Annotated in this window: 105 protein-coding genes (2 of these 105 cut by a window edge); 42 read left to right on the forward strand and 63 right to left on the reverse strand. The window is 62.9% G+C overall.

The features are described from left to right. Both L1O02_RS10765 and L1O02_RS10770 read left to right on the forward strand, forming a co-directional pair. Positions 1-784 carry the 3' portion of a LysR family transcriptional regulator gene (locus tag L1O02_RS10765; protein WP_060844135.1) on the forward strand. 116 nt of this gene lie to the left of the window's left edge, so only the last 784 of its 900 coding nucleotides appear in the window; its start codon lies beyond the left edge, outside the window; its stop codon occupies positions 782-784. A gap of 92 nt (positions 785-876) precedes the next feature. Beyond that, complete coding sequence (locus L1O02_RS10770; protein WP_108546358.1) at positions 877-1737, forward strand: DUF2242 domain-containing protein; 861 nt, start codon at positions 877-879, stop codon at positions 1735-1737. 457 nt (positions 1738-2194) lie between these two features. Here L1O02_RS10770 and L1O02_RS10775 read toward each other — a convergent pair whose 3' ends face one another. Further along, positions 2195-3235 carry an AraC family transcriptional regulator gene (locus L1O02_RS10775; RefSeq protein WP_108546359.1) on the reverse strand — a complete coding sequence of 347 codons (1041 nt, stop codon included), beginning with the start codon at positions 3233-3235 and terminating at the stop codon, positions 2195-2197. A gap of 3 nt (positions 3236-3238) precedes the next feature. Beyond that, positions 3239-4369, reverse strand: a complete 1131-nt coding sequence (locus L1O02_RS10780; RefSeq protein ID WP_108546360.1) for a carbon-nitrogen hydrolase family protein — start codon at positions 4367-4369, stop codon at positions 3239-3241. Positions 4370-4579: 210 nt separating this feature from the next. Here L1O02_RS10780 and L1O02_RS10785 point away from each other — a divergent pair, with 210 nt between their 5' ends. Both L1O02_RS10785 and L1O02_RS10790 read left to right on the forward strand, forming a co-directional pair. Then, positions 4580-6619: an NADPH-dependent 2,4-dienoyl-CoA reductase gene (locus L1O02_RS10785; protein WP_108546361.1), complete on the forward strand. Its 2040-nt coding sequence runs from the start codon at positions 4580-4582 to the stop codon at positions 6617-6619. 72 nt (positions 6620-6691) lie between these two features. Next, positions 6692-7621, forward strand: a complete 930-nt coding sequence (locus L1O02_RS10790) for a pyridoxal-phosphate dependent enzyme (RefSeq protein WP_235759843.1) — start codon at positions 6692-6694, stop codon at positions 7619-7621. Here the strand turns inward: L1O02_RS10790 and L1O02_RS10795 are convergent. The 3 genes from L1O02_RS10795 to L1O02_RS10805 all read right to left on the reverse strand — a co-directional run bounded on the left by L1O02_RS10795 (position 7612) and on the right by L1O02_RS10805 (position 10403). Next, entirely contained in the window at positions 7612-8166 is a 555-nt protein-coding gene (locus L1O02_RS10795; RefSeq protein ID WP_235759844.1) for a cytochrome b, read from the reverse strand. The two genes, L1O02_RS10790 and L1O02_RS10795, sit on opposite strands and share 10 nt — an antisense overlap. Positions 8167-8361: 195 nt before the next feature. Beyond that, the gene (gene phnX, locus L1O02_RS10800; RefSeq protein ID WP_235759845.1) at positions 8362-9189 is read right to left on the reverse strand and encodes a phosphonoacetaldehyde hydrolase; all 828 of its coding nucleotides are present in this window, start codon (positions 9187-9189) and stop codon (positions 8362-8364) included. A 104-nt stretch (positions 9190-9293) separates the two neighbouring features. After that, positions 9294-10403 carry a 2-aminoethylphosphonate--pyruvate transaminase gene (locus tag L1O02_RS10805; RefSeq protein ID WP_235759846.1) on the reverse strand — a complete coding sequence of 370 codons (1110 nt, stop codon included), beginning with the start codon at positions 10401-10403 and terminating at the stop codon, positions 9294-9296. A 110-nt stretch (positions 10404-10513) separates the two neighbouring features. Here L1O02_RS10805 and L1O02_RS10810 point away from each other — a divergent pair, with 110 nt between their 5' ends. Then, the gene (locus L1O02_RS10810) at positions 10514-11374 is read left to right on the forward strand and encodes a LysR substrate-binding domain-containing protein (protein ID WP_060840180.1); all 861 of its coding nucleotides are present in this window, start codon (positions 10514-10516) and stop codon (positions 11372-11374) included. 201 nt (positions 11375-11575) lie between these two features. Next, the gene (locus L1O02_RS10815; protein WP_060840179.1) at positions 11576-12280 is read left to right on the forward strand and encodes a YebC/PmpR family DNA-binding transcriptional regulator; all 705 of its coding nucleotides are present in this window, start codon (positions 11576-11578) and stop codon (positions 12278-12280) included. 67 nt (positions 12281-12347) lie between these two features. On the opposite strand, the gene L1O02_RS10820 is transcribed toward L1O02_RS10815, so the two are convergent. The 4 genes from L1O02_RS10820 to zapE all read right to left on the reverse strand — a co-directional run bounded on the left by L1O02_RS10820 (position 12348) and on the right by zapE (position 15872). Then, the gene (locus L1O02_RS10820; protein WP_108546366.1) at positions 12348-13661 is read right to left on the reverse strand and encodes a leucine-rich repeat-containing protein kinase family protein; all 1314 of its coding nucleotides are present in this window, start codon (positions 13659-13661) and stop codon (positions 12348-12350) included. Positions 13662-13758: 97 nt separating this feature from the next. After that, positions 13759-14130, reverse strand: a complete 372-nt coding sequence (locus L1O02_RS10825; RefSeq protein ID WP_235759847.1) for a hypothetical protein — start codon at positions 14128-14130, stop codon at positions 13759-13761. Next, entirely contained in the window at positions 14120-14731 is a 612-nt protein-coding gene (locus L1O02_RS10830) for a hypothetical protein (protein WP_060844126.1), read from the reverse strand. The genes L1O02_RS10825 and L1O02_RS10830 overlap by 11 nt, the downstream gene beginning before the upstream one ends. 22 nt (positions 14732-14753) lie before the next feature. Next, positions 14754-15872 carry a cell division protein ZapE gene (gene zapE, locus L1O02_RS10835; RefSeq protein WP_108546368.1) on the reverse strand — a complete coding sequence of 373 codons (1119 nt, stop codon included), beginning with the start codon at positions 15870-15872 and terminating at the stop codon, positions 14754-14756. A 240-nt stretch (positions 15873-16112) separates the two neighbouring features. Between zapE and L1O02_RS10840 the strand changes: the two genes are divergently transcribed. From L1O02_RS10840 to L1O02_RS10870, 7 genes are all read left to right on the forward strand, one after another. Next, a complete protein-coding gene (locus tag L1O02_RS10840) occupies positions 16113-16613 on the forward strand; it encodes a spore coat U domain-containing protein (RefSeq protein ID WP_108546373.1) in 501 nt (166 codons plus the stop codon). A 105-nt stretch (positions 16614-16718) separates the two neighbouring features. Continuing rightward, positions 16719-17258 carry a spore coat U domain-containing protein gene (locus L1O02_RS10845; protein ID WP_060840173.1) on the forward strand — a complete coding sequence of 180 codons (540 nt, stop codon included), beginning with the start codon at positions 16719-16721 and terminating at the stop codon, positions 17256-17258. 19 nt (positions 17259-17277) lie between these two features. Then, entirely contained in the window at positions 17278-17814 is a 537-nt protein-coding gene (locus tag L1O02_RS10850; RefSeq protein ID WP_060840172.1) for a spore coat protein U domain-containing protein, read from the forward strand. 4 nt (positions 17815-17818) lie between these two features. Next, entirely contained in the window at positions 17819-18319 is a 501-nt protein-coding gene (locus L1O02_RS10855) for a spore coat U domain-containing protein (RefSeq protein ID WP_060840171.1), read from the forward strand. A 46-nt stretch (positions 18320-18365) separates the two neighbouring features. Next, complete coding sequence (locus tag L1O02_RS10860; RefSeq protein WP_060840170.1) at positions 18366-19157, forward strand: molecular chaperone; 792 nt, start codon at positions 18366-18368, stop codon at positions 19155-19157. A gap of 119 nt (positions 19158-19276) precedes the next feature. Further along, complete coding sequence (locus L1O02_RS10865) at positions 19277-21634, forward strand: fimbria/pilus outer membrane usher protein (RefSeq protein WP_235759848.1); 2358 nt, start codon at positions 19277-19279, stop codon at positions 21632-21634. Between the two features lie 62 nt (positions 21635-21696). After that, positions 21697-22656, forward strand: a complete 960-nt coding sequence (locus L1O02_RS10870; protein ID WP_235759849.1) for a spore coat U domain-containing protein — start codon at positions 21697-21699, stop codon at positions 22654-22656. A 136-nt stretch (positions 22657-22792) separates the two neighbouring features. Here the strand turns inward: L1O02_RS10870 and L1O02_RS10875 are convergent, their stop codons facing one another. Then, on the reverse strand, positions 22793-24019 hold the full coding sequence (locus L1O02_RS10875) for an MFS transporter (RefSeq protein ID WP_060840167.1): 1227 nt from the start codon (positions 24017-24019) through the stop codon (positions 22793-22795). A 103-nt stretch (positions 24020-24122) separates the two neighbouring features. Between L1O02_RS10875 and L1O02_RS10880 the strand changes: the two genes are divergently transcribed. Then, a complete protein-coding gene (locus L1O02_RS10880; RefSeq protein ID WP_060840166.1) occupies positions 24123-24569 on the forward strand; it encodes a helix-turn-helix domain-containing protein in 447 nt (148 codons plus the stop codon). A gap of 45 nt (positions 24570-24614) precedes the next feature. Here the strand turns inward: L1O02_RS10880 and L1O02_RS10885 are convergent, their stop codons facing one another. From L1O02_RS10885 to L1O02_RS10895, 3 genes are all read right to left on the reverse strand, one after another. Continuing rightward, positions 24615-25769, reverse strand: a complete 1155-nt coding sequence (locus L1O02_RS10885) for a M14-type cytosolic carboxypeptidase (protein WP_060840165.1) — start codon at positions 25767-25769, stop codon at positions 24615-24617. A 92-nt stretch (positions 25770-25861) separates the two neighbouring features. After that, on the reverse strand, positions 25862-26089 hold the full coding sequence (locus L1O02_RS10890; protein ID WP_158552878.1) for a hypothetical protein: 228 nt from the start codon (positions 26087-26089) through the stop codon (positions 25862-25864). A gap of 170 nt (positions 26090-26259) precedes the next feature. Beyond that, the gene (locus L1O02_RS10895) at positions 26260-26607 is read right to left on the reverse strand and encodes a DUF3077 domain-containing protein (protein ID WP_060840164.1); all 348 of its coding nucleotides are present in this window, start codon (positions 26605-26607) and stop codon (positions 26260-26262) included. 133 nt (positions 26608-26740) lie between these two features. Between L1O02_RS10895 and L1O02_RS10900 the strand changes: the two genes are divergently transcribed. Next, positions 26741-27406 carry a LexA family transcriptional regulator gene (locus tag L1O02_RS10900; protein ID WP_060840163.1) on the forward strand — a complete coding sequence of 222 codons (666 nt, stop codon included), beginning with the start codon at positions 26741-26743 and terminating at the stop codon, positions 27404-27406. A 55-nt stretch (positions 27407-27461) separates the two neighbouring features. On the opposite strand, the gene L1O02_RS10905 is transcribed toward L1O02_RS10900, so the two are convergent. From L1O02_RS10905 to L1O02_RS10920, 4 genes are all read right to left on the reverse strand, one after another. Continuing rightward, complete coding sequence (locus tag L1O02_RS10905; protein ID WP_108545755.1) at positions 27462-29408, reverse strand: acetyl/propionyl/methylcrotonyl-CoA carboxylase subunit alpha; 1947 nt, start codon at positions 29406-29408, stop codon at positions 27462-27464. Further along, entirely contained in the window at positions 29405-30223 is an 819-nt protein-coding gene (locus tag L1O02_RS10910) for a gamma-carboxygeranoyl-CoA hydratase (protein ID WP_060844117.1), read from the reverse strand. Before L1O02_RS10910 ends, L1O02_RS10905 begins: the two co-directional genes overlap by 4 nt. Before the next feature lie 17 nt (positions 30224-30240). After that, on the reverse strand, positions 30241-31845 hold the full coding sequence (locus L1O02_RS10915; RefSeq protein ID WP_235759850.1) for a carboxyl transferase domain-containing protein: 1605 nt from the start codon (positions 31843-31845) through the stop codon (positions 30241-30243). A 106-nt stretch (positions 31846-31951) separates the two neighbouring features. Further along, complete coding sequence (locus L1O02_RS10920; protein WP_060840159.1) at positions 31952-33115, reverse strand: isovaleryl-CoA dehydrogenase; 1164 nt, start codon at positions 33113-33115, stop codon at positions 31952-31954. 227 nt (positions 33116-33342) lie between these two features. Between L1O02_RS10920 and L1O02_RS10925 the strand changes: the two genes are divergently transcribed. After that, positions 33343-35046, forward strand: a complete 1704-nt coding sequence (locus L1O02_RS10925; protein WP_060844116.1) for an AMP-binding protein — start codon at positions 33343-33345, stop codon at positions 35044-35046. Between the two features lie 621 nt (positions 35047-35667). Here L1O02_RS10925 and L1O02_RS10930 read toward each other — a convergent pair. The 3 genes from L1O02_RS10930 to L1O02_RS10940 form a co-directional block, all read right to left on the reverse strand. Continuing rightward, on the reverse strand, positions 35668-36567 hold the full coding sequence (locus L1O02_RS10930) for a hydroxymethylglutaryl-CoA lyase (protein ID WP_060840157.1): 900 nt from the start codon (positions 36565-36567) through the stop codon (positions 35668-35670). 62 nt (positions 36568-36629) lie between these two features. Continuing rightward, positions 36630-37034 carry a MerR family DNA-binding transcriptional regulator gene (locus L1O02_RS10935; RefSeq protein WP_060840156.1) on the reverse strand — a complete coding sequence of 135 codons (405 nt, stop codon included), beginning with the start codon at positions 37032-37034 and terminating at the stop codon, positions 36630-36632. A gap of 124 nt (positions 37035-37158) precedes the next feature. Then, a complete protein-coding gene (locus L1O02_RS10940) occupies positions 37159-38094 on the reverse strand; it encodes a LysR family transcriptional regulator (protein ID WP_060840155.1) in 936 nt (311 codons plus the stop codon). A gap of 180 nt (positions 38095-38274) precedes the next feature. Between L1O02_RS10940 and L1O02_RS10945 the strand changes: the two genes are divergently transcribed. After that, positions 38275-39504 (forward strand): acyl-CoA dehydrogenase, encoded by a 1230-nt coding sequence (locus L1O02_RS10945; RefSeq protein WP_060844115.1) that lies wholly within the window; start codon positions 38275-38277, stop codon positions 39502-39504. Between the two features lie 54 nt (positions 39505-39558). On the opposite strand, the gene L1O02_RS10950 is transcribed toward L1O02_RS10945, so the two are convergent. Then, positions 39559-40941, reverse strand: a complete 1383-nt coding sequence (locus L1O02_RS10950) for a substrate-binding domain-containing protein (protein WP_108545752.1) — start codon at positions 40939-40941, stop codon at positions 39559-39561. A 291-nt stretch (positions 40942-41232) separates the two neighbouring features. Between L1O02_RS10950 and L1O02_RS10955 the strand changes: the two genes are divergently transcribed. Beyond that, a complete protein-coding gene (locus L1O02_RS10955; RefSeq protein ID WP_016965736.1) occupies positions 41233-41565 on the forward strand; it encodes a YegP family protein in 333 nt (110 codons plus the stop codon). Positions 41566-41615: 50 nt separating this feature from the next. Here the strand turns inward: L1O02_RS10955 and xthA are convergent, their stop codons facing one another. After that, the gene (xthA, locus tag L1O02_RS10960; RefSeq protein WP_060840152.1) at positions 41616-42428 is read right to left on the reverse strand and encodes an exodeoxyribonuclease III; all 813 of its coding nucleotides are present in this window, start codon (positions 42426-42428) and stop codon (positions 41616-41618) included. A gap of 176 nt (positions 42429-42604) precedes the next feature. On the opposite strand from xthA, the gene L1O02_RS10965 reads away from it, so the two are divergent. The 7 genes from L1O02_RS10965 (at position 42605) to L1O02_RS10995 (ending at position 53672) form a co-directional block, all read left to right on the forward strand. Beyond that, complete coding sequence (locus L1O02_RS10965) at positions 42605-43255, forward strand: GNAT family N-acetyltransferase (RefSeq protein WP_060840151.1); 651 nt, start codon at positions 42605-42607, stop codon at positions 43253-43255. Between the two features lie 65 nt (positions 43256-43320). Further along, positions 43321-45048 (forward strand): autotransporter assembly complex family protein, encoded by a 1728-nt coding sequence (locus L1O02_RS10970; RefSeq protein WP_108545751.1) that lies wholly within the window; start codon positions 43321-43323, stop codon positions 45046-45048. Then, a complete protein-coding gene (locus L1O02_RS10975; protein ID WP_108545750.1) occupies positions 45045-48722 on the forward strand; it encodes a translocation/assembly module TamB domain-containing protein in 3678 nt (1225 codons plus the stop codon). The genes L1O02_RS10970 and L1O02_RS10975 overlap by 4 nt, the downstream gene beginning before the upstream one ends. A 198-nt stretch (positions 48723-48920) precedes the next feature. After that, a complete protein-coding gene (locus L1O02_RS10980; protein ID WP_016965731.1) occupies positions 48921-49394 on the forward strand; it encodes a MarR family transcriptional regulator in 474 nt (157 codons plus the stop codon). Next, the gene (locus tag L1O02_RS10985) at positions 49391-50860 is read left to right on the forward strand and encodes an efflux transporter outer membrane subunit (protein ID WP_108545749.1); all 1470 of its coding nucleotides are present in this window, start codon (positions 49391-49393) and stop codon (positions 50858-50860) included. The genes L1O02_RS10980 and L1O02_RS10985 overlap by 4 nt, the downstream gene beginning before the upstream one ends. A 15-nt stretch (positions 50861-50875) precedes the next feature. Beyond that, positions 50876-52075 (forward strand): HlyD family efflux transporter periplasmic adaptor subunit, encoded by a 1200-nt coding sequence (locus L1O02_RS10990; RefSeq protein WP_060844111.1) that lies wholly within the window; start codon positions 50876-50878, stop codon positions 52073-52075. 67 nt (positions 52076-52142) lie between these two features. After that, complete coding sequence (locus L1O02_RS10995; protein WP_060840146.1) at positions 52143-53672, forward strand: DHA2 family efflux MFS transporter permease subunit; 1530 nt, start codon at positions 52143-52145, stop codon at positions 53670-53672. A 142-nt stretch (positions 53673-53814) separates the two neighbouring features. Here L1O02_RS10995 and L1O02_RS11000 read toward each other — a convergent pair whose 3' ends face one another. Continuing rightward, complete coding sequence (locus L1O02_RS11000) at positions 53815-54567, reverse strand: UDP-2,3-diacylglucosamine diphosphatase (RefSeq protein ID WP_060840145.1); 753 nt, start codon at positions 54565-54567, stop codon at positions 53815-53817. Then, on the reverse strand, positions 54564-55067 hold the full coding sequence (locus tag L1O02_RS11005; RefSeq protein ID WP_060840144.1) for a peptidylprolyl isomerase: 504 nt from the start codon (positions 55065-55067) through the stop codon (positions 54564-54566). The genes L1O02_RS11000 and L1O02_RS11005 overlap by 4 nt, the downstream gene beginning before the upstream one ends. Positions 55068-55337: 270 nt before the next feature. Here L1O02_RS11005 and L1O02_RS11010 point away from each other — a divergent pair, with 270 nt between their 5' ends. Both L1O02_RS11010 and cysS read left to right on the forward strand, forming a co-directional pair. After that, positions 55338-57038 (forward strand): glutamine--tRNA ligase/YqeY domain fusion protein, encoded by a 1701-nt coding sequence (locus tag L1O02_RS11010; protein ID WP_108545748.1) that lies wholly within the window; start codon positions 55338-55340, stop codon positions 57036-57038. Positions 57039-57056: 18 nt separating this feature from the next. Further along, the gene (gene cysS, locus L1O02_RS11015) at positions 57057-58439 is read left to right on the forward strand and encodes a cysteine--tRNA ligase (RefSeq protein ID WP_060840142.1); all 1383 of its coding nucleotides are present in this window, start codon (positions 57057-57059) and stop codon (positions 58437-58439) included. A gap of 72 nt (positions 58440-58511) precedes the next feature. Here the strand turns inward: cysS and L1O02_RS11020 are convergent, their stop codons facing one another. From L1O02_RS11020 to L1O02_RS11135, 24 genes are all read right to left on the reverse strand, one after another. Further along, positions 58512-58829, reverse strand: coding sequence for an XRE family transcriptional regulator (locus L1O02_RS11020; RefSeq protein ID WP_060840141.1), 318 nt, complete (start codon positions 58827-58829; stop codon positions 58512-58514). Next, positions 58816-59166, reverse strand: coding sequence for a hypothetical protein (locus tag L1O02_RS11025; protein ID WP_060840140.1), 351 nt, complete (start codon positions 59164-59166; stop codon positions 58816-58818). The genes L1O02_RS11020 and L1O02_RS11025 overlap by 14 nt, the downstream gene beginning before the upstream one ends. Before the next feature lie 237 nt (positions 59167-59403). After that, a complete protein-coding gene (nuoN, locus tag L1O02_RS11030) occupies positions 59404-60867 on the reverse strand; it encodes an NADH-quinone oxidoreductase subunit NuoN (RefSeq protein WP_015636299.1) in 1464 nt (487 codons plus the stop codon). A 7-nt stretch (positions 60868-60874) separates the two neighbouring features. Continuing rightward, positions 60875-62407: an NADH-quinone oxidoreductase subunit M gene (gene nuoM / locus L1O02_RS11035; RefSeq protein ID WP_016965722.1), complete on the reverse strand. Its 1533-nt coding sequence runs from the start codon at positions 62405-62407 to the stop codon at positions 60875-60877. A gap of 39 nt (positions 62408-62446) precedes the next feature. Next, the gene (nuoL, locus tag L1O02_RS11040) at positions 62447-64300 is read right to left on the reverse strand and encodes an NADH-quinone oxidoreductase subunit L (protein WP_235759851.1); all 1854 of its coding nucleotides are present in this window, start codon (positions 64298-64300) and stop codon (positions 62447-62449) included. Then, positions 64297-64620: an NADH-quinone oxidoreductase subunit NuoK gene (gene nuoK, locus L1O02_RS11045; protein WP_016964784.1), complete on the reverse strand. Its 324-nt coding sequence runs from the start codon at positions 64618-64620 to the stop codon at positions 64297-64299. Before nuoK ends, nuoL begins: the two co-directional genes overlap by 4 nt. Positions 64621-64624: 4 nt before the next feature. Continuing rightward, positions 64625-65125: an NADH-quinone oxidoreductase subunit J gene (gene nuoJ, locus L1O02_RS11050; protein WP_011062192.1), complete on the reverse strand. Its 501-nt coding sequence runs from the start codon at positions 65123-65125 to the stop codon at positions 64625-64627. Between the two features lie 9 nt (positions 65126-65134). Next, positions 65135-65683, reverse strand: a complete 549-nt coding sequence (gene nuoI, locus L1O02_RS11055; RefSeq protein ID WP_060840138.1) for an NADH-quinone oxidoreductase subunit NuoI — start codon at positions 65681-65683, stop codon at positions 65135-65137. Positions 65684-65694: 11 nt separating this feature from the next. Beyond that, positions 65695-66702: an NADH-quinone oxidoreductase subunit NuoH gene (gene nuoH / locus L1O02_RS11060; protein ID WP_060840137.1), complete on the reverse strand. Its 1008-nt coding sequence runs from the start codon at positions 66700-66702 to the stop codon at positions 65695-65697. Next, entirely contained in the window at positions 66699-69413 is a 2715-nt protein-coding gene (gene nuoG, locus L1O02_RS11065) for an NADH-quinone oxidoreductase subunit NuoG (RefSeq protein WP_060840136.1), read from the reverse strand. Before nuoG ends, nuoH begins: the two co-directional genes overlap by 4 nt. Positions 69414-69550: 137 nt before the next feature. Beyond that, on the reverse strand, positions 69551-70906 hold the full coding sequence (nuoF, locus tag L1O02_RS11070; protein ID WP_011062189.1) for an NADH-quinone oxidoreductase subunit NuoF: 1356 nt from the start codon (positions 70904-70906) through the stop codon (positions 69551-69553). Then, on the reverse strand, positions 70903-71400 hold the full coding sequence (nuoE, locus tag L1O02_RS11075; RefSeq protein WP_011062188.1) for an NADH-quinone oxidoreductase subunit NuoE: 498 nt from the start codon (positions 71398-71400) through the stop codon (positions 70903-70905). The genes nuoF and nuoE overlap by 4 nt, the downstream gene beginning before the upstream one ends. Before the next feature lie 2 nt (positions 71401-71402). After that, positions 71403-73184, reverse strand: a complete 1782-nt coding sequence (gene nuoC, locus L1O02_RS11080) for an NADH-quinone oxidoreductase subunit C/D (RefSeq protein WP_016964778.1) — start codon at positions 73182-73184, stop codon at positions 71403-71405. Between the two features lie 70 nt (positions 73185-73254). Continuing rightward, positions 73255-73929, reverse strand: a complete 675-nt coding sequence (locus L1O02_RS11085) for an NADH-quinone oxidoreductase subunit B (protein ID WP_011062186.1) — start codon at positions 73927-73929, stop codon at positions 73255-73257. Between the two features lie 10 nt (positions 73930-73939). Beyond that, complete coding sequence (locus L1O02_RS11090) at positions 73940-74353, reverse strand: NADH-quinone oxidoreductase subunit A (protein ID WP_011062185.1); 414 nt, start codon at positions 74351-74353, stop codon at positions 73940-73942. Positions 74354-74972: 619 nt separating this feature from the next. Next, the gene (aceA, locus tag L1O02_RS11095; RefSeq protein WP_016964777.1) at positions 74973-76298 is read right to left on the reverse strand and encodes an isocitrate lyase; all 1326 of its coding nucleotides are present in this window, start codon (positions 76296-76298) and stop codon (positions 74973-74975) included. 514 nt (positions 76299-76812) lie between these two features. After that, on the reverse strand, positions 76813-77568 hold the full coding sequence (locus L1O02_RS11100; protein WP_092313075.1) for a secretin N-terminal domain-containing protein: 756 nt from the start codon (positions 77566-77568) through the stop codon (positions 76813-76815). Positions 77569-77743: 175 nt separating this feature from the next. After that, entirely contained in the window at positions 77744-78166 is a 423-nt protein-coding gene (locus L1O02_RS11105) for a GNAT family N-acetyltransferase (protein WP_060840132.1), read from the reverse strand. Next, complete coding sequence (locus L1O02_RS11110; protein WP_060840131.1) at positions 78159-79325, reverse strand: cupin domain-containing protein; 1167 nt, start codon at positions 79323-79325, stop codon at positions 78159-78161. Before L1O02_RS11110 ends, L1O02_RS11105 begins: the two co-directional genes overlap by 8 nt. An 83-nt stretch (positions 79326-79408) precedes the next feature. After that, positions 79409-80779: an adenylosuccinate lyase gene (gene purB, locus L1O02_RS11115; protein WP_060840130.1), complete on the reverse strand. Its 1371-nt coding sequence runs from the start codon at positions 80777-80779 to the stop codon at positions 79409-79411. Between the two features lie 119 nt (positions 80780-80898). After that, positions 80899-81522 (reverse strand): high frequency lysogenization protein HflD, encoded by a 624-nt coding sequence (gene hflD, locus L1O02_RS11120; RefSeq protein ID WP_060840129.1) that lies wholly within the window; start codon positions 81520-81522, stop codon positions 80899-80901. Beyond that, positions 81519-82652, reverse strand: coding sequence for a tRNA 2-thiouridine(34) synthase MnmA (gene mnmA, locus L1O02_RS11125; RefSeq protein WP_108545747.1), 1134 nt, complete (start codon positions 82650-82652; stop codon positions 81519-81521). Before mnmA ends, hflD begins: the two co-directional genes overlap by 4 nt. A gap of 71 nt (positions 82653-82723) precedes the next feature. Then, complete coding sequence (locus tag L1O02_RS11130; protein ID WP_060840127.1) at positions 82724-83170, reverse strand: NUDIX hydrolase; 447 nt, start codon at positions 83168-83170, stop codon at positions 82724-82726. A gap of 161 nt (positions 83171-83331) precedes the next feature. Beyond that, positions 83332-85557 carry an NADP-dependent isocitrate dehydrogenase gene (locus L1O02_RS11135; RefSeq protein WP_235759852.1) on the reverse strand — a complete coding sequence of 742 codons (2226 nt, stop codon included), beginning with the start codon at positions 85555-85557 and terminating at the stop codon, positions 83332-83334. A gap of 505 nt (positions 85558-86062) precedes the next feature. Between L1O02_RS11135 and icd the strand changes: the two genes are divergently transcribed. Continuing rightward, positions 86063-87319 (forward strand): NADP-dependent isocitrate dehydrogenase, encoded by a 1257-nt coding sequence (gene icd / locus L1O02_RS11140; protein ID WP_016964815.1) that lies wholly within the window; start codon positions 86063-86065, stop codon positions 87317-87319. 79 nt (positions 87320-87398) lie between these two features. On the opposite strand, the gene cspD is transcribed toward icd, so the two are convergent. Beyond that, positions 87399-87656 (reverse strand): cold shock domain-containing protein CspD, encoded by a 258-nt coding sequence (gene cspD, locus L1O02_RS11145; protein WP_016964814.1) that lies wholly within the window; start codon positions 87654-87656, stop codon positions 87399-87401. 224 nt (positions 87657-87880) lie between these two features. Between cspD and clpS the strand changes: the two genes are divergently transcribed. Together clpS and clpA are read left to right on the forward strand one after the other, a co-directional pair. Then, positions 87881-88243, forward strand: a complete 363-nt coding sequence (gene clpS, locus L1O02_RS11150) for an ATP-dependent Clp protease adapter ClpS (RefSeq protein ID WP_011062173.1) — start codon at positions 87881-87883, stop codon at positions 88241-88243. A 29-nt stretch (positions 88244-88272) separates the two neighbouring features. Beyond that, on the forward strand, positions 88273-90543 hold the full coding sequence (gene clpA, locus L1O02_RS11155; RefSeq protein ID WP_060840125.1) for an ATP-dependent Clp protease ATP-binding subunit ClpA: 2271 nt from the start codon (positions 88273-88275) through the stop codon (positions 90541-90543). A 125-nt stretch (positions 90544-90668) separates the two neighbouring features. Here clpA and infA read toward each other — a convergent pair whose 3' ends face one another. The 4 genes from infA to trxB all read right to left on the reverse strand — a co-directional run bounded on the left by infA (position 90669) and on the right by trxB (position 93457). Then, entirely contained in the window at positions 90669-90887 is a 219-nt protein-coding gene (gene infA, locus L1O02_RS11160) for a translation initiation factor IF-1 (RefSeq protein WP_002553999.1), read from the reverse strand. A gap of 100 nt (positions 90888-90987) precedes the next feature. Continuing rightward, complete coding sequence (locus L1O02_RS11165) at positions 90988-91695, reverse strand: arginyltransferase (RefSeq protein ID WP_060844104.1); 708 nt, start codon at positions 91693-91695, stop codon at positions 90988-90990. Between the two features lie 58 nt (positions 91696-91753). After that, entirely contained in the window at positions 91754-92434 is a 681-nt protein-coding gene (aat, locus tag L1O02_RS11170; protein WP_108545744.1) for a leucyl/phenylalanyl-tRNA--protein transferase, read from the reverse strand. Between the two features lie 72 nt (positions 92435-92506). Next, complete coding sequence (gene trxB / locus L1O02_RS11175) at positions 92507-93457, reverse strand: thioredoxin-disulfide reductase (RefSeq protein WP_108545743.1); 951 nt, start codon at positions 93455-93457, stop codon at positions 92507-92509. 296 nt (positions 93458-93753) lie between these two features. Between trxB and L1O02_RS11180 the strand changes: the two genes are divergently transcribed. The 6 genes from L1O02_RS11180 (at position 93754) to cysG (ending at position 101275) form a co-directional block, all read left to right on the forward strand. Continuing rightward, a complete protein-coding gene (locus L1O02_RS11180; RefSeq protein WP_060840121.1) occupies positions 93754-96162 on the forward strand; it encodes a DNA translocase FtsK in 2409 nt (802 codons plus the stop codon). A 67-nt stretch (positions 96163-96229) separates the two neighbouring features. Further along, complete coding sequence (lolA, locus tag L1O02_RS11185) at positions 96230-96853, forward strand: outer membrane lipoprotein chaperone LolA (protein WP_011062167.1); 624 nt, start codon at positions 96230-96232, stop codon at positions 96851-96853. 33 nt (positions 96854-96886) lie between these two features. Beyond that, positions 96887-98212 (forward strand): replication-associated recombination protein A, encoded by a 1326-nt coding sequence (locus L1O02_RS11190; protein WP_102864735.1) that lies wholly within the window; start codon positions 96887-96889, stop codon positions 98210-98212. Continuing rightward, positions 98209-98583 carry a fluoride efflux transporter CrcB gene (gene crcB / locus L1O02_RS11195; RefSeq protein WP_041119048.1) on the forward strand — a complete coding sequence of 125 codons (375 nt, stop codon included), beginning with the start codon at positions 98209-98211 and terminating at the stop codon, positions 98581-98583. Before L1O02_RS11190 ends, crcB begins: the two co-directional genes overlap by 4 nt. 16 nt (positions 98584-98599) lie before the next feature. Continuing rightward, positions 98600-99880, forward strand: coding sequence for a serine--tRNA ligase (serS, locus tag L1O02_RS11200; protein WP_060840119.1), 1281 nt, complete (start codon positions 98600-98602; stop codon positions 99878-99880). After that, positions 99881-101275, forward strand: a complete 1395-nt coding sequence (gene cysG, locus L1O02_RS11205; protein WP_235759853.1) for a siroheme synthase CysG — start codon at positions 99881-99883, stop codon at positions 101273-101275. A gap of 71 nt (positions 101276-101346) precedes the next feature. Here cysG and L1O02_RS11210 read toward each other — a convergent pair whose 3' ends face one another. The 6 genes from L1O02_RS11210 to tusD all read right to left on the reverse strand — a co-directional run bounded on the left by L1O02_RS11210 (position 101347) and on the right by tusD (position 104819). Continuing rightward, on the reverse strand, positions 101347-102348 hold the full coding sequence (locus L1O02_RS11210; RefSeq protein WP_235759854.1) for a glutathione S-transferase family protein: 1002 nt from the start codon (positions 102346-102348) through the stop codon (positions 101347-101349). An 88-nt stretch (positions 102349-102436) separates the two neighbouring features. Next, positions 102437-103438: a glycosyl transferase family protein gene (locus L1O02_RS11215; RefSeq protein ID WP_235759855.1), complete on the reverse strand. Its 1002-nt coding sequence runs from the start codon at positions 103436-103438 to the stop codon at positions 102437-102439. Then, positions 103435-103770, reverse strand: coding sequence for a TusE/DsrC/DsvC family sulfur relay protein (locus tag L1O02_RS11220; protein ID WP_016966956.1), 336 nt, complete (start codon positions 103768-103770; stop codon positions 103435-103437). Before L1O02_RS11220 ends, L1O02_RS11215 begins: the two co-directional genes overlap by 4 nt. After that, positions 103767-104063 (reverse strand): sulfurtransferase complex subunit TusB, encoded by a 297-nt coding sequence (gene tusB / locus L1O02_RS11225; protein WP_235759856.1) that lies wholly within the window; start codon positions 104061-104063, stop codon positions 103767-103769. The genes L1O02_RS11220 and tusB overlap by 4 nt, the downstream gene beginning before the upstream one ends. Next, complete coding sequence (tusC, locus tag L1O02_RS11230; protein ID WP_060840114.1) at positions 104063-104425, reverse strand: sulfurtransferase complex subunit TusC; 363 nt, start codon at positions 104423-104425, stop codon at positions 104063-104065. Before tusC ends, tusB begins: the two co-directional genes overlap by 1 nt. A gap of 1 nt (position 104426) precedes the next feature. Next, positions 104427-104819: a sulfurtransferase complex subunit TusD gene (gene tusD, locus L1O02_RS11235; protein ID WP_060840113.1), complete on the reverse strand. Its 393-nt coding sequence runs from the start codon at positions 104817-104819 to the stop codon at positions 104427-104429. Between the two features lie 186 nt (positions 104820-105005). Here tusD and L1O02_RS11240 point away from each other — a divergent pair, with 186 nt between their 5' ends. After that, positions 105006-105755: an SDR family oxidoreductase gene (locus L1O02_RS11240; RefSeq protein ID WP_060844098.1), complete on the forward strand. Its 750-nt coding sequence runs from the start codon at positions 105006-105008 to the stop codon at positions 105753-105755. A gap of 12 nt (positions 105756-105767) precedes the next feature. Here the strand turns inward: L1O02_RS11240 and L1O02_RS11245 are convergent, their stop codons facing one another. From L1O02_RS11245 to L1O02_RS11260, 4 genes are all read right to left on the reverse strand, one after another. Continuing rightward, positions 105768-106472, reverse strand: a complete 705-nt coding sequence (locus tag L1O02_RS11245; protein ID WP_060840111.1) for a YoaK family protein — start codon at positions 106470-106472, stop codon at positions 105768-105770. Between the two features lie 48 nt (positions 106473-106520). Beyond that, positions 106521-106850: a DUF6388 family protein gene (locus tag L1O02_RS11250; RefSeq protein ID WP_060844097.1), complete on the reverse strand. Its 330-nt coding sequence runs from the start codon at positions 106848-106850 to the stop codon at positions 106521-106523. A gap of 36 nt (positions 106851-106886) precedes the next feature. After that, positions 106887-107387: an RDD family protein gene (locus tag L1O02_RS11255; RefSeq protein ID WP_060844096.1), complete on the reverse strand. Its 501-nt coding sequence runs from the start codon at positions 107385-107387 to the stop codon at positions 106887-106889. A 102-nt stretch (positions 107388-107489) separates the two neighbouring features. Beyond that, a complete protein-coding gene (locus tag L1O02_RS11260) occupies positions 107490-108398 on the reverse strand; it encodes a LysR family transcriptional regulator (RefSeq protein WP_235759857.1) in 909 nt (302 codons plus the stop codon). Between the two features lie 125 nt (positions 108399-108523). Here L1O02_RS11260 and L1O02_RS11265 point away from each other — a divergent pair, with 125 nt between their 5' ends. From L1O02_RS11265 to benA, 5 genes are all read left to right on the forward strand, one after another. Continuing rightward, entirely contained in the window at positions 108524-109672 is a 1149-nt protein-coding gene (locus L1O02_RS11265; RefSeq protein ID WP_162492851.1) for a muconate cycloisomerase family protein, read from the forward strand. A 10-nt stretch (positions 109673-109682) separates the two neighbouring features. Continuing rightward, positions 109683-109973 (forward strand): muconolactone Delta-isomerase, encoded by a 291-nt coding sequence (gene catC, locus L1O02_RS11270; protein ID WP_016966965.1) that lies wholly within the window; start codon positions 109683-109685, stop codon positions 109971-109973. 51 nt (positions 109974-110024) lie between these two features. After that, the gene (gene catA / locus L1O02_RS11275; RefSeq protein ID WP_060840106.1) at positions 110025-110954 is read left to right on the forward strand and encodes a catechol 1,2-dioxygenase; all 930 of its coding nucleotides are present in this window, start codon (positions 110025-110027) and stop codon (positions 110952-110954) included. Between the two features lie 136 nt (positions 110955-111090). Further along, a complete protein-coding gene (locus L1O02_RS11280) occupies positions 111091-112047 on the forward strand; it encodes an AraC family transcriptional regulator (protein WP_108545741.1) in 957 nt (318 codons plus the stop codon). Between the two features lie 486 nt (positions 112048-112533). After that, on the forward strand, positions 112534-113405 hold the 5' portion of the coding sequence (gene benA / locus L1O02_RS11285; RefSeq protein WP_235759858.1) for a benzoate 1,2-dioxygenase large subunit. 493 nt of this gene lie beyond the right edge of the window; 872 of the gene's 1365 nt are visible here — the first part of the coding sequence; it begins with the start codon at positions 112534-112536; the stop codon falls past the right edge of the window.

Below are 113405 nucleotides of genomic sequence, written 5' to 3' on the forward strand. Positions count from 1 at the left end.
CCTGGAGGAGCGCTTGAAGACTCGGCTGTTCCATCGAACGACCCGCAGTATCAGCCTCACCGCCGAAGGCGCGGGCTTTCTTGAGCGCTGTCGGCGGATCGCGGCCGAGGTCGAGGCCGCCGAGTTCCAGCTGTGCGATTCCTCCAGTGCGCCGGTGGGCAAATTGCGCATCAGTGCGCCGCAGGTCCATGGCCTGTTGATGCCCGTGCTGGCCGAGTTCATGCAGCGCTATCCGCAGATCGAACTGGATGTGGACCTTTCCGATCGCCTGGTGGATGTGGTGGAGGAGGGCTTCGATCTGGTGGTGCGCACCGGTAATCCCAAGGATTCCCGGCTCCTGGCCCGGCAACTGGGACGCTTTCGCATGCTCTTGGTGGGCAGCCCCGGGTATTTCGAGCAGCGCGGCTTGCCCCGCAGCCCCCAGGACCTGCGGGAGCACGCCTGCCTGCGACACACCTTTCACCACACCGGCAAACTCGAGCCCTGGCCATTCAAGCCCCAGGCCCAGCAGCCGGAGCCGTTGTTGCCCACGCGCCTCACCAGCAGCTCCATCGAAGCGGTGGAGCACGCGGCCCGCAGCGGACTGGGCATTGCCTGCCTGCCGGATTTCATGGTTCAGGCCGCGGTACGCCGGGGAGAGTTGCAGGTCGTGCTCGACGAGTATCTGCAGCACAACGGGGCATTCTGGGTGCTGTGGCCATCGAGCCGGCACACCGCAGCCAAGCTGCGGGTGCTGATCGAGCATTTGAGCGAGCGACTTTTTCCGGCAAACAGCGGTCATTAAACTTGTGTGAAATTTAAGACACCAATTACCTGCGCTGCGGGGCATTGATCTGTTGCACAATACGCCCCGGAGCGTTTTCCTCAGGATTTTCGATGTTTAGATCATTTCATCTGCGCGCGGCGGCCGGCTGGTTGCTGTTGTCCGCAATCGCCGGTTGTTCCTCGCACAAGACCGCTATCTACGAGCATGAAAGCTTCGATGATTCCGGCACCTTCTCGCGCAATTATCCGGTGAGCGACGCCGCTTCCTGCGAGGCCGCGCGACGGGCCCTGCTCAGCCAGGGCTACATCATCACCAGCAATGATCCGAAGCTGGTCAGCGGTCACAAGAGCTTCCAGCAGACCGGCGAAACCCACCTGGAAATCAGCTTCAACGTGGTCTGCGCCCGGGATGGCAGCGGCGACCAGCGCTCGACGGTGTTCGCCAACGCCCTGCAGGACCGCTATGCGCTGAAGAAGGTCAACAATTCGGCCAGCCTCGGCGTTGGGGTGCTCGGCTCGGTCTCGATGCCGATCGGTTCCACCGATGATTCGATGGTCAAGGTGGCCAGCGAGACGGTGTCCTCGGCCAAGTTCTATGAGCGCTACTTCGCCCTGGTGGAGCTGTTCCTGCCGCCGGAGGCGAAGAAGGCGGCCCATATCGAAGAGAAGCCCAAGGCCGACCTCGGGGTGCCCGAGAGCAAGCCCGAGCCCCAGGCCAAGCCGGAACCCAAGCCCGAGCCCAAGGCTTCGCAGCCAGTGGTCGAGCCTGCTGCGGTGGCTGCGCCGGCTGCCGTCGCTGAACCGGAGCCTACGGTCTCGCAACCGCTGGCGCCGCCAGCCGAGGCCGCGCCGATCGTGCCGGCCACCAGCACTGAACCAGCCCCGGCCAGCGAAACCATCACCCCACCACCGGCCAGCCACCTGCCGCCGCCGAGTGAGCCGATTCCGGCCCTGCCGAGCAGCGGGCACTAAGGCACCTACACCGAGCTCGGGTCGACGCGTTCAATGTCGATCCGATAACGGCTCAAGGCATCGCTGATCGGGCTGTAAGAAATCTCCCGTTCATTGACCAGGGCTCTCAACGCTGCCAAGCCAATGAGGTGTCGGTGGCCATTTCGAAAAATGCTCGCAGGTTTTCTCCGGTTAGTGGGTGGGCCGCAACTGTGGGTATCAACCGGAGGCTAAATTCCTCATGGCCTGTTACGTTTTCATTGTAGAAATCCTGACCGAGGGGGTAGTATTTTTCCTGTCATCCCGGCACTTTATGCTGGTGCCGACGGTCAATGGACACAGCACTATTCAATCAACCGAGAAAGGAGTCCGCGATGGACGAATACCAAGAGGAACTGCTGGAGTATCAAGCTTTCGAGCTCGATCCTCTGGAACCAGCAGAAGACGCCACCGAGCTGTAACGCCGGTGGCGTTTTTTTTAGCCGAACTGTCGGTGGCAGCGGCGGAACTCTCCTGGCGTCTGGCCGTTCCAGCGCTTGAAGGCCCGCTGAAACGCCTCGGCTGAAGCAAAGCCCAGCAGATAAGCAATCTCGCCGAACGCCAGTTCGGTATCGCGAATATAGGTCATGGCCAGGTCGCGCCGGGTGTCATTGAGAATGGCCCGGAACTGCGTCCCTTCTTCCGCCAGCTTGCGCCGCAACGTCCAGGTCGGCAGCTTCAGGCGCATCGCCACTTCTTCCAGGTCGGGCTCACGACCACCATTGAGCAAAGGTCCCAGCAATTGAATGATGCGCTCGCGCAGGCTGCGAGTGCGGGTCAGGTGCTCCAGCTCCCTTTCGCATAACTGCAGCAGATGCCGCCAGGTGCTCGGACAGTGTTCCGGATTGCGCAGGGCCAGGCTGGCCTGGCTCAGGCGCAACTGGTTCTGTTCGGCGGCGAACTGGATGGGTGTGGGGCCGAGGATGGCGTAGGCGTCGTGATAGTCCGGGCGCTCGAACTCGATGTCGATCTGCTCGGCCAGCAGGGTCTGACCGCAGAGGCTGGACAGCTGTTGCAACCAGCCGGAGATGATCGAGTCCACCACGAAGCGGTTGTAGGCGTTGTACGGGCTAATGGAATAGAAGCGCAGCCAGGCGCCGCCGGCATCTTCATGAAAGCTCGACTGACCGCGATAGTTGGAGCCGTACAGCGCTTCGAAGCGCGTCAGGCAACGGGCCGCTTCACGAACGCTGGAGGCTTGGGCGGCTGTGACGCCGGCCAGACCGAGCTGGCTCAGCCGACTCAGACGGCCCATGCGCAGACCCAGGGCCGGGTCGCCGGTGAGCTGGATCGCGCCGTGGCCCAGGCGCATGTAGCGGGGGATCGACAGGCGTGCTCCGGCTTCGCCCAGTCGGGCGGGATCCAATGCGTATTGCTCGAGCAAGGGGGTTGGGTCCTGGCCGTGGCTGCGGACCGCGTCCGCCAGGCTGTGGACAAAGCCCACCGACAGATCCCCCAGGCGCATTGGCGTGGTCTTCATGCTTTACAGCCACAGGTTCAGCAGGCGGGCGCCCGTTGTGCCCTGATCGGCAAACGTCTGGCCGTGGCTATTGATGAAGCTCTGGCCGCTGCTGCGCTGGTCCCAGAACTGGCCACGCAGGAATACGCTGACGCCGGCGCTGGCCAGGCTGCTGGGCGGGCGGGCGGTGAGGGTCAGGCGATGCCAGGCGTCGCCCTCGCTGGTTTCTTCCGGCTTGAGGCTGACCTCGCTGGGGGTGGTGATGCTCTTGAAGCCGCGCCAGGGTCGTTCCCAGCCATCGCGGCCCATGACAAAGGCCGGGACCGCGACCAGTTGGGCGCCCTGGTCATTGAGCTGGCGATAGTTGTCCGGGTACCAGCTGTCGCTGCCGATCAGCACTCCGAGGCGCCCGGCGGGAGTGTCGACGACCTGCACCCCCTGTCCGGCATCGCCGCGCACATAGCCGCTCTCGGCATGGGTGGGATAGAGCTGGCGCTGGGGCTGGCCGATAGGCAGGCCGTCGCTGCCGAACACCAGGCTGCTGTTGTACAGGGCACCGCTACCAATCTGCAGGCTGCCCTGGCTGACGCTGGGCTCGGGCAGAATGATCGAGCCGGCTACCAGGGTCACCTGGAACTCCCGGGCCAGGCCGCCGAACAGCATCTGGTACTCCTTGGCCATCTTCTTCGCCTTCATGCGCAGGTGCGCATCGGCCAGGCGGCTTGATCCCTTGGCGCTGATCAGGGCCTTGAGGAATGGCAGCGGATTGCTCACCGCCAGCCAGTTCATTGCTTCTTTCAAGGACACGGCCTGGTACAGCTCGTTCTTTTCGCCGCTGACCATCAGCCAGGTGCCGATGTGTTCCGGCAGCACCACGATGGTCTTGGCATTCACCAGGCCCTTGTCCCGGGCCTGTTGCAGGTAGGCGGCAAGCTTGCGGTGCAGGCGCTCGGGGCTCTGGTAGTCGGTGGGGAACAACTCCGGCTGGATCGCCAGCAGGTTGCCGTGATCGGCAGGTACGCCTTGGTCCACTGCCAGCTCGATGCGCAGGTCCGACAGGTAATGCGCCCCCGGACGGTCGTGGGTCCAGAGCGCATAACGGGTGATGACGGCAAGCAGGGCCAGGGACAAGGTGAGGTAAAGAAGTTTGCGCATGGGAAAACAGTCGGCGGCCGTGTGCAGGATTCGCCGACTAGGGTAGGGCCCGTGCCGGCACTTGCCAAGGGGCGCTGCGCGTTTGGATCAATAAGTTGTCAGTTACGGTCATTGAGTGCCGGGTACGGTGCTCTTAGTCTGTGCAGCACTACTGATGGAGGCCGCAGAGCTTCCGCATTTTCCCGTGATTGCCCGATCTGGAGTGACACCATGGCTGGAGCACCTTACCCGCATTTGCTGGCCCCCCTCGACCTGGGTTTCACCACCCTGCGCAACCGCACCCTGATGGGGTCCATGCACACCGGTCTGGAAGAGAAACCCGGCGGCTTCGAGCGCATGGCGGCGTATTTTGCCGAGCGCGCCCGGGGCGGCGTGGGCCTGATGGTCACCGGCGGCATCGGCCCCAACGATGAGGGCGGGGTGTATTCCGGCGCCGCCAAGCTGACCACCGAAGAAGAGGCGCTCAAGCACCAGATCGTGACTCGCGCAGTGCACGAGGCCGGCGGCAAGATCTGCATGCAGATCCTCCACGCCGGGCGCTATGCCTACAGCCCCAAGCAGGTGGCACCCAGCGCGATCCAGGCGCCGATCAACCCGTTCAAGCCCAAGGAGCTGGACGAGGAAGGCATCGAGAAGCAGATCCGCGACTTCGTCACCTGTTCGACCCTGGCCCAGAAGGCCGAGTACGACGGTGTCGAGATCATGGGTTCGGAAGGGTATTTCATTAACCAGTTCCTGGCCGCCCACACCAACCATCGCACCGACCGCTGGGGCGGCAGCTATGAAAACCGCATGCGCCTGCCGGTGGAAATCGTCCGCCGGGTGCGTGAGGCGGTAGGCCCGAACTTCATCATCATTTTCCGCCTGTCGATGCTCGACCTGGTGGAAGGCGGCAGCACCTGGGAAGAGATCGTGCAACTGGCCCAGGCCATCGAGCGGGCCGGCGCGACCCTCATCAACACCGGGATCGGCTGGCACGAAGCGCGGATCCCGACCATCGCCACCAAGGTGCCGCGGGCCGCGTTCAGCAAGGTCACGGCCAAGCTGCGGGGTTCGGTGAGCATTCCGCTGATCACCACCAACCGCATCAATACCCCGGACATCGCCGAGCAGATCCTCGCCGAGGGCGATGCCGACATGGTGTCCATGGCCCGGCCGTTCCTGGCCGACCCGGATTTCGTCAACAAGGCCGCTGAAGGCCGCGCCGACGAGATCAACACCTGCATCGGCTGCAACCAGGCCTGCCTGGACCACACCTTCGGCGGCAAGCTCACCAGTTGCCTGGTCAACCCTCGGGCCTGCCACGAGACCGAGCTGAACTACCTGCCGGTCACGCAGATCAAGAAGATTGCCGTGGTCGGTGCCGGCCCGGCGGGCCTGTCCGCCGCCACCGTGGCCGCCGAACGCGGGCATCAGGTGACCCTGTTCGACTCCGCCAGCGAGATCGGTGGCCAGTTCAACATCGCCAAGCGGGTGCCGGGCAAGGAAGAGTTCTACGAAACCCTGCGTTACTTCAAGCGCAAGCTGCAGACCACCCATGTCGAGCTGTGCCTCGACACCCGGGTGGATGTGGCGCAGCTGGTGGCCGGCGGTTTCGATGACATCATCCTGGCCACCGGCATTGCCCCCCGCGTACCGGCGATCCCGGGCGTGGAGCACCCCAAGGTCCTCAGCTACCTGGACGTGCTGCTGGAGCGCAAGCCGGTGGGCAAGAGCGTGGCGGTGATCGGGGCAGGGGGTATCGGCTTCGACGTTTCCGAGTTCCTGGTGCATCAGGGCGTGGCCACCAGCCAGGACCGCGAGGCGTTCTGGAAGGAGTGGGGCATCGATACCCAGCTCCAGGCCCGTGGCGGCGTGGCCGGAATCAAGGCCGAGCCCCACGCGCCGGCGCGTCAGGTGTTCCTGTTGCAGCGCAAGAAATCCAAGGTCGGCGACGGCCTGGGCAAGACCACCGGCTGGATTCACCGCACCGGGCTGAAGAACAAGCAGGTGCAGATGCTCAACAGCGTCGAGTACCTGAAGATCGACGATGCCGGCCTGCACATTCGGATCGGTGAAGCGGGTGAGCCCCAGGTGCTGGCGGTGGACAACATCGTCATCTGTGCCGGTCAGGACCCGCTGCGCGAGCTGCAGGACGGTCTGCTGGCGGCGGGGCAGAACGTGCACCTGATTGGCGGTGCCGATGTGGCCGCCGAACTGGACGCCAAGCGCGCCATCAACCAGGGTTCGCGTCTGGCGGCCGAGCTGTAACGCCCTGGGGGGCAGTCTGCCAGCGTTTCGGGCTGGTAGACTGCGCTCCCTTCTTTGCCGAACCCGCTACCGATGTCCTTCCCCGAATCCTTCGACTGGTTACCCCAGGCTCCGCTGCAACGGCTGGAGCTGGACTGGCTGTCCCGGGCCGGGGTCGAGGTGGCGGTATTGCGCCTGGACCTGATCGATCCGCTGATCAGCGGCAACAAATGGTTCAAGCTCACCGAACACCTGGCGACGGCCCGCAGCCTGGGCGCTCAGGGCGTCATCAGCCTCGGCGGCGCCCATTCCAATCACTTGCATGCGCTGGCCGCCGCCGGCCGGCGTTTTGCCTTTCCCACCGTGGGCCTGTTGCGTGGCCATCCACAGGACACGCCAACGGTGCTCGACCTGCAGGCGTTCGGCATGCGCCTGCACTGGCTGGGCTACGCCGGTTACCGCGAACGCCACGCGCCCGGTTTCTGGGCGCCCTGGCAGGCCCGCTACCCGGCGTTGTACCCGGTGCCTGAAGGCGGCGGTGGGCTGGCCGGTGCCACGGGCTGCATGACCTTGCGCGATCAGGTGCAGCGGCAGTTGCCGAGCCTGGGCTGGAGCGACTATCACGCTTGGTGGCTGGCCGCCGGGACCGGCACCACCCTGGCCGGGCTGGTGCTGGCGGAGGCCGGGGCACACCCGGTGTATGGCGCGCTGGCGGTGCCCGAGGATCACGGTGTGGCGCAGCAGGTCGAGGGCATTTTGCAGGAGGCCGGACAGGGGCGCGGCGGTTATCAGTTGCTGGACAGCAGCCGTGGCGGTTTTGCCAGGGTCGACGACGCGTTGCGCGGGTTTATCCGGCTCACCGAGCAGCAGTGCGCGCTGCCATTGGAGCCGTTGTACACCGGCAAGGCCCTGCTGGCCTTGCAGGAGCAGGTAATGGCCGGGCGCTTTGCGCCGGGTTGCCGATTGGTCTTCGTGCACAGCGGCGGCTTGCAGGGCCGCCGCGCGCTGCAGGCTCAGGCTTGACCGCGCTGGCGCCACATGCGTTGCAGGGTGTTGTCGCGCATCACGTAGTGGTGATAGAGCCCGGCCAGGGCATGCAGGCCGATCAGCCAGTAACCGAGGCTGCCCAGCAGTTCGTGCCAGCCCTGGAACTGCTTGGCCAGGGTCTTGTTCTCTTGCACCAGCAGCGGCAGGTCGAAGCCGTAGAACATCACTTGATGGCCCTTGGCGCTGGTGGTCAGCCAGCCGAGGATCGGCATGGCGATCATGAACAGGTACAGCGCCCAATGCATCAGGGTCGACAACAGCCGTTGCCACTGCGGCGGGGTGGGCAGGATCTTCGGCGCCACGCCTTGGGCACGGGCGAACAGACGCAGCCAGACCAGCGCAAACACGGTCAGGCCGAGCATGAAGTGGGCTTCGACAATCAGCGTGCGACCACCACTGCCCTTGGGAAAGATGCCGCGAAATTCGATACAGGCGTAAACCACCGCCAGCAACACCAGCATCAGCCAGTGCAAGGTGATCATCATGGTGCTGTAGCGCGACTCAGTGTTTTTCCAGGGCATACGGGACATCCTCGGTCATCAGGTCTGAAGCCTCCGTTCTTAATGACGGAGTGCTGTAACTGTAATCCGCTTTCCCCGGGTTTGCCTGAGCCGCTTGTGGCTTTTGTGGCCCGTGTCAGAGCGTTGGCGCCCATAGGACCGAAAAAGAACGGCGATGCTCCTGGCACCGCCGTCCAGGCCCGCCCCAGCGCCTGATCAATGGTTCTGGGGCATTTCCCCACGGGCCAGGCGCCGGTTGATATCGGCGATGACCTCGGGCAGGTCGGCGATGGTGTCGATCATGTAGTGCGGGCGCGAGGCCTCGAACAGCGCGTGGATGCGCTGGCGCTCGCAGGCCAGGGCGTCGCTGGACAGGGCCCGGTAGGCTTCATAGGTCAGGCCCAGGGCGTTGCCCGAGCAGATCAGGGCCACGGTCCACATGCCGGCGCGGCGGCCTTCGAGAATGCCTGGCACGGTGTCGTCGATCTTCACGCAGGCGCCGACATCGTCGATGCCCAGGGCGATCACGTTGGCCAGGGCCTGGGCCGGCCAGGGGCGGCCGTTGGGCACCTCGTCGGTGGCCACCACGTGGTCGGCGACGTAGCCCTTGGTCGCGGCCAGGGCCACCACCTTGTCCATCACCTGCTTGGGGTAACCGGAGCAGGAACCGATCTTCAGGCCCTGCTCGCGCAGCGTGGCGATCACCTCCAGGGCCCCGGGGATCAGCGCCGAGTGTTCGGCGATCTTGTCGATCTGCAGCGGCATGAAACGCTCATAGATGGCGGTGACGTCGGCGTCGCTCGGGGTGCGGCCGAAGACTTGGCGATAGCGTTCGGCCACCTGCGGCAGGTCGCACAAGGTGCGGATGTGGTCCCACTTGCCCATGCCCATGGGGCCGCGGGCTTCTTCAATGGACACCTGCACATCGAACTCGGCGAAGGCTTCGACAAAGATCTGGGTCGGGGCGAAGGAGCCGAAGTCGACCACGGTGCCGGCCCAGTCGAGGATGGCGGCTTGCAGCTGGGTGGGGTTGCTGTAGTTCATGGTTGCAGTGCCTGTTGTAGGAGCGAGCGTGCTCGCGAAAAAAGGTTCGGGGATCGCGGCGTCTGATTCGCGAGCACGCTCGCTCCTCCAGGGACGCGGTGGCGTCAGAGGTCGAGGACTTGCATCTCCCGCAGGACTTCGCCGATGGCGCTCACCGCGGCCTGCATGCCGTGGCGGTCGACATGGCCGATGCAGCCCACGCGGAAGGTTTCGACCTGGGTCAGCTTGCCCGGGTAGAGGATGAATCCCTTGCGCTTGACCCGTTCGTAGAAGTCCTTGAACTGATAGCGCGGGTCTTTCGGGGCGTGGAAGGTGACGATGATCGGCGCCTGGATCGCCTCCGGCAGAAAGCTCTGCAAGCCCAGTGCGCCCATGCCCTGCAGCAGCGCCCGGCAGTTGTCGGCGTAGCGTGCATGACGCGCCGGCAGGCCGCCTTGCTCGTTGTATTGCAGCAGGGCTTCGTGCAGCGCGGCCACCACGTGGGTCGGCGGGGTGAAGCGCCACTGGCCGGTCCTGGCCATGTAGTCGTGCTGGTCGTGCAAGTCCATGGCCAGGGAGTGGGCGTTGCCGGCGGCCTGGGCCAGGGAGTGTTTGTCGGCCAGGACAAAGCCCAGGCCGGGCACGCCTTCCAGGCATTTGCCGGAGGCGGCGATCAGCGCGTCGAAGGGGAGGTGCCGGGCATCGATGGGCAGCGCGCCAAAGGAGCTCATGGCGTCGATGATCAGGCGCTTGCCGTGGTCGGCCACCACCCGGGCGATCTCCGGCAGCGGGTTGAGGATGCCGGTGCTGGTTTCGCAGTGGATCAGTGCCACGTGGCTGATGGCGCGGTCGGCCTGGAGCAGGCGCTCGACGTCGGCGGCGGTGGTGGGCTGGTCTTCGGCGGTTTCGAAGGTGCTGAAATCCCGGCCGAGCACTTCGCAGATCTTCGCCAGGCGCTTGCCGTAGGCGCCGTTGATCAGCACCAGGACCTTGCCGTCGCGGGGCACCAGGGTGCCGATGGCCGCTTCCACGGCGAACGTGCCGCTGCCCTGCAGGGGCACGCAGTGGTGGCTCTCGGCGCCGTTGACGATGGCCAGCAGTTGCCGGCACAGGCTGGCGGTCAGTTGGTTGAAGCGCTCATCCCATGAGCCCCAGTCCACCAGCATTGCCTGGCGGGTGCGGGCGGAGGTGGTCAGGGGACCGGGGGTCAGCAGGATGGGCTCGGCGACGCTCATGGGGTGTCCTCGAAAAGATGGGGGTGACGCTACGGGGACTAAATTGCAGTTTGCCTTGTCATCAATCAAATTGTTTGTTGTTATGCCAGCCATCAGTGAGGCCGATAGCTATGAACCTGTTTCAACTGCGTGCATTCGACGCCGTGGCCCGTGAAGGCAGCTTCACCCGGGCCGCCGGGCGGCTGTTCATCAGCCAGCCGGCGGTGACCGGGCATATCAAGGCCCTGGAAGAGCATTACCAGATCACCCTGCTGCGGCGCACTGCGCGCAGGGTGGAACTGACTGAGGAAGGCATCAAGCTGGCGGCCATCACCCGTGCCATGTTCGGTCTGGCGGAGGAGGCCCAGGCGCTGCTTGAGGCCAACCGGCAATTGCTGACCGGGCGCCTGGAGGTGGCGGCCGACGGCCCGCACCTGGTGATGCCGATGCTGGCCAGCCTGCGGGCGCGATATCCGGGGGTGACGGTCAACCTGCGCCTGGGCAATGCCCAGGAAACCCTGGCCGCCTTGCTGTCCGAGCACGCCGACGTGGCGGTGCTGACCGAGGTCGAACCGCGCAAGGGCCTGTACCTGCAAAGCCTGGGGGAGTCGCGAGTCTGTGCCCTGGTGCCCGCAGGCCACCCCTGGCTGGCGCTGGCCGACGGCATCGCCCTCGAACAACTGGACCAGGTGATCATGGTGCTGCGCGAACCCGGTTCGATCACCCGCCGGACCTTCGATGAAGCCTGCGCGCTGGCCAAGGTCCAGCCGCGGGTGCTGCTGGAGCTGGACAGCCGCGAAGCGGTGACCGAGGCGGTGGCGGCGCAATTGGGGGTGGGCGTCGTCAGCTCGGCGGAAGTCGGCCACGACCCGCGGGTGCGAACCGTGCCGATTCGCGGCGCGGGCCTGGTCAACCGGCACATGCTTGGCTGCATCGAGCGACGGCGTGACCTGCGCCTGATCCAGGCCTTTTTCGCCCTGGCTCCCGCCTGATCTGTCCCCCGCGGGTTGGCACCCGCTTGCCATGGCACAGACCCGAGTGATCGCCTGCACCGCTCAGGCCGACCGGGGCTGAGGCCGGCAGAGCGGCGGCCGGATACTGACTTTTTGGTCGATCAGGGCCTTGAGGACGTATAAACTTGCCCATCGCGTCGGCCAAATCCAACTCGACGCCATAGATCAAGAGAGTGAGTAATGGGCGCACAGTGGAAGGTTAAACACAAAGAAGCGGCAGCCAACGCCAAGGGCAAGATTTTCGGCAAGCTGGTGAAAGAGATCACCATCGCCGCACGTAACGGCGCTGACGTCGCCACCAACGCCCACCTGCGGCTGGTGGTGGAACAGGCGAAAAAGGCTTCGATGCCGCGTGAGACCCTTGAGCGTGCCATCAAGAAAGGCTCGGGCCAGCTCGGCGAGACCGTGCAGTACCACCGCGTGACCTACGAAGGTTTTGCCCCGCACCAGGTGCCGCTGATCGTTGAATGCGTGACCGACAACATCAACCGCACCGTGGCGGAAATCCGCGTGGCCTTCCGCAAGGGCCAGCTGGGCGCTTCGGGTTCGGTGTCCTGGGACTTCAACCACGTGGGCATGATCGAAGCCTCGCCGGACAGCCCGGACGCCGATCCGGAACTGGCCGCCATCGAGGCCGGTGCCCAGGATTTCGAGCCGGGGGAGGAGGGCGCGACCCTGTTCCTCACCGAGCCTGCGGACCTGGACGCGGTGCAGAAGGCCTTGCCCGAGCAGGGTTTCACCGTGTTGTCGGCCAAGCTCGGCTACCAGCCGAAGAACCCGGTCAGCGGCCTGAGCGATGAGCAGATGGCTGAAGTCGAAGCCTTCCTCGAAGGCCTGGACAACCATGACGACGTGCAGGACATGTTCGTCGGCCTGGCGGGCTAAGACCGCGATTCGCCGGCCACCGGCTCCTGCACACCTCTGTAGGAGCCGGCTGGCCGGCGAAGCTGTTTTAAAGCCCCGCCAATTCCTCGCAGACCCGGGCAAAATCCGGTCGCGCCAGTACCTCTGGCTGACAGCAGCGCTGCACCAGCGCCGTCAGTTTCTGCTTTTGTCCCTGGCTCAGCGAACCATCCCCACGTTCCAGCAGTTCTTCCAGCAAGATGCCGAAGGCCCGCACTTCCAGGCGTTGCAGCGCGCGGCTTTGCACGGTGTCGTCCTGGGCATGGAAGGATGCCGCGCCAAAATCCCCCAGCAGGCAGTCGCCCTGGGCATTCCACAGGGTGTTGTGGCCATACAGATCGCCATGGGTAATGCCCTGGGCGTGCAGGTGCGCACCCACCGAGGCGATGCCCCGGGCGATGCCCAGGGTCACCTCGGCGTTGAAGCTGGCGTTGTCCGGGTAGATGTCCCGGGAGCAGGAGTCCAGGCTCGGCAGCGCCGCCAGGTTGGCAAAGCGTGTGTCGATCAACTGCATCACCAGGCCGTTCTGGCCTTGGGGATGATCCTGGACCCGGCCTTCGACGCGGATCAGGTTCGGGTGCAGTCCGGCGCTGATGCAGGCGTTCATTTCGTGCAGCGGCGAGCCGTCGCTGGTCATCTCGCCCTTGTACAGCTTGACCGCCACCGCGCGTGGCGATTGCCCGACGGGTTGCCATTGGGCCTGGTGGATCACCCCCGAGGCGCCTTCGCCCAGGCGCTGTTGCAGGCTCAGTTCGCTCCAGGGAATGCTCGGCGTGGAGGCCAGCGCCGTGGCGTCGGCTTCCGATTCCAGCGGGTTGCCGGCGTAGGCCAGCCAGGTCAGGCGCGGCATGGCCAGGAGGAACGGCGGCAGTTCGCTCAGTTGGTTGGCGGCGATCCGCAGCAGCTCCAGGCGATGGCACTGGCTCAGGCTTTCGGGCAGCCCGGTCAGGCGGTTGCCGGAGAGCATGAGCTTTTGCAGCAGCGGGCGGTTACCCAGCTCGTGCGGCAATTCACTGATGCAGTTGTCGGTGAGGATCAGCCAGCGCAACTGCGGCGGCAGCGCGGCGGCCGGCACTCGCTCGATACGGTTGGCCTTGAAGCCGATCATGCTCAGTTGCGCGCATTGGCCGACACAGACCGGCACTTCGCGAAACTGGTTGTCCGAGCAGAACAGAATGCGCAGGCGCCTCAGGCGATGCAGGTCATCGGGCAGGCTGTCCAGGGCGTTGCCGCTGAGGTTGAGGATTTCCAGGGAGTCGGCGAGATCGAAGATCTCCCGGGGGAACTCGGTCAGTCCACAGGACAGGTCCAGGCGCTTGATTCCGGCCAGCTGGCCGGCCCGCAGTTGAGCAAGGGTATCCATGAACAGCGTCAACACTCGAATGAAGGACAAGGGCGGGGAGGATAAAGCAGATCGGCCAGTTTTGCTGCCTGGGCGGTGGGTTGTCCTGGGGCGAGGGTTACTGGGTTTCCAGCAGCCTGAAGGTCAGGGCGGCCTGCCGCTGTTGTTCCCGGTAGTCGGCAATCAGCGTGAGCTCGGTCTTCTGGCCTTTGGACCACAGCTGGCAGGCCATTCTCAGGGTGTGCGGATCGGTATGCAGCGGGTAAATGTCCAGTGCAACCCTGCCGGTACGGTCCGCTTGGCCGGCGATCTCACAAGGAGGCATCGACAGGTGCGCAAGCTGTTCCCCCGAGTGTTCCAGCTCTTCGGTGATCTCCTCATACATGGCCCGGCTGACACCAAACGCCGACAACCCTGCCGGGTCTCCATCCTGCAGGGCCCGCAAAAGACCAGAAGCCAGTCGATAGAGCTCATCGCGATCAAATGCCATTGTGAATCGCTCCGAGCAGCCTGCGAAATGCACCCGGTTGCCTGGCGTTGCGGGCCTCTTTGCGCATCGACTCCAGGCTGTGGTGCTCAAAGGTGTGCTTGACCGAACGCGTGGCGGCCCGGCCCAGCGGGTTGCCGGAGTCGAAGTCGCTCTCCAGGGTTGCCACCTGATAGGCGCCCTTGTGGCTCCATTGGTTGAAACGCATGACATGCCGGTCATTGAGGATCACGGCGCCTTCTTGCTTGTCGTCCGAGAAATACCAGGCCAGGTTCGGGCGGATGCCCTTGCCTTTTTGCTCCAGACGTTTGCAGTGCCTGAGCAAGGAGCCAAGGCGTACGCCGCGAACAATGCTGAAGCCGCTGCCCAGCCGTTGCTGGTTGAAGAAGTAGCACTTGAGGATCACTTCCTGCGCCCGTCGGTGGTAAACCGTCGTATGGCTTTTTTCGTAGAAGTGAAAGTCCGCCGGATCGCCGATCAGTTCATAGCCCTTTGCCGCGAGCTCGTCGGCAGAGAACGCCTCCAGGCCGAACAACGGCGGATGTTCGAGTGTTGAGTCGTTCAGGTGCCGCTCTAAGAGCGCGAAAAAGGTGATGGGCAACATTTTCCTACCTATCGGTGGCGGTTCAGCCCAGTGCATGTTCGGGACCGATTTCCCGCAGTTGCCCGAGACGGCTGCGGGTGCGGGCCAGGTCGATGGCGTGGCCGCCCAGACTGTCGCGCAGGGGGCGCTGGCCGATCAGCAGCAGGCGTTTGTCCTGGTCGTAGAGCACGTCGATCAGGTTGATGAAGCGCTGCTGGGCGGCGATCGAGCATTCTCCCAGCTCGGGCAGTTCGTCGATGATCCAGGTATCGAAGCGGTGGCTCAGTTCCAGGTAGTCCATGACGGCCGTGGGCTGTTCGCACAGATCGTTGAATTCAAAACGGATGCTGCGCTGCTGGATCTGGCGCACGGTCAATTGTCGCGCGCCCACGCTCAGTGGCTGCGCCGGGGCGTGGCGTTCCGGCAGATCCAGGGCCTGGCGCTGGGCCGGGGTGCCGGGCCACACATAGCATCCCTGGGTGAAGACCTGCTGCTCGTGGGTCCTGGCCTGGCTGCGGTAGTCGTGGGGGCCGCCGACTTCCATGACGTGCATGCGCTGCTGGATCAGCTCGATCACCGGCTTGAAACGGGCGTGGTACAGCGGATTGGGCAGCAGGCCTTCGGGCGCGTAGTTGGACGTGACCAGCAGGGTGATGCCGCGTTTGAACAAGGCCTTGAACAGCCGGGTGATGAGCATGGCGTCGCCGATGTCGTGGACATGGAACTCATCGAAACACAGCACCCGGCACTCGTTGAGCAGCTCGTCCAGGGTGGTCTCCAGGGCATCGGCCTGTTGCTGGTGGCGGAACATGCCCTGGTGCAGTTGAGCGAAGAAGTCATGGAAGTGCAGGCGCTGTTTTTCCGCGATGGGCAGGGCGCGGAAGAAGCCGTCCAGCAGCCAGCTCTTGCCTCGGCCGACGGCGCCGTACAGGTACAGGCTCTGGGCCTTGCCGGGGGAGTGCGCCAGGCCTTCGGCCTGCTGGGCCATGCAGTCGATCACCCGCAGCTGGCTGTGGCTCAGGGTGTAGCCCAGGTCCTGGGCCCTGTGGCGAAAGTAGTCGCGGATGACCGCACCGGCAGCGCTCTGACGGTGCGCGGGCCTGGCGAACAGGCGACGCCAGGGAGAGCGGGTCGGTGCAGGTTTTGGCGGTAGAGCGGCCAAGAGCGGTTACCTCGATGATTCCGGGCCGCTCACCTTAAAAGCGGCGCGACAATTTAACCAATAGGAAACCTGTCGACCAGCGATCTCTAAAGAGCATCGCTTGGATGCGAGGGGCGGATGGACCGGAGTCCGGCCAATTAATACGCAAACTGGCGGTTTCCCTGCTGCTTGCTAACCTGATTGCAGCAAATGCTTCTCACAAGGATTGAGGCCTTGAATGGATACCAGGGGATGGCAGTCATGAGCGCGTTGCTCTGCGCGACGGCAGGGGCCGCGGATCTGCAGGTGCAGGTCCGGGTCGATGTGCTGCGTGGCTGCCAGTTGCTGGGGCAACAGCGCGAGGCCGGTATCGAACAGCTCGGCACCCTGGATTTCGGCAGCAGCGCGCGTTTGGATGACGCCGCGGGGCCCTTGACCGCTGCGCTGCCCAGTGGCCGCCGGCCGCGGCTGGAGTGCAATCCCGATACGCCCTATCAACTGCGCGTCGATGGCGGCCTGCATGGCGGCATCGGCGACGTGCGTTATCTGGCCAGCAACCGCTGGCCGGGCAAACCCATTCCTTATCGTCTGTACCAGGACCCGGCCCGGCGCATACCCTTGCCGGTGAATGTCCCGGTCAGCGGCCGCGTGCCGGATTCCGGCAGCGTGGATCTGCCCCTCTACGGGCGCATCGAGCCCCTGGCCGAGATACCCCGGGCCGGAGGCTATTCCGATCTATTGAAGGTGACCCTGAGCTGGTGAAGGCAGGGCCATGACGACTGCTGCGGGGGATCCCGGGCAGAACAGGGAAAGCCGTCGACGATGGACGGCTCAGGTGGGAGTCCTGATGGAACCGGGATGGCAGCAATGAAGGGCAGGAACTGGACGATCATCGCCTTGGGTTCGCTGTGCCTGCTGGCCGATGACGCCCAGGCGGCGATCAGCGGACAGATTCAGGCGCGCCTGGTGATCCTGGCCAGTTGCCAGGTGAGCAGTGCCGGCAGCGATCCCGTTGCCGCGCCTGTCAGCGACCTGGGTCTGCTCGATTTCGGCCGGCAAGGTCCGACCTGGGTCAACCCGATCAAGGCCAGCCTGACCGACAGCGCCGAAGGCCGCTTGCAGGTGGCCTGCAATCCCTCGGTCACCGGGTTCACCGTGACCATCAATGGCGGCCTCAATGGCGACGGCACGACCCGGCGCCTGAGCAACGGGCGCCAGACCATTCCCTATCGATTGTTCGTCGATGCATCCGGTAGCGACAGCTACAGCATCGGTCAGCAGCGCAATTTCGCAGTGAGCAGCGGCAGGCGGATTCCCATTCCGGTGTTCGGCTCGGTGGTCGCGAATACCCGCGCGGTTCCGGCAGGGGTCTACACCGACACCCTGACCATCACGCTGGATTGGTAATCATGAGAGGACGTACATCATGCACGCGCTTGTATCGAGAATCGGCTGGCCCTTGCTGGGGCTGGTCATGGCCTCAACGGTCAATGCCGCCACCACGGTCACCGGGCAGATCAGCTCGACCCTGATCCTCACCAGCAGCTGCCAGGTCAACGGCGTCGGCGGCAGCACCGGCCTGAACTTCGGCGCCTTGAACTTCGGCACCACCAACAGCCTGTTCACCACGGCCACCGGCCAGGTGCTGGGCGGGGGTGGCGGGGCACTGTCGATTCTCTGCTCCAGCGGCACCACCCCAAGCCTGACCATCCAGGGCGGCAGCAATGACGGCAAGTCCAGCGGCGGCACCCGGGCGCTGTTCGACGGCGTGGCCAACTACGTGCCTTACGACCTGTACACCGACTCCGGGCACTCGCAGATCGTGGCGATCAATGGGGTGATCAACCTGGCACCGAGCACCGGGGTGGCGCAGACCGTCAACCTCTACGGCCAGGCAGTGGGCAAGGCCGGGCTGCCGGCCGGCACCTACACCGATACGGTGTCCGTGCAACTGACCTTCTGATGCCATGGCCCGCCCCGGATGTGCGCTGCTGGCCCTGATCTGTGCCGGTGCCTGGCCGGTGTGGACCAGTGCCGCCACCAGCCAGAGCTTCCAGGTCAGCGCCACCATCACCGCCGGCTGCCTGGTGGTGGGCGGTGTCAGCAACTACGGCAGTCTGGCGTTCGGCAGCCAGTCGGCGTTGTCCACCAGCACGGTCAGGGTGGCGCTGAGCGCTGGCGTGCAGTTGCAGTGCACCCCGGGGGTGACCCTGAACATGACGGTGGACGGCGGCCAGTACAACAGCAGCGGGCGGCACATGCGGATCAGCAGCGGCAGTTCCCTGGTCGCCTATGAGCTATTCCGCGATGCGGGGTACAGCCAGAGCCTGGGGATCGGCCAGAGCGTGGCCGTGGCGTATAGCGATGCCAATAACATCAGCCTGCCGATCTACGGACAGGTGCAGTTGCCGGGCAATCAGCCTGGGGGGACGTACAGCGACGTGCTGCAGGTGCAGCTGTCGTGGTGAAGGGGCGAATCGACCATCAGCCGGCAGGCGGACAAGGAGTAGCAGTATGCATTTACTTTTGCGGGGCCTGCAGGCCACCCGTTACTTGACACTGGCCGGGCTGCTGTCCGGTGTGCCTGCGGTACAGGCCGCCAGCTCGGTGCTGATCTGGCCGATCGATCCGGTGCTGGAGGCGGATCAGCAGGCCAGCGCCCTATGGCTGGAAAACCGCGGCACCGAGACTGCCAACCTGCAGATCCGGGTCTTTGCCTGGAGTCAGAGCGGCTTTGCCGATCAGTACCAGAATCAGCGCGAGGTCATCGGCAGCCCGCCGCTGGCGAAGATCGAGCCCGGGCAGAAGCAACTGGTGCGCCTGACCCGCACCCGCGACGTACCGCCGGGGCAGGAGCTGGCGTACCGGATCATCATCGACGAGATTCCCTCGGCCCAACCCATCACCCCCCAGGACGGTGCCAAGAGCGCTGCGGCGATTCGTTTCCAGATGCGCTACTCGGTGCCGCTGTTCGCCTATGGCGCAGGACTCTGGAGCAAGGAAGACACCACCCGCCAGCGCGATCCCAAGGGCGCCGGCGTACCCGACCTGAGCTGGCGCAAGGTGGCGGTGGACGGCAAGACGTTCCTCGAACTGCGCAATCAGGGCGCGGTGCATGCGCGCCTGACCGATGTCGGGTTCAGGCAGGGGACACAGACCCGGCCGCTGGCGCCGGGCCTGCTGGGCTATGTCTTGCCCGGCGCGGTGATGCGCTGGCCGCTGACGGAGCCCTTGGCGGCCGACGCGACCCTGCAGCTGCGGATCAACGGTGCGTCGCAGGTACAGGCTCTGGCGCCTGCTCGCTGATCCACAGCCGCGGCGTGGCGCTCAGCAAGAGGGCAATTGGGCAGAGCTACGCACGGCTGTGAGCGCGATGGCGCATTCGCCTTGGGATGGAGATGTCCATAGATGGACTTGAATCCGCCATGAGCCGGGATCCGGCTCGTCGTTTCTGGCGCTTGCAAGGGCTGCTGGCCGGTCTGTGGGGCGTGATGCTGAGTGGTCCGCTCCAGGCCGGCGAGTTACCGCCGCCGCCCAGCAGCCTGGAGTCGATGGCCGATGCGCAGTTGTTTCTGGAGTTGGTGATCAATCGGATGAACACGGGCAAGGTGGTGGCGGTGGAGCAGCGCGCCGGACGACTGTTCATGCCGCTGCAGACGCTGCAGGAGGCCGGGATCAAGCTGCCGCAGGGGCTGGGCAGCGAGGTGGATCTGGAGAGCCTGCCGCAGCTGCACAGCGATTACGACAGCCAGGGCCAGCGCTTGCTGCTGGATGTGCCGCCGGACTGGCTGCCGGAGCAGTTCATCGGCAGTCGCCAGGCCTATCCGCGCACCCCGGCGCTGAGCAGTTTCGGCGCGCTGCTCAACTATGACCTGTACCTCAATGACACCGACGACGGCGGCACGTACCTGGCGGCCTGGAACGAAGTGCGGCTGTTCGACACCTGGGGCACCTTGTCCAATACCGGGCAGTACCGGCGGACCCTGTCCGGGGTTGAGAGCGCTTCGCTGAACAATGGCTATCGGCGCTACGACACCACTTGGCGTTTTTCCGATGAGGAGCGCCTGCTGACCTACGAGGCGGGTGATGTGGTGAGCAGCGCCTTGCCCTGGAGCAGTTCGGTGCGCCTGGGCGGGGTCCAGCTGTCGCGGGACTTTGCCGTGCGTCCGGACCTGGTGACCTATCCCTTGCCGCAGTTTGCCGGGGAAGCGGCGGTGCCGTCCTCGCTGGACCTGTTCATCAACGGCTACAAGGCCAGCAGCAGCGAGTTGCAACCCGGTCCCTATACCCTGACCAACATTCCCTTCATCAACGGCGCGGGAGAGGCGGTGGTGGTGACCACCGATGCCCTGGGACGGCAGGTGTCGACCACGGTGCCGTTCTACGTCACCAGCACCTTGCTGCACCAGGGCCTGACGGATTTCTCGCTGGCCGCAGGCAACCTGCGTCGCGACTACAGCTTGCGTGATTTCGGCTATGGCCCGGGCGTCGCTTCCGGCAGCCTGCGCCATGGCCTGAGCGACAGCCTGACCCTGGAGGCCCATGCCGAAGCCGCGGACTCCCTGACGCTGGGCGGATTGGGCGGCAACCTGCGCCTGGGGCAGTTCGGCGTGCTCAATACCGCGCTCAGCCAGAGCCGCTTCGACGGCAGTGGCGGGCAGCAGTTCAGCTTCGGCTACCAGTACAACAACCAGCGTTTCAGCCTGGCCTACCAGCGCATGCAGCGTCGCGACCGTTACGCCGACCTGAGTCTGCTCGACAGCCCCTACACCCGCCTCAGCCAGCGCAGCGAGCAACTGACCCTGAGCCTCAATCTGGAGCGTTACGGCAGCCTGGGGGCCGGTTATTTCGATGTGCTGGCCGCCGATTCGAGCCGCACCCGCTTGCTCAATCTGACCTGGAGCAAACCGCTGTGGCACAACAGCAGTTTCTACCTGTCGGCCAACCGGGAAATCGGCGACAGCCAGTGGGCCATGCAGGCACAACTGGTGATTCCCTTCGATCTGCACGGCAGCCTGAGCCTGAGCAACGAGCGCAGCAAGACCGGGGAAAACCGCCAGCGGGTCAATTTCAGTCGCTCGGTGCCGCTTGACGGCGGTGTTGGTTACAACCTGGGGTATGCCACCGGCGACGGCGCCGACTATCGGCAGGCGGATGCCACCTGGCGCCTGCAGTCGGTGCGCCTGCAAGCCGGGGTCTATGGCACCCGCGAAGCCGAGACTCGCTGGGCCGATGCCAGTGGTTCGCTGGTGTGGATGGACCGTCAGGTGTTCGCCGCCAACCAGATCGACGACGCCTTCGTGGTGGTCAGTACCGGCGGCTACCCGGACATACCGGTGCGCTATGAAAACCAGTTGGTGGGCCGGACCGACGCCAGCGGCCACCTGCTGGTGCCCTGGAGCAGCGCCTATTACCGGGGCAAGTACGAGATCGATCCGCTGAACCTGCCGGCCAACGTGCAGAGTCCGAATGTCGAGCAGCGGGTGGCGGTACGCCGGGGCAGCGGCTATCTGCTGGAATTTCCCCTGGCCCGGGTGATCGCCGCCAGCGTGGTGCTGGTGGATGCCCAGCAACGGGAGTTGCCTCTGGGGAGCAGCGTGACGCACCAGCCGAGCGGGGCCCGGGCGGTGGTCGGCTGGGATGGGCTGGTGTATCTGGAGAACCTTGCGCAACACAACAGCCTGGAAGTCGGCCTGGCCGATGGCCAGCGCTGTCATGCGCAGTTCGACATGGATCTGCAACAGCAGCAGGTGCCGCTGATCGGCCCGCTGGTCTGTCAGTAACGGCAGGATCAAGGCGCAAGGGAGGGCGAGGCGTGGGCAGATTCAAGGGCTGGCGACAGGCAATGGCGGGACTCTTGGCCAGCATGCTGGCGCTGTCGGCCCAGGCGCTGTGCACCACGGTCAGTACCGCGCCGGCGGGGTTCGGCACGCTCAGCTCGATCCTGGTGCGCACCACTTCGCAGCCGGCCTCCACCACCAATGCCGGCCTGAGCTGCACCGGCTCGCTGCTGAGCCTGCTGGCCAGCAGCGACCATTTCTACGCCACCATCACGTCCACCACCAGCGGCCTGGTCGGCCCCACCGGCGATGTCATCGGCTACACCCTGTACGCCAACAACAGCACCAGCTACCCGATCACTCGGGGGGTGCAGTTCGACTTTGCCCGCAACTCGATCATCGATCTGCTGGGTCTGCTGGGCAGCCCGACCGTGGCCAAGACCGTGCCGATCTACATGGGGACCATCACCGGCAGCAACGTGGCGGCCGGGATCTACACCGAGAACCTGAGCATCTTCTGGAGCTGGAACTACTGCGCCGGGATCGGCGCCCTGGGGGCCTGCCTGGGCCGCGACATCGGCAGCGGCACCCAGGCCCTGACGGTCAACATGACGGTGTCCAACGATTGCGTGATCACCGCGCCCAACATCAGCTTCGGCAGTGCGCCGGTGGTCAGCGCCTTTGCCACGGTGACCGGGCAGACCATCAACCTGGCCTGCACCAAGGGCAGTGCCTATACCGTGGGTTTGAGCGATGGCCAGCAGCCGGTGAGCGCGGGTGGTCGGCGGCGGATGATTTCCAGTGGCAACTACCTGGCCTATGACATCTTCAAGAGTGCCGGCAACACTCGCTGGGGCAGTGTCGGCAGTGCCCGGCGCTCCAGTACCGATGCCGAGGTCAACCCGGGCAACGGCCTGGGCACCGGCAGCCAGATCTTCAACTACAACGCCCGGATCTATACCGACCAGAGCACCCCGCCAGCCGGCACCTATGTCGACAACGTGGTGCTGGATGTGGGGTTCTAGAAACCGTCGCGCCACTGATTTCGCCGTCCGTCCGAGGCGCTGTTGCTCGGTCTTGCCCGGGCCGGCCGCGCCATGCTGACGAGTTGGTGCAAAGCAGCCGCGGGGCTGAAGGGGAAAGCACGTTCGGGCGAACCCGCTATGGGCGCGCCGAGCGGGCATCGGGCGCCGTGGCCGGGTGTTGTCCGGGGTTCAGGCTCCACAACCAGTAGAGCAGTGCCACGCCGTTGATGGCCGCGCCCAGCAGGCACACTCCGGTCCAGCCGGCCCAGGCATAGGTGGCGGTGGCGGCGATGGAGCCGCCGGCGCTGCCGGCCGAGTAGAACAGCATGTAACCGGCCGCCAGGCGGCTCTGGGCGTGGGGCCGCACGCTGTAGATCAGGCTCTGGCTGGTGACGTGTACCGCCTGCAGGCCCAGGTCGAAGGTGATCACCCCCAGGAGCAGGGCCCACAGGGAGGATTGGGTCAAGGCCAGGGGCAACCAGGACAGCAGCATCAGCGTCAGGGCCAGGCCGCTGGTCCATTGCGCCAACCCGCGATCCGCCAGGTGCCCGGCCCGTGCTGCGCCCAGGGCGCCTGCGGCGCCGGCCAGGCCAAACAGGCCGATCTGGGTGTGTGACAGCGACAGCGGTGGGGCGCTCAGGGGCAGCACCAGTGGGGTCCATAGCACCGTACCGGCAGCGAAGATCAGCATGGCCAGGACCGCCCGGTCGCGCAGGACCTTTTCCTCCTTGAACAACAGCAACAGGGAGCCGAGCAGTTGCCCGTAGCGTTGCACCGTGGGTGGCTGTTCCGCGGTCGGCAGCACTTTCCACAAGGCCAGGGCCACCAGCAGGGTCAGTCCGGCCGAGAGCAGGTACACCGAGCGCCAGCCCGCCAGATCGGCCATGGTCCCGGCCACGGTGCGGGCCAGGAGAATGCCCACCACGATGCCGCTGGTGACCATGCCCACCACCCGTCCGCGCTGAGCGACCGGCGTCAGGTGGGCGGCATAGGCCACCAGCACCTGGGTCACGACCGCCAGCAGGCCGGTGCAGGTCATGCCCAGCAACAGCCAGGCACTGTTGGGGGCCAAGGCCACCGTCGACAGGGCCAGGACCGACAGCAGGGTCTGGCTGACGATCAAGCGCCGGCGATTGAGCAGGTCGCCCAGGGGCACCAGCAACAGCAGGCCCAGGCCGTAACCCACCTGAGTCAGGGTGATGACGATGCCCACCGTGGCCGGCGCCAGGTCGAAGGCCTGGGCCATGGCGTCCAGCAGCGGTTGGGCGTAGTACACGTTGCCCACCGCCAGCCCGCAGGCCACGGCGAACAACAGCACCACCTTGGCTGAAAGTGGCGAAGGGGTTGAGGATTCAGATGACATGGCGGACTCCGTATGTGGTTTTGTTATGAAACCAGTTGTACGGTAGTGATCGTGGTTTTATATTGCAACCACTTTTCCGCTGCCCGTTTGGAGAACTCCCAGCATGGTCAAACGCACTAGCCTGCAAGATGCCGAGTGCCCGGTGGCTCGTTCATTGGACGCCATTGGTGACTGGTGGTCGTTACTGATCGTGCGTGATGCCTTTGACGGCATCCGCCGTTTTGGCGAGTTCCAGCGCAATCTGGGCATGGCCAAGAACATTCTCGCCACGCGCCTGCGGACCTTGGTGGAACATGGGGTGCTGGCGGTTGTGCCGGCCTCCGATGGCAGTGCCTATCAGGAGTACGTGCTGACGGAGAAGGGCAGGGGGCTGTTTCCTCTGATCATCGGTTTGCGCCAATGGGGCGAGGCGTTTTTCTACAAGGAAGGCGAGGCGCATTCGCGAATGGTCGACCGGGAAACCGGGCAACCGCTGCCGGCACTGGAACTGCGTACGGCGGATGGGCGCTTGCTGGGGCCCGACGATTGCCTGCGGGTGCCGGCGTCGTGAGCGCATGACGACTGCGGGAGCGCTTCCCGCAGTCGTCGGGATGGCCTAGCGCAGGCTGTCTACCAGATCGGCGAGGGTACTCAGTACATCCTTGCCCAGTTGCATGGAGCGCTTGCCCGACCAGCCGGTTACCGGGTTGGGGGCATCGTCGTGATCCTTGAAGGGCATCTCCAGGGTCAATGACAGGCAGTCGTATTTTTCCCCGACGGCGTTGCAGGCCAGGGTCATGTTGGCCGCTCCGGGATTGTCCCGGGCGTAACCGTGGGTGGTCTGGAAATCCCGGGTCTGGTGCTTCAGGTGGCTGCGGAACTGCTCTTCGAGTGCCGCCAGTCGTGGTGTGTAGCCCGGGTTGCCTTCGCAGCCGGCGGTGAACACGTAGGGAATCTCTTCATCGCCGTGCACATCGAGGAACAGGTCGACGCCGTACTTTTCCATCTGCTGCTGGACGAACAGCACTTCGGGGCTGAGCTCCTGACTGGCGTCCTGCCAGGCGCGATTCAGGTCCTGGCCCTTGGCGTTGGTCCGGAGGTGGCCATGGAACGCGCCATCCGGGTTCATGTTCGGCACCAGGTACAGGTCGGCCTTGGCCAGCAGTGCATTGAGTTGCGGGTCGTCCCGATGCTGCAGGCGCTCGATCACGCCTTCCATGAACCACTCGGCCATATGCTCGCCGGGGTGCTGCTGGGCGATGATCCACAGCTTGCGCCGGCCTTGCTCGCCGCTGCCCTTGCGCAGCAGCTGGATATCCCGGCCCTCGACGCTTTTGCCCACCGCCAGCAATTGGGCCCCGGCCTTGCTCAAGGCCTGGTCGATCAGCCAGTCGTGGCGCCCGCGGCTGTAGGGTTCGAAATAGGCGAACCAGGCGTGGGTCTGGGTGGCTTCCAGATTGAAGCGCAGCGCGTCGCCTTCGAAGATCGTCGGTACGCGAAACCAGTTCACATGGTCATAGGAGGCGACAGCCTGGTAGCCGGTCCAGGCCTTGTTGTAGGAGGACTGGCTGGCATTGGTCAGGCGGAACCAGTGTTCCTGGCCGACATGCAGGCCGCTGACCTTGAAGTGAAACCACTGGAAATGCGGGCTCTGGGTATCCGGGCGGATGGCCAGCAGGGCCTGCAGTGGATTGCTGATGTCCAGCACCTTGATGTTGCCACTGTCGAAATCGGCAGTGATTTGAAACGAAGCGTGATTGCCCACGGTCATGTTCGGCTCCTGTACAGGATTGTTATGACCGTCACTCTACACACTGGAGAGGGTAATAGAAGGGGGGGCGTCGTCCTTGACGCCGAAGCAGCTTAGTGGCTATGCGATTGATTCTCAAGCGCTACTTTTTTCTTGACCCGGAGCATGGCGCCAGGTGCTGACTTGCAAAAGGACATTCTTTTGCTATCATCGCCGCCATTATTTTTAGCAGCACCCACGTCTTCATTAGCCTGAAGCCAAGCCAGAAAAACTGGCAAAAAAAAGACCCGGCAAAAAGCCGGGTCAAAAACCGTGATTAGCCTGATGAGGAGATAATCCAAAGGTCCGACCTAAGGTCCTTTGGGTTATCGACCGATCTCGCGATCAGTTGCCTGCAATAATAATCATTATCATTTACAAGTCAAATGATTTTCCTCGTGTCTCGTTAAATAATCCTCCCCTTTTGCCTTGCCCTCTTGTCCACCCTCTTGTGGGGAAGGGCGCATGCCTCCTAGCTTGACCCACAACGCTGGCACTCCAGGCACTTGTCCACCAGGGCCTTGGCCAGGTCGATCATGTGCACCACCGAAAACGCCAGGTCACGGTTGGCGCCTTGCAGATGGTTGGCGGCGTCATACGCGGTGGCCGCTGCGCAGCGCAATAGATCGGATGCGTGGATCATGGCTTCCTCACTGCTCAGGCTGCGCCTGATCTCGAAAAACTTTTCCTCCTTGCTTGGTCCGCTAATGGCGGGTTTCAAGTAGTAGTCCATCGCTCGTCGTGCCGCATCGCTATCCTTGAGCGCGTTCAATGTGGCCTCTGTATCGAATTCCTGCACATCCTTGCTGCTTGTGTTCATGAAGTGTTCTGCCCTGATTGAGATTAGGAGAGAGGGGTAGGAACGATTTTAATACGTATTGTAATTGTGACGAGATTTCAAATACTACAACTTGTGTGTTGAGGCGGGAAATACACAACGTATTGTTCGGCCCATGGACAAATGGATCGAGTTGGTTAAAGCCAACATGAAAGGCCGCAAGGTCACACAGGAAAAACTCGCCGAGCGTCTGGGCATGTCTCAAGGTGGTATCGGTCATTGGCTGAGCAAGCGTCGCCAGCCGAAAATCGAAGACATGAATCGGGTGCTCGAAGAGATCGGCATGGGCTTTCTTGAAGTTGCCCTGGTGGTCCGCGAGAAACCCATGCTCGGCGATGATGGCGAACCCTTGGTGGACGAGCCTTCCTTGCAGCACAAGTACAACCCGTATTTCCGTTATCCGGTCAGTGACTGGCGGGTGGTCGGAGAAGTCCGGGAAAGTGGCCAGTCGGCCTATGTCCCCGAGCGTTATGAGCTTTCCGATTATCAGGCGCAGGGGGCAGCCTTCTGGCTGGTGGTGGTCGGTGACGCGATGATCGCGCCAAGCGGCCTGAGCATCAGCCAGGGCATGCTGATCCTGGTGGATCCGGCCGTTGCTGCCGAGCCTGGGAAGTTGCTGGTCGTGCAGTGTCCGGGGAATGACGAGGCGATCTTCCGCAAGTTGGTACAAGAGGGCGGTCAGCGTTATCTGGTACCACTCAATCCCACTTATCCGAAGATGCTCTACAGCGATGAGTGCCGGGTTATTGGTGTAGTCGTACAAGCAACTGCGAAGTTTTAACTTCGTTAAAGAGCCCCTTCCTACAAGTAGGAAGGGGCTTTCTTATTGATTTGAGTTACTCCAACTCCACCAAGGCACTGCCTTCGCTGACCATTTCACCTTCCTGACAGTACAGGGCCTTGATGATCCCGGCCTGGGGCGCGCGGATGCTGTGCTCCATCTTCATGGCTTCCAGTACCACCAGTTGCGCACCGGCCTCGACGCTTTGTCCGACAGCGACCAGCACCCGCACGATGCTGCCGTTCATCGGTGCTGTGAGCCCGCCATGCTGACTGTGACTGGCATCGGCCGCGGCGATCGGATCGTAGGCGGTGATGGCGTGCATGTCGCCGTGCCAGTGCAGGTACAGGGTGTCGCCACGGCGAATGGCGCGATGTTCACGACGCAGTCCCTGTTGCTCGACCCACAGGCGCTCGTTTTGCAACTGATAGGCGGGGGAATGAGCCCCAAGGCTGATGGCCCGGTCCTGGCCGGCGCAGCTCAGGTGCAGGCTGGTCTGGGCCGGCAGGCCACTGCGCCAGCCGTCGAGCGTCGACCAGGGCGATTGGGGATCGTCAGCGCGCGTGCGCTGCGGCTGACTTTGCGCAAAGGCCTGGGCCGCCGCCTGCCAGAAGTCCGTGGTCAATTCGCCTGGCGCTGGCAGGAGTTGCTCCTGATAGCGTGGGATAAATCCGGTATCCAGTTGAGCTTGGGCAAATGCCGGATGGGCAATGATGCGCCGCAGGAACGCCAGGTTGGTTTTCAGGCCGCCGATGGCGAACTCGTCGAGCATGCTCAACAGACGCAGGCGGGCCTGCTCGCGGTTCTCGCCCCAGGCGATCAGTTTGCCCAGCATCGGATCGTAGAAGGGCGACACGCTGTCGCCTTCCTCGACTCCACTGTCCACCCGGCGCCCCGGTCCCGCGGCGGACTCCCGATACAGGTCGAGGCGGCCGGTGGCCGGCAGAAAATCGTTGCCCGGATCTTCGGCGTAAAGGCGTACTTCAATGGCGTGCCCCAGCAGCGGCACCTGTTCCTGGCTGAGGGGCAGGGCTTCGCCCCGGGCCACGCGGATTTGCCAGGCCACCAGGTCCAGCCCGGTAATGGCCTCGGTGACCGGATGCTCCACCTGCAGGCGGGTATTCATCTCCATGAAGAAGAATTCGCCGCGGGCGTCCAGGAGAAACTCCACGGTGCCGGCGCCGACATAGCCGATGGCCTGAGCGGCGCGCACGGCCGCCTCGCCCATGGCCTTGCGCAGCTCAGGGCCAAGGCCCGGAGCGGGGGCTTCCTCGACCACTTTCTGGTGGCGACGCTGGATCGAACAGTCGCGCTCGTTGAGGTACAGGCAGTTGCCGTGTTGGTCGGCAAATACCTGGATCTCCACGTGTCGTGGCTTGAGCAGGTACTTTTCCACCAGCATCCGCGAGTCGCCGAAGGACGACTGGGCTTCGCGCTGCGCCGAGGCCAGGGCTTCAGCCAGCTGGCTGACGTCCTCGACCACCTTCATGCCCTTGCCGCCGCCGCCTGCGGTGGCCTTGAGCAGCACCGGGTAGCCGATGCGCTCGGCGGCGCTGCGGAAGGTTTCCAGGTCCTGGGCTTCGCCGTGATAACCCGGCACCAACGGCACCCCGGCGGTTTCCATCAGTGCCTTGGCCGCCGATTTGCTGCCCATGGCGTCGATGGCCGAGGCGGGCGGCCCCAGAAAGATCAGGCCCGCCGCTTCAATGGCTCGGGCAAAACCGGCGTTCTCCGAAAGAAAGCCGTAGCCGGGGTGAATGGCCTGGGCACCGCTGGCTTTGGCGGCGGCGATGAGCTTATCGATCTGCAGGTAGCTGTCGGCGGCCTTGCTGCCGCCCAGATCGACACGGATATCCGCCTCGCGGCTGTGCCGGGCGTCACGGTCGGTGGCGCTGTGCACGGCCACGGTGGTCAGGCCCAGGGCCTTGGCGGTGCGCATCACGCGGCAGGCGATCTCGCCGCGGTTGGCCACCAGCAGGGTGTCTAGAACAGGGGCGCTCATGAGCGGGGCTCCTTGGTGGTGGTCGCGGGCTGCCAGCTGGGCGGGCGTTTTTCCAGGAACGCCCGCAGGCCTTCCTGGCCTTCGGCGCTGACCCGGATACGCGCAATGGCGTTCTCACAGTAGCGACGCAGGGCCGTGGTCAGGGCGCCGTTGCCGACTTCCCGCAACAGATCCTTGCTGGCGCGCATGGCCTGGGGACTGTTGAGCAGCAGATTGTCGATCCAATACTCGACCTGCTGCTCCAGCTCGGCAGCCGGGTAGCTTTCCGCCAGCAAGCCGATGTCCCGCGCGCGCTGGCCGCCGAAACGCTCGGCGGTGAGGGCATAGCGCCGGGCGGCGCGTTCACCGATGGCCTGGACCACGAATGGGCTGATGACCGCCGGTGCCAGGCCGATGCGCACTTCCGACAGGCAGAACTGGGCATCGTCGGTGCCGATCGCCATGTCGCAGCAACTGATCAGGCCCAGGGCTCCGCCGAAGGCTGCGCCTTGCACCACCGCCAGGGTGGGGATTTTCAGCTTGGCCAGGTTGTACATCAGCTCCGCCAGTTCCCGGGCGTCGTCGAGGTTGGTCTGGTAGTCGAGTTCGGCCGACTGCTGCATCCAGGCCAGGTCGGCGCCGGCGCTGAAGTGCCGGCCGCGTCCGCGCAGCAACAGGAAACGCAGGCTCGGGTCGGCCTGGACCTGGTCCAGGGCGAGGATCAGCTCGCGGATCATCTCGGCGTTGAAGGCGTTGTTCTTGGTTTCGCGGCTGAGCCACAGGGTGGCGAAGCCACGGGGGTCGCGCAGCAGTTCCAGGGTATTGAAGTCGCTCATGTTCTTCTCGCGCAGGATTACATGCGGAACACGCCGAAGCGGCTCTGTTCGATGGGGGCGTTGAGGGCCGCGGACAGGGCCAGGGCCAGTACGTCACGGGTTTGCGCCGGGTCTATGACGCCGTCGTCCCACAGTCGTGCACTGGAGTAGTAGGGGTGCCCCTGGTGCTCGTACTGATCGAGGATCGGCTGCTTGATCTCGGCTTCCTGGGCGGCGTCGAACGGCTGTCCACTGCGTTCGGCCTGCTCGCGCTTGACCTGAACCAGCACCCCGGCCGCCTGTTCGGCGCCCATCACGCCAATTCGCGCATTGGGCCACATCCACAAAAAGCGCGGGTCATAGGCGCGGCCGCACATGCCGTAGTTACCGGCGCCGAAGCTGCCGCCGATGATCACGGTGAGTTTCGGCACCTTGGCGCAGGCCACCGCGGTCACCAGCTTGGCGCCGTGCTTGGCGATACCGCCGGCTTCGTATTTCTGCCCCACCATGAAGCCGGTGATGTTCTGCAGGAACAGCAGGGGAATGCCGCGCTGGCAGGCCAGTTCGATGAAGTGCGCGCCTTTTTGCGCGGCTTCGGCGAACAGGATGCCGTTGTTGGCGAGAATGGCCACCGGATAACCATGCAGATGGGCAAAACCGCAGACCAGGGTGGTGCCGAACAGGGCCTTGAATTCATCGAACAGCGAGCCGTCCACCAGCCGGGCAATGACTTCGCGGACATCGAATGGCTGCTTGGCATCGGCCGGCACCACACCATAGAGCTCATCGCCCGCATACAGCGGAGCGATCGGGGTGCGTTGCTGCAATTGCCCCTGCTTGTGCCAGTTGAGGTTGGCCACGCTGCGCCGTGCCATGGCCAGGGCGTGTTCGTCGCTGTCGGCGTAGTGGTCGGCGACCCCGGAAACCTTGCAGTGCACGTCGGCACCGCCCAGGTCTTCGGCACTCACCACTTCACCGGTGGCGGCTTTCACCAGGGGCGGGCCGGCAAGGAAGATGGTCGCCTGTTCACGAACCATGATGGCTTCGTCTGCCATGGCCGGTACGTAGGCGCCACCGGCGGTGCAGGACCCCATGACCACGGCGATCTGCGGGATGCCCTGGGCGCTCATGTTGGCCTGGTTGAAAAAGATGCGGCCGAAGTGCTCGCGATCCGGGAATACTTCGTCCTGGCGTGGCAGGTTGGCGCCGCCGGAGTCCACCAGGTAGATGCAGGGCAGGCGGTTTTGCTGGGCGATGGTCTGGGCCCGCAGGTGCTTTTTCACCGTCAGTGGGTAGTAGGAACCACCTTTCACCGTGGCGTCGTTGGCCACGATCATGCACTCGACGCCTTCCACCCGGCCGATGCCGGCAATCAGCCCGGCGGCCGGCACGTCTTCGCCATAGACCTCGTAGGCGGCCAGGGGGCTGAGTTCAAGGAAGGGCGAGCCAGGATCGAGCAGGCGGTTGATACGTTCGCGCGGCAGCAGTTTGCCCCGGGAAGTGTGGCGCTCCTGGGCCTTGGCACCACCGCCTTGCTGGACCTGGGCGAGCAGGGTGTGCAGGGCGTCGACCTGGGCCTGCATGCTGGCCGCGTTCTGCGCGAACTCGGGGGATTTCGGGTTGAGCTGAGACTTCAGAATCATCGGAGGGCCTACGGCAGCTTCAAGCGACACGCTTCAAGCTGCAAAAGTAAGTCGGTATTACGGCAGCTTTGGCTTGCCGCTTGTCGCTCGCAACGTGCGGCTGCTCTTACTTGGTTTCGTTGAACAGTTCGCGACCGATCAGCATGCGCCGGATCTCGCTGGTGCCGGCACCGATCTCGTAGAGCTTGGCGTCGCGCAGCAGGCGGCCAGCGGGGAATTCATTGATGTAGCCGTTGCCGCCGAGGATCTGGATCGCATCCAGGGCCATCTGCGTTGCGCGTTCGGCGCTGTAGAGAATCACCCCGGCGGCGTCCTTGCGGGTGGTTTCGCCGCGTTCGCAGGCCTGGGCCACCGCGTACAGGTAGGCGCGGCTGGCGTTGAGCTGGGTGTACATGTCGGCGATCTTGCCCTGGATCAGCTGGAATTCGCCGATGCTCTGGCCGAACTGCTTGCGGTCGTGAATGTAGGGCACCACCAGGTCCATGCAGGCCTGCATGATCCCGGTCGGGCCGCCGGAGAGCACCACGCGCTCGTAGTCCAGGCCGCTCATCAGCACTTTGACGCCACCGTTGAGCACGCCGAGGATGTTTTCCTCCGGTACTTCCACGTCATCGAAGAACAGCTCGCAGGTGTTGGAGCCGCGCATGCCCAGCTTGTCGAACTTGTTGCTGCGGCTGAAGCCTTTCCAGTCGCGCTCGACGATGAAGGCGGTGATGCCGTGGGGACCTTTCTCCAGGTCGGTCTTGGCGTAGATCACATAGGTGTTGGCGTCGGGGCCGTTGGTGATCCAGGTCTTGCTGCCGTTGAGGACGAAGCGGTCGCCGCGCTTGTCGGCCCGCAGCTTCATCGACACCACGTCGGAGCCGGCGTTGGGTTCGCTCATGGCCAGGGCGCCGATGTGTTCGCCGCTGATCAGCTTGGGCAGGTACTTGCTCTTCTGCTCGTGGTTGCCGTTGCGGTTGATCTGGTTCACGCAGAGGTTGGAGTGGGCACCGTAGGACAGCGCCACCGAGGCCGAGCCGCGGCTGATTTCTTCCATGGCCACCACATGCGCCAGGTAGCCCAGGCCGGCGCCGCCGTACTCTTCCGCCACGGTGATGCCCAAGAGGCCCATGTCACCGAACTTGCGCCACATGTCGGCGGGAAACAGGTTGTCGACATCGATCTGGGCGGCCCGCGGTGCCAGCTCGGCCTTGACGAAGGCCTGGACCTGCTGGCGCAGCATGTCGATGGTTTCACCGAGGGCGAAGTTCAGGGTCGGATAACTCATGGCGTGGGCACCTTCACACTTGTTTTTATTGAGAGGAGGACGTGGAGAGCGGCGCTGTCGGGCTCTCACCTTTACGTTAACGTAAACCTGCGACCGAAGGCTGTCAATCGCCCTTTACGTAAACGTCAACTTGCGCCAGAGTAGCAGGGCTTTCGATTGGAGCCAGGCTTTTTTGCACCTTTCGCCTGGCTCCTGAACACCCACTAATAAAGACAATAGGGGTCGTCATGGAACACTCGGGTTTCCAGCCGGATCGCAGCTACACCCGTGGTACGCAAGACAAGCCGTTGCTCGCGCTGACCATCGGCCAGGCTTTCGACAACACTGTCGCCGCCTATCCTCAGGGCGAGGCTCTGGTGGTGCGTCATCAGCAGTTGCGTTACACCTGGCAGCAGTTGCGCGAGGCCGTGGATCTGCATGCCCGGGCGCTGCTGGCCTTGGGGCTGGACACGGGGGATCGCCTGGGAATCTGGGCACCCAACTGCGCTCAATGGTGCATCGCGCAACTGGCCAGCGCCAAGATCGGCGCGATCCTGGTGAACATCAACCCGGCCTATCGCAGTTCCGAGCTGGAATATGTGCTCAAGCAGTCCGGCTGCCAGTGGCTGATCTGTGCCGGGGCGTTCAAGACTTCCGATTACCACGGCATGCTCCAGGGCCTGATCCCCGAACTGGCGGAGCAATCCATCGGCCAATTGCACTGTGAGCGCCTGCCCGAGTTGCGTGGGGTGATCAGCCTGCACGCGCAGCCGCCCTCCGGCTTTCTGCCCTGGTCGCAGTTGACCGACCTGGCCGCCGGGACCACTGCCGAGCAACTGCAGGCGCGCCAGGACAGCCTGGATTTCGACCAGCCGGTGAATATCCAGTACACCTCGGGCACCACGGGCTTTCCCAAGGGCGCGACCCTGAGTCACTACAACATCCTCAACAACGGTTACATGGTGGGGGAGAGCCTGGGCCTGACAGCGGCGGATCGCCTGGTCATCCCGGTGCCGCTGTACCACTGCTTCGGCATGGTCATGGGCAACCTGGGCTGTATCACCCACGGCACCACCATGATCTACCCCAACGACGCCTTCGACCCATTGCTGACCCTGAACGCGGTGGCCGAGGAGCGGGCGACCGGTTTGTACGGGGTGCCTACCATGTTCATCGCCCTGCTCGATCAGCCCCGGCGTGGCGAGTTCGACCTGTCGAGCCTGCGCACCGGGATCATGGCCGGCGCCACTTGCCCGATCGAGGTAATGCGCCGGGTCATCAGCGAGATGCACATGAGCGAAGTGCAGATTGCCTATGGCATGACCGAAACCAGTCCCGTGTCGTTGCAGACCGGTCCTGCCGACGATCTGGAGTTGCGGGTCACCACGGTGGGGCGTACCCAGCCCCATCTGGAGAGCAAGATCATCGACGAGGCCGGCAATGTGGTGCCGCGGGGCACTATCGGCGAGCTCTGTACCCGCGGTTACAGCGTGATGCTCGGCTACTGGAACAATCCCCAGGGCACCAGTGAGTCCATCGATCAGGCCGGCTGGATGCACACCGGCGACCTGGCGACCATGAACGAGCAGGGCTATGTGTGCATCGCCGGGCGCAACAAGGACATGATCATTCGCGGTGGCGAGAACATTTACCCGCGGGAGCTGGAAGAGTTCTTCTTCACCCATCCTGCCGTGGCCGATGTGCAGGTGATCGGTATTCCCTGCGCCAGGTACGGTGAGGAGATTGTCGCCTGGATCAAATTCCACCCCGGGCATTGCGCCAATGAAGTGGAGCTGCAGGCCTGGTGCAAGGAGCGCATCGCCCATTTCAAGACGCCGCGCTACTTCAAGTTCGTCGAGGAGTTTCCGATGACGGTGACCGGCAAGATCCAGAAATTCCGCATGCGGGAAATCAGCATCGAGGAGCTGCGCGAGCAGGTGGCCAAGGTCTGAGCGTTGCTGGGGCGTGCATCTGTACGGGTGCACGCTTCAGGGGCGAGGAAGGACAGGTCAAGTCGAATCGCGCAAAGCACAAAGGGGAGCCGAAGCTCCCCTTTAATTTGTCGTTGCGTGCTCTTTTTTTATTATTGAGGGGCGGTCTGTTGTTGTTTTTGGCAACCGTGGCCCTTTGCTGCTGTTTTGGGCGATCCCCATCCGGGATCAAGAGCAAACGTATTTTTTTGAGCGCTGATCTAATGTGTCGCCAGGGCGATCCAACCAGTTCGGGAGCTACCTCAGGGTAGTTTTATTGTTCTCTGACCGGTTGCGGGTGGCTCTTGCAAGCCCTCCTGCACACTACATCCTCTCCAAAAAAATCTGTTAGCTGCGTCTCTGTCGTGTTGTTTTTGTTATGTCAGAGTCGTTACGTCTTATTTTTATTAGGTTTGCTGCTTTTTATTCTTGTTATGCCATAGAGATAGCAGAAGCCGTGCCAACTTTTTAAAGTCCTTTTAAATCAATGGTTTGATGATTTTGTAGGACAACCTGTACCACAAGAAAATCGACAAACTGTTTCCGTGTTACTCGTTCCAGCCACGGTTCAGAGCGACCGGTAACACCCGGCCGCACACTGACTCAGCCGGCGTTACGCGCCTTGGCCACCCGGGAGCCGCTCGGACGCTCCAGTACCGCGCAGATCTGCCGACCGGCGTCGATCAGGCGGTCCATGTCGATACCGGTGTGAATGCCCAGGCCATTGAGCAGGTAGAGGACGTCTTCGGTGGCGACGTTACCGCTGGCGCCCTTGGCATAGGGGCAGCCGCCGAGACCGGCGATCGAGCTGTCGAACACCGCGATGCCCTCCAGCAGGCTGGCGTAGACGTTGGCCAGGGCCTGGCCATAGGTGTCATGAAAGTGACCGGCGAGCTTGTCCCGTGGCACCTGGGCGCCTACCACGTCGAACATGCGGCGGGTGGCGCCAGCGGTGCCGGTGCCGATGGTGTCACCCAGGGACACCTCGTAGCAGCCCATGGCGTACAGTTCGCGGGCAACCAGCGCGACTTGTTCCGCAGCCACTTCGCCTTCATAGGGACAGCCCAGTACGCAGGACACGTAGCCGCGCACGCTGATCCCGTGCTGTTTGGCGGCATCCATGATCGGCACGAAGCGCTCCAGGCTTTCGCTGATGGAGCAATTGATGTTGCGCTGGGAGAACGACTCCGACGCGGCGGCGAACACCGCGACTTCCTTGACCCCGGCCGCCAGAGCGTCCTCGAAGCCCCGCAGGTTCGGCGCCAGCGCGCCGTAGACCACCCCCGGCTTGCGCTGGATGCGGGCAAAAACCTCGGCCGAGCCGGCCATCTGCGGCACCCACTTGGGCGAGACGAAACTGCCGACTTCTATATAGCCCAGGCCCGCTGCGGTCAGGGCATCGACCAATTGCACCTTGTCGTCAACGCTGATGGGCCGGGCTTCGTTCTGCAGGCCATCGCGGGGACCGACTTCGATCAGGCGTACATGGCTGGGGAGTGACATACAGGTTCACCTTCTATGGAGGAGGGCGGGTGCCGGCACGAGCCGCGCAGGTGTCCCGGGGATTATTGGACGGGGTTGTTCTGGTTCTGGAGGGTCTGTTGCAGTGCCTGGGTGCAGCGCTCTTCGGCGGTGTCCAGTTCCAGCTTCATCTGTTCGATGTCGAGCAACTGCTGTTCAAGCTGCTCACGGCGCTCGCTGATCTTGGCCAGCATGCTGTGCAACTGTTTGAGGTTGCCGCTGCTGGGGTCGTAGAGTTCGATCAGTTCACGGCACTCGGCCAGGGAAAAGCCGATGCGCTTGCCCCGCAGGATCAGCTTCAGGCTGACCTTGTCCCGGGGCGAGTAGATGCGTTCCTGGCCACGGCGCTCGGGGGCCAACAGGCCCTGCTCTTCATAGAAGCGGATGGCCCGGGTGGTGATGTCGAGCTCGCGGGCGAGGTCGGAAATGCTGTAGGTCTGGCTGCTCATGGAGGCGCTCAAGGTGGGACTTGGCGCTAAGCTAAAGGCAGGTTTACGTATACGTCAAGCAATCCGCGTCTATCCCGTTCGCCGGCAAGCCGGCTGCTGCCGTGAGGGCTTGCCGGCGAAGGGGTCAGGCGGTCTGCTGGTCGAGCTTCTTCTCGTAGGCGGTCACCTGCTGGCACAACTCGATCATCTGCTCGCGCATCCAGCGGTTGGCCGGGTCCTGGTCGGTGCTTTCGTGCCAATACAAGTGGGTTTCCACGGGCGGTACGTCATGGACCGGCAGATTGAATGCCTGCAGGTCATGACGCCGGGCAAAGCGCTCCGGCACGGTCATCACCATATCGGTCTGTTGCAGCACTTGGGAGGCCATCAGGTAGTGCTGGGAGCGCAGGGCGATCTTGCGCTGGATGCCCATCTTGCCCAGGGCCAGGTCGACATGGCCCAGGCCGCTGCGACGGCTGGAGATATGGATGTGGGTCAGGGACAGGTAATCGTCCAGGGTGAATTTTTCCTTGCCGGCCAGGGGGTGGCCCTTGCGCATGGCGCACACATAACGGTCTTCCATGAGCTTGACATGGCGCACTTGCGGGTCGGTGTTGAGGGGGGCGTCCACGGCAAAGTCCAGGCGCCCGGCCGCCAGTTCCTTGGTGGTTTCCCGGCGCTTGGACAGAAAACTTTCGATGATCACCGCCGGTGCCAGGCGGCGCAGGCGCTGGAACAGCGGCGGCAGGATCACCGCCTCGGTCAGGTCGGTCATGCTGATGCGATAGGTCTTGACCGCTTGCAGAGGGTTGAAGATCCGACTTTCCTGGACTGAAACCCGCAGCAGCGACAAGGCATTGCGCACCGGACCGATGATGTTCTGTGCCATGGGGGTGGGCACCATGCCCTGGGCGGTCCTGACGAACAGCGGATCGTTGAAGGTCTCGCGCAGACGCGCCAGGGCGTTGGACACCGCCGGCTGGGTGATGCCGACGATCTGCCCGGCGCGGGTCAGGTTGGCTTCGGTGTAGATCGCGTCGAAAACGATGAAGAGGTTGAGGTCGACCTTGCTCAGATTCATGGCGCTGCACTCTTATTGTTAGGGCCTGTGAGGGAGGCTCGGAAGCCTTTCGGATCAGCCGATCATATATCGGTGATGAATGTTAATACACGCCGAGAATAGGCTAGGTAAATTTTCGTAGCTGATCTAGCATCGATTTCAGTCCCCCAACACCCGTTCTTCAAAAAGGTAGAACTGCCCATGGAATTCGCCTATTCCCCCAAGGTTCAGGAGCTGCGTGAGCGCGTCACCGCGTTCATGGATGCCTATGTTTATCCGGCTGAAGCGGTCTTCGAGCGTCAGGTTGCCGAAGGCGATCGCTGGCAGCCGACCGCCATCATGGAAGAGCTCAAACTCAAGGCCAAGGCTGAAGGTCTGTGGAATTTGTTTCTGCCTGAGTCGGAACTGGGTGCCGGTCTGACCAACCTTGAGTACGCGCCACTGGCGGAGATCATGGGCCGTTCGCTGCTGGGCCCCGAGCCGTTCAACTGCTCGGCGCCGGATACCGGCAACATGGAAGTGCTGGTGCGCTATGCCAATGAAGAGCAGAAGCAGCGCTGGCTGGAGCCTCTGCTGCGCGGCGAGATCCGCTCCGCGTTCGCCATGACCGAGCCGGACGTGGCTTCGTCCGACGCCACCAACATGGCCGCCCGCGCGGTGCGCGACGGCGACCAGTGGCTGATCAACGGCAAGAAGTGGTGGACCTCCGGCGCCTGTGATCCGCGGTGCAAGATCCTGATCTTCATGGGCCTGAGCAACCCCGATGCGCCACGCCACCAGCAGCACTCGATGATCCTGGTGCCGGTGGATACCCCCGGGGTGAAGATCGTCCGTCCGCTGCCGGTGTTCGGCTACGACGATGCGCCTCACGGCCACGCCGAGGTGCTGTTCGACAACGTTCGGGTGCCCTACGAGAACGTGCTGCTGGGCGAAGGTCGCGGTTTCGAGATTGCCCAGGGGCGTCTTGGTCCGGGGCGCATTCATCACTGCATGCGCTCGATCGGCATGGCCGAGCGTGCGCTGGAGCTGATGTGCAAGCGTGCGGTGAATCGCACCGCGTTCGGCAAGCCCCTGGCTCGCCTGGGGGGCAACATCGACAAGATCGCCGACTCGCGAATGGAGATCGACATGGCTCGGCTGTTGACCCTGAAGGCCGCGTACATGATGGACACCGTGGGTAACAAGGTGGCCAAGAGCGAGATTGCCCAGATCAAGGTCGTGGCGCCAAACGTAGCGCTGCGGGTGATTGACCGGGCGATCCAGATTCACGGCGGGGCGGGCGTGTCCAATGACTTCCCCCTGGCCTACATGTACGCCATGCAACGCACCTTGCGCCTGGCGGACGGCCCGGATGAAGTGCACCGTGCGGCCATCGGCAAGTACGAAATCGGCAAGTACGTGCCCAGGGAGCTGCTGCGCAGCGGGCATTGATGAGATCGCTGCCGGCCGGTCGGGCAAGCGTCCGGCCGGTCGGCGGTTGTGGGCTCAGTAGACCCAGACTTCCACTCGCCGGTTCTTGATCCGGCCCTCGTCGGCGTTGTTGGCCGCCACCGGCAGCTCGGCGCCAAAACCGCGGATCTCGCGGAACACCACGCCGCTTTTCACCAGTTCCCGACGTACCGCCATGGCTCGCAACCTGGACAGCAGGGCGGCACGTGCCGGGTCGCTCTTGGCATCGCCGAATCCGGCCAGGGTCACTTGGCGGTCCAGTTTGCCGTGCTGGCGCAGGTAGTCCAGGACCCGATTCAGGTCCTGGCGCGCCTTGTTGTCCAGATTGGCGCTGCCCTCCTCGAAGCGAAAGTTCACGCTCAGGCGTTGTGCGTCCCGGCTCAGTTGCTGGTAGGCCTCGGGCATCTGTGGGCTGGGCGTCACCCGCATGGCTTGTACGGTCTGGGCAACAAAACCGTTGGCGGCGACGATGGCCTGGCCCTTGGCGCTCTGGGCAAAATTCACCAAGGCTGTGGCCCAGGGATTCTGGCCGTTGGGGGGCAGGTACAGATACAGACGCCGCGACAGCGGGTAGTCCTCGGTTGCAATCAGGCTGTTGAGGGGCTGCATGGGCTGGGATTCGCCATCGACAATCGCCACCGCCTTGGCCTGGCGCACATAGGGCAGGCCGATGAAACCGATGCCTTGCGGGTCGTGACTGACGGCGTCGGACAGCTGTTCACTGGACTCGAAACGCTTGGCTGCCGGGTTCAACGTCTTGCCACGACGGCTGAGGACCAGCTCTTTGAAGGTGTCGTAGGTGCCGGACTGATCATCCCGGGCATACAGATGGACCGCGCCGCCGGTGCTCCCCAGCTCTTCCCAGGTCTTGATCTCGCCGCTGAACAGGCGGGCCAGTTGCTCGGTGCTCAGCTGGTTCAGCGGGTTGTGCGGATGCAGGATGATGGCCAAGCCATCAATGGCGATGACCTGTTCGGCGCCGGGGCTCTTCAGGTCGCCCAGGCTTTCCAGGTCTACCAGTTCGCTGTCCTTGATGGGGCGGGAAGCCGCAGCCACATCGGCCTGGGCGTTTTTCAGAGCACTGAAGCCGGTGCTCGAGCCGTGGGCGGCCACCTCCACTCTGACTGTCCGGCCCTGGGGGCTTTGTCCCAGAACCCGTTGCTCATTGTCCTTGCCGCTGGGCTCGATACGGATGTCGCGCAGGCCCTGTTGCTCCAGCAAGCCCTTGACCAGCGCCGGACCGAGTCTGGCACCGATGGTGTTGGAGCCCTGGATGCGCAGCACGGCGGCATTGTCGGTCGCCAGGGGCAGGGCGGCGAACACCGACCAGGGCAGGGCGTAGCAGACGAAGCCGATCAGAAACAGGCTGATGGTCCGGCACCAGATATCTCGTTCACTGGCGGTGGAAGCGCGGGGCATGGCGGCACTGGCCTTCTATATAGGAAGAGGGGAAGTGCGGGCGAGATTAAGTCAGGGAGGTGACAAACATGTGACCGATGGCACTTTTCGGCAACAAATGGCGAAAGTCCTACATCGTAAATAGCTGTTTTCTCTAGATTTTTTGAGACTTGTCCTAAAGACCGGCCTCTGATCGATGCGTAGAGTGGGCAACTTTGTCTGGCGGGGATTGGGGCGACTGCCAACGCTTCATCCCCGCGGATGCCTCGGCAGTGTTGTGCTGCTATTTCGTGGTAAGCAAAGGAGTTACAAATGAGTGCCTGGTTCGAGCTGAAGCAGTATGGCAGTGGTGCATGCAGATTCTTGCTGAAGACAAAGGAGGCGCAGACCATGCTTCAAAGCGAACGATTCCCCTGCCGGGACAGTGCCGAGGCGGCTCTCGGCCTGTTCCGCGCACACTGCGCTTCTCCCGAGCGTTACGTCAAGAAAATTTCATCGGGCGGCAAACCTTATTTCAAGCTCAAGGCCGGCAAGGAAGTGATCCTGGTCAGCCATTTGTACGACTCGGAGCCCACTCTCGAGAGCGCCATCAACGCCATCGCGGCAGCCGGCACCACTGAACGGGTTGAAGTGGTCCACATGTAAGCGGTAGCAAGAAAAGCCCATCTGACGATGGGCTTTTTCATGCCTGTCGATCAGCTCAGTTCGAGCCAGATCGGTGCATGATCCGAAGGTTTTTCCATGCCGCGCAGTTCATAGTCGACGCCGGCATCCTTGATGCGCGGCAACAGGCCCTGGGAGGCCATGATCAAGTCGATGCGCAGGCCACGCTTGGGTTCGTCCTCGAAGCCGCGGCTGCGGTAGTCGAACCAGCTGAAGCGGTCGTTCACCTCGGGGTTGAGGTGACGGAAGCTGTCCACCAGGCCCCAGTTCTTCAGGCGAGCCATCCACTCGCGCTCTTCCGGCAGGAAGCTGCATTTGCCGGTCTTGAGCCAGCGCTTGGCGTTGTCGGCGCCGATGCCGATGTCGCAGTCTTCCGGGGAAATGTTCACGTCGCCCATGACCACCAGGGGCTGCTCGTTGCTGAAGCGGCTTTCCAGCAGGTGTTGCAGATCGCTGTAGAAGCGCTCCTTGGCCGGGAACTTGGTCGGATGGTCACGGCTTTCGCCCTGGGGAAAGTAGCCGTTCATGATGGTCACCGGCGTGCCGTGGGCGTCGGCGAAGGTGCCCCAGATAAAGCGTCGCTGGGCGTCTTGGTCATCGCCTTCGAAACCTTTGTGCAGGGCCAGCGGCGCCTGGCGCGAGAGCAGGGCGACGCCGTAATGGCCTTTCTGGCCGTGGTAGTGCACGTGGTAGCCCAGGGCCTGGACGTCGGCGAGGGGGAACTGCTCGTCGGCGACCTTGGTTTCCTGCAGGCCGATCACGTCCGGCTGGTGTTTGTCGATCAGCGCCGCCAGCTGATGAGGGCGGGCGCGCAGCCCGTTGATATTGAACGAGACGATCTTCATGGTCGGCGGTCCTGGCAAAACAGCGATGCTAGCTGACAACGCCCGGGTCGACCAGCGTGGCAGCGCCGTGGATGCGCTGCTAATGTCCTTGGGCGCGGGGAACGATCAGCGCCGTGCAGGGCTCGTAATAACAAGAGCGCGGCCACTTGAGCCGGGGCCAGGGGAGAGTGACCGTCATGCCTGATACCTCCAACACCATTGCCGATATCCACATGCTCGACAGCGGTTATTCCCGCGAAGCGCGGTCGTTGCTGTACCAGGCCTACCGGCATGAACCGACTTTCGCGTTCATTTTCGAGTCCGAGCGCGCCGGTTACGAACAACGGGTACGGGCCACGGTGCGCGAGCTGGTCAAGCAGCATTTTCTTCAGGATCTGCCGGCCATTGGCCTGCTGGTCAACGACCGGCTGATCGGCATTGCCTTGATCGCTCCGCCTCAACGGCGCCTGGGGATCACCGAAAGCTGGGCCTGGCGCCTGCGCATGGTGCTCAGCACCGGTTTTCGCTGCACCCGGCGTTACCTGGAGTACCACCAGGCGGTGCAGGCCTGTCTGCCCAGTGACGCGGTCCATGTATTGCCGTTGCTCGGGGTGCATCCGCAGTTCCAGGGGCAGCATTTTGGCGAGCAACTGCTCGCGGCGGTGCACAATTGGTGCGCGGTGGACGAGCATTCCCAAGGGGTGGTGCTGGACACCGGCAATCCCCGTTATCTGGAGTTCTACAAGCGTCAGGGGTACGCCGAAGTCGGCGAGGTGGCCGTGGGACCGGTGCGCGAGCATGTGTTCTTCCACCCCAATCCCCAGCTCTTACAAAGTGCAACAGGCTGATATAGAACTTTCCGTGCGTTTGAGCGCTCTATCGCCCTCCCAAGCTCGTGATAGCATCCGCGCCTATGAAGTTTCCAGGAAGATTTACCAGCGGCTTTTTGCTGTTGTTCACAAGCTGTGCGGCGCTGGCGCAGAGCGAATTGGATGTCAGGGTAAAGCCCGCCAATGATGAGCTGAAGGCCAATGTGGAGGGTTACATTGGCGACGTCGGTGATCGCGATGAGCAAGCCCTGCTGCGCTTCAGCCGGGGAGCCGAGGAGCAGGCGAAGAAAGCCGCCCAGGCCCTGGGCTACTACCAGCCCCATATCCAGAGCGAAGTGCGCGGTGGCGACAAGCCCCGTCTGCTGCTGCGCATCGATCCCGGCGAGCCGGTGCATCTGCGCAATGTCACGATCCGCGTCGAAGGCCCGGCGGCTTCCCTCAAGTCTTTTCGCACTCCCGACAGCGAGCAGCTCAAACCGGGCGCGGTGCTCAATCATGGCCATTATGAAGACGCCAAGCGCCTGATCCAGAACCAGGCCTCGCGCTACGGTTTCTTTAGCGGGCGCTTTACTCGCCAGCAACTCTTGGTGGACCCGCTGGCCGGCGTCGCCGACATCGAGCTGGTGTACGACAGCGGCCCGCGCTACGCCCTGGGCAAGGTCAGCTTCACCGGGGATTCGCTGTTCGATGAAGACCTGCTGCGGCGCATGGTGCCCTTCAAGAGCGGTGCACCCTATGACTCGGAGCTGATCGCCGAACTCAACCAGGCGCTACAGTCCAGCGGCTATTTCGAAGGCGTGCGGGTGGACGCCGCCCCCTCGGCCGCCGAACACCAAGTGATTCCGGTGGCGGTTCAGCTGGAGACGCGCAAGCCGCGGACCATGGGGCTGGGTTTGGGGTACTCCACCGACGTCGGTCCCCGGGTCAAGGCCAACTGGACTCGACACTGGGTCAATCCCCAGGGCCACAGTTACGGCTGGGAGGCGGAAGTCTCGGCGCCCCGGCAGAACGTCGGCCTGTGGTACGACATTCCCCTGGATCCGCCGCTGACCGACAAGTTGCGCTTCGCCGGTGGTTACCAGAACGAAGAGCTCGCCGGCACCGACACCCTGAGCAAGTTGCTCACGGTGGGCCCTGAGTGGCACAGCAAGTTGCCCAGCGGCTGGCAGCGGGTGGTGTCGCTGAAGTATCAACGCGAGGAATACCGCCTCGGAGACGACTCGGGTCTGAGTAATCTGCTGATGCCCGGTCTGACCTATTCCTACCTGCGCAGCGACAACCGCATCGATCCGCACAACGGCTATCGCATCCAGTTCGACACCAAGCTGGCCAAGGAAGGCGTGGGCTCCGACACCAATCTGTTGTACGGCACGGTGCTGCTCAAGGGCCTGACCACGGCCTGGGACAATCACCGGTTTCTTGGCCGGGTTCAGTTCGGGGGCAGCGCCACCAACGGCTACAAGTCGATTCCGCCGTCCCTGCGCTTCTTTGCCGGTGGCGACCAGAGCGTGCGCGGTTACGACTACCAGACCCTGTCGCCGGAAAACGCCGAAGGCGATCGCATCGGTGGCCGCTACATGGTGGCCGGCAGTGTCGAGTACCAATACTCCATTGCCGAGAAATGGCGGATCGCGACCTTCGTCGATCAGGGCAACTCCTTCAATAAACTGGAACTGCCGAACCTCAAGACCGGGGTGGGCGTGGGCTTGCGCTGGGTGTCGCCGGTCGGGCCGATCCGGGTCGACCTGGCCCACGCGATGAATGATGACGGCGGTATTCGTTTGCACTTTTCCATGGGGCCAGAGCTTTGAAGCGTGGTTTGAAGATAACGCTGCTGGCGGTCCTTGCGCTGGTGATCCTGATCATCCTGGCGGTAACCACCGTGCTGGGGACCCAGGCCGGCAGTCGCTGGGCCCTGGCGCGGGTGCCGGGGCTGACCCTGGTGCATTTCGATGGCCGCCTCGGCGGCCAATGGAGCGCCGATCACCTGCTCTGGCAACAGGGCGACAATCGAGTCGAGCTCAGCCTGGTGAAGTTCGCCTGGTCTCCGGCCTGCCTGCTGCGCCGCACCCTGTGCATCGAACAATTGCAGGCCGAGCAGGTCAGCCTGCAATTGCCGCCCGGTGCCGAAGAAGAAACAGATTCCGCTCCCATCAGCCTGCCGCAGCTGAAACTGCCACTGGCCATCGAACTGGGCCAGGTGCAGATCGGCAGCCTGCTGCTCAACGGCAGTGAACAGCTCAAGGGCTTGCAACTGGCGGCGCACTGGACCGCGCAAGGCCTGCAGATCGACTCGCTGCAGTTGCAGCGCGATGACTTGAGCCTGACCCTTTCCGGGCTGTTGCAACCGGCTGGCGACTGGCCGTTGACCGCCCAGGGTACCCTCGCTTTGCCGGCTCCCGGTGGCGGCCCCTGGTCCCTGGCGCTGAAGGTGGAAGGCGACCTGCTCAAGACCCTGAAGCTGCATGCCGACAGCAGCGGCTACCTGCAAGGGCAATTGAGCGGTCAATTGCAGCCATTGGCGGAGAATCTGCCGGCAGAGGTGCGGATCACTGCCGATGGTTTCAAGGCCAGCGCCGATCTGCCGGACACCCTGCAGCTGGATCAGCTGGAACTGACCGGCAACGGCGACCTGAAAAGCGGCTACCAGCTTGCTGGCAAGGCCAGCCTGCCAGCGGAGCAGGGGCCGGTGGCCCTGGTGCTTTCGGGCAAGGTCGACGCCAAGGGGGCGCAGATTGCCGCTCTGGACCTGAATGCCAGCGACAAGCAGCACCTCAAGCTCAGCGGGCAACTGGACTGGAGCGAAGGTTTTTCCGCCGAGGCCAAGCTCGCCTGGCTGGATTTCCCCTGGCACCGCCTGTATCCGCTGATCGATGAGCCGGCCGTGCGGGTCCGCAGCTTCGACGCCGAGGTGGCTTATCGCGACGGTCATTACCTGGGCAACTTCAAGGGCGACCTGGACGGTCCGGCCGGCGCCTTCAGCCTGAGCAGCCCGTTCAGTGGCGACCTGAGCAAAATCTACCTGCCGCAGTTCAAGCTGGTGGCGGGGCAAGGCAAGGCCGAAGGTCACCTGAACCTGCAATTTGCCGATGGCGTGGCCTGGGACACGGCCCTGGACCTGTCGGCGATCAATCCGGCCTATTGGCTGGCGGAGTTGCCCGGGACCCTGGCCGGCCCGTTGCGCAGTCAGGGTGAAATGAAGAATGAACAGCTCAAGCTCACTGCCGACCTTGACCTCAAGGGCCGCCTGCGAGGGCAGCCGGCGCTGTTGCAGGCCAAGGCCGACGGCGCGGGAGAGCAGTGGCAGCTGAGTGCGCTGGACATCCGCCTCGGTGACAACAGCATCAAGGGGACGGGCAGCCTGCAGCAGAAGCTCGCCGGACAACTGGACATCAAGCTGCCACGGCTGGGCCAGCTTTGGCCGCAGTTGCGCGGGCAGCTCACTGGTCGGGTGGACCTGGCAGGGACGCTCAAGGCGCCCCAGGGCAAGGTGGATCTTGCGGGGCAGCAATTGGCCTTTGCCGAGAACCGCCTGCAAAACCTCAAGCTGAATGCCACGCTCGATGGTGCACAAAAGGCTCGGGTGGAGCTCAAGGGCAGTGGGATTCAGGCGGGGGACACTCAGCTTGGCACCCTGACCCTGGCCGGCCAGGGCGATATCAAGCAACAGGCCCTGCAACTGGACCTGCAAGGCCCCTTGCTGAAGCTGGCCCTGGGACTGGACGGCACCCTGGACCAGAGCAACTGGCGTGGGCGCCTGGCCAATGGCGAGGTGCGGACCGGCGGCCAGGACTGGAAGCTGCAAGGCCCGGCCAAACTCGAGCGGCTGGCCAGCGGCACTCTCAACTTCGGTGCCCACTGCTGGGTCAGTGGCGATGCCAGCCTGTGCGGTGAAGACCAGCGCTTGATGCCTGATCCGAAGCTGCGTTATCACCTCAAGCGCTTCCCCATCGACAGCCTGGCCCAATGGCTGCCCAAGGATTTCGCCTGGAAAGGCCTGCTCAATGCCGAGGTGCAGCTGGATCTGCCGGCCAGCGGGCCCAAGGGGCAGGTCGTCCTGGACGCCAGTGGTGGCACCTTGCGGGTCAAGGACAAGGATCAGTGGCTGGACTTCCCCTATCAGGCGCTGAAGCTCGATACCCGCCTCAACCCGCGGCGCATCGATACCCAGTTGCAGTTCGAGGGCGGCAAGCTGGGGCAATTGATGGTGCAGGCGCAGATCAATCCGCTGGCGAGGAACAAACCCCTGTCCGGGGAGTTTCGTCTCACGGGCCTGGACCTGTCGGTGGCGCGGCCCTTCGTGCCCATGGTGGAGAAGCTTGGCGGCAACCTGAATGGCAGTGGTCGCCTGTCGGGCGGGCTGTTGGCGCCTCAGGTCAATGGCAACCTGCAGCTCAGTGACGGACTGGTGTCCGGCTCGGAGCTGCCCACCAGCCTCGAAGACCTGCAATTGACCGCACAGATCATGGGCGAGAGCGTGCGCCTGGATGGCGGCTGGAAAAGCGGCAAGTCCGGGCAGGGCAGCCTCACTGGCAACCTGGCCTGGGGCCGGGCGCTGATGGTGGACCTGAATCTCAAGGGCACGCAGCTGCCGGTGACGGTCGAGCCCTATGCGGCGCTGGAAGTGGCGCCGGATCTGAAGATCTCGCTGCGCGACGACAAGCTGGCGATCGATGGCAAGGTGTTGATTCCCAGGGGCCAGATCACCGTGCGTGAACTGCCGCCGTCCACGGTCAAGGTGTCCGACGACACGGTCATCGTCGGTCAGCAGACCGAAGAGGGGCAAAAGCCCATGGCCATGGCGATGAACATCGATGTTGAGGTGGGGCAGGACAAACTCAGTTTTGCCGGCTTCGGTCTGACCGCCAACCTGCAGGGCCACGTGCATATCGGCGACAACATGGACACCCGCGGCGAGCTGTGGCTCAACGATGGCCGCTACCGCGCCTACGGCCAGCGCCTGACGGTACGGCGGGCGCGGTTGCTGTTCGCCGGTCCCATCGACCAGCCGTACCTGGACATCGAAGCGGTGCGCCAGACCGACAACGTGATCGCCGGCATCCGCCTCAGTGGCAGTGCCGAGCAACCGGCGACGCAGATCTTCTCCGAACCGGCCATGAGCCAGGAGCAGGCGTTGTCCTATCTGGTGCTGGGACGGCCGCTGAGCTCCACCGGCGAGGACAACAACATGCTGGCCCAGGCCGCCTTGGGGCTGGGGCTGATGGGCAGCTCCGAACTCACCGGCAGCATTGCCAAGAACCTGGGGATTCAGGACTTCCAGCTCGATACCCAGGGCAGCGGCAACAGCACCAGCGTGGTGGCCAGCGGCAATATTTCCGAGAAGCTCAGCCTGCGCTATGGCGTCGGGGTGTTCGAGCCGGCCAGCACCATCGCCCTGCGCTACAAACTGAGTAAGAAGGTCTACCTGGAAGCGGCCAGCGGCTTTGCCAGCTCCCTGGACATCTTCTACAAGCGCGACTTCTAAGTCCTGCCGCCGGGAGGCGCAACGCCTCCCGTTCACCTGGCTTCTTTCCTCGCTCCGGACCTGCGCCGCGTTCAAGGCGGCGTGCTGCGCCGTTTATCAAGCAAATAAAGAGCAAGCTAACTACTGCGTTGACATTCTCTGCCTAGGCAGTAATATCTCGACACACACTCTCTGCCTAGGCAGCTAATTGGTGGTCAGATGAAGCATTTCGAACCCGACGACTTTCACAATTGCCATCTCGGCCTGTTGCTGGGGCGTGCCGCCTTGCTCAAGGACCGGATCATCGACACGCACATGGAGCCCCACGGCATCACGGCGGCGCAGTTCAAGGTGCTGATCATCATGGCCCAGTTCGGGGTCGATACCCCGGCCGAGTTGTGTCGTCACCTGTCCCTGGACAGCGGTTCGATGACCCGCATGCTCGATCGTCTGCAACAGAAGGATTTCCTTGCCCGCAAACGCTCGGAAGGCGACCGGCGCCAAGTGCGCCTGGTGCTGACCGAGGAGGGGCAGAAGCTCGCCGATCGGCTGCCCTACATCGGCGCCAATGCAATGAACCAGCTGGCCGGTGCCATCACGCCCGACGAGTTGCGCACCCTGGAACAGATCCTCAAGAAAATTCTGCTGGCAGCCGGTGACCCGATCACTGTCCTGCGCTTAGGTGAAAAATGAGCAGTAAAACCTTGCGTACACGTGTCAGCCTGGTGCTGTTGGCCATGAGCCTGGCCGGTTGTGCCAATTACAGTGGCCTGGAGACTTCCGGCGTCAACCTTGAGGCACACAGCCTGGCAACCGGTCAGTCGCTCAATGGCGTGAAGCTCTCGCCGGCGGCCTGGCCGCAACGCGACTGGTGGAAAAGCCTGGGCGATAGCCAGCTCGATGGCCTGATCCTGGAAGCCCTGCGGGACAGCCCGGACATGCAGATCGCCAGCGCCCGGGCCCATCAGGCCAGCGCCGCGGCCTATGCCGCCGATGCCGAGCGGATGCCGACCCTGGATGCCAGCGCCGGCGTCAGCCGTTCGCGTCTGGCCCGTGACCAGGACCCGCTGGGTCAGGGCGGTGCCTATTCCACGGTGCGCAACATCAGCGCCACCTTCAATTACAACTTCGATCTCTGGGGCGGCCAGCGTGCGGCCTGGGAGGCCGCGCTGGGTCAGGCCCGCGCCGCCGAGATCGACCGCCAGGCCGCCAGCCTGACCCTGGCCGCCGATGTGGCCAGGGCCTACAGCGACCTGGGGCGGGCACATATCGTCCATGACCTGGCCGACGAAGACCTCAAGCGGACCCGGCAGATGCTCGATCTGAGTCGGCGCCGCCTGGATTCCGGGATCGACAGCCAGTACCAGTACCAGCAGACCGAAAGCCTGGAGGCCAGTGCCCAGGCCAGTCTGATCGACGCCGAGAAGCAGCTGCAGAGCGCCAGGATCACCCTCGCGGTGCTCCTGGGCAAGGGCCCGGGTCGGGCCGACGACATCGTCCGGCCCAAGGTTCTGCAGGCCAGTGCCGTGGCCCTGCCTTCGACCTTGCCCGCCGAACTGTTGGGACGCCGGCCCGATCTGGTAGCGGCGCGCTGGCGGGTGGAAGCGGCGAGCAAGAACATCGACGCCAGCAAGACCCGCTTCTATCCCAACCTCAACCTGAGTGCCAGCGCCGGCGCCGAGTCGTTGCTGGGGGATGCGATGTTCGGCTCCGCCAGCCGTTTCTTCAGCATTGCGCCGACCGTTTCGCTGCCGATTTTCGACGGTGGGCGCCTGCGCGCGGACCTGGATGCCCGGGACGCCGACTACGACCTGGCGGTGGCGCAGTACAACAAGACCCTGGTGACCGCCCTGGGGGATGTCAGCGACAGCATCTCGCAGCTGCGGGATATCGGGCGGCAGATCGTCGCCCAGCAACATGCCACGGACATTGCCCGGGACTCCTACAACACCGTGGTCCAGCGCTTCGGTTCCGGTATCGGCAACTACCTGGATGTGCTGAGCATCGAGCAGCAGTTGCTCCAGGCCCAGCGTCAGCTGGCCACGCTGAACGCCCAGCAGATTGATCTGTCGATCCAACTGATGCAGGCGTTGGGGGGCGGCTTCGGCGCCCAGAACCTGGCTTCGGCCAACCCGACCCCAGCCCCGCAGACTAAATAATTCGAGGTATTCGTCATGGCCACTGCCGACACTCAAACAACCGAAAACACCCCGGACGGCGCTCAATCGCGCAAGCGCAAAGTCATGTTGCTGGGGCTCACGGCCCTGGTCATCCTGGGTGGCCTGGGCGTGTTCGCCTGGCATGAACTCTACGGGCGCTGGAATGAAAGCACCGACGATGCCTATGTCAACGGCAACGTGGTGGAGATCACCCCGCTGGTCACCGGCACCGTGGTCAGCATCGGTGCCGACGACGGCGACCTGGTGCATGAAGGCCAGGTGCTGATCAACTTCGACCCCAACGACGCCCAGGTCGGCCTGCAGAGTGCCGAGGCCAATCTGGCGCGCACGGTGCGCCAGGTGCGCGGCCTGTACAGCAATGTCGATGGCATGCGGGCCCAGGTGGCGGCGCAGAAAGCCGAAGTGCAGAAGGCTCAGGAGAACTTCAGTCGGCGCAAGAACCTGGCGGCCAGCGGAGCGATTTCCCAGGAAGAACTGTCCCACGCTCGCGATGACCTGACCTCGGCGCAAAACGCCCTGGCCAATGCCCAGCAGCAACTCAACACCACCAACGCGCTGGTGGATGACACCGTGGTTTCCAACCATCCGGATGTGCAGGCCGCGGCTGCGCAACTGCGTCAGGCCTACCTGAACAATGCCCGCAGTACCCTGATTGCGCCGGTGACCGGCTATGTGGCCAAGCGCACCGTGCAACTGGGGCAGCGGGTCCAGCCGGGCACCGCGCTGATGGCGGTGATTCCCCTCGACCAGCTGTGGATCGACGCCAACTTCAAGGAAACCCAGCTGCGGGACATGCGCATCGGTCAGGCGGTCGAGATCGAAGCGGACATCTACGGCAGCGATGTGAAGTACAGCGGCACCATCGATAGCCTCGGTGCCGGTACGGGCAGCGCCTTCGCCTTGCTGCCGGCACAGAATGCCACCGGCAACTGGATCAAGATCGTGCAGCGGGTGCCGGTGCGTATCCACGTGAATGCCGAAGAGCTGGCCAAGCATCCGCTGCGGGTTGGCCTGTCGACTCTGGTGAACGTCAACCTGCGGGACCAGAGCGGCCCGGTATTGGCCCAGCAGCCTCCGCAAAAGGCGTCTTTCAGCACCAATGTCTACGACCGTCAGTTGGGTGAGGCCGATACGCTGATTGCCCGCCTGATTCACGACAACAGCGCGGCCATCGGCAAGACCGCCCAGCGCTGATTCGCCAATCCGTCGACCCCGGCCTGCCTGACGGCCGGGGTGCCTGCCCTGTTCCAAAGGATTCGCGATGAGCAATAACGCATCTTTCAAGCCGCCCAGCCTGCTGCTGAGCACCATCGGCCTGTCCCTGGCGACCTTCATGCAGGTGCTCGATACCACCATCGCCAACGTGGCGTTGCCAACCATCTCCGGCAACCTCGGGGTGAGTTCGGAACAGGGCACCTGGGTGATTACCTCGTTCGCCGTGAGCAACGCCATCGCCTTGCCGCTGACCGGCTGGCTGAGCCGGCGTTTCGGCGAGGTGAAGCTGTTTATCTGGGCCACGCTGCTGTTCGTGCTGGCCTCGTTCCTGTGCGGCATTTCCACCTCGATGCCCGAGCTCGTCGGTTTTCGCGTGCTGCAAGGGGTGGTGGCGGGCCCGCTGTACCCGATGACCCAGACCTTGCTGATTGCCGTCTACCCACCGGCGAAGAGGGGCATGGCCCTGGCGCTGCTGGCGATGGTCACGGTGGTGGCGCCGATTGCCGGGCCGATACTCGGTGGCTGGATCACCGACAGCTACAGCTGGCCGTGGATCTTCTTCATCAACGTGCCGATTGGTCTGTTCGCCGCCTGGGTGGTGCAGCAGCAATTGAAGGCGCGGCCGGTGGTCACCAGCCGACAGCCGATGGACTACATCGGTTTGCTGAGCCTGATCGTCGGGGTGGGGGCCTTGCAGATCGTCCTCGACAAGGGCAATGACCTGGACTGGTTCGAGTCCAACTTCATCATCGTCGGCACGCTGATCTCGGTGATTGCCCTGGCGGTGTTCGTGATCTGGGAAATGACCGATCGTCATCCGGTGGTCAACCTGCGGCTGTTCGCCCATCGCAACTTCCGCATCGGCACCATTGTGCTGGTGGGCGGTTACGCCGGGTTCTTCGGGATCAACCTGATCCTGCCGCAATGGTTGCAGACCCAGATGGGCTACACCGCCACCTGGGCCGGGCTGGCAGTGGCGCCGATCGGCATCCTGCCGGTGCTGATGTCGCCCTTTGTCGGCAAGTACGCCCACAGGTTCGACCTGCGCCTGCTGGCCGGGCTGGCGTTCCTGGCCATTGGCCTGAGCTGCTTCATGCGTGCCGGTTTCACCAATGAGGTGGACTTCCAGCACATCGCCCTGGTGCAGCTGTTCATGGGGATTGGCGTGGCGCTGTTCTTCATGCCGACCCTGAGCATCCTGATGTCCGATCTGCCGCCGCACCAGATCGCCGACGGCGCTGGCCTGGCGACCTTCCTGCGGACGCTGGGGGGTAGCTTTGCGGCGTCGCTGACGACCTGGATCTGGATTCGCCGGGCCGATCAGCACCATGCCTACATGAGTGAGAGCATGAGCATCTTCGATCCGGTGACCCGGGATGCGCTGAACAATCTGGGTGGAGCGAGCAGCAAGGCTTACGCGCAACTGGATCAAGTCCTGACCAGCCAGGCGTACATGCTCTCGACCGTGGACTATTTCACCTTGCTGGGCTGGGGCTTCATGGGCCTGATTCTGCTGGTGTGGCTGGCCAAGCCACCCTTCGCCGCCAAGGCCGGCCCGGCTTCGGCGGGGCATTGACGCCCATTGCCGTAGGCGCGGGCTTGCCAGCGAAGGCGTCCGCAAGGGGCATGCAAGGCCGGCTGGCTGCTTCGCCGGCAAGCCGGCTCCTACACTAATGACCTTGTTGCAGGAGCCGGCGTGCCAGCGAAAGAAGCGCCGCTCAAGGCGAGTCCGGCAACGCCAACTGGGTGGGCACGAAATCGAACGCAGCCAGTTGGAAGCCTTGCTCGTCCACCTGCAACGCCCATCCCTGACGGTCCCAATCCCCCAGCACAATGCGCTTGGCGGCCTGCTCGCCAATTTGCAGCTTGTGAATCGCCGGGCGGTGGGTATGGCCGTGAACCAGGGTGCCGACTCCATGTTCGCGCATGATCCGCGGTACTTCGTCCGGGGTCACGTCGACAATGTCGTTGGCCTTCATGCGGGTTTGGGCCTGGCTTTCGTTGCGCAGCTTGCGCGCCAGCTTGCGCCGGGTGCGCAACGGCAGGTGCCGCAGAATCCACAGGCTCAGCGGGTTGCGCAGGTAGCGGCGCATGCGCATGTAGGCTTCGTCGCGGGTACACAGGCTATCGCCATGCATCAGCAATACCGGTTCACCGTAAAAGTCGACGACGCTGGGGTCCTTGAGCAGGGTGGCGCCGGCCGCCTTGCAAAAGGCTTGGCCAAGCATGAAATCGCGATTGCCGTGCATGAGGAAAACCTGCGTACCGCTGTCGCTCAGCTCCCGCAGTGCCTGGCAAATGGAAAGTTGGAAGGGGGTCATGGCATCGTCGCCGATCCATACCTCGAAAAAATCCCCGAGGATGTACAGCGCCTCGGCGGCGCGAGCGCGCCCACCGAGTAAATCCAGAAACGCCCGGGTAATGTCCGGGCGTGTATCAATCAGATGCAAATCTGAAATCAGCAGTATCACTCAATGATCTCGGCTTTCTCGATGATCACGTCTTCTGCGGGTACGTCCTGGTGGCCGGCTTTCATGGTGGTGGCCACGCCTTTGATCTTGTCGACCACTTCGGTGCCGGCGATCACTTTACCGAATACCGCGTAGCCCCAGCCTTGAACGGTCTTGCCGCTGTGGTTGAGGAAGCTGTTGTCGGCAACGTTGATGAAGAATTGCGCGGAGGCCGAATGCGGCTCCATGGTGCGGGCCATGGCGACGGTGTACTTGTCGTTGGAAAGGCCGTTGTCCGCTTCGTTCTGGATGCTTGGACGCTTGTCTTTCTTTTCTTTCATGCCAGGTTCGAAGCCGCCGCCCTGGATCATGAAGTTACCGATGACGCGGTGAAATACGGTGTTTTCATAGTGACCGGCTTTCACGTATTCGACGAAGTTGGCCACGGTCAACGGGGCTTTCTCGGCGTTCAGTTCCAGCACGATCTCGCCGTGGTTGGTGGTCAGTTTGACTTGGGTCATGGTCGGTACTCTTTATAAGGAAAAGCGATTTCAAGAAAATCCTGGGGGGCGGGGCACGCATGCGGTCCGCACCGATTTGGCCATCCTGCAGCCAAGGAGCGCAGTTTAGCGTGACAACCGCGAAATTCGAGGCTGTTTTTTCACTGCCGGGCCATTAATCGCCGCAGTTTTAAAGCTGCGCTCTGTCAGGCGCTTGACAGCATCGGCTATGATACCCGTTTTGATTTATCAGGCCGCGTCCGGCCGCGCACTTGTACGTTCAAGGATCCTATGAGCAAGCCCACTGTCGACCCTACCTCGAATTCCAAGACTGGACCGGCCGTGCCGGTCAACTTCCTGCGCCCGATCATCCAGGCGGATCTGGACTCGGGTAAGCACACACAGATCGTGACCCGCTTCCCTCCGGAGCCCAATGGATACCTGCACATCGGTCACGCCAAGTCGATCTGCGTGAACTTCGGTCTGGCCCAGGAGTTCGGCGGCGTCACGCACCTGCGTTTCGACGACACCAACCCGGCCAAGGAAGACCAGGAGTACATCGACGCCATTGAAAGCGACGTCAAGTGGCTGGGTTTTGAGTGGTCCGGCGAAGTGCGTTATGCCTCGCAGTACTTCGACCAGCTGCACGACTGGGCCGTGGAACTGATCAAGGCGGGCAAGGCCTATGTCTGCGACCTGACCCCTGAACAGGCCAAGGAATACCGCGGCAGCCTCACCGAGCCTGGCAAGAACAGCCCGTTCCGCGAGCGTTCGGTGCAAGAGAACCTGGACTGGTTCGCCCGCATGCGCGCCGGTGAGTTCCCGGACGGCGCCCGCGTGCTGCGGGCCAAGATCGACATGGCCTCGCCGAACATGAACCTGCGCGACCCGATCATGTACCGGATCCGTCACGCTCATCACCACCAGACCGGTGACAAGTGGTGCATCTACCCCAACTACGACTTCACCCACGGTCAGTCGGACGCCATCGAGGGCATCACCCACTCGATCTGCACCCTGGAGTTCGAAAGCCATCGTCCGCTGTATGAGTGGTTCCTCGAGCACCTGCCGGTACCGGCGCACCCGCGTCAATACGAATTCAGCCGCCTGAACCTCAACTACACCATCACCAGCAAGCGCAAGCTCAAGCAACTGGTGGACGAGCAGCACGTCAATGGCTGGGACGACCCGCGCATGTCGACCCTGTCGGGCTTCCGTCGTCGTGGTTACACGCCGGCGTCGATCCGCAACTTCTGCGAGATGGTTGGCACCAACCGCTCCGACGGCGTGGTCGACTACGGCATGCTGGAATTCAGCATCCGCCAGGACCTCGATGCGAATGCCCCGCGCGCCATGTGCGTGCTGCGTCCGTTGAAAGTCGTGATCACCAACTACCCGGAAGGCCAGGTCGAGAACCTCGAACTGCCGCGTCATCCGCAGAAAGAAGAACTGGGCGTGCGCCAGCTGCCGTTCGCTCGTGAAATCTACATCGACCGTGACGACTTCATGGAAGAGCCGCCCAAAGGCTACAAGCGCCTGGAGCCGAACGGTGAAGTGCGTCTGCGCGGCAGCTACGTGATCCGTGCTGACGAAGCGATCAAGGATGCCGAGGGCAATATCGTCGAGCTGCGTTGCTCCTACGACCCAGACACCCTGGGCAAGAACCCTGAAGGCCGCAAGGTCAAGGGCGTGATCCACTGGGTGCCGGCCGCTGCCAGCATCGAGTGCGAAGTGCGCCTGTACGATCGTCTGTTCCGTTCTCCGAACCCGGAGAAGGCCGAAGACAGCGCGAGTTTCCTGGACAACATCAACCCTGACTCCCTGCAAGTGCTCACTGGTTGTCGTGCCGAACCCTCGTTGGGCAACGCACAGCCGGAAGACCGTTTCCAGTTCGAGCGCGAAGGCTACTTCTGCGCGGATATCAAGGACTCGAAGCCCGGTGCTCCGGTATTCAACCGTACCGTGACCCTGCGCGACTCCTGGGGTCAGTGATTCAGTCAAGGAACTAACGTGCTAACGATCTACAACACGCTCACCAAGAGCAAAGAAGTCTTCAAACCTTTGGATGGCAACAAGGTGCGCATGTACGTGTGCGGCATGACCGTGTACGACTATTGCCACCTGGGGCACGGCCGCAGCATGGTGGCCTTCGACCTGATTACCCGCTGGCTGCGTTTCAGCGGGTATGACCTGACGTACGTGCGCAACATCACCGACATCGAAGACAAGATCATCAACCGGGCCAAGGAGAACGGCGAGCCGTTCAATGTCCTGACCGAACGCATGATCACGGCGATGCACGAGGATGAAGCGCGCCTCAACATCCTCAAGCCGGACATGGAGCCGCGTGCCACGGATCATATTCCGGGCATGCTGAAGATGATCCAGACCCTGATCGACAAGGGCTACGCCTATGCGCCGGGCAATGGCGACGTGTACTACCGCGTCGGCAAGTTCATGGGCTACGGCAAGCTGTCGCGCAAGAAGATCGAAGACCTGCGCATCGGCGCGCGGATCGAAGTGGGCGAGTCAAAGCAGGATCCATTGGACTTCGTCCTGTGGAAAGCTGCCAAGCCGGGTGAGCCAAGCTGGCCGTCGCCTTGGGGGGACGGTCGTCCGGGTTGGCATATCGAGTGCTCGGTGATGTCCACCTGCTGCCTGGGCGAGACTTTCGACATTCATGGTGGCGGCAGCGACCTGGAGTTCCCGCATCACGAGAACGAGATTGCCCAGAGCGAGGCGGCGACCGGCAAGACCTACGCCAATGCCTGGATGCACTGCGGCATGATCCGCATCAATGGCGAGAAGATGTCCAAGTCCTTGAACAACTTCTTCACCATTCGCGACGTGCTCGACAAGTACCATCCGGAAGTGGTGCGTTACCTGCTGGTGGCCAGCCACTACCGCAGCGCCATCAACTACTCGGAAGACAACCTCAAGGACGCCAAGGGCGCGCTGGAGCGCTTCTACCATGCGCTCAAGGGGCTGCCGAAAGTGGCGCCGGCCGGTGGCGAAGCCTTTGTCGAACGTTTCACCCAGGTGATGAATGACGACTTCGGTACTCCGGAAGCCTGTGCCGTACTGTTCGAGATGGTGCGTGAGATCAACCGCCTGCGCGAAAGCGATATCGACGCGGCGGCGGGTCTGGCGGCACGTCTGAAAGAACTGGCCAGCGTGCTGGGTGTGCTGCAATTGGAAGCCGATGACTTCCTGCAGGCCGGCGCCGAAGGCCGGGTTGATGCGGCAGAAGTCGAGGCGCTGATCCAGGCCCGTCTGGCGGCCCGTGCCAACAAGGATTGGGCTGAGTCCGACCGTATTCGCGATCAGATCACCGCCATGGGCGTGATTCTGGAAGACGGCAAGGGCGGTACAACCTGGCGCCTGGCTGACTAAGTTGGCGTTTGCTGCAACAAGAAACCCGCCTGGTGCGGGTTTTTTGTTGCCCGTAGATCAGTACCAGCGTGCTCAGGCCAGCGAGGCTAGGCGCTCCACGGTATCGGGGTAGCGTTGCACCAGGCGGATCAGGGTGGTGGCCTGGGCATTGGGTGTGGCGCGGCCCTGTTCCCAGTTCTCCAGGGTGCGGGTGTTGGTGCGCAGGTACATGGCGAATACCGAGCGCGAGAGATTGAGTTGCTGGCGGATGTTCATCACCTCGGTGGCAGTGATGGGGGGCAGCTTGTCCAGCTTCACTTTATGGCTGCGCAGGGTGATCTTGCCCTGGCGTTCCTGGGTGAGGGCGTCGATGCCTTCCACCAGTTCGGAAAAGATGTCACGTTTGGTCATGTCTTCTGGCCTCGATTTCACGTTCCAGCAGTTGTTTGAGCTGTTGTCGCTGCTGCGGTAGCAGGTCGTCCATCTGCTCCTTGTCGAACAGGGTGAAGAGCCAGAACTGCGCCCCTCCGGACCACCAGTAATAGATCACCCTCAGCCCGCCACGCCTGCCCTTGTTGCGTCGCTCATCGATGAAACGCATCTTGCGCAAGCCGCCAGTGCCCTGAATCAGCACTCCCGCGTGCGGGTGGCGCAGCAATTCGATCTGCAGTTCGCAGAACAACTCGTCGTCAAGGAAGTCCCTTCGGTATCGTGCAAATGCCGGCAGTTCAATAAACAGAGCATTCATTTCATACGCTTCCTGCGTATAAATTGGATGACGCTACAGCTTTGGTCAAGGCCCGCTGAGCGCCGCGTTTGATCTGGCAACAGTTTATGCCCGTGGCGTCGGGCTGAATGTCGGACCGGGTCGACGTGACAGGAAGGGCGATTCCGAGTTTCGCTGGGAAGAGGGGAGGGCAGGGCCCTGAAATGCAAAACGGCACCCGAAGGTGCCGTTTTGTTTGTTGCGTTGAAACCTAAGCGATCAACCCGCCAGGCCGGAGTGCTGGACCAGGGTCAGCAGCGGCTGTGGGTAGACGCCGAGGAAGAACGCCAGGACCGCGATGGCCAGCAGCATGACGCCACCGGCTTTCTGTTCCCAGTGCAGTTGGGCGTCGACGCGGCGCAGGTTCGGCTCGATCAGGTACAGGGTGACCATCACGCGCAGGTAGTAGAAGACGCCGATGGCGCTACCCATGACCAGGGAACCGACCAGCCACCATTGGTGCGCTTCGACACCGGTAGCGATGATGTAGAACTTGCCGATGAAGCCCGCGGTCAGCGGGATGCCGGCCAGGGACAGCATCATCACGGTGAGCACGGCGGTCAGGTACGGACGGCGCCAGAACAGGCCACGGTACTCGTACAGGGCGTCGGCATCACGGCCTTTGTACGGCGAGGACATCAGGGTGATCACGCCGAAGGCGCCAAGGCTGGTGATCACGTAGGTGACCAGGTACACGCCGATGGCTTCCATGGCCAGGCCCTTGCTCGCCACCAGGGCGATCAGCAGGTAACCGAAGTGAGCGATGGACGAGTAACCCAGCAGACGCTTGAGGTTGCTCTGGGTCAGCGCCAACAGGTTGCCCACCAGGATCGAGGCAATGGCGATCACCGTCAGCACGTTGCTCAGGACGCCGCTGCTGGCCACTGGCGAGAGCTGGAACAGACGCACCAGCACCGCGAACACCGCCACCTTGCTGGCGGTTGCCAGGAACGCTGCAACCGGAGCCGGAGCGCCTTCATAGACGTCCGGGGTCCACAGGTGGAACGGCACCAGCGACAGCTTGAAGGCCAGGCCGATCAGCATCATGCCCAGGCCCAGTTGTGCCAGCGGGCTTGGCAGCCCGGTGGCGGCCAGGGCCTGGCCGATGCCGCTGAAGCTCAGGCTGCCGGCTTCGGCGTAGAGCAGGGCCATGCCGAACAACAGGAAGCCCGAACCGGCGGCCGACAGCACCATGTACTTGATGCCGGCTTCCAGGGAGCGCTTGTTGAAGAAGGCGTAGGCCACCAGCCCGTAGACCGGTACCGAGAGCAGCTCCAGGCCGATGAACAGGCCGGCCAGGTTCTGCGCGCTGACCAGTACAAGGCCACCAGCGGCGGCCAGCAGGATCAGCAGGTACAGCTCTTCACGGTTGCCCGGGTAGCCGCTGCTGCCGTCGCCCAGGTAGGCGTGGGCCAGGGTGACGCAGGCCAGGGTGGCCACCAGGATCAGGGCCATGTACAGGCAGGCGAACTGGTCGATCTGCAACAGCGGGGTCACTGCCAGCGGTGCCACTTTCAGCACCGGGAAAATCGACAGCAATGCCAGGTTCAGACCGGCCACCGACAGCAGGAAGGTCTGGGCGTGGTTGCGCCGCCAGGCGATCGCCAGCATCACCACCACAAGGGTGGCGCTGGTGATCAGCAGCGGCGCCAGGGCTATAAAGTGTTGAATCGTAAAGTCCATAGCGCTCTTACCGGGCCGAAGCGAGTTGAGTGAAGGCGGTGCTGAGCCATTGCTGCACGCCATGCATGGTGGCGGCAGAGGTATCGAGGAACGGTTGCGGGTACACGCCGATGTAGATCAGCAGGACCGCCAGTCCCAGCACCATGATCAGTTCGCGAGCATCCATGCCATGGAGCACCGCATCCGACTTGGACGGGCCGAAGTAGGCACGGTGGATCATGATCAGCGAGTACACCGAACCGAATACCAGGCCGGACGTCGCGATCGCGGTGATCCAAGGAGCGCTGACGAAGGTACCGATCAGGATCAGGAACTCGCCGACGAAGTTGCCGGTGCCCGGCAGGCCCAGGGAGGCGGCCGCGAAGAACAGGCTGATGGCCGGCAGGTAGGCGATACGCGACCACAGACCGCCCATTTCACGCATGTCGCGGGTATGGGTGCGTTCGTACAGCTGGCCGCTGAGGATAAACAGCGCGGCTGCCGAAACACCGTGGGCCAGCATCTGGATCACCGCGCCCTGCAGGGCTTGCTGGCTGCCGGAGTAGATACCGATCAGCACGAAGCCCATGTGGGAAACGCTGGAGAAGGCAATCAGGCGCTTGATGTCGGTCTGGGCGAAGGCCAGGAAGGCACCGTAGAAGATCCCGATCAGACCCAGGGTCATGGCGATCGGTGCGAACTCTGCCGAGGCGTTGGGGAACAGCGGCAGGGCGAAACGCAGCAAGCCATAGGCCGCGGTCTTCAGCAGGATGCCCGCCAGGTCCACGGAACCGGCAGTCGGTGCCTGGGCGTGAGCGTCAGGCAGCCAGGAGTGGAACGGCACCACCGGCAGCTTCACCGCGAAGGCGATGAAGAAGCCGAGCATCAGGATGTACTCGGTGGCGGTGGACATCTTGGTCTTCAGCAACTGGGCGTAATCGAAGGTGATGACCCCGGTGTTGTTGAAGTTGACCAGTACCAGGCCCAGGATCGCCACCAGCATGATCAGGCCGGAAGCCTGAGTGAAGATGAAGAACTTGGTCGCTGCGTAGATCCGGGTTTTCTTGCCGTCTGCCGAGCTGTGACCCCAGAGCGCGATGAGGAAGTACATCGGCACCAGCATCATTTCCCAGAAGAAGAAGAACATGAACAGGTCCAGCGCGAGGAACACGCCGACCACGCCGCCCAGGATCCACATCAGGTTCAGGTGGAAGAAGCCCACATGGCGCTGGATCTCTTTCCAGGAGCAGAGTACCGAGAGGATACCCAGCAGACCGGTCAGCAGCACCATCAACAGCGACAGGCCGTCGAGGGCCAGGTGCACGTTGATGCCAAAGCGCTCGATCCACTGGTGCTTGAACTCGATGGCCCAAGTCGGATCGACGCCAGGCGCCGGAGCATATGAATAGTTACCGTGGGCCCACAGCCAGAGGCCGAGGGCGAGTTCCAGGGTCATGGTCAACAGCGCAATCCAGCGGGGGAGGGTGGCGCCGAAGCGCTCACCCAGCCAGCACAGCAGGCCGCCGATGAAGGGGATCAGGATTAGCCAAGGCAGAATCATGACGGGCTCAATTCCTTTCGCAAGTTCGCAAGGTTCATATCAGACCGCTACCAGCACAATGGCGCCGATGACCAGCACGGCACCGGCTGCCATCGAGGCGGCGTACCAACGCAGTTGACCGGTCTCGGTACGGCTCAGGGAGTTGTGACTCCCTTTGGCCATACGCGGGATCAAACCGATGGTCTGATCGAGCGGGTCCTTGCGCAGTACATGGCTGATGGCCAGGTATGGCTTGACGAACAGTTTGTCGTAGATCCAGTCGAAGCCCCAGGCGGCGAACCACCAGGCCGAGAGCAGACGCCCGATGCCACTGTTGGCGATGGCGGTCACAACGCGACGCTTGCCAAGGAACAACAGGGCGGCCAGCAGGATACCGGCCAGGGCGATGGCACCCGAGGCGATTTCCAGGCTGTGCTTGGCTTCGCCACCGGCATGACCGGCGCTCAGCGGCAGCACACCATGCAGGGGCGGAGTGATCATCGCGCCGATCCCGGTGGACAGCACGATCAGCACCACCAGCGGCAGCCAGTGGGAAATCCCGTGGCCGGCGTGGGCTTCGGTCTTGGCTTCACCGTGGAAGGTGATGAAGATCAGGCGGAAGGTGTACAGCGAGGTCATGAACGCACCCACCAGACCGGCGTACAGCAGGCCGTGGTTGCCGCTGGCGAAGGCTTCCCAGAGGATCTCGTCCTTGGAGTAGAAGCCTGCGGTCACCAGAGGCAGGGCCGCCAGTGCGGCGCCGCCGACGATGAAACTGGCGTAGGCCAGAGGCAGCTTCTTCCACAGGCCGCCCATCTTGAAGATGTTCTGCTCGTGGTGGCAGGCAACGATCACCGCACCGGAGGCCAGGAACAGCAGGGCCTTGAAGAAGGCGTGGGTCATCAGGTGGAAGATCGCGCCGTCCCAGGCGCCAACGCCCAGGGCCAGGAACATGTAGCCGATCTGGCTCATGGTGGAGTAGGCGAGGATCCGCTTGATGTCGGTCTGCACCAGCGCGGCGAAGCCGGCCAGTACCAGGGTCACGCCACCTACCAGGCCCACCAGGTGCAGGATTTCCGGCGCCAGGGTGAACAGGCCGTGGGTACGGGCGATCAGGTAGACACCGGCGGTCACCATGGTTGCGGCGTGGATCAGTGCCGAAACCGGGGTCGGACCAGCCATCGCGTCCGCCAGCCAGGTCTGCAGTGGCAGTTGCGCGGATTTGCCCACGGCGCCGCCCAGCAGCATCAGGGTCGCCAGGGTGATCCAGAAATCGCCGGCCTGGAATTTCTGCGGAGCCAGCACCAGCAGTTCCTGGACGTTCAGCGTGCCCACCTGTTGGAACAGGATGAACAGGCCGATGGCCATGAACACGTCGCCGATCCGGGTGACGATAAAGGCCTTGAGTGCGGCGTTACCGTTGTTGCGGTTGCTGTAGTAGAAACCGATCAACAGGTAGGAGCACAGGCCCACGCCTTCCCAGCCGAAGTACAGGAACAGCAGGTTATCGCCCAGGACCAGGAACAGCATGCTGGCGATAAACAGGTTGGTGTAGGCGAAGAAGCGCGAGTAGCCGGCCTCACCACGCATGTACCAGGACGCGAACAGGTGGATCAGGAAGCCCACGCCGACTACCACGCCCAGCATGGTCACGGACAGGCCGTCCAGGTACAGGGCGAAGTTCGGCGCGAAACCGTCCACCGACATCCACTGCCACAACACCTGGGTGTAGTGGCCATCCGCTGGTGGCGCGACGTTGAATTGCCAGATCACGTAGGCGGCCACGATGGCCGACAGGCCAATGGAGCCGACGCCGATCAGGGCCGAGAGGTTTTCCGAGAGGCGTCCCCGAGAGAACGACAGCAGCAGGAAACCGATCAGGGGGAATACGAAAGTCAGAAAGAGAAGGTTCATCCGCGCATCTCGCTGGCTGCATCGATATCGAGAGTGTGGAAGCGGCGGTACAGCTGCAACAGGATCGCCAGGCCGATACTGGCCTCGGCGGCTGCCAGGCTGATCACCAGGATGAACATCACTTGTCCATCCGGCTGCGCCCAGCGGGCGCCCGCAACGATGAAGGCCAATGCCGAGGCGTTCATCATCACTTCCAGGCTCATCAACACGAAGAGGATGTTACGGCGGACCATCAGGCCGACCAGACCGAGGCAGAACAGGATGCCGGCAACTGCCAGGCCATGTTCCATCGGGATAGTACCGAGAGGGATAGTAGGCATCGTATTACTCCTTCGCCTCGTTGCGGCCCAAGTGGAACGCCGTGACGGCTGCGGCGAGCAGCAGCATCGAGGCGAGTTCGACCACCAGCAGGTAAGGGCCGAACAGGCTGATGCCCACGGCCTTGGCGCTGACGGTGGTTTGACCGATACCGGCACCGCTCTGGTGGCTGAACAGTACGTACAGCAGTTCAGCCAGCAGCAGCGCGGCGAGGATCACCGGGCCGATCCAGATGCCCGGCGTGAGCCAGATGCGCTCTTGCTGAGCCGCGGCCGGGCCGAGGTTCAGCATCATTACCACGAACACGAACAGCACCATGATGGCGCCGGCGTAGGCGATCACTTCCAGGGCGCCGGCGAACGGCGCGCCGAGGCTGAAGAAGGTCATGGCCACGGCGATCAGCGAAATGATCAGGTAGAGCAGGGCGTGCACAGGGTTGGTGTTGGTAACCACGCGCAGCGTGGAAACAACGGCAACACCTGATGCGAAATAGAAAGCGAATTCCATCGTTCTTCCTTAAGGCAGCAAGCTCTTCACGTTGATCGGTTCGGCTTCGTTCTGCGCGGCGCCTTTTGGCTTGCCGGCAATGGCCATACCTGCAACACGATAGAAGTTGTAGTCAGGGTTCTTTCCGGGACCGGAGATCAAGAGATCCTCTTTCTCGTAAACCAGGTCCTGACGTTTGAACTCGGCCATCTCGAAATCCGGTGTCAGCTGGATTGCGGTGGTCGGACAGGCTTCCTCGCAGAGACCGCAGAAAATGCAGCGCGAGAAGTTGATGCGGAAGAACTCCGGGTACCAGCGACCGTCTTCCGTTTCAGCTTTCTGCAGCGAGATGCAACCCACAGGGCAGGCCACGGCGCACAGGTTGCAGGCAACGCAACGCTCTTCGCCATCGGGGTCGCGAGTCAGGACGATACGGCCACGGTAGCGTGGCGGCAGGTACACCGGCTCTTCGGGGTATTGCAGGGTGTCGCGTTTGCGAAAGCCGTGACCGAACACCATCACCAGGCTGCGCAACTGGGTACCGGTACCCTTAACGATGTCGCCAATATATTTGAACATGGGTCAAATCCTCACTGAACCGCGCCCGCAGGCGTGTTCAACAACACAACCGCAGCGGTCACCAGCAAATTGATCAGGGTCAGCGGCAGGCAGAATTTCCAGCTGAAGTCCATCACCTGGTCATAGCGCGGGCGCGGGATAGAGGCGCGCAGCAGGATGAACAGCATGATGAAGAACGCGGTCTTCAGGGCGAACCAGACGAAGGACAGTTGCGGCAGGATGCCGAACGGACCGTGCCAGCCACCGAAGAACAGGGTGACCAGCAGCGCCGAGATCAGGATGATGCCGATGTATTCACCGACGAAGAACATGCCCCATTTCATGCCGGCGTATTCAATGTGGTAACCGTCGGCCAGTTCCTGTTCCGCTTCCGGCTGGTCGAAGGGGTGACGGTGAGTCACGGCCACGCCAGCGATGAAGAAGGTACAGAAGCCGAAGAACTGCGGAATGATGAACCACAGGTTCTGCGCCTGGTACTCGACGATGTCGCGCATGTTGAAGGAACCGACCTGAGCCACGATGCCCATCAGCGCCAGGCCCATGAACACTTCGTAGGACACGGTCTGGGCCGAGGCCCGCAAGCTGCCCAGCAGGGCAAACTTGTTGTTACTCGACCAGCCGGCGAACAGCACCGCGTAGACCGACAGACCGGCCATGGCGAAGAAGAACAGCAGGCCGATGTTCAGGTCCGCGACGCCCCAGGTCGGGGTGATCGGGATGATCGCGAAGGCGATCAGCAGGGCGGACATGGCGACCACCGGTGCCAGGGTGAAGATCACCTTGTCGGCAAACGGCGGGGTCCAGTCTTCCTTGAAGAACATCTTCAGCATGTCGGCCGCGATCTGGAACATGCCGAACGGGCCAACGCGGTTCGGACCGTAACGGTCCTGCCACCAGCCCAGCAGGCGACGTTCGACGAAGCTCAGCAGCGCACCGGCGATCACCACCGCCAGCAGGATCACGATGGCCTTGACGACCGTCAGGATCACGTCGATCACTTCAGGGGTAAACCAACTCATTGCGCCGCCTCCTGCAGACCGTCAACGGATTTGCCAAAGAATGCCGGAGGAATGCCCGCCAGACCGGCAGGCAGGCCCACCAGGCCGGCACCCAGCTCTTCGTTGATGCGCAGCGGCAGACGCAGGGTCTGGCCAGCCAGACTCACTGCGAGCAGGGCACCGTCGTTGACGCCCAGGCGATCGGCTTCGGACTTGGCCAGGGCCACGTAGGCCGCCGGAATGCGCTCCTGCACCGGAGCGGCCTTCGAAGAGTTCTCCTCGCTGCCGAACAGGTGATAGAACGGCACCGCTTGCCAAGTGCCCTGGGCCGGAGAGAAGGCCCGCGGGACGCTGGCGAACCAGTTCAGACGGTCGCCCTGGCTTTCGATCAGGCGAGTACCCGGGTCACCGGCACGCAGGTGGCCGCCGACTTCGTCCTGGAACTTGTTCCAGGCTTGCGGCGAGTTCCAGCCCGGCGACCAGGCGAATGGCACTTGCGAGCGCGGCTCGGCGGAGCCCGAGTAACCTTCCATGGAGTAGGCGAAGGCGGTATCCGGGTCTTGCGAGGTACGCGGTTCGTGCACGCTCTGGTTGGCGCGCATGGCGGTACGGCCGCTGTAGCGCAGCGGTTCGCGGGCCAGTTTCAGGCCTTTGATACGGAATGCTGCGGAAGGTGCGGCATCGACGATGCTGGCCAGTTGCGGGGTGCTCGCGGCGCAGGCAGCGGTCACGTGGTCCAGCTGGGTCCAGTCCACCGGCTTGTTCAGCAGGGTGCTGCGCAGGGCATGCAGCCAGCGCCAGCCTTCGTGGACCATGATGCTGGCGTCCAGGTAGGTCGGATCGAAGACCTGGAAGAAGCGCTGGGCGCGACCTTCCTGGCTGACCAGGGTGCCGTCGCCTTCGGCGAAGCTGGCTGCCGACAGCACCAGGTGCGCGCGCTCGACGGTCGCGGTCTGTTGGTGATCGGCAACGATAACCACCTTGGCCGCGCTGAGGGCCGCATCCACCTTGGCCGCGTCGGTGCGGGTGTACAGGTCGTTTTCCAGCACCACGATGGCGTCGGCTTTACCGTCGACTACCGCCTGCAGGGCGGCGTCCACGGATTCGCCGCCGAGCATGGCCAGGCCGAGGCTGTTGGCCTCTGGCACGATCAGGCTGATGGAGCCGGCTTTATCGCGCAGCTTCAGGGCTTTGGCGATGTTCGCTGCGGCTTCGATCAGCGCCTTGGAACCCAGGGAAGTACCGGAAATGATCAGTGGGCGCTTGGCCGCCAACAGGGCGTCGGCAATGCGCTTGGCCAGTTCCAGGGCTTCGCTGTCCAGGCCTTCCACGGCAGGGGCGCTGGCGTCGATGGCGTGGGCCACGGCGAAACCGATGCGCGCCAGGTCGTCGGGAGCGGCGTGTACACACTCCTCGGCGACGTCGTCGAGCTTGGTTTCAGCAAGGCTGGCGATGAACAGCGGGTTCAGCGCGTGCTGACCGATGTTCTTCACCGCAGCGTCGAGCCAAGGCTGGACGCGCATGGCGTCGGCCATTTCCTCGGCCTTGCCCTTGACCGACTGGCGCAGGGCCAGGGCCATGCGGGCAGCGGTCTGGGTCAGGTCTTCGCCAAGGACGAAGATCGCGTCGTGGTCTTCGATCTCGCGCAGGTTCGGAACCGGCAGCGGGCTGTCGTTCAGCACCTGCAGAACCAGGCGGATGCGCTCCAGTTCAGACGCTTCGATGCCGCTGTAGAAGTGCTCGGCGCCGACCAGTTCACGCAGCGCGTAGTTGCTTTCCAGGCTGGCGCGAGGCGAGCCGATACCGACGATGTTGCGACCGCGCAGCAGGTCGGCGGCCTGGTCCAGGGCCTGGTCCAGGGTCAGCTGGGTGCCGTCGGCCAGGCGTGGCTGGCGTGGACGATCCTTGCGGTTGACGTAGCCATAACCGAAGCGGCCACGGTCGCAGAGGAAATACTGGTTCACCGAACCGTTGTAGCGGTTTTCGATGCGGCGCAGTTCGCCATAGCGCTCGCCCGGGGAGATGTTGCAACCGCTGGAGCAGCCATGGCAGATGCTTGGCGAGAACTGCATGTCCCATTTGCGGTTGTAGCGCTCGGAGTGAGTCTTGTCGGTGAACACACCGGTCGGGCAGACCTCGGTGAGGTTGCCGGAGAACTCGCTTTCCAGGGTGCCGTCTTCAACGCGACCGAAGTACACGTTGTCGTGGGCGCCGTAGACGCCCAGGTCGGTGCCGCCGGCGTAGTCCTTGTAGAAGCGTACGCAGCGGTAGCAGGCGATGCAGCGGTTCATCTCGTGAGCGATGAACGGGCCGAGGTCCTGATTCTGGTGGGTGCGCTTGGTGAAGCGATAACGGCGCTCGTTGTGGCCGGTCATCACCGTCATGTCTTGCAGGTGGCAGTGACCGCCTTCCTCACAGACCGGGCAGTCGTGAGGGTGGTTGGTCATCAGCCATTCGACAACACTGGCACGGAAGGCCTTGGATTCTTCATCGTCGATGGAGATCCAGGTGTTGTCGGTGGCCGGGGTCATGCAGGACATGACGATACGACCACGGGTGTCGTTCTCGTCGGTGTACTGCTTGACCGCGCACTGGCGACAGGCACCGACGCTACCGAGAGCGGGGTGCCAGCAGAAATAAGGGATGTCGAGGCCTAGTGACAGACACGCCTGTAACAGGTTGTCCGCCCCATCGACTTCGAGCGCTTTGCCGTCTACGTGGATAGTGGCCATGGTTCAAAGTTCTTCGTTGGCCCGGTGTCAGCGGGCGTGGCTAATGGAATCTTGTTATGCGTGCGAATCAACACAGCCGTTCACGGCGTCATCGCACGTCGAGCGCAGGGCACGGACCCTGCGCCCTCATCTAAGCGTTACGCGCCGACTACGATCGGTCGGGCCAGAGGCGGGACGGCGGCGCTGGTAGGCGCGATGCCGGCTTCGAACTCTGGACGGAAATACTTGATGGCACTGCCCAAAGGCTCCACGGCACCCGGTGCGTGAGCACAGAAGGTCTTGCCCGGGCCGAGGAAACCCACCAGACCCAGCAGGGTCTCGATGTCGCCCTGCTGGCCCTGGCCTTTTTCCAGGGCCATCAGCAGTTTGACGCTCCATGGCAGGCCATCACGGCAAGGGGTGCAGAAGCCGCAGGATTCACGGGCGAAGAATTGCTCCATGTTGCGCAGCAGCGACACCATGTTGATGCTGTCGTCCACCGCCATGGCCAGGCCGGTACCCATGCGGGTGCCCACTTTGGCGATGCCGCCGGCGTACATTTGCGCGTCCAGGTGTTCCGGCAGCAGGAAGCCGGTACCGGCGCCGCCGGGCTGCCAGCACTTGAGCTTGAAGCCGTCGCGCATGCCGCCGGCGTAGTCCTCGAACAGCTCGCGCGCGGTCACGCCGAAGGGCAGCTCCCACAGGCCAGGGTTCTTCACTTTGCCGGAGAAGCCCATCAGCTTGGTGCCGTGGTCTTCACTGCCTTCGCGGGCCAGGGATTTGTACCACTCCACGCCGTCGCCGATGATCGCCGGCACGTTGCACAGGGTCTCGACGTTGTTCACGCAAGTCGGCTTGCCCCACACGCCTACGGCGGCGGGGAAGGGCGGCTTGGAGCGTGGGTTGGCGCGACGGCCTTCCAGGGAGTTGATCAGTGCGGTTTCTTCACCGCAGATGTAGCGCCCGGCGCCGGTGTGCACGAACAGTTCGAAATCGAAACCGCTGCCCAGGATGTTCTTGCCCAACAGGCCAGCAGCCTTGGCTTCTTCCACGGCACGGCGCAGGTGCTTGGCGGCGGTGGTGTACTCGCCGCGCAGGAAGATGTAGCCGCGGTAGGTCTTCAGTGCACGGGCACTGATCAGCATGCCTTCGATCAGCAGATGGGGCAGTTGCTCCATCAGCATGCGGTCTTTCCAGGTGTTGGGTTCCATTTCGTCCGCGTTGCACAGCAGGTAGCGGATGTTCATGGATTCGTCTTTGGGCATCAGGCCCCACTTCACGCCGGTGGGGAAGCCCGCACCGCCGCGGCCCTTGAGGCCGGCGTCCTTCACGGTCTGGACGATATCGTCCTGGGACAGGTCGGCGAAAGCCTTGCGCGCTGCAGCGTAGCCGTTCTTGGCCTGGTACTCGTCGAACCATACCGGCTCGCCGTCGTCACGCAGACGCCAGGTCAGGGGGTGGGTTTCTGCGGTGCGCGCAATGCGGTTCGCAGGGCCGAAAGAGGTCAGGGTCATACGTAGCCCTCCAACAGTTTGGCCACGCCAGCGGGCTGTACGTCGCCGAAAGTGTCGTCGTCGATCATCAGCGCCGGGGCCTTGTCGCAGTTGCCCAGGCAGCACACCGGCAGCAGGGTGAAGCGGCCGTCGGCGGTGGTCTGGCCGAGGCCGATGCCCAGCTCGCTCTGGATCTGGCTGACTACGGACTCATGGCCGCCGATGTAGCAGACCATGCTGTCGCAGACGCGAATGATGTGGCGGCCCACTGGCTGGCGGAAGATCTGGCTGTAGAACGTCGCCACGCCTTCTACGTCGCTGGCGGGGATGCCGAGGATCTCGCCGATGGCGTAGACCGCGCCGTCAGGCACCCAGCCACGTTCCTTCTGGACGATCTTCAGGGCTTCGATCGACGCCGCGCGCGGGTCTTCGTAGTGATGCATCTCGTGCTCGATGGCCGAGCGCTCGGTTTCGCTCAGGGCGAAACGGTCAGTCTGGATAAGCGTGCTGTTCATGCTTAGCGGTCCACGTCGGCCATAACGAAGTCGATACTACCCAGGTACGCGATCAAGTCCGCGACCATGCTGCCGCGGATCACCGAAGGGATCTGCTGCAGGTGGGCGAAGCTTGGGGTACGGATCCGGGTGCGGTAGCTCATGGTGCCGCCATCGCTCGTCAGGTAATAACTGTTGATGCCCTTGGTCGCTTCGATCATCTGGAAGGATTCGTTGGCCGGCATGACCGGGCCCCACGAAACCTGCAGGAAGTGCGTGATCAAGGTCTCGATGTGCTGCAGGGTGCGCTCTTTCGGCGGCGGCGTGGTCAGCGGGTGGTCCGCCTTGTACGGGCCTTCCGGCATGTTGCGCAGGCACTGATCGATGATCTTGATGCTCTGGCGCATTTCTTCCACGCGAACCATGCAACGGTCGTAGGCGTCACCGTTGGCACCCAGCGGGACTTCGAACTCGAAGTTCTCGTAGCCGGAGTACGGACGGGCCTTGCGCAGGTCGAAATCGCAACCGGTGGAGCGCAGGCCGGCACCGGTGACGCCCCATTCCAGGGCTTCCTTGGTGTTGTAGGCGGCGACACCGATGGTCCGGCCCTTGAGGATGCTGTTCTGCAGGGCAGCCTTGGTGTATTCGTCGAGGCGCTTGGGCAGCCATTCGACGAAGTCCTTGACCAGCTTTTCCCAGCCGCGGGGCAGATCGTGGGCAACGCCGCCGATGCGGTACCAGGCCGGGTGCAGGCGGAAACCGGTGATGGCTTCGATCACGGTGTAGGCGCGCTGACGGTCGGTGAAGGTGAAGAACACCGGGGTCATGGCGCCGACGTCCTGGATGTAGGTGCCCAGGAACAGCAGGTGGCTGGTAATGCGGAAGAACTCGGCCATCATGATGCGGATGACGTCGACCTTCTCCGGCACCTTGATGCCGGCCAGCTTCTCGACCGACAGCACGTACGGCAGGTTGTTCATCACCCCGCCCAGGTAGTCGATGCGGTCGGTGTAAGGGATGAAGCTGTGCCAGGACTGACGCTCGGCCATCTTCTCTGCACCACGGTGGTGGTAGCCGATGTCCGGTACGCAGTCGACGATCTCTTCGCCATCCAGTTGCAGGATGATACGGAAGGCACCGTGAGCCGAAGGGTGGTTCGGACCCAGGTTGAGGAACATGTAGTCCTCGTTGGCGCCGGAACGCTTCATGCCCCAGTCTTCCGGACGGAAGCGCGCGGCTTCCTCTTCCAGCTGCTGCTTGGCCAGGTTCAGGCTGAACGGATCGAACTCGGTGGCGCGAGCCGGGAAGTCCTTGCGCAGCGGGTGACCTTCCCAGGTCGGCGGCATCATGATTCGCGACAGGTGCGGGTGGCCGGCAAAGTCGATGCCGAACATGTCCCAGACTTCACGCTCGTACCAGTTGGCGTTGGGCCAGATACCGGTGACGGTGGGCAGGCTGAGGTCGCCTTCGGAGAGGGCCACCTTGATCATCACGTCGCTGTTACGTTCGATCGACAGCAAGTGGTAGAACACGCTGAAGTCGGCACCCGGCAGGCCCTGGCGCTTGGTACGCAGGCGCTCGTCCACGCCGTGCAGGTCATAGAGCATGACGTACGGCTTGGGCAGGTTGCGCAGGAAGGTCAGGACTTCGACGAGTTTGGAGCGGGTAACCCACAGCACCGGCATGCCGGTGCGGGTGGCCTGGGCGGTGAACGCCTCAGGGCCAAAACGGTTATTGAGTTCGACGACCACATCCTGGTCGTCAGCCTTATAAGGCGGGATGTACAGAGCACTGCCTGTAGTCATGGTTTTTTATCGCTTTCGGTCAACGTAAAGAGTGAAGCCAGTGTCGTTTCTTTGTCAGAACAGATCTGGATCAGACTTCGTCAGGGCTGCGCAGGTTGGTGACCTGAATACGCTGTTCGCGGCGCTGCTCCTTTTGCGACGGCATCTCGGCGCGATACACGCCTTGATCACCGACGACCCAGGACAGTGGGCGACGCTCCTGGCCAATGGATTCTTGCAAGAGCATCAAGCCTTGCAGGAACGCTTCGGGGCGGGGCGGGCAGCCAGGTACGTAGACGTCCACGGGCAGGAACTTGTCCACCCCCTGAACTACGGAGTAGATGTCGTACATGCCGCCGGAGTTGGCGCACGAACCCATGGAGATGACCCACTTGGGCTCAAGCATTTGCTCGTAGAGACGCTGGATGATCGGCGCCATCTTGATGAAGCAGGTACCGGCGATAACCATGAAGTCCGCCTGACGCGGCGACGCCCGGATAACCTCGGCGCCAAAGCGCGCGATGTCATGGGGCGCCGTGAAGGCGGTGGTCATTTCCACGTAGCAGCAGGACAGACCGAAGTTGTACGGCCACAGGGAGTTCTTACGCCCCCAGTTGACCGCGCCGCTCAGCACGTCTTCCAGCTTGCCCATGAAGATGTTTTTGTGGACCTGATCCTCTAACGGATCGGAAACGGTTTCACGTTCGCCGATCGGGTACTGATCGTTAGGAGCATCGGGGTCGATCCTGGTGAGATTGTATTGCATCGCCAAAGCCTCATTGTTTTAGCTTCGCCTGCCGCTTACGACGACCTTCCGGAGCCCAGTCAAGAGCCCCCACTCGCCAAAGGTAGACAAGACCTGCCAACAGAATTGCTATGAAAACGAGAGCTTCGACGAATCCGGTCCAGCCGCTTTCGCGGACGGACACAGACCAGGCAAAGAGAAAGAGGGCTTCGATATCGAAGATCACGAAGAGCATCGCGACCAGATAGAATTTGGCTGAGAGCCGCAAGCGGGCGCCACCGGTAGGTAGCATGCCGGACTCGAACGGTTCGTTTTTGCTGCGGCCCCAGGCTTTTGACCCGAGGAGGCTGGAGACGCCGAGCATGAAGGCGCAGAGGCCGACAACACCCAGAAGGAAAATGGCAAAGCCCCAGTTGTGGGCCATGAGTCCTGTCGCTTCGGGCATGCTGGTAATCCTTAACAGAGAGCAAGAGTCTCTGAGCTTGATAAAGAAATAAAGCAGTGACGATATGTCGCAGCGCAATCAATCGCGCTGATTTTATGGCTAAACACCGGGCAAGTAAAATTTCTAAAGCGAAATTGTTTATCGTAATAAGGACATAGCTCACCCCTGTAGCCCCGTAAGCCGCAGCCTGCGGGCATTAGGGGATGTTTTGTTAATTATGTTTTGTCCCTGCTGTAATGAAAGTTTTAGTCTCTAAATGATAATCAATATTATTTAGAGGGTGTTTTATTCTGCTCCCCTTGGAGGCGTGGGAAAGTTGCCGGATATATCCCTGTTACTGCAAGTAGCAGGGGCGCACCTTTTAACCTGTTTCGCTCTGGGTAACACCGCTCTGGATCAATATTTCGTCGGCTTTTTGGGCGGCGCCGACTTGTCGGCGAATTTTGCTGGAGGCAGGCGGATTGGGAAATGCGCAGGCCTGTTTCGCCGGCAAATTGGCTCCTGCTGGGAGTGCGGGCAAAAAAAACGCCCCGAACCAGTCGGGGCGTCAGCTTTACAGCAATGCAGTTGTTTTTACCGGATCTGCATTGGCCGCTCGATCAAGGCGCGAGGCCTGGAATCAATGGAACTGCTCTTCTTCGGTGGAGCCGGTCAGGGCGGTTACCGAGGACGAGCCGCCCTGGATCACGGTGGTCATGTCGTCGAAGTAGCCGGTGCCCACTTCCTGCTGGTGAGCCACGAAGGTGTAGCCTTTGGCCGCGTCGGCGAACTCTTGCTCTTGCAGTTTCACGTAGGCAGTCATGTCGTTGCGGGCGTAGTCATGCGCCAGATTGAACATGCTGTGCCACATGTTGTGGATACCGGCCAGGGTGATGAACTGGTGCTTGTAGCCCATGGCGGACAGCTCGCGCTGGAACTTGGCGATGGTGGCGTCGTCCAGGTTCTTCTTCCAGTTGAAGGAAGGCGAGCAGTTGTACGACAGGATCTGGTCCGGGTATTCCTTCTTGATCGCTTCGGCGAAACGACGGGCTTCGTCCAGGTCCGGCTTGGCGGTTTCGCACCAGATCAGGTCGGCGTAAGGCGCGTAGGCCAGACCGCGGGCAATTGCCTGGTCCAGGCCGGCTTTCACTTTGTAGAAGCCTTCCTGGGTGCGAGTGCCTGTCACGAACGGCTGGTCGTACGGGTCGCAGTCCGAAGTCAGCAGGTCAGCAGCGTTGGCGTCGGTACGGGCCAGGATGATGGTCGGTACGCCGGCAACGTCGGCCGCCAGACGGGCAGCGGTCAGCTTCTGTACAGCTTCCTGGGTCGGCACCAGTACCTTGCCGCCCATGTGGCCGCACTTCTTCACGGAAGCCAGCTGGTCTTCGAAGTGAACGCCGGCGGCGCCTGCTTCGATCATGCTCTTCATCAGCTCGTAGGCGTTCAGCACGCCGCCGAAACCGGCTTCAGCGTCGGCCACGATTGGCGCGAAGTAGTCGATGTAGCCTTCGTCGCCCGGGTTCTTGCCGGCTTTCCACTGGATCTGGTCCGCACGACGGAACGAGTTGTTGATGCGCTTGACCACGGTTGGAACCGAGTCCACCGGGTACAGCGACTGGTCGGGGTACATGGATTCTGCGGAGTTGTTGTCCGCAGCCACTTGCCAGCCCGACAGGTAGATGGCCTGGATACCGGCTTTGACCTGTTGAACAGCCTGGCCGCCGGTCAGGGCGCCCATGCAGTTGACGAAATCTTTATCAGGACGGAAGGACGGCTTGGCACCTTGGGTGACCAGGTTCCAGAGCTTCTCGGCGCCCATGCGTGCCAGGGTGTGCTCGGGTTGAACCGAACCACGCAGACGGACCACGTCGGCAGCGGAGTAGGTGCGAGTCACGCCTTTCCAGCGCGGGTTTTCAGCCCAGTCTTTTTCAAGGGCTGCAATTTGCTGTTCGCGTGTCAGTGCCATGGAGATAAACCTCGTCGCGTCTTGTGTAAAAAGTCGTTCTTGGTTGGAAAATTCCGGCTCCGCCGATCACGCGTCATAACGTTGCGTGGAAGGCTGCTCGCTGACCAGGAAGCTTAGGCGGTCGAGGGTGTATGGCGGGGATGGCGACGGGTGAACGATGAGCTCGAGGGGAAAAGTGAGCAGGTGAAGGCGAGCTGCGGTGCGCATTCGGGCGTCGTGGGCCTGGGTGCGTTCCAACAGTGTGTTGCCGATCGACCTAATTACGCTTCCGTCCCTCGGGACAACTTCGTTCCAGTCGCAATCTCGTCAAACACACCTTGTGGGCAGTACAGACACGAATCGGCTCGGTTGGGTAGGTTGGAGCGGCGATCCGAAGGCCCTTGCCAGGGCCCCTGATTAGCGGGAGCGAGGCCATCATGCCCGCGGTTTTTTGGCCCGTCAAATGTTTTGTAGTGCTTTTTTTGCGCCACTACATCTTTGGTCTAATACGACTAATCAGTCAGTTTTTGGTGCTTTAGTCCAATGCGTCGACCTTGACCCGCAAGGTCATGTCATCCCGGCCTTGGGTCGAATAGCTGCGGCCCAGAGCCTGCTTGTCGGCCTGGGTCTGGCGATTGACGCCCGCCAGGGTGATCCACTCGCCAAGGCGACCGCTGACGGTTGTGTCGGTACTTTGCACGTTCACTACATCAGGACGTTCCTGGCTCATGCGGTCACGATTGGTGCTGATGCTCAGGTGCACGGTCTCGCCGGTCACGCTGGCCGTGACATAGAAGCCCTGGGTGACGTTGCGGTACTGGGTCTGGTTTTGCGGGCGACCGTAGGGATCGGTCTGGGTCGTGGTCAGGGGCACGCTCTGACCGACCTGAATCAGGGCCGGCACGCCTTCGCTGGCCTGGATCTGCTGGATGCCGCCATCGCGACTCTCGGTGCTGCGATTGATGATCCGGGTTTGCGGCGCGCCGTTGACCGAATAACCCTGGTTGTCCTGGAAGTTGTTCTCGTTGGTGTCGACGGTGATCAGCAGGCGCTTGGCCGCCGTATCCAATTGCGCAATGAAAGCCCGCAGTTCGGCGATCTTGCCCGGCTCGGCATTGACGATCAGTTGGTTGCCATAGGCGCTGACCTTGCCGTCCTTGCCGAGAAAATTCTGCGCCACCGGCAGCAGGTCGGCGCTGGTGCGGTTGTTGAGGGGCACGATCTCGGTGGCGGCCATGACCGAGCAGCTGAAGGTCAGCAGCAGCGTCGTGAGCAAGGTGCGTAGGGACATATCCGTTATCTCCGCGAGTAGCTGGCGTAAAGCCTTGAGTTTGACACTTTGTCGGCTTTGGGTGGGGCAAGTTGAATCCTAGACGGCAAAACGCCCCGGCATCCTGGTCTTGCGCCGGTCGGGGCAAGGGGATGGCGGGGCGTTGGCTTGGGTCATTGCCGCCAGGGCATGTCGGTCAGGCGCCGCGGACCATGTCAACGTGAGGAATCCCTGCTTCGAGAAACTCCTGGCTGACAATCGAGAAGCCCAGGCGCTCGTAGAACGGCGTGGCCTGGACCTGGGCGCTGAGCATCTGCTGCTTGAGGCCGCGTTTCTCGGCTTCGTCGATCACCGCATGCATCAGCGCATCGCCGACCTTCAGGCCGCGCCAGTCCTTGAGTACCGAAACCCGGCCGACATGGCCGTCGGGCAGCAGGCGCGCGGTGCCAATCGGAAAATCGCCCTCGAAGGCCAGGAAGTGCACGGCGCTGTCATCGTCGGCGTCCCATTCCAGTTCCGGTGGAACCGCTTGCTCGGCAATGAACACCGCTTCACGAATACGCCGGATCTCGGCGTTATCCTTTTGCCAGTCTGCGACACGTACGCGAATCTTATTCATCGGCGAACCCCAGGCTCCCTTGCTTGACCAGTTCACACAACAGGCCGCGCCCATCGTCATCCGCCAGCCAGGGGCCGAGGTTGTCGATATGCAGGGCATCGGCGGCGCAAATCATTTTCAGCAGCTCGCGCAGTTTACCGGGAAGCAGGCGGCTCTGGCCGCTGGCGAACAGCAACAGGTCTTCATCCACTTCCGACCAGGCCAGGCGCGCGCTCGGGTTGCGGATCAGGATCGCGCCCTGTTCCAGGCTGCCCAGCAGGTCGTCTTCTTCCAGTTCCGGGCCGACCACCAGTTCCGGATAACGCGGCTCGGTCATGAACTGGCCGAACCAGGTCAGCAAAAGGCGCTCGTCGCTCATGTGCTCGGCCAGCAGGCTCTTGAGGCGGTCGAGGGCGTCCTGCTGGATCTGGTGCGGGTCGCTGGCCGGCTGTACGTCGGCGTCGGTGTAGCGATCTTCGTCCGGCAGGAACTGACCGAGGAAGTCGGTGAAGTGAGTCAGGACTTCAGCGGCACTCGGGGCGCGGAAGCCCACCGAATAGGTCATGCAGTCATTCAGCGCAACGCCGTAGTGGGCCAGGCGCGGCGGCAGGTAGAGCATGTCACCGGGTTCCAGGACCCAGCTTTCAGTCTCTTCGAACTCGGCGAGGATGCGCAGGTCCGCGTGCTGCAGCAGCGGGCTCTCGGAGTCGCACATCTGGCCGATCTTCCAGTTGCGCTTGCCGTGGCCTTGCAGCAGGAACACGTCGTAGTTGTCAAAGTGCGGGCCGACATTACCGCCCGGTGCGGCGAAGCTGATCATCACGTCATCGATGCGCCAGCTCGGCAGGAAGCGGAAATGCTCCAGCAGTTCGGCGACTTCCGGGACGAACTGGTCCACGGCCTGTACCAGCAGCGTCCAGTCACGCTCCGGCAGCTTGCTGAACTCGTCTTCGGCGAACGGGCCGCGACGCAGTTCCCAGGGGCGCTCGCCGTTCTCGATCACCAGGCGCGATTCGACTTCTTCTTCCAGGGCCAGGCCGGCCAGTTCGTCGGGTTCGATCGGGCTTTCGAAGTCAGGCAGGGCCTGACGGATCAGCAGGGGCTTTTTCTGCCAGTAGTCACGCAGAAATTCCCGTGCAGTGATGCCGCCCAGAAGTTGAAGTGGAATGTCAGGATTCATGTGTAACCTATTGAAAAAGTTTACTTTTCTAGCAGGAATAAAAACGCCCGGCGCGGCCGGGCGTCAAAAGGTCGGGCGGTGGCTCAGATGCGCTTGGCCTGGGCCGCGGCATTGCCGATGTAGCTGGCTGGGGTGAGCTGCTTGAGCTCGGCCTTGGCCGCGGCAGGCATGTCCAGCCCGTCGATGAAAGTCTGCAACGCTTCAGGGCTGATGCCCTTGCCGCGGGTCAGTTCCTTGAGCTTTTCGTACGGATTTTCGATGTTGTAGCGACGCATCACGGTCTGGATCGGCTCGGCCAGCACTTCCCAGCAGGCATCCAGGTCTTCGGCGATCTTCTGGGCGTTGAGCTCCAGCTTGCTGATGCCTTTGAGGCTGGCTTCGTAGGCGATCACGCTGTGAGCGAAGCCCACGCCCAGGTTGCGCAGGACGGTGGAGTCGGTCAGGTCGCGCTGCCAGCGGGAGATGGGCAGCTTGCTCGCCAGGTGCTGGAACAGGGCGTTGGCGATCCCCAGGTTGCCTTCGGAGTTTTCGAAGTCGATCGGGTTGACCTTGTGCGGCATGGTCGAGGAACCGATTTCGCCGGCAATGGTGCGTTGCTTGAAGTAGCCCAGGGAGATGTAGCCCCAGATATCGCGATCGAAGTCGATCAGGATGGTGTTGAAGCGGGCGATGGCATCGAACAGCTCGGCAATGTAGTCGTGCGGCTCGATCTGCGTGGTGTAGGGGTTGAAGGCCAGGCCCAGCTCGTCTTCGATGAAGGCGCGGGCATTGGCTTCCCAGTCGATGTCCGGATAGGCCGACAGGTGGGCGTTGTAGTTGCCCACGGCGCCGTTGATCTTGCCCAGCAGTGGCACGGCGGCGACCTGAGCGATCTGGCGCTCCAGACGGTACACGACGTTGGCCAGTTCCTTGCCCAGGGTGGTCGGCGAGGCCGGCTGACCGTGGGTGCGCGACAGCATCGGCACTTCGGCGAAGCGGATCGCCAGTTCGCGGATGGCGTTGGCGGTCTGGCGCATCAGCGGCAGCATCACGTCATCACGGCCTTCGCGCAGCATCAGGGCGTGGGACAGGTTGTTGATGTCCTCGCTGGTGCAGGCGAAGTGGATGAACTCACTGACGTTGGCCAGCTCAGGCAGCTTGGCGGCTTGTTCCTTGAGCAGGTACTCGATGGCCTTGACGTCGTGGTTGGTGGTGCGCTCGATCTCTTTGACGCGCTCGGCGTGCTCCAGGGAGAAGTTCTCTGCCAGGGCATTGAGGACGGCGTTGGCTTCGGCGGAGAACGCCGGCACTTCGCTGATGGCGCTGTGGGCGGCCAGGCGCTGGAGCCAGCGCACTTCAACGAGGACGCGAGCACGGATCAGGCCGTATTCGCTGAAAATGGGGCGCAGGGCCTGGGTTTTGCCGGCGTAGCGGCCGTCAACAGGGGAAACCGCAGTGAGCGAAGAGAGCTGCATGGGGTGTTCTCGGACAGTCGGGCAACGAAATGGGGCGCGTATCATACATGAAAATATCCGCGGGTCCGTTGCCAACTGACCAGCGTCTTACGCGCAGCTCTTGAAAAATCAGGCGCAGCTCAGCTGCTGCGCATCAATGGATACAGCTCTTTGAGCAATTTGCGCCGGCTGATCACCAGTTGCCAGCGATGGCCGCCCAGCTGGCGCCACAGGCGCGCCGAGCGAATGCCGGCCAGCAGCAGGGCGCGGATCTTCGAGGCGTTGCTCGGCTGCTGCAGGTTGCGCATGTCGCCGTGCACCTGGATGCGTTGGCGCAGGGTGCTCAGGGTGTCCTGGTACAGCCCGCCGCATGCAGCAATGACGTTTTCGTGGGCCGGGCCGAAGTGTTCGACCTGGGACTGGATCTGTGGCAGGCGCTTGCCGATGGTTTCCAGCAGGTCATCGCGCTTGGCCAACTGGCGTTCCAGGCCGAGCATCGACAAGGCGTAGCGCAGGGGCTCGCGTTGCAGGGTGCTGGGGTCGCGCTCCAGAGCGCCGATCAGGGCGCGGTAGCCCTCGCGCAGGTTGAGGTCGTCGCCACCGTAGACCTCCAGGGTGTCCTTGGGGTCACGGATCAGCAGGCTGCCGAGCATGCAGCTCAAGGCCGCTTCGCTGACCTGGCCGGTCTTGGCGATGCGGTCCACCAGCACCGCAGCGAGGAATACTCCACCCAGCGCCGTCAGTTGCTCCTGAATCGGGCTCATGGGCGGACGTCCTTGCTGCTCCAGGGTTCGGCCACTTCGATCACGCCGCCGCCGAGGCAGATTTCACCGTCGTAGAACACCACGGACTGGCCGGGAGTCACCGCGCGCTGCGGATCGTCGAAGGTGGCGCGATAGCCGTTGGCGGTCCGCTCCAGGGTGCAGGGCTGGTCGCTCTGGCGGTAGCGCACCTTGGCGGTCAGGCGCCGTGGCTGGCTCAGGTCGATGGGGTTGACCCAATAGATGTCGGAAGCCAGCAGGGCGCGGGAGAACAGCCACGGATGGTCGTTGCCCTGGCCGACGATCAGCTCGTTGTGCTCCAGGTCCTTGATCAGCACGTACCACGGCTCTTCGCCGGCGTCTTTCAGGCCGCCGATGCCCAGGCCCTGGCGCTGGCCGATGGTGTGGTACATCAGGCCGTGGTGGCGGCCGATGACTTCACCTTCGGTAGTCTTGATCTCGCCGGGCTGGGCCGGCAGGTATTGCTTGAGGAAGTCGCTGAAGCGCCGCTCACCGATAAAGCAGATGCCGGTGGAGTCTTTCTTCTTGGCGGTGGCCAGGTCATGTTTCTCGGCGATGGCGCGCACTTCGGGTTTTTCCAGCTCGCCTACCGGGAACAGGGTCTTGGCGATCTGCTCGCCGCCCACGGCATGCAGGAAGTAGCTCTGGTCCTTGTTCGGGTCCAGGCCCTTGAGCAGTTCGGTGCGGCCGTCGATGTCGCGGCGGCGTACATAGTGGCCGGTAGCGATCAGGTCGGCGCCGAGCATCATGGCGTAGTCAAGGAACGCCTTGAACTTGATTTCGCGGTTGCACAGGATATCCGGGTTCGGCGTGCGGCCGGCCTTGTATTCGGCCAGGAAGTGCTCGAACACGTTGTCCCAGTACTCGGCGGCGAAGTTGGCGGTGTGCAGCTTGATGCCAAGTTTGTCGCACACGGCCTGGGCGTCGGCCAGGTCGTCCATGGCGGTGCAGTATTCGGTGCCGTCGTCTTCCTCCCAGTTCTTCATGAACAGGCCTTCCACCTGGTATCCCTGTTCCATCAGCAGGAGGGCGGAAACGGAAGAATCCACGCCGCCGGACATGCCGACAATGACGCGTTTCTTTTGGGTGTCAGAAGAGGCTGGATCACGCATAGGAATTCAACGGGTGTCTTGAAAAAGGACGCGATTCTAACAGGCTGAGGCCTGCAAGGCTAAAACTGCGGTTAAAGCATTGGTCGGATCAGCGCCAGGCTGTGCAACTGGCCGTCCAGGTAATCGTCCAGGCATTGCAGGATCAGCTCGCTGCGCCAGTGGGCGCGCTGTTCCAGCAGTTGCTCGCGGCTCAGCCAGCGTGGGCCGATGATGCCGTCATCCAGCTGATAGTCCGGACGGTGGCGCAGCGCTTTGGCGGCAAAGCACACGCGCTGGTAGGTCACGCCGTTGCTGGGGGCGGTGTACAGGTAGATGCCGACCACGCCGGTCAACTCCACGTCCCAGCCGGTTTCCTCCAGGGTTTCGCGAATGGCCGCCTGGAGCAGGCTTTCATTGGCATCCAGGTGCCCGGCGGGCTGGTTGAGCACGGCGTGTTCGCCCGAGTACTCCTCGACGAACAGGAAGCGGCCCTGGTCCTCGACGATGGTGGCGACAGTGATATGGGGTTGCCATTCCATAAAGGCACTCCTTTATAAGGGGGAAGCATTGTAGGAGCCGGCTTGCCGGCGAAGCGAGCGCCGCATGTCCGGCGTAGAGGCGTTCACCGGCAAGCTGGCTCCTAGTGGGCCCAGAAGCACAAACCCCGGCGCTAGGCCGGGGTTTGTATGTTCGCTCGTGCTTACACCAGCGCAGCGATGGCCGCGTTGAGGGTGGCGCTCGGGCGCATGGCCTTGCTCACCAGCTCAGGGTTGGCGCTGTAGTAGCCGCCGATGTCCACGGGCTTGCCCTGTACGGCGTTGAGCTCGGCGACGATGGTCGCTTCGTTCTCGGTCAGGGTCTTGGCCAGAGGGCTGAACTGCGCTTGCAGGGCAGCGTCCTCGGTCTGGGCGGCCAGGGCTTGTGCCCAGTACTGCGCCAGGTAGAAGTGGCTGCCGCGGTTGTCGATGTTGCCGACTTTGCGCGATGGCGACTTGTTGTTGTCGAGGAACTGGCCGGTGGCCTGGTCCAGGGTCTTGGCCAGTACCAGGGCTTTCGGGTTGTTGTAGGTGTTGCCCAGGTGCTCCAGGGAGGCGGCCAGGGCCAGGAACTCACCCAGGGAATCCCAGCGCAGGAAGTTCTCTTCCAGCAGCTGTTGCACATGCTTCGGAGCCGAACCGCCGGCGCCGGTTTCGAACAGGCCGCCACCGTTCATCAGCGGCACGATCGACAGCATCTTGGCGCTGGTGCCCAGCTCCATGATCGGGAACAGGTCGGTCAGGTAGTCGCGCAGTACGTTGCCGGTCACCGAGATGGTGTCCTTGCCGTCGCGGGTGCGGGCCAGGGTGAACTTCATGGCTTCGACCGGGGACATGATGCGGATGTCCAGATCGCTGGTGTCGTGATCCTTCAGGTAGGCCTGAACTTTCTCGATCATCACGCCGTCGTGGGCGCGCATCGGGTCCAGCCAGAAAATCGCCGGGGTGCTGCTGGCACGGGCACGGTTGACGGCGAGCTTGACCCAGTCCTGGATCGGCGCGTCCTTGGTCTGGCACATGCGGAAGATGTCGCCGGCTTCGACTTTCTGCTCCAGCAGCAGCTTGCCTTGGCTGTCGGTCACGCGAACCACGCCGTCAGCCTTGATTTCGAAGGTCTTGTCGTGGGAGCCGTATTCTTCGGCTTTTTTCGCCATCAGGCCGACGTTTGGCACGCTGCCCATGGTGGTCGGATCGAACGCGCCATTGGCTTTGCAGTCTTCGATCACGGCCTGGTAGATGGTGGCGTAGCAACGGTCCGGGATCACGGCCTTGGTGTCGTGCAGTTGGCCGTCGGTGCCCCACATCTTGCCGGAGTCACGGATCATGGCCGGCATCGAGGCGTCGACGATCACGTCGCTCGGTACGTGCAGGTTGGTGATGCCTTTGTCGGAGTTGACCATGGCCAGGGCAGGGCGTGCAGCGTAGACCGCCTGGATGTCGGCTTCGATCGCGGCTTGCTGCTCGGCTGGCAGGGCCTTGATGCGGGCGTACAGGTCGCCAATGCCGTTGTTCAGGTTGAAGCCGATTTCCTGCAGCACGGCGGCGTGCTTGCTCAGGGCGTCCTGATAGAACTCGGCAACGATCTGGCCGAACATGATCGGGTCGGAGACCTTCATCATGGTGGCCTTGAGGTGCACCGACAGCAGTACGCCTTGTTTCTTGGCGTCTTCGATTTCAGCGGCGATGAAGGCGCGCAGGGCCTTTTTGCTCATCACGGCGCAGTCGAGGATCTCACCAGCTTGCACGGTGGTCTTTTGTTTCAGGACGGTGGCGGTGCCGTCTTGGGCGATCAGCTCGATCTTGACGCTGTCTGCGGCTTCGATCAGGGCGGCTTTTTCGCTGCCGTAGAAGTCGCCGTTGCTCATGTGGGCAACGTGGGACTTGGAGTCCTTGGCCCAGGCGCCCATCTTGTGCGGGTGTTTGCGCGCGTAGTTCTTCACCGACAGCGGAGCGCGGCGGTCGGAGTTGCCTTCACGCAGGACCGGGTTCACGGCGCTGCCCTTGACCTTGTCGTAGCGCGCCTTGGCGTCTTTGTCGGCGTCGCTGGTCACGGTTTCCGGGTAGTCCGGCAGGGCGTAGCCCTGGGCCTGCAGTTCCTTGATCGCGGCTTGCAGCTGCGGTACCGAGGCGCTGATGTTCGGCAGCTTGATGATGTTGGCTTCTGGGGTGACGGCCAGTTCGCCCAGTTCGGCGAGGTGGTCCGGCACCGCTTTGGCACCCAACTGCTCAGGGAAGCTGGCGAGGATACGGCCGGCCAGGGAGATGTCGCGGGTTTCCACGGCGATATCAGCCGAAGCGGTGAAGGCTTCTACGATAGGCAGCAGGGAATAGGTGGCGAGGGCCGGAGCTTCGTCGGTGAAGGTATAGATGATCTTCGAGCGGGTGGGCATATTCGGATTAACTCTCTTCTTTGCTAAAGCGTGCGCAGAAACTCGAGGTGCGCCGGGTAAGCGCTTTCGTTCAAAGGTCATCCATGAGCCGAATGTCGAGGTTTCTTCGCGGTGATGTTGGGTGCATCAGTCGAGCGTCAAGCGGGTGGGCTGCGGTAACAACCCGGCTTTGGGCGGCCGGTCTCGGCTTGTTTTCTTCGGTAGCAGAGCGTTCGGCCGTCGTGACTCTATGGTCAGCGGCGGCATTATACATAGGTAGCTAGCAAAGCGCCGTTGCTTCATAGGTACCGGTGCTCGTCCATTGGTCTAAAGGTCGCAGGCGGGGTGCAGGCGTAGAGTCGTTGGCTGTGCTCGAATTTGGCACTTTTCCCTTTGCATTCAGGCTTGTAGGCCGCGAACCGTAAAGCTTTCACGGCATATGGGTGGAACATGAGGTTCCCGTCCAGATTCAACTGGGTTACGCTCGAACGCAGCCAGATGTTCAATCCACACAACGGAGTTCAGCATGGGATACAAGAAGATTCAGGTTCCAGCAGTCGGCGACAAAATCACCGTCAACGCAGACCATTCTCTCAATGTTCCTAACAACCCGATTATTCCTTTCATCGAAGGCGACGGTATTGGTGTTGATATCAGCCCGGTCATGATCAAGGTTGTCGATGCTGCGGTTAAGAAGGCTTACGGCGGCGAACGCAAGATTTCCTGGATGGAAGTGTATGCCGGGGAAAAAGCGACTCAAGTGTACGACCAGGACACCTGGCTTCCTCAGGAAACCCTGGACGCGGTGAAGGATTACGTGGTTTCCATCAAGGGTCCGCTGACCACTCCGGTCGGTGGCGGTATCCGTTCCCTGAACGTGGCCCTGCGTCAGCAACTCGATCTTTACGTGTGCCTGCGCCCGGTGCGCTGGTTCGAAGGCGTGCCCAGCCCGGTGAAAAAGCCGGGTGATGTGGACATGACCATCTTCCGTGAAAACTCCGAAGACATTTACGCCGGTATCGAGTGGAAGGCCGGTTCGGCAGAAGCCACCAAGGTCATCAAGTTCCTTAAAGAAGAAATGGGTGTCACCAAGATCCGTTTCGACGAAAACTGCGGCATCGGTGTCAAGCCGGTTTCCCTGCAGGGCACCAAGCGTCTGGCGCGCAAGGCGCTGCAATATGTAGTGGATAACGATCGTGATTCGCTGACCATCGTCCACAAGGGCAACATCATGAAGTTCACCGAAGGTGCCTTCAAGGAATGGGCTTATGAAGTGGCGGCCGAAGAGTTCGGCGCAACCCTGCTGGACGGCGGTCCGTGGATGCAGTTCAAGAACCCGAAAACCGGCAAGAACGTCATCGTCAAGGATGCCATCGCCGATGCCATGCTCCAGCAGATCCTGCTGCGTCCGGCGGAATACGATGTGATCGCCACTCTGAACCTCAACGGTGACTATCTGTCCGACGCCCTGGCGGCGGAAGTGGGCGGCATTGGTATCGCTCCAGGTGCCAACCTGTCCGATACCGTGGCCATGTTCGAGGCAACCCACGGTACTGCGCCCAAGTATGCCGGCAAGGATCAGGTCAACCCGGGCTCGCTGATTCTCTCTGCGGAAATGATGTTGCGTCACATGGGTTGGACCGAGGCGGCGGACCTCATTATCAAGGGCACCAACGGCGCGATTTCGGCCAAGACGGTGACCTATGACTTCGAGCGTCTGATGGAGGGTGCGACCCTGCTGTCTTCCTCGGCCTTCGGCGATGCGCTGATCTCGCATATGTAAGCGCAACCGCGCGCAAAGCAAACCGGCCGACTCAATCCCTTGAGTCGGCCGGTTTTTTTATCACTGGATGTTGGGTGTATCAGCTCAAGGCGCTTTCAGGTTGCGCCTCGGCGGGGATGATTTCACCGGGCACCTTCAAGGCGCTGATTTTGACCGCATGCAGGCCCTTGGGGCCCTGGATGATCTCGAAGCTCACAGCCTGTCCGGCTTTCAAGGTCTTGTAGCCATCCATCTCGATGGCCGAGTAATGGGCAAACAGATCATCCGTCTTGCCCTCCTCATTAATAAAGCCATAACCCTTGGCATTGTTGAACCACTTGACCTTACCGCTAGCCATACTCATATCCCTCTGCAACAGACTCCATCACTGGAGTATCATCCAGTTCATCCGCCGCCAAGCTTGGTAAAAAGGTTGACGCCGCGGACGTTTATTACCCAATGTGGGCCCTATTGGTTGTAACACCGTTTTGCCGATAGTCAAGGTGACCCGGCGGTCGGAGTTGAATTCCATCCAGAGCGCCCCCACCACTGTATTTGCACAACTGACGAACCTTTCTTTCCATGCATGCAATCAGCCAGATTCGACTAACATTCAATCAGGATCGCCCGGACTTGCACGACGACGATTCCGCTGGCTTGGCTGTACAGGAAGCTAAGCCTGCATTACAGGCGCCGCCGATGTACAAGGTGGTTTTGTTCAACGATGACTACACCCCGATGGATTTCGTCGTCGAAGTGCTCGAGATGTTTTTTAACCTGAATCGCGAGCTGGCGACCAAGGTCATGCTGGCCGTCCATACAGAAGGGCGGGCAGTGTGTGGATTGTTTACCCGCGACATCGCCGAGACAAAGGCCATGCAGGTCAACCAGTACGCCCGGGAAAGCCAGCATCCGCTACTCTGTGAAATCGAGAAGGACGGTTAACGCCGACCACTTGGGTATGAGGTGAAGCTATGTTAAACCGCGAGCTCGAAGTCACCCTCAATCTCGCCTTCAAGGAGGCCCGTTCGAAGCGTCATGAGTTCATGACCGTCGAGCACCTTCTGTTGGCTCTTTTGGATAATGAGGCCGCCGCCACCGTTTTACGTGCCTGCGGAGCAAACCTCGACAAACTCAAGCACGACCTGCAGGAGTTCATCGACTCCACCACGCCGCTGATCCCGGTCCATGACGAGGATCGCGAGACTCAGCCGACCCTGGGTTTCCAGCGTGTGCTGCAGCGTGCTGTCTTTCACGTCCAGAGCTCGGGCAAGCGTGAAGTCACTGGCGCCAATGTGCTGGTGGCCATCTTCAGTGAGCAAGAGAGTCAGGCGGTGTTCCTGCTCAAGCAGCAGAGCGTCGCCCGTATCGATGTGGTCAATTACATCGCCCACGGCATCTCCAAGGTGCCTGGGCATGGCGATCATTCTGAAGGTGAACAGGATATGCAGGATGAAGAGGGTGGTGAGTCGTCTTCTTCGAGTAATCCCCTGGATGCCTATGCAAGCAATCTCAACGAGCTGGCCCGTCAGGGGCGCATTGATCCGCTGGTAGGGCGTGAGCAGGAAGTGGAGCGTGTAGCCCAGATCCTGGCTCGTCGGCGCAAGAACAACCCGTTGCTGGTGGGTGAAGCGGGCGTGGGCAAGACCGCGATTGCCGAAGGCCTGGCCAAGCGTATCGTCGACAATCAAGTGCCGGATCTGCTGACCAACAGCGTGGTCTACTCCCTGGACCTCGGAGCATTGCTGGCGGGTACCAAATACCGTGGCGACTTCGAGAAGCGCTTCAAGGCGTTGCTGAGCGAGTTGAAAAAACGCCCTCAGGCGATCCTGTTCATCGATGAAATCCATACCATCATCGGTGCCGGTGCGGCGTCCGGTGGGGTGATGGATGCCTCGAACCTGCTCAAGCCATTGCTGTCTTCGGGTGACATCCGCTGTATCGGTTCGACCACGTTCCAGGAGTTTCGTGGCATTTTCGAGAAGGATCGCGCCCTGGCGCGGCGCTTCCAGAAAGTCGACGTGTCCGAGCCCTCGGTTGAAGACACCATCGGCATCCTGCGCGGTCTCAAGGGGCGTTTCGAACAGCATCACAGTATCGAATACAGTGATGAGGCGCTGCGTGCCGCTGCGGAGCTGGCCTCGCGCTACATCAATGACCGGCACATGCCTGACAAGGCCATCGATGTGATTGACGAGGCGGGTGCCTATCAGCGCCTGCAGCCGGTTGATAAGCGCGTGAAGCGCATTGAAGTGGCCCAGGTTGAAGATATCGTGGCGAAAATTGCCCGGATTCCACCAAAACACGTCACCAGCTCCGATAAAGAGTTGCTGCGCAACCTTGAACGCGATCTCAAGTTGACGGTGTTCGGTCAGGATGCGGCGATTGATTCGCTGTCCACGGCGATCAAGCTGTCCCGTGCCGGCCTGAAATCCCCGGACAAACCAGTCGGTTCCTTCCTGTTCGCAGGTCCTACCGGTGTCGGCAAGACCGAGGCCGCCCGGCAATTGGCCAAGGCCATGGGGATCGAGTTGGTGCGCTTCGACATGTCCGAGTACATGGAGCGGCATACTGTCTCGCGTCTGATTGGTGCGCCTCCCGGCTATGTCGGTTTTGATCAGGGCGGTTTGCTGACCGAAGCGATCACCAAGCAGCCACATTGCGTGTTGCTGCTCGATGAAATCGAGAAAGCTCATCCGGAAGTCTTCAACCTGCTGCTGCAGGTGATGGATCACGGCACCCTGACCGACAACAACGGGCGCAAGGCGGATTTCCGCAATGTCATCCTCATCATGACCACCAACGCCGGTGCTGAAACCGCGGCGCGAGCCTCCATAGGTTTCACTCATCAGGATCATTCTTCCGATGCCATGGAAGTGATCAAGAAGAGCTTCACGCCGGAGTTCCGCAACCGTCTGGACACCATTATCCAGTTCGGTCGCCTGAGCCATGAAGTGATCAAGAGCGTGGTGGACAAGTTCCTTACCGAGCTTCAAGCGCAACTGGAAGACAAGCGCGTGCAGCTGGAAGTGACCGATGCCGCTCGCAGCTGGCTGGCTGCCGGTGGTTACGACGTGACGATGGGTGCGCGTCCGATGGCGCGTTTGATCCAGGACAAGATCAAGCGTCCCCTGGCCGAGGAGATCCTGTTTGGCGAATTGTCCGACCATGGCGGTGTGGTGCACATCGACATCAAGGATGGCGAGTTGACCTTCGATTTCGAAACCACGGCGGAAATGGCTTGATGGCCGCATAACGCAGCAGTACCGCCAAAGGCACCGGAGGGTGCCTTTGTGCTATCTGGGGTTTGCCGGTTTATTCGAGACGAACAAAAACGCCCGGCATAACCGGGCGTCTTGTATTGACTTGCTTAGCGAGCGCGGTAAGTGATCCGACCTTTGCTCAAGTCATAGGGCGTCAGCTCGACGCGCACTTTGTCACCGGTAAGAATACGAATGTAGTTCTTGCGCATCTTGCCGGAAATATGCGCGGTTACGACGTGCCCATTTTCCAACTCCACGCGAAACATGGTGTTGGGCAGGGTGTCGACGACAGTGCCTTCCATTTCGAAGCTGTCTTCTTTCGACATGCAGTAAAGCCCTCGGTATCCAATGAATGGCCCGGTGCAACTGCGCCAGGCAAAAGCGGCGTGCATTGTGCCCGAAAAGTGGGGTTTAAGCCAAGACCTTCTAGTTGAGGATCACCCATCTCTGGTTAACCAGTAGCTCTATGGGGCGATATTGGGTCTTGTAGCTCATCTTTTTGCAGTTTTTGATCCAGTAGCCGAGGTACACCGCGTCCAGGCCCTGGCGCAGGGTTTCGCCAATTTGCCAGAGAATCGCATAACGCCCCAGGCTGCGGCGTTCTTCGTCGGGCTCATAGAAGGTGTAGACCGCGGAAAGGCCATTGGGCAGCAGGTCGGTGACCGCTACTGCCAGCAGGCGACCGTCCAGGCGGAACTCATAGAAGCGCGAGAAGGGCAGGTCGCGAACCAGGAAGGTCGAGAACTGGTCGCGGCTGGGAGGGAACATGTCGCCATCGGCGTGACGTTGCTCGATATAGCGTTGATACAGCTCGAAATATTCTTCGCTGAATGCCGGTTTGGCCGCTTGTACCCGCAGATCGCTGTTGCGTTTGAGGATGCGCTTTTGTTGACGGTTGGGCAGGAATTGCGCCACGGGGATGCGCGCCGGCACACAAGCGTTGCAATTCTGGCAGTGGGGCCGGTACAGGTGATCTCCACTGCGGCGAAAGCCCATTTCCGACAGGTCCGCATAAACGTGCACGTCCATGGGCTGACTGGGATCGAGGAACAGGGTAGTGGCCTGTTCGTCGGGCAGGTAGCTGCAAGAGTGGGGTTGAGTGGCATAAAACTTCAGGCGCGCCAACTCGGTCATGAGTCAACCCTCGGAATAAGCTTTGAAATTAAGTGTAAGCCACCGCCGTCAAACCCGCCTAGGAAACCCATGTGGCGCGGCTCGGCTGATCCAGATGCCGCTTGAGGTAGTCGGCGAATTCCGCTCGGGTAATGGATCTCGCCCCCAGACTGTGCAAGTGCTCGGTGGGCATCTGGCAGTCGATCAGCACAAAACCCCACGCCTTCAGGTGTTGTACCAGGGTCGCGAAGCCGAATTTCGAAGCATTATCGGCGCGGCTGAACATCGACTCGCCAAAGAACAACTGCCCCATGGCCAGACCATAAAGGCCGCCTACCAGCTCGCCCTGATCCCAGACTTCCACCGAGTGAGCGTGGCCGCGTTGGTGCAGTTGCTGATAGGCCTGCTGCATGGCTTCGCTGATCCAGGTGCCGTCGGCGTAGGCGCGGGGAGCTGCACAGGCGCTGATCACGGCAGCGAAATCCTGGTCGAAAGTCACTTCATAGCGCTGTTTGCGCAGCAGCTTGCCCAGGCTGCGGGACACATGCAGCTCATCAGGGAGGAGTACGGTGCGCGGATCAGGAGACCACCAGAGGATGGGTTGGCCTTCAGAAAACCAGGGAAAACAGCCATGACGATAGGCCTGGACCAGGCGGTCGGCCGATAGATCACCGCCCGCAGCCAGCAGCCCGTTGGGCTCGCGCATGGCTTTTTCCAGAGGGGGGAAGGCAAGGTTGTTGCGTTGTAACCAGGTCAGCATGGCATCCAGACTTGTGGCAGGGGAGGGCGGTGGCGGGTCAATATTGGCCCGCCACAAGCGTAGGGCGAGGGGTTAGTGGTCGTCGAGGAATTTTTCCGCATCCAGGGCTGCCATGCAGCCAGCGCCCGCAGAAGTAATGGCTTGGCGATAGACGTGATCGGCCACGTCGCCGGCAGCGAATACTCCCGGGATGCCGGTAGCGGTGGCGTCGCCTTCGCTGCCGCCCTTGACCAGCAGATAGCCGTCACGCATCTCCAGTTGCCCCTGGAACAGGTCGGTATTGGGTTTGTGACCGATGGCGATAAATACCCCAGCCAACGCCAGGTCCTTGGTGGCTCCGCTGTGGCTGTCCTTGAGGCGGGCACCGGTCACGCCGCTGGCATCTCCCAGCACCTCCTGCAGGTGCTGGTTCCAGTGCAGGCGAATATTGCCGTTGGCGGCCTTGTCGAACAGCTTGTCCTGAAGGATTTTCTCCGCGCGAAGCTTGTCGCGGCGGTGCACCAGGTGCACTTCCTTGGCGATATTGGACAGGTACAGGGCTTCTTCCACGGCGGTATTGCCACCACCGACCACTGCCACCACCTGATTGCGATAGAAGAAGCCGTCGCAAGTGGCGCAGGCGGAAACCCCTTTGCCGGCAAACGCTTCCTCCGAGGGCAGGCCCAGGTACTGCGCCGATGCGCCGGTGGCGATGATCAGCGCGTCGCAACTGTAGGTGCCACTGTCGCCGATGAGGATAAAGGGGCGCTGCTGCAACTGAACGGTGTGAATGTGGTCATAGACGATCTGGGTATCGAAGCGCTCGGCGTGCCTCTGCATGCGCTCCATCAATACGGGTCCGGTCAGTCCTTCGACATCGCCGGGCCAGTTGTCCACTTCGGTGGTGGTGGTCAGTTGTCCGCCGGCTTGCAGGCCGGTAATAACCGTGGGTTTGAGGTTGGCGCGGGCGGCGTAGACGGCGGCGCTGTAACCGGCTGGACCGGAGCCCAGAATGATCAGGCGGGAATGCTGTGCTTGGTTCATAAAAACACCTCATAAGCCTTTGTCACAAAAGAGAATGCATGCTCCAATTGAACAGTGCGTATCACGCAATTGACTATGCTTAACAGACTGTTCTGACGTGGCATGGTGTGAACAAACCCGTACAATACGACGATGTACCAGGCTTATTCAGAATTGCACCGTTTCAGAAGCAAGGGGCAGAGTGTTAAAAGTAGCCCCAGTTAGGCCGGTCAACTTTATTTACCTGCTCGGATTGAGCAGTATCTTGTTAGTCAATCACCCGTTGGACGCGCTTATGGCGCAGGAAAAGACGCGTTTTGAAGAAATCCACCGCAGCACCTAAACCTGTTGTTCCGCTCTGGCGTCAGCAATTGCACTACCGGCTCAAGGAAGGTGCATTGATCGCCATTGGAGCCCTGTGCCTGTTCTTGATGATGGCACTTCTGACCTACGGTAAAGATGATCCGGGTTGGAGTCATAACAGCAAGATCGAAGATGTGCAGAACTTCGGTGGGCCCGCCGGTTCTTACAGCGCCGATATCCTGTTTATGGTGTTGGGTTATTTCGCTTATATCTTCCCGCTGCTGTTGGCGATCAAGACCTATCAGATCTTCCGTCAGCGTCATGAGCCCTGGCAGTGGAGCGGCTGGCTGTTTTCCTGGCGACTGATCGGCCTGGTGTTCCTGGTGCTGTCCGGCGCTGCGCTGGCCCATATCCATTTTCATGCCCCCACCGGCCTGCCTGCCGGTGCCGGTGGTGCCCTGGGCGAAAGCCTGGGTGACCTGGCCAAGAATGCCCTGAACGTGCAGGGCAGTACCCTGATGTTCATTGCCCTGTTCCTGTTCGGCCTGACGGTATTTACCGACCTGTCCTGGTTCAAGGTGATGGACGTCACCGGCAAGATCACTCTCGACCTGTTCGAACTGTTCCAGGGCGCGGCCAATCGCTGGTGGGATGCCCGCGTGGAGCGCAAGCAACTGGTGGCGCAGCTGCGCGAGGTGGATGCTCGGGTCGATGAGGTCGTGACCCCGAACATCGCCGACAAGCGCGAGCAGGCCAAGGTCAAGGAGCGTCTGATCGAGCGCGAGCAGGCTTTGAGCAAGCACATGTCCGAGCGCGAGAAACAGGTGCCGCCGGTGATCACGCCGGTAGCGGTCAAACCGCCCGAGCCCAGCAAGCGCGTGCAGAAAGAGAAGCAGGCGCCGCTGTTCGTCGACAGCGCGGTGGAAGGCACCTTGCCGCCGATCTCGATTCTTGATCCGGCGGAAAAAAAGCAGCTCAATTATTCGCCCGAATCCCTGGCCGCCGTCGGTCACCTGCTGGAAATCAAGCTCAAGGAATTCGGCGTCGAGGTCGCGGTGGACTCGATCCATCCGGGCCCGGTGATTACCCGTTACGAAATCCAGCCGGCAGCGGGGGTGAAAGTCAGCCGTATCGCCAACCTGGCCAAGGATCTGGCCCGTTCCCTGGCCGTGACCAGCGTGCGGGTGGTGGAAGTGATTCCCGGCAAGACCACCGTCGGCATCGAGATTCCCAACGAAGACCGGCAGATCGTGCGTTTCTCCGAAGTGCTCTCGACCCCGGAATACGACAACTTCAAATCCCCGGTCACCCTGGCCCTGGGCCATGACATCGGCGGCAAGCCGATCATCACCGACCTGGCGAAAATGCCTCACCTGCTGGTGGCCGGTACCACTGGTTCCGGTAAGTCGGTGGGGGTCAACGCGATGATCCTGTCGATCCTGTTCAAGTCCGGCCCGGAAGACGCCAAGCTGATCATGATCGACCCGAAGATGCTCGAACTGTCGATCTACGAAGGCATTCCGCACCTGCTGTGCCCGGTGGTCACCGACATGAAGGACGCAGCCAACGCCCTGCGCTGGAGCGTGGCGGAGATGGAGCGGCGCTACAAGCTGATGGCCAAGATGGGGGTGCGCAATCTTTCGGGCTTCAACGCCAAGGTCAAGGAAGCCATCGACGCCGGCACACCACTGGCCGATCCGCTGTACAACCGCGAAAGCATCCACGACGAAGCGCCGCTGCTGACCAAGTTGCCGACCATCGTCGTGGTGGTGGACGAATTCGCCGACATGATGATGATCGTCGGCAAGAAGGTCGAAGAGCTGATCGCCCGTATCGCCCAGAAGGCCCGCGCCGCCGGTATCCATCTGATCCTCGCGACCCAGCGGCCGTCGGTGGACGTGATCACCGGCCTGATCAAGGCCAACATCCCGACCCGCATGGCGTTCCAGGTGTCGAGCAAGATCGACTCGCGGACCATCATCGACCAGGGCGGCGCCGAACAGCTGCTGGGTCACGGTGACATGCTCTACATGCCGCCTGGCACCAGCCTGCCGATCCGCGTCCACGGCGCCTTCGTCTCCGACGATGAAGTGCACCGCGTGGTGGAAGCCTGGAAACTGCGCGGCGCGCCGGAATACAACGACGACATCCTCAACGGTGTCGAAGAGGCGGGCAGTGGCTTCGAAGGCAGCAGCGGCGGTGGCGACGGTGATGATCCGGAAGCCGACGCGCTGTACGACGAAGCCGTGCAGTTCGTCCTGGAAAGCCGCCGGGCTTCGATCTCGGCGGTACAGCGCAAGCTGAAGATTGGCTACAACCGTGCCGCCCGGATGATCGAGGCCATGGAAATGGCCGGGGTGGTAACGGCGATGAACACCAACGGCTCCCGCGAAGTGCTGGCGCCGGGCCCGATGCGCGACTGATCCCGTTTCGTTTTCAGCGGCGTGAGGTCACGCCGCTCGCCTACCCATTCAATTTATGAGGAATTCCATGCGCCTGATTCGCATGTTGCTGCTGCCGGTACTGGCTGTGACCACCTTGTCGGCCCACGCCGACCCCAAAGACGTGGCGCGCCTGACCCAGTTGCTGGAAAAGTCCCAGACCCTGACTGCGCGTTTCTCACAGCTGACCCTGGACGGCAGCGGCACCCAATTGCAGGAAACCGCTGGCGAGATGTCGCTGCAGCGTCCTGGCCTGTTCTACTGGCACACCGATGCGCCGCAAGAGCAACTGATGGTTTCCGATGGTCAGAAAGTCTCGCTGTGGGACCCGGACCTGGAGCAGGTGACCATCAAGAAACTCGACCAGCGCTTGACCCAGACTCCGGCCCTGCTGTTGTCCGGTGACGTGTCGAAGATCAGCGAAAGCTTCGACATCACCTCCAAGGAAGCCGGTGGCGTGATGGACTTCACCCTCAAGCCGAAGACCCGCGACACCCTGTTCGACAGCCTGCGCCTGTCATTCCGCAACGGCATGATCAACGACATGCAGTTGATCGACAGCGTCGGCCAGCGCACCAATATCCTGTTCACCGGGGTCAAGGCCAACGAAGCGATCCCGGCGTCCAAGTTCAAGTTCGACATCCCCAAGGGTGCCGATGTGATCCAAGAGTAAGCAGCCGCAGCCGCAAGGTTTCGAAGGTAGTCCATGGACCTGTTTCGTAGTGCCCCGATCGCCCAGCCACTGGCCGCACGCTTGCGTGCCACCAACCTGGACGAGTACGTCGGTCAGCAGCACCTGCTGGCCCGGGGCAAGCCGCTGCGCGAGGCCCTGGAGCAGGGCGCCCTGCATTCGATGATCTTCTGGGGCCCTCCGGGAGTGGGTAAGACCACCCTGGCGCGGCTGCTGGCGGAAGTCTCGGACGCTCACTTCGAAACCGTCTCGGCGGTGCTGGCCGGGGTCAAGGAGATCCGCCAGGCGGTGGAAATCGCCAAGCAGCAGGCTGGGCAATACGGACGGCGGACCATTCTGTTTGTCGATGAAGTGCATCGTTTCAACAAGTCGCAACAGGATGCCTTCCTGCCCTACGTGGAAGACGGCACGCTGATCTTTATCGGTGCCACCACGGAAAACCCGTCCTTCGAACTCAACAATGCGCTGCTGTCCCGGGCCCGGGTCTATGTGCTCAAGAGCCTGGATGAAGCGGCCTTGGGCACCCTGGTACAGCGCGCCCTGACTGAAGAGCGGGGGCTGGGCAAGCGCCAGTTGAGGCTCAGCGATGAAGGCTTCCAGATGCTGCTGTCGGCGGCCGATGGCGATGGCCGGCGCATGCTCAACCTGCTGGAAAACGCCTCGGACCTAGCGGAAGACGGCGGCGAGATCGGCGTTGATCTGTTGCAAAGCCTGCTGGGGGATACCCGCCGGCGTTTCGACAAGGGTGGCGAAGCCTTCTACGACCAGATTTCCGCGTTGCACAAATCGGTGCGCGGCTCCAACCCTGACGGCGCCCTGTACTGGTTTGCGCGCATGCTCGACGGCGGCTGCGACCCGCTGTACCTGGCCCGGCGCGTGGTACGCATGGCCAGCGAGGACATCGGCAACGCCGACCCGCGGGCGCTGAGCCTGTGCCTGGCGGCCTGGGATGTGCAGGAGCGCCTGGGCAGCCCCGAAGGCGAGCTGGCGGTGGCCCAGGCCATCACCTACCTGGCCTGCGCGCCGAAGAGCAACGCCGTGTACATGGGCTTCAAGGCCGCCATGCGCGCCGCTGCCGAACACGGTTCGCTGGAGGTGCCGATTCACCTGCGCAACGCCCCGACCAAGCTGATGAAGCAGTTGGGTTACGGCGACGAATACCGCTACGCCCATGACGAGCCGGATGCCTACGCCGCTGGCGAAGACTATTTCCCCGAAGAGCTGGAGCCATTGCCGCTCTACCAGCCGGTGCCCCGCGGCCTGGAACTGAAGATCGGCGAGAAGCTCAAGCACCTGGCCGCCCTGGACCGGGCCAGCCCCTTGCAGCGGAGAAAACCGTGATCCCCCTGATCCTCGCAGTCTCCGCCGGTGGCGTGGCCGGTACCCTGTTGCGTTTCACCACGGGCAACTGGATCAACGCCAATTGGCCGCGGCACTTCTATACCGCGACGCTGGCCGTTAATATCGTGGGCTGCCTGCTGATCGGCGTGTTGTACGGACTGTTCCTGGTCCGTCCGGAAGTGCCGATCGAAGTGCGTGCCGGATTGATAGTGGGCTTCCTCGGTGGCCTGACGACTTTTTCATCCTTTTCACTGGATACCGTGCGTCTGCTGGAAAGCGGACAAGTGGCGCTGGCCCTGGGCTACGCGGCACTGAGCGTATTCGGCGGGCTGCTTGCTACCTGGGCCGGCCTGTCCTTGACCAAACTTTGATAAACGAGAGAACGACATGCTCGATTCCAAACTGTTACGTAGCAACCTCCAGGACGTAGCGGATCGTCTGGCATCCCGCGGCTTTGCCCTGGATGTGGCACGCATCGAAGCGCTGGAAGAACAGCGCAAGACCGTGCAGACCCGCACCGAGCAACTGCAGGCTGAACGTAACGCGCGCTCCAAGTCCATCGGCCAGGCCAAGCAACGCGGTGAAGACATCGCCCCGCTGATGGCTGACGTCGAGCGCATGGGGAACGAGCTGAGCACCGGCAAGGCCGAGCTGGAAAACATCCAGAGCGAACTGGACTCGATCCTGTTCGGCATTCCCAACCTGCCTCACGAATCGGTGCCGGTCGGTGAAGACGAGGACGGCAACGTTGAAGTGCGCCGCTGGGGCACTCCGACCACCTTCGACTTCCCGATCAAGGATCACGTGGCCCTGGGCGAAACCCACGGCTGGCTGGACTTTGAAACCGCCGCCAAGCTGTCCGGCGCGCGCTTCGCCCTGTTGCGCGGCCCGATCGCTCGTCTGCACCGCGCCCTGGCGCAGTTCATGATCAACCTGCACACCGGCGAGCACGGCTACGAAGAGGCCTACACCCCGTATCTGGTACAGGCCCCGGCCCTGGTGGGTACCAGCCAACTGCCGAAGTTCGAGGAAGACCTGTTCAAGATCACTCGCGAAGGCGAAGCCGATCTGTACCTGATCCCGACCGCCGAAGTGTCCCTGACCAACATCGTCGCCGGCGAGATCCTCGACGCCAAGCAACTGCCGCTGAAGTTCGTCGCCCACACGCCGTGCTTCCGCAGTGAAGCCGGTGCTTCGGGTCGCGACACCCGCGGCATGATCCGCCAGCACCAGTTCGACAAGGTCGAGATGGTCCAGGTGGTTGAGCCGTCGACTTCCATGGAAGCCCTGGAAGGCCTGACCGCCAACGCCGAAAAGGTCCTGCAACTGCTGCAACTGCCGTACCGCGTACTGGCCCTGTGCACCGGCGACATGGGCTTCAGCGCGCTCAAGACCTACGACCTGGAAGTCTGGGTGCCGAGCCAGGACAAATACCGCGAGATCTCCTCGTGCTCCAACTGCGGCGACTTCCAGGCCCGGCGCATGCAGGCGCGCTTCCGTAACCCGGAAACCGGCAAGCCTGAGCTGGTGCACACCCTCAACGGCTCCGGCCTGGCCGTGGGCCGGACCCTGGTGGCGGTGCTGGAGAACTACCAGCAGGCCGACGGTTCGATCCGCGTGCCGGACGTACTGAAGCCATACATGGGTGGTCTTGAGGTCATCGGCTAAATGGAATATCTGCCGCTGTTTCACAACCTTCGCGGCAGTCGTGTGTTGGTGGTCGGTGGAGGGGAGATTGCCTTGCGCAAATCCCGTCTGCTGGCCGATGCCGGTGCGCAGCTGCGAGTGGTCGCGCCTGAAATAGAAGCGCAATTGCAGGAACTGATCGTCGCCAGCGGCGGTGAGTCCCTGCTGCGCGGTTATGTCGAGGCCGACCTCGACGGCTGCACCCTGATCATCGCCGCCACCGACGACGAATCCCTCAATGCCCAGGTCTCCGCCGATGCCCGTCGGCGTTGCGTCCCGGTCAACGTGGTGGACGCGCCGGCCCTGTGCAGCGTGATCTTTCCCGCCATCGTCGACCGTTCGCCGCTGGTCATCGCGGTGTCCAGCGGCGGCGATGCGCCGGTGCTGGCGCGGTTGATCCGGGCCAAGCTGGAAACCTGGATTCCTTCCACCTACGGCCAGCTGGCCGGGTTGGCGGCGCGTTTCCGGGCCCAGGTCAAAGGCCTGTTTCCGGATGTGCAGCAGCGCCGGGCGTTCTGGGAGGATGTATTCCAGGGCCCCATCGCTGATCGCCAGCTGGCGGGGCAGGGCGCTGAAGCCGAGCGTCTGTTGCAGGCCAAGATTGCCGGCAAGGCGCCCCATGCGCCGGGCGAGGTGTATCTGGTCGGCGCGGGCCCGGGTGATCCGGACCTGCTGACCTTCCGCGCCCTGCGCCTGATGCAGCAGGCCGACGTGGTGCTCTACGACCGTCTGGTGGCGCCGGCGATTCTCGACCTGTGCCGCCGCGACGCCGAACGCATCTACGTCGGCAAGCGTCGCGCCAATCACGCCGTGCCTCAGGAGCAGATCAACCAGCAACTGGTGACCCTGGCCCGGCAAGGCAAGCGTGTGGTGCGGCTCAAGGGGGGCGATCCGTTCATCTTTGGCCGGGGCGGCGAAGAGATCGAAGAGCTGGCGGCCCACGGCATTCCGTTCCAGGTGGTGCCGGGGATTACCGCAGCCAGCGGTTGCTCGGCCTACGCCGGGATTCCCCTGACTCACCGCGACTACGCGCAGTCGGTGCGTTTCGTCACCGGGCATCTCAAGGACGGCACCAGCAACCTGCCCTGGAGCGACCTGGTGGCACCGGCCCAGACCCTGGTGTTCTACATGGGCCTGGTAGGTCTGCCGACCATCTGCGAGCAACTGATCAAGCACGGGCGCGGCGCCGACACCCCGGCAGCGCTGGTTCAGCAGGGCACCACCAGCAACCAGCGAGTGTTCACCGGTACCCTGGCCAACCTGCCGGCGATGGTGGCGGAGCACGAAGTGCACGCGCCGACCCTGGTGATCGTTGGCGAAGTGGTCCAGCTGCGCGAGAAGCTGGCCTGGTTCGAAGGCGCTCAGTCCGAGGTCTGAAAAGCTTCGCCGGCAAGCCGGCTCCTACAGATCCCACTGTTGTAGGAGCCGGCTTGCCGGCGAAAGCCTCCTCACCCCCTGCACCAAACCCCTTGTCCGCTCAACCGTTGCCGATCATGTGCGTGGCCGAAGTCCTGTTGCGGCCCCTTTGGCACGATCCCGGTCGGATTGATGGTGCGATGGCTGGCGTAGTAGTGCCCCTTGATATGGGTGAAATCCACCGTTTCGGCAATTCCCGGCCACTGATACAGCTCCCGCAGCCAGTTCGACAGGTTGGGGTAATCGGCCATCCGCCGCAGGTTGCACTTGAAGTGGCCGTGGTACACCGCATCGAAACGGATCAGCGTGGTGAACAGCCGCACATCGGCTTCGGTCAGGTACTCGCCAGCCAAGTAGCGTTGTTTTCCCAGTAACGCTTCCAAAGCATCCAGCTCGGCAAAGACATCATCGAACGCCGTCTCATAGGCCTGTTGTGACGTGGCGAACCCGGCGCGGTACACGCCATTGTTCAGCGCGGGGTAGATGCGTGCGTTGAGTTCATCGATGCGTGCGCGCAACGGCTGCGGGTAGAAGTCCAGGGCGTTGCCGGTCAGGCCGTCGAAGGCGCTGTTGAACATGCGGATGATCTCCGCCGACTCGTTGCTGACGATGCGCTGTTGCTGCTTGTCCCAAAGCACCGGCACGGTGACGCGGCCGGTGTAGTCGGCGCTGTCGGCGGTGTAGCGCTGGTGCATGTAGTCGAAGTGATCCAGTGCGTCGCCGCTGGAGCCGTAGGCGCTGTCGAAGGTCCAGCCGTGCTCGCGCATCAGCCAGCTGACCACCGAGACGTCGATCAACTGTTCCAACCCTTTGAGCTTGCGCAGGATCAGGGTGCGGTGGGCCCAGGGGCAGGCCAGGGAGACATACAGGTGGTAGCGCCCGGCCTCGGCGGCAAAGCCGCCTTCGCCGCTGGGGCCCGGGCGGCCATCGGCGGTGACCCAGTGCCGGCGTTGCGCCTGTTCCCGTTGGAAGGCGCCGTCCTTGCCGCTTTCGTACCACTGGTCATGCCAGCGCCCATCGATCAGCAGTCCCATGGAATGCTCCTCAGCTATTGTGCGTTGGAGTGCAGTCTATGCCCCTGGGTTCGAACAAAAAGCGCAAAGCGTGGGCGGTTTTGATCGATTAAATCGATCTGTCCCGGGCATCCCAATACTGCTGGGCCAGCGCGAAGGCCTGCTCCCGCGGCGTGCCCAGGCCGCGCAGGGCCAGAGCCATGGTGGCTAGCAGCGCCAGTTGTGGGTAGCTGTCCTCAACATCACCGCGCCACAGCGCCTTGAGGTGCTCGGGATCCAGGCTGGCCGGCTTCACATGGCGTTGTGCCGACAATGCCGGCCACTCTTCGTCCCAGCTAACCCCACCGGTGCTGCCGTACAGATGGCTGGTGGTGTCCGGGTTGATCTCGATCTCGCCGCCATCGCCCTTGATCACGATGACGTTGTCCCCTAGCAGGCCGCTGGCATCGCGGTGCACTGCCTGGTAACCGGGGTGGAAGATGCTCTGCAGGCCGCAACGGGCGCCCAGGGGGTTTAGCAGGCGCGCCAGGGAGTGGATTGGCGAACGCAGGCCTAAGATGTTGCGCAAATCGATCATGCGCTGCAGCTGCGGCGCCCAGTCGCCTAGCGGCATGAAGGCCAGGTTGCCCTGGTCCAGTGCCTGGCTGACCGATGGCCAGTCACGGCACAGGGGAATCCCCAGGGGCTCGAGCAACTGCTCGGTGTACAGGCGCCCGGCGGTATGGGCGCCGCCGCCGTGGAGCAGGATGCGCACGCCGTTCTGCGCCAGGCACTTGGCCGCCAGCAGGTACCAGGGCAGGTGGCGCTTCTTGCCGGCGTAGGTCGGCCAGTCGAGGTCCAGGGCCATCGCCGGGGCGTTGAGGCGCTGGCGCAAGGCTTCGGTAAAGCCCGCCAGCTCTTCCGGGCTTTCTTCCTTGTGCCGCAGCAGCATGAGAAAGGCGCCCAGTTGAGTGTCCTCCACCTTGTCGTCCAGCAGCATGCCCATGGCCTCCCGGGCTTCCTCGCGGGTCAGGTTGCGCGCACCACGCTTGCCCTTGCCAAGGATGCGCACGAACTGGGCGAAGGGATGCTCTGGCGGGGTCTGGGTGAGCAGGGGGGCGAAATCGTTCATAGGCAATTGGTCGGCTTCGGCAGGCCCGCCAGCTTGGCGGCAAGTTTGGCGGGAGTGCCCTTGAACAGTCGGTTCAGGTGCAGGCTGTTGCCCTTGTCCGGGCCCAGCTTGAGGGCGGTGTACTTGATCAGCGGGCGGGTGGCTGGGGACAGCTGGAACTCTTTATAGAAGCCCTGCAGCAGTTCGAGGATTTCCCAATGCTCCGCGCTCAGCTCCAGCTCTTCGTTGGCGGCCAGGGCTTGGGCTACGTCGGCGGACCAGTCGTCGAGATTGACCAGGTAACCGTCCTTGTCCAGTTCGATGGCGCGAGCGCCCACAGTCAGGGTACTCATAGCCAGGTATTGACCTTGTCATGCTCAATCGACAGGTCGACGAAGCCTGGGTAATCCACCGCCTTGGCCCAGGCCGGCAGGGCCAGGCCCCGGGCTTGCAAGTCTTCTTCCAGCACATACAGATTCAGGCCGCTGCGGGCGCCCAGTTCGCCGTAAAGAGTGGTGCCCGGCTGCAGCGCATAGGCGGCATCGCCGCACAGCAGCAGGCCATCGGCGCTGCCCAGCAGGCGCAGGCAGTTGCTCAGGCGGGTGTCGGTGAAGGGTGAGTGGGACAACACATGCAAGGTCGACATCAGAGGGTAATCACCTGGTCAAAACGGTCGATGATCCCGGCCAGTTCCGGGGCGTCCAGCAACTGCACCGCGTCAAGGCTCAAGGTTGCCGGGTCCAGACCACGAGCAGCGAGGCTGGCGCTGCAGGCAAACAGTTCGTCGACGCCGAACAGCGACAGCGCCTGCAGGTTGGCGCTCAGGTCTTTCTGGCGCAGCAGCGACGCCTGTTGCCCCGGCGCCAGTTGCAGCACGCCATCGTCGAGAAACAGCAGGCCGATCGGCAGGTCGAAGGCGCCGCCGGCCAGGACGATGTCCAGGGCCTCCCGGGCACCGGGACCGGACCAGGGGGCCTGACGGCTGATCAACAACAGGGATTTGGCCATTTCACGCCCCTCCAAAACAGATCAGGCGGTCGGCGGCCTGTACTGCGTCATGCAATTGCCCAAGCCCCGACAGCTCCCAGGGCGCCTCGACGTTCACCGCCGTGCGCTGATAGCGCTGGGCTTCGTCGGCGTTCAACACACCCCGGCGCAGGGCGGCGGCGATGCACACCACGCCATCGAGCTGATGCTGCTCGACAAATTCGCGCCATTCCCGGGGCAGGTCCTGTTCGTCCTGGGGTGTGACGACACTGTTGGCAGCGTTGTGCACGCCGTCCTGATAGAAAAACAGCCGGACAATCTCATGCCCGCCCGCCAGCGCCGCCTGGGCGAACAGCAGGGCGCGGCGCGAGGAAGGCGCATGAGCGGCAGAGAACAGGGCGATGGCGAACTTCATGACGGACTCGATGGATAAAACTGCGGCCATGATAAAGCTTTCTCCGTGGATCGGCTAAACCCCTTTCGCCCCGAAGGCTCAGGCGTGGCAAGCCCGGGACATATCGGGTAAAGCTTTGCCTGGCCCCAAACCCAGGGGCGAGGGATAGACTCGCGCCTTCAATCAATCTGGGACAAGGAGCAAGGGATGATGGAGTTGAATTCGGCGGTGGTGGTGGTCACCGGTGCCGGTCGTGGTCTGGGCGCGGCGCTGGCCATCAGCCTGGCGGACCTGGGCTGCAAATTGATTCTCTGTGGGCGCAACGCCGAGGCCCTGGCGCAAGTGAGCGCGGCGATCGAGACGCGCACCGGCCAGGCCGCCGATTGCGTGGTGGTGGATCTGGCCAGCAGCGAGAGCGTCAAGGCGGCGCTGGCGGAGATTCATGTGCGTCAGCCCCGGGTGGACATCCTGATCAACAACGGCGCCATGTGGCTGGAGGCCAGCGAGCAGCCCCACAGCGCGGCCGAGGTCACCGGAGTGATCGATGCGGCCTTGACGGGCACCTTCCTCCTGACCCAGGGCCTGATGCCGGCGCTCAAGGCCTCGCAGCGCCCGGACATCGTCACCATCGGCTCCATCAGTGGCCTGCCCAATGCACCGCTGCACAGCGTGTCGCTGCCGTTCTACGCGGCCAAGCACGGGCAACTGGCCCTGGCCGACGGTCTGCGCCAGGTGCTCAAGGGCACGCCGGTGCGCTCGCTTTGCGTGCATCCGCCGTATCTGGAAGACATCTCGCCGCTGGACCCGGCCTGGCAGCAGGTTCCGGCACGACAGAAGGGCGAGCAGGGCACCAACCGCGACGTGGTGGAAGCGGTGGTCTTCGCCCTGACTCGACCACGGCACATCAGCCTGTCGTCGATCGTCATCGATACCGACAGCGGCGGTCTGTTCGACTGACGGCGGCGCAGTTCAGCGGGTCTTGTAGCCCAGTTGCCAGCGGCGCGGAATCTTCAGTGACGCGATGCCCAGCAGGGCGGCAAGCAACCCGCTGACATACAGCGCCTGGAGCCCCAGGTGCTGTTCCAGCAAGGCCCCCAGCACCGCTCCGGCGAACATCCCGCTCCACGGCACCAGCTGTACCCGCCAGCCGTTGCGCCGTTCGCCGAGCACCCAGCGCCCCAGCCCGCGGCCAAAGCGCGACAGGGCACCGGTGACGTAGGTCAGGCCGATGGGCAGGCCGTTTACTTCCTCCACCGCCGCATTGAGCATGCCCATGGCGATGATGGCCGCCAGCAGGGCCGGCAGTTGCTGCTCGAAGGGCCAGGCCGCGGAGGCGCAGAGCAACGCGCCAATGCTCAGCAGCAAGGGCAGGGCGCGGTGTCCGGCCAGGCGGCTGACCACCACGCCCAGGGCGTTGCCGACGACAAAGGTCGCCACCAGCAGCATCAGGCGCAGCACCAGGGCCGGTTCGCCATCGCTGATGGCCACCGCCATGCGCGTGGTGTTGCCGCTCATGAAAGACACGAAATCGCCAGTGGCCATGAAGCCGATGGCGTCCGTCATCCCGGCCAGCACGGACAGGCAGGCCACCAGCCCGAGGCCGACCCGCCCGCGCCATTTCTGCGTGTGCTGCAGGGCGGCGCTGGCCGCTTGTGTGGAAGTCGAAGGCAACATCGTCGGTTCTCCTGAACAGGGACTGCGGGGGACGCGTGCGGGTCAAGGCTATGGGGCGAGATGATGCAGGGCGCAATACTCATCCCACGGCATGCCGGCCATTTCCGCCACCTCCTTGTGCACTTCAAGGCGCTGGGCGTGGAATTCCTCCGGGCTGGCGGCGGTCAGTTGCAGGCTCAACTCCCAGGCGAACAGCCCCAGGCGCTCGGCTTCGGCTTCAAAGGCTTCATGCAGGCGTTCGTTGCGGTACTGCTCGGGCGTCTCGCCCTTGACCTGGGCCTCCAGCGGATTGAGCTTGTCCAGGGCTTCGCGCAGTTCGGGGCGGGCGGCGAGAAATCTTTCCAAGGCTATTTCGTGGTGCAGGGCATCGGCGGGCATCGGGGCTCCTTGAGGGGAACGGGCAGTCTTCAGGCATCAAGCCCGGGACAGGGGGTGTGCTGGCATTTCACTGCGTATCTGCTGCAGATCTTTGTGCGGGATCACGTAGGTGCGGGCGAGCATATCGCCTATTCGCTGGCAGCGGCTTGATTCCACGCAGGCCATCAGCGGGACAAAGGCGAACGCGGCCTCCAGATAGCGGGTGGCGCTTCTGATCAGTACCTGGATCAGCGTCGGCGGCGTCCCGGCGGCGTTGATCACCACCAGGCCCAGGGCGCACTTGCCGGGCGTGCGGCCCTTGAAGAAATACTCCCAGGCCACGAAGTACAAGGGCCAGACCAGCATGAACAGCATTGAGTGCAGGTAGGGCTCCAGCCCCGTCTGTTGCGCGAGGTCGAGCAAGCGTCTGACCGGCTGCAACGCCAGCACCCCGTGCAGGCTCAGCGACAGGAGCACATACACCGCCAGCGCCAGCACCTGGTCGAGCATGAAGGCGGCGGCGCGGCGCAGGATCAGTCGGGTTCTTGAGACTTCCATGGTCGATTCCAGAGTTTTTTCCATCATGTCGGGCGCAGTGTAATCCCCGCAGGGCGGGGAGTAGCAGTGGTTTTGGCGGGGGCCTACTGCACCCGCACCGAGTCAGCTGACCACGGGCTGTTCGCGACCGATCTCGCTGCGCAACTGGGCAATCAGGTGCAGGCAATGGGTGAGCCCCGGCGACGGCTCGCCGACCCGGCGGCTGAGGATGATCGGCGAGGTGGCAGCGGTTTCCAGCAGCGGGCAAAAACCGATGTCGTCGCGGTGCAGCACCTGTACCGAGGCCGGCACCAGGGTGACGCCAATGCCGGCGCCCACCAGGCCGATGGCGGTCTGCAATTCGTTGGTCCACTGGGCGATCTTCAGGTTCAGGCCACGGGCATTGAACAGTGCGATCACATGGTCGGCGTAGCTCGGCCGCGGGTTGGCCGGGTACAGCACGAAGGGCTCGTTGGCCAGTTGCTCAAGCGTCAGTGCCTGCCCCAGCAGCGGATGGCCGGCGGGCAGGGCGACCACCAGTCGGTCCTCGGTCAGCACCCTCTGCACGATGGCCGGGTCGTCGATGTGGATCCGCCCGAAGCCGATATCGATGCGCCCGGCCTTCAAGGCTTCCACCTGTTGCAGGGTGGTCATTTCCGACAGGCCCAGTTCCAGCTCCAGGGTTTCGTTGCTGCGCAGGCGGCGGATCAGTTGCGGCAGCACGCCGTACAAGGTCGAAGGGGCAAAGCCGATGCCCAGCCAGGTCTTGTGCCCCAGGCCGATGCGCCGGGTGTTGTCGCAGACCTTGCCCAACTGCTCCAGCACCCGGTTGGAATGCTCATAGAAAAACCGCCCGGCGGCGGTCAGGCGCAGCGGCCGGCCACGCTCCAGCAACAACACCCCCAACTCGTCTTCCAGTTGCTGGATCTGCCGGCTCAAGGGCGGTTGGGCAATGTGCAGGCGCTCGGCGGCGCGGGTGAAATTGAGGGTTTCCCCCAGCACCTGGAAGTAGCGCAGGTGACGCAGTTCCATGACAGCTCTCCAGTGGCGATGTGCATACCTTAAAGGTATCAAGCCAGACCAATTCTATATTGGAACCCCGGAAAAAGCCGGGACAGAATCGAGCGCAGAACTTCAAGAACCTCACGGGTATGGACATGCACGCTTCTGCCATTGAATCGATCGAAACGATCATCGTCGATCTGCCGACCATTCGCCCCCACAAGCTGGCCATGCACACCATGCAGAACCAGACCCTGGTGCTGATCCGCCTGCGCTGCGCCGACGGCATCGAAGGCCTGGGGGAATCCACCACCATCGGCGGCCTGGCCTATGGCAACGAAAGCCCGGACAGCATCAAGACCAACATCGACCGCTTCTTCACCCCGTTGCTGCTCGGCCAGGACGCCAGCAACATCAACGCTGCCATGCTGCGCCTGGAGCAGAGCATCCGCGGCAACACCTTCGCCAAGTCCGGGATCGAAAGCGCCTTGCTCGATGCCCAGGGCAAGCGCCTCGGGCTGCCGGTCAGCGAACTGTTGGGCGGCCGGGTGCGCGATGCGCTGCCCGTGGCCTGGACCCTGGCCAGCGGCGACACCGCCAAGGACATCGCCGAAGCCGAGAAGATGCTCGACCTGCGTCGCCACCGCATCTTCAAGCTGAAGATCGGTGCCGGTGAAGTGGACCGCGACCTGGCCCATGTGATCGCCATCAAGAAGGCCCTGGGCGACCGCGCCAGCGTGCGGGTCGACGTCAACCAGGCCTGGGACGAAGCCGTGGCCCTGCGCGCCTGCCGCATCCTCGGCAGCAACGGCATCGACCTGATCGAGCAACCGATTTCGCGTAACAACCGCGCCGGCATGGTGCGCCTGAATGCCAGCAGCCCGGCGCCGATCATGGCCGACGAATCCATCGAATGCGTGGAAGACGCCTTCAACCTGGCCCGCGAAGGGGCGGCCTCGGTGTTCGCCCTGAAGATCGCCAAGAACGGCGGACCCCGCGCCACCCTGCGCACCGCGGCGATTGCCGAGGCAGCGGGCATCGGCCTGTACGGCGGCACCATGCTCGAAGGCGGCATCGGCACCCTGGCCTCGGCCCACGCCTTCCTGACCCTGAACAAACTGAGCTGGGACACCGAGCTGTTCGGCCCGCTGCTGCTGACCGAGGACATCCTCGCCGAGGCGCCGGTGTACCGGGATTTCCACCTGCATGTCTCACGGGCGCCGGGCCTCGGCCTGAGCCTGGACGAAGAGCGCCTGGCGTTCTTCCGTCGCGACAAAACCACCCCCGTGCTGCATCACACCTGAGGAGGGCTGCATGCTATTCCACGTGAAAATGACCGTGAACCTGCCGGTCGACATGAACCCCGAGCGCGCCGCGCAACTGAAGGCCGAGGAAAAGGCCCTGGCCCAGCGCCTGCAGGCCGAAGGCAAGTGGCGCCACCTGTGGCGCATTGCCGGGCTGTACGCCAACTACAGCGTGTTCGACGTCGACAGTGTGCAGGAACTGCACGACACCCTGATGCAATTGCCGTTGTACCCGTACATGGCCATCGAAGTTAACGCCCTGTGCAGGCATCCTTCGTCCATTCATGAGGATGACCGCTGAGTTCGCATCAGCCCGTTCACCACTCTAATAAATACAAGATGAGGATTAATCATGAACGTCAGAATTTCCCAGACTGCCAGCGCCCAGCGTTTTCTTGAAGAAGCCAGCGGCCAGTTCACCGAAGGCGGCAACCCCCGGGCCAAGGCCATCGTCTACCGCATCCTGCGGGACACCGTGAACATCATCGAAGACCTGAACGTCACCCCGGAAGAGTTCTGGAAAGCCGTCAACTACCTCAACGTGCTCGGTGCCCGCCAGGAAGCCGGCCTGCTGGCCGCGGGCCTGGGCCTGGAGCACTACCTGGACCTGCTGATGGACGCCGCCGACGAACAGGCCGGCAAGACCGGCGGCACCCCGCGCACCATCGAAGGCCCGCTGTACGTGGCCGGCGCGCCCCTCAGCCAGGGCGAAGCGCGCCTGGACGACGGCCTCGACCCGGGCGTGGTGCTGTTCATGCAAGGGCAGGTGACCAACACCGCCGGCCAGCCCCTGGCCGGGGCTGTCGTCGATGTCTGGCACGCCAACACCGGCGGCACCTATTCCTACTTCGACGGCAGCCAGTCGGAGTTCAACCTGCGCCGGCGCATCGTCACCGACGCCGAGGGCCGCTACCGTTTTCGCAGCATCGTGCCGTCCGGCTACGGCTGCCCGCCGGAAGGCCCGACCCAGCAACTGCTGGATCAACTGGGGCGTCACGGCCAGCGCCCGGCGCACATCCACTTCTTCATCTCCGCCGATGACCATCGCCACCTGACCACTCAGATCAACCTGGACGGCGACCCCTACCTGCACGACGACTTCGCCTACGCCACCCGCGACGAGCTGATCGCCAAGATCACCTTCAGCGAGGACCAGGCCCGGGCCAAGGAGTTGGGCGTGAGCGGCCGCTTCGCGGAAATTCACTTCGACTTCACCCTGCAGTCCTCGGCCCAGCCGCAAGAACAGCAGCGCCACGAACGGGTGCGTGCCCTGGAGGACTGAAGCGCCGACCCTGCTTGAACCGGCCACGGAGCACCGACCCAGGTGCCCGTGGCTTTTGCCGTTATGCCTGGCCTGACGAGACTGCGTTGCGTGCCTGAAACGCAGACCTGATAAGCACCATCAGAGTGACCCGATCATGCAAATGCATCTGTTGAGTGAACGCAGCCGCGTGTTTGTTCAAGCCGATCCCCATGCCGTGTCCGGTTACGTCAATCAGCACGTGGGCAGCCACTGCATCCGCTTGCCCCGGGCGGGCCATCCCCAGGCCAGCCTCAACCATCGGGCCCTGGCCAGCCTGGATTTGTGCAGCCTCAGCTATGGCGGCAGCGTGCGCGTCACCTCGCCGGCGCTGGAAAGCATCTACCACCTGCAGGTGCTGCTGCGTGGCCACTGCCTGTGGCGCAGCCGCGACCAGGAACACTGCTTCGCCCCGGGGGAACTGCTGCTGATCAACCCCGACGACCCGGTGGACCTGACCTATTCCGAGGACTGCGAAAAATTCATCATCAAGATTCCCACGCACCTGCTGGAAGCCGCCTGCCAGGAACAGCGCTGGCAGTACCCGGGGCAGGGCGTGCGCTTTCTGCGCCAGCGTTACCAACTGCAGGAACTGGAAGGCTTCGTACCTCTGCTGAGCCTGTTGTGCCAGGAGTCCGAAGCCCTGGAGGCCATGCCCAAGGTGCAAGAGCACTACGCGCACATCCTGGTGAGCAAACTGCTGGGCCTGATGCAGACCAATGTCCAGCGCGGCACCCTGAGTGCCTCGGCGGCGACCTTCGAACGCATTGCCGACTACATCGAGCGCAACCTCAAGCGCGACATTGGTTGCGAAGAGCTGGCGCAACAGGCGTGCATGAGCCTGCGTTCGCTGTACGCGCTGTTTGAACGCAACGTCCGCACCACGCCGAAGCACTACATCCGCCAGCAGAAACTGCAACGGGTGCACGCCTGCCTCAGCGACCCGCACAGCCCGGTGCGCAACGTCACCGAACTGGCCCTGGACTTCGGCTTTTCCCACCTGGGCCGCTTCGCCCAGAGCTACCGCCAGGAATACGGCGAACGGCCGTCCGACACCCTCAAGCGTCGCCACTGACCGGCCCTTCCGACCTGTGCCTGGCGAGCGCCAGTCGAGCCTTTAGCGGCCTAGAGACCCTTGCGTCCCTTCGGGCCGTTCGCAGCCTGCGGCAGCGGCTACACCCCTGTAGCCGCTGCCGAGCCTGCGAGGCTGCGAAAAGGTCCGCAGGACCTTGCCTGGCGATCGCCAGTCGAGCCTTTAGCGGCCTTGGAATCCTTGCGTCCCTTCGTGCCGTTCGCAGCCTGCGGCAGCGGCTACGCCCCTGTAGCCGCTGCCGAGCCTGCGAGGCTGCGAAAAGGTCCGCAGGACCTTGTCTGGCGATCGCCAGTCGAACCTTTAGCGGCCTTGGAATCCTTGCGTCCCTTCGGGCCGTTCGCAGCCTGCGGCAGCAGCTACAAGGCAATCTGCAGAAAACGGATACAGGTCTGCACGCATCGGCTATTGCCCCGCCAACCCCCGTCCTAGCATGGCCCTGCCTGAATAAAAACAATGGAGGCGGCGGCCATGTCCCTGCGACCCGAATACCTGCATTCCCTGCTTGAAGAAGACCCCGACCAGGGCGTCTACCGCTGCAAGCGGGAGATGTTCACCGACCCCCGGTTGTTCGACCTGGAGATGCAGCACATCTTCGAAGGCAACTGGCTGTACCTGGCCCACGACAGCCAGATCCCCAACCCCAACGACTACTACAGCACCACCATGGGCCGGCAGCCGGTGTTCATCGCGCGCAACAAGAACGGTGAACTCAATGCCTTCATCAACGCCTGCAGTCATCGCGGCGCCATGCTCTGCCGGCACAAGACCGGCAACAAGGCGTCCTTCACCTGCCCGTTCCACGGCTGGACCTTCAACAACACCGGCAAACTGCTCAAGGTCAAGGACCCGGCCGCTGCCGGCTACCCGGCCAGCTTCAACTGCGACGGCTCCCACGACCTGACCCGCGTCGCGCGCTTCGAGTCCTATCGCGGCTTTCTGTTCGGCAGCCTCAACCCCGACGTATTGCCCCTGGTGGAGCACCTGGGGGAGTCGGCGAAGATCATCGACATGATCGTCGACCAGTCCGCCGACGGCCTGGAAGTGCTGCGCGGCTCCTCCAGCTACATCTACGAAGGCAACTGGAAGCTCACCGCCGAGAACGGCGCCGACGGCTACCACGTCAGCTCGGTGCACTGGAACTACGCCGCCACCCAGAACCAGCGCAAGCAGCGCGAAGCCGGGGAAGACATCCGCACCATGAGCGCCGGCACCTGGGCCAAGCAGGGCGGCGGTTTCTACTCCTTCGACAAGGGCCACATGCTGCTCTGGACCCGCTGGTCCAACCCCGAGGACCGCCCGCTGTACGAACGCCGCGACGAGCTGGCTCGTGACTTCGGCCA

The organism is Pseudomonas sp. BC42 (assembly GCF_021560055.1).
In the GTDB taxonomy this organism is placed as follows: domain Bacteria; phylum Pseudomonadota; class Gammaproteobacteria; order Pseudomonadales; family Pseudomonadaceae; genus Aquipseudomonas.

Coding starts and splice junctions, on each gene's coding strand:
- trxB (WP_108545743.1), bottom strand. CDS start 93,457: ATGAACCAAGCACAGCATTCCCGCCTGATCATTCTGGGCTCCGGTCCA.
- L1O02_RS11025 (WP_060840140.1), bottom strand. CDS start 59,166: ATGAATGCTCTGTTTATTGAACTGCCGGCATTTGCACGATACCGAAGG.
- nuoJ (WP_011062192.1), bottom strand. CDS start 65,125: ATGGAATTCGCTTTCTATTTCGCATCAGGTGTTGCCGTTGTTTCCACG.
- nuoM (WP_016965722.1), bottom strand. CDS start 62,407: ATGATTCTGCCTTGGCTAATCCTGATCCCCTTCATCGGCGGCCTGCTG.
- L1O02_RS10775 (WP_108546359.1), bottom strand. CDS start 3,235: ATGAAGACCACGCCAATGCGCCTGGGGGATCTGTCGGTGGGCTTTGTC.
- L1O02_RS11135 (WP_235759852.1), bottom strand. CDS start 85,557: ATGCCCACCCGCTCGAAGATCATCTATACCTTCACCGACGAAGCTCCG.
- serS (WP_060840119.1), top strand. CDS start 98,600: ATGCTCGATTCCAAACTGTTACGTAGCAACCTCCAGGACGTAGCGGAT.
- nuoN (WP_015636299.1), bottom strand. CDS start 60,867: ATGGACTTTACGATTCAACACTTTATAGCCCTGGCGCCGCTGCTGATC.
- purB (WP_060840130.1), bottom strand. CDS start 80,779: ATGCAGCTCTCTTCGCTCACTGCGGTTTCCCCTGTTGACGGCCGCTAC.
- L1O02_RS11005 (WP_060840144.1), bottom strand. CDS start 55,067: ATGACCCAAGTCAAACTGACCACCAACCACGGCGAGATCGTGCTGGAA.
- L1O02_RS11240 (WP_060844098.1), top strand. CDS start 105,006: ATGATGGAGTTGAATTCGGCGGTGGTGGTGGTCACCGGTGCCGGTCGT.
- L1O02_RS10905 (WP_108545755.1), bottom strand. CDS start 29,408: ATGAGCGCCCCTGTTCTAGACACCCTGCTGGTGGCCAACCGCGGCGAG.
- L1O02_RS10980 (WP_016965731.1), top strand. CDS start 48,921: ATGAAGCATTTCGAACCCGACGACTTTCACAATTGCCATCTCGGCCTG.
- L1O02_RS10940 (WP_060840155.1), bottom strand. CDS start 38,094: ATGAATCTGAGCAAGGTCGACCTCAACCTCTTCATCGTTTTCGACGCG.
- L1O02_RS11165 (WP_060844104.1), bottom strand. CDS start 91,695: ATGACCGAGTTGGCGCGCCTGAAGTTTTATGCCACTCAACCCCACTCT.
- L1O02_RS10780 (WP_108546360.1), bottom strand. CDS start 4,369: ATGCGCAAACTTCTTTACCTCACCTTGTCCCTGGCCCTGCTTGCCGTC.
- L1O02_RS10950 (WP_108545752.1), bottom strand. CDS start 40,941: ATGCCCCGCGCTTCCACCGCCAGTGAACGAGATATCTGGTGCCGGACC.
- L1O02_RS10785 (WP_108546361.1), top strand. CDS start 4,580: ATGGCTGGAGCACCTTACCCGCATTTGCTGGCCCCCCTCGACCTGGGT.
- L1O02_RS10865 (WP_235759848.1), top strand. CDS start 19,277: ATGAGCCGGGATCCGGCTCGTCGTTTCTGGCGCTTGCAAGGGCTGCTG.
- nuoH (WP_060840137.1), bottom strand. CDS start 66,702: ATGAGTTGGTTTACCCCTGAAGTGATCGACGTGATCCTGACGGTCGTC.
- L1O02_RS10965 (WP_060840151.1), top strand. CDS start 42,605: ATGCCTGATACCTCCAACACCATTGCCGATATCCACATGCTCGACAGC.
- nuoF (WP_011062189.1), bottom strand. CDS start 70,906: ATGACCCTGACCTCTTTCGGCCCTGCGAACCGCATTGCGCGCACCGCA.
- L1O02_RS10845 (WP_060840173.1), top strand. CDS start 16,719: ATGAAGGGCAGGAACTGGACGATCATCGCCTTGGGTTCGCTGTGCCTG.
- L1O02_RS11265 (WP_162492851.1), top strand. CDS start 108,524: ATGCACGCTTCTGCCATTGAATCGATCGAAACGATCATCGTCGATCTG.
- xthA (WP_060840152.1), bottom strand. CDS start 42,428: ATGAAGATCGTCTCGTTCAATATCAACGGGCTGCGCGCCCGCCCTCAT.
- L1O02_RS10935 (WP_060840156.1), bottom strand. CDS start 37,034: ATGAGCAGCCAGACCTACAGCATTTCCGACCTCGCCCGCGAGCTCGAC.
- L1O02_RS11105 (WP_060840132.1), bottom strand. CDS start 78,166: ATGAATAAGATTCGCGTACGTGTCGCAGACTGGCAAAAGGATAACGCC.
- tusB (WP_235759856.1), bottom strand. CDS start 104,063: ATGTCGACCTTGCATGTGTTGTCCCACTCACCCTTCACCGACACCCGC.
- L1O02_RS10885 (WP_060840165.1), bottom strand. CDS start 25,769: ATGACCGTGGGCAATCACGCTTCGTTTCAAATCACTGCCGATTTCGAC.
- catA (WP_060840106.1), top strand. CDS start 110,025: ATGAACGTCAGAATTTCCCAGACTGCCAGCGCCCAGCGTTTTCTTGAA.
- nuoC (WP_016964778.1), bottom strand. CDS start 73,184: ATGACTACAGGCAGTGCTCTGTACATCCCGCCTTATAAGGCTGACGAC.
- L1O02_RS10815 (WP_060840179.1), top strand. CDS start 11,576: ATGGGCGCACAGTGGAAGGTTAAACACAAAGAAGCGGCAGCCAACGCC.
- L1O02_RS10920 (WP_060840159.1), bottom strand. CDS start 33,115: ATGAGTTATCCGACCCTGAACTTCGCCCTCGGTGAAACCATCGACATG.
- nuoI (WP_060840138.1), bottom strand. CDS start 65,683: ATGTTCAAATATATTGGCGACATCGTTAAGGGTACCGGTACCCAGTTG.
- L1O02_RS11215 (WP_235759855.1), bottom strand. CDS start 103,438: ATGAACGATTTCGCCCCCCTGCTCACCCAGACCCCGCCAGAGCATCCC.
- L1O02_RS11100 (WP_092313075.1), bottom strand. CDS start 77,568: ATGTCCCTACGCACCTTGCTCACGACGCTGCTGCTGACCTTCAGCTGC.
- hflD (WP_060840129.1), bottom strand. CDS start 81,522: ATGAGCCCGATTCAGGAGCAACTGACGGCGCTGGGTGGAGTATTCCTC.
- L1O02_RS10770 (WP_108546358.1), top strand. CDS start 877: ATGTTTAGATCATTTCATCTGCGCGCGGCGGCCGGCTGGTTGCTGTTG.
- L1O02_RS11020 (WP_060840141.1), bottom strand. CDS start 58,829: ATGACCAAACGTGACATCTTTTCCGAACTGGTGGAAGGCATCGACGCC.
- mnmA (WP_108545747.1), bottom strand. CDS start 82,652: ATGCGTGATCCAGCCTCTTCTGACACCCAAAAGAAACGCGTCATTGTC.
- nuoE (WP_011062188.1), bottom strand. CDS start 71,400: ATGAACAGCACGCTTATCCAGACTGACCGTTTCGCCCTGAGCGAAACC.
- tusC (WP_060840114.1), bottom strand. CDS start 104,425: ATGGCCAAATCCCTGTTGTTGATCAGCCGTCAGGCCCCCTGGTCCGGT.
- L1O02_RS11250 (WP_060844097.1), bottom strand. CDS start 106,850: ATGCCCGCCGATGCCCTGCACCACGAAATAGCCTTGGAAAGATTTCTC.
- L1O02_RS10955 (WP_016965736.1), top strand. CDS start 41,233: ATGAGTGCCTGGTTCGAGCTGAAGCAGTATGGCAGTGGTGCATGCAGA.
- L1O02_RS10850 (WP_060840172.1), top strand. CDS start 17,278: ATGCACGCGCTTGTATCGAGAATCGGCTGGCCCTTGCTGGGGCTGGTC.
- L1O02_RS10985 (WP_108545749.1), top strand. CDS start 49,391: ATGAGCAGTAAAACCTTGCGTACACGTGTCAGCCTGGTGCTGTTGGCC.
- L1O02_RS11255 (WP_060844096.1), bottom strand. CDS start 107,387: ATGGAAGTCTCAAGAACCCGACTGATCCTGCGCCGCGCCGCCGCCTTC.
- L1O02_RS11090 (WP_011062185.1), bottom strand. CDS start 74,353: ATGCCCGAAGCGACAGGACTCATGGCCCACAACTGGGGCTTTGCCATT.
- aat (WP_108545744.1), bottom strand. CDS start 92,434: ATGCTGACCTGGTTACAACGCAACAACCTTGCCTTCCCCCCTCTGGAA.
- L1O02_RS10925 (WP_060844116.1), top strand. CDS start 33,343: ATGGAACACTCGGGTTTCCAGCCGGATCGCAGCTACACCCGTGGTACG.
- L1O02_RS10825 (WP_235759847.1), bottom strand. CDS start 14,130: ATGGCATTTGATCGCGATGAGCTCTATCGACTGGCTTCTGGTCTTTTG.
- L1O02_RS10860 (WP_060840170.1), top strand. CDS start 18,366: ATGCATTTACTTTTGCGGGGCCTGCAGGCCACCCGTTACTTGACACTG.
- clpA (WP_060840125.1), top strand. CDS start 88,273: ATGTTAAACCGCGAGCTCGAAGTCACCCTCAATCTCGCCTTCAAGGAG.
- L1O02_RS11010 (WP_108545748.1), top strand. CDS start 55,338: ATGAGCAAGCCCACTGTCGACCCTACCTCGAATTCCAAGACTGGACCG.
- L1O02_RS11085 (WP_011062186.1), bottom strand. CDS start 73,929: ATGCAATACAATCTCACCAGGATCGACCCCGATGCTCCTAACGATCAG.
- nuoK (WP_016964784.1), bottom strand. CDS start 64,620: ATGCCTACTATCCCTCTCGGTACTATCCCGATGGAACATGGCCTGGCA.
- L1O02_RS10915 (WP_235759850.1), bottom strand. CDS start 31,845: ATGATTCTGAAGTCTCAGCTCAACCCGAAATCCCCCGAGTTCGCGCAG.
- clpS (WP_011062173.1), top strand. CDS start 87,881: ATGCATGCAATCAGCCAGATTCGACTAACATTCAATCAGGATCGCCCG.
- L1O02_RS10945 (WP_060844115.1), top strand. CDS start 38,275: ATGGAATTCGCCTATTCCCCCAAGGTTCAGGAGCTGCGTGAGCGCGTC.
- tusD (WP_060840113.1), bottom strand. CDS start 104,819: ATGAAGTTCGCCATCGCCCTGTTCTCTGCCGCTCATGCGCCTTCCTCG.
- L1O02_RS10995 (WP_060840146.1), top strand. CDS start 52,143: ATGAGCAATAACGCATCTTTCAAGCCGCCCAGCCTGCTGCTGAGCACC.
- L1O02_RS11110 (WP_060840131.1), bottom strand. CDS start 79,325: ATGAATCCTGACATTCCACTTCAACTTCTGGGCGGCATCACTGCACGG.
- L1O02_RS10875 (WP_060840167.1), bottom strand. CDS start 24,019: ATGTCATCTGAATCCTCAACCCCTTCGCCACTTTCAGCCAAGGTGGTG.
- catC (WP_016966965.1), top strand. CDS start 109,683: ATGCTATTCCACGTGAAAATGACCGTGAACCTGCCGGTCGACATGAAC.
- L1O02_RS10970 (WP_108545751.1), top strand. CDS start 43,321: ATGAAGTTTCCAGGAAGATTTACCAGCGGCTTTTTGCTGTTGTTCACA.
- L1O02_RS10805 (WP_235759846.1), bottom strand. CDS start 10,403: ATGAGCGTCGCCGAGCCCATCCTGCTGACCCCCGGTCCCCTGACCACC.
- L1O02_RS10870 (WP_235759849.1), top strand. CDS start 21,697: ATGGCGGGACTCTTGGCCAGCATGCTGGCGCTGTCGGCCCAGGCGCTG.
- L1O02_RS10855 (WP_060840171.1), top strand. CDS start 17,819: ATGGCCCGCCCCGGATGTGCGCTGCTGGCCCTGATCTGTGCCGGTGCC.
- L1O02_RS10820 (WP_108546366.1), bottom strand. CDS start 13,661: ATGGATACCCTTGCTCAACTGCGGGCCGGCCAGCTGGCCGGAATCAAG.
- L1O02_RS11280 (WP_108545741.1), top strand. CDS start 111,091: ATGCAAATGCATCTGTTGAGTGAACGCAGCCGCGTGTTTGTTCAAGCC.
- infA (WP_002553999.1), bottom strand. CDS start 90,887: ATGTCGAAAGAAGACAGCTTCGAAATGGAAGGCACTGTCGTCGACACC.
- L1O02_RS11210 (WP_235759854.1), bottom strand. CDS start 102,348: ATGGGACTGCTGATCGATGGGCGCTGGCATGACCAGTGGTACGAAAGC.
- L1O02_RS10790 (WP_235759843.1), top strand. CDS start 6,692: ATGTCCTTCCCCGAATCCTTCGACTGGTTACCCCAGGCTCCGCTGCAA.
- nuoL (WP_235759851.1), bottom strand. CDS start 64,300: ATGAACCTTCTCTTTCTGACTTTCGTATTCCCCCTGATCGGTTTCCTG.
- L1O02_RS11130 (WP_060840127.1), bottom strand. CDS start 83,170: ATGGAATGGCAACCCCATATCACTGTCGCCACCATCGTCGAGGACCAG.
- L1O02_RS11260 (WP_235759857.1), bottom strand. CDS start 108,398: ATGGAACTGCGTCACCTGCGCTACTTCCAGGTGCTGGGGGAAACCCTC.
- L1O02_RS10910 (WP_060844117.1), bottom strand. CDS start 30,223: ATGAGCGACTTCAATACCCTGGAACTGCTGCGCGACCCCCGTGGCTTC.
- phnX (WP_235759845.1), bottom strand. CDS start 9,189: ATGAACTACAGCAACCCCACCCAGCTGCAAGCCGCCATCCTCGACTGG.
- lolA (WP_011062167.1), top strand. CDS start 96,230: ATGCGCCTGATTCGCATGTTGCTGCTGCCGGTACTGGCTGTGACCACC.
- L1O02_RS10840 (WP_108546373.1), top strand. CDS start 16,113: ATGAGCGCGTTGCTCTGCGCGACGGCAGGGGCCGCGGATCTGCAGGTG.
- L1O02_RS10810 (WP_060840180.1), top strand. CDS start 10,514: ATGAACCTGTTTCAACTGCGTGCATTCGACGCCGTGGCCCGTGAAGGC.
- L1O02_RS10830 (WP_060844126.1), bottom strand. CDS start 14,731: ATGTTGCCCATCACCTTTTTCGCGCTCTTAGAGCGGCACCTGAACGAC.
- L1O02_RS11220 (WP_016966956.1), bottom strand. CDS start 103,770: ATGAGTACCCTGACTGTGGGCGCTCGCGCCATCGAACTGGACAAGGAC.
- aceA (WP_016964777.1), bottom strand. CDS start 76,298: ATGGCACTGACACGCGAACAGCAAATTGCAGCCCTTGAAAAAGACTGG.
- L1O02_RS10880 (WP_060840166.1), top strand. CDS start 24,123: ATGGTCAAACGCACTAGCCTGCAAGATGCCGAGTGCCCGGTGGCTCGT.
- L1O02_RS10895 (WP_060840164.1), bottom strand. CDS start 26,607: ATGAACACAAGCAGCAAGGATGTGCAGGAATTCGATACAGAGGCCACA.
- cspD (WP_016964814.1), bottom strand. CDS start 87,656: ATGGCTAGCGGTAAGGTCAAGTGGTTCAACAATGCCAAGGGTTATGGC.
- L1O02_RS10990 (WP_060844111.1), top strand. CDS start 50,876: ATGGCCACTGCCGACACTCAAACAACCGAAAACACCCCGGACGGCGCT.
- L1O02_RS11245 (WP_060840111.1), bottom strand. CDS start 106,472: ATGTTGCCTTCGACTTCCACACAAGCGGCCAGCGCCGCCCTGCAGCAC.
- L1O02_RS10795 (WP_235759844.1), bottom strand. CDS start 8,166: ATGCCCTGGAAAAACACTGAGTCGCGCTACAGCACCATGATGATCACC.
- icd (WP_016964815.1), top strand. CDS start 86,063: ATGGGATACAAGAAGATTCAGGTTCCAGCAGTCGGCGACAAAATCACC.
- cysG (WP_235759853.1), top strand. CDS start 99,881: ATGGAATATCTGCCGCTGTTTCACAACCTTCGCGGCAGTCGTGTGTTG.
- nuoG (WP_060840136.1), bottom strand. CDS start 69,413: ATGGCCACTATCCACGTAGACGGCAAAGCGCTCGAAGTCGATGGGGCG.
- L1O02_RS10930 (WP_060840157.1), bottom strand. CDS start 36,567: ATGTCACTCCCCAGCCATGTACGCCTGATCGAAGTCGGTCCCCGCGAT.
- L1O02_RS11190 (WP_102864735.1), top strand. CDS start 96,887: ATGGACCTGTTTCGTAGTGCCCCGATCGCCCAGCCACTGGCCGCACGC.
- L1O02_RS10900 (WP_060840163.1), top strand. CDS start 26,741: ATGGACAAATGGATCGAGTTGGTTAAAGCCAACATGAAAGGCCGCAAG.